Genomic DNA, 113,079 nt, shown 5'->3' with positions numbered 1-113,079 from the left:
GGCTTTCGGTACGGACGGGTCGAACCACGTCGGCCACTCCTGACGGCCCGGCCACGACGCTCCATCCTGAGGGGGCGGAGACGAACAGGCCGTAGGGGCCGCGGCCGGCGCACGCCTGCCCGCCTGGGGGCGGGCGGCTACGGAGTCACCGAGAGGCTGGCCCCGCGTCGCGAGCCGGGGGAGCCGGTGGAGCGGCAGCAGTCCGGGGCGTCGCCGATCGTGGCGTCCAGGACCGCCAACGCGCTCAGGTGGGTGCGGTGTTCCTCGGGGCCGGGAAGGCGGACGGCGTTTCGCGCAGGGTGCTCATGGCGCCATGCAAGCAGCACCCACTGACATAGCGGTGCGAGAGGGGGGCTGGGCCCCGCGAGATGCGGAGGGCGGGTGCCCGGAGCCTCAGGCCCCCGCCCCGCCCGCCGGAACCCCCAGGGCCAGCAGCGCGGTGTCGTCGTTCACGCCCTCGCCGAAGCTGTCCAGCAGCCCGGTCAGGGCGGCGACGACGGCGTGGGCGGGTTCGCCGGCCAGGTCCCGGGCGAAGTCGCGCAGCGCCTCGTCCCCGTAGAAGCCGGTGCGGTCCGGGCCGGTGCGGGCTTCGGTGAGGCCGTCGGTGTAGAGCAGCAGGGTGTCGCCGGGGGCGAGTCGGGTGTCGGCGGTGACGAAGGCCGGGTCGGGCAGGACGCCGACCAGGAGGCCGCCCGGTGTGGGCAGGTAGTCGGCGCGGCCGTCGGCGCGCAGGACGAGGGCCGGGGGGTGGCCGCCCGACGCGAGATGGACGTCGACCTGTCCGGTGGCGGGGCCGGGTTCGAGGACGCCGAAGACGGCGGTGCAGTAGCGGGGTTCGATGCCGGAGTAGCGCTCGTACAGCACCGTGTTGAGCGTGGAGAGGGCCGATATGGGGTCGGGGTCGTGCAGGGCCGCGGCGCGCAGGGTGTGACGGGTCAGCGCGGTGACGGCGGCGGCCTGCGGGCCTTTGCCGCACACGTCGCCGAGGAAGAAGGCGAACCGGGTGCCGTCGACGGGGAAGACGTCGTAGAAGTCGCCGCCGAGCCGGTCGGGGGAGGCGGTGTAGTAGTGCGCGGCCGCCTCCATGCCCGGGACCGGCGGCAGGGAGTCGGGCAACAAGGCCTGCTGGAGGACGGCGAGGGCGTCCTGCAACCGGGTGCGGTCGGCCTGGGCGCGCCGGGTGGCCTCCTCGGCGGCTCTGCGGGCCCGCAGGAGCTCCTCCTCGTAGGCGCGGCGGTCGCGGGCGTCGAAGACGGTGACGCGGATCAGCAGCGGGTCGCCGGCGGCGTCGTGCTTGACCACGGCCGAGACGAGTACCGGCATCCGGTCCCCGCCGGACCGTCCGATCTCCAGGGCGATGCCGCTGATGGTGCCCCGCATGCGCAGCAGTGGGGCGAAGTGCGTCTCGTGGTAGAGCTTGCCGCCCATGGTCAGCAGGTCGACGAACCGCATCCGGCCCTCCACGGCTTCGCGCGCGAGGCCGAGCCAGTCCAGCAGTGTGCGGTTGATCTTCGCGACGGTGCCGTCCATCAGCGTGGAGAGATAGCCGCAGGGGGCGCTCTCGTACAGTTCCTCGGCGCTGGGCTCCAGGAGGTCCCTCAAGGCGTCCGCCCCGGGGGACGGGCCGGGTTTTGGTTCCGGCCCTGCTCCGGGGCCGGGTTCCGGTTCCGGTCCTGTGCCGCCCGTCATCCCAGTCCGGCCAGGAACTCGGTGATCGCCGCGTTGGTGGCTTCGGGCGCCGACAGCTGGGGGCAGTGGCCGGTCGCGTCGAGGGTGACGAGGGCCGAGCCGGGGATCGCGTCGTGCACGTACGCGCCGACTTCCGGGGGCGCGATCATGTCCTGGGTGCAGTCCAGGATCAGGGTGGGCACCGCCACGCCCGCCAGGTCCGCGCGGCTGTCGGAGAGGAACGTGGTGCGGGCGAAGACGCGCGCCATGTCCGGGTCGGTGGCGCAGAAGCTGTTGGTCAGCTCCTGGCCCAGTTCGGGCCGCTCCGGATTGCCCATGATCATCGGGGCCATCGCGGAGGACCAGCCCAGATAGTTCAGTTCCAGCGATGCCAGCAACTCGTCGATGTCCTCGGCGCTGAAGCCGCCCCGGTAGCCGTCCTCGCCGGTGCCCTCGTCGATGTACCGGGGCGAGGGGGCGACCATCACCAGCGCGCCGATCCGGTCGGGAGCCGCCTGGGCGGCCAGTACGCCGATCATGGCGCTGACCGAGTGCCCCACGAACACCGCCCGGCGGAGGTCCAGCTCCTCCAGGACGTCCACCACGTCCTGGGCGTATCCCCGGAGCGAGGAGTAGCGCTCCTCGCTCCACGCAGACAGGTCGGAGCCGCCCGAACCGACGTAGTCGAAGAGCACCACCCGGTACTCCCCGGCCAGCGCCGGTACGGTCAGGCGCCACATGTTCTGGTCGCACCCGAAACCGTGCGCCAGCACCACCACCGGCCCGTGCGGGTTGCCGGTGACAGTGACGTTGTTCCTGCGCCGGATGTCCATGCCACCCATCCTCGCAGCAGCCGCCGCCCGCTACGACCCGGACGGCCCGGCCTGCCGCACCCCCAGCTCCGCGATCCCCGCGGGCTTCGCGGGGTCCGCCGAGACCACCGTCACCCGCACCTCGCGGGCCGCGGCGCCCGGAACGTAACGCTGCCAGGAGTGGCCGTCCGACGAGGTCTCCACGGTGTGCGAGACGGGCGGCACGCCGCTCCAGACCGGGGTCACCGAGGTGATCCGAAGCGCGCGGTCCAGCCGGACCGTGAGGGTGCCGGTGGCCCCGTCGGGGGACCAGGCCGTCGCGGGGGAGCCGTCCACGGCGGCCTCCGCGTAGAGCCCGGGGGACTCCGAGCCGGCGGTGGCCGGGCGGCAGCGGGCGGCGTCGTCGGTGGGGGTCAGGTCCGGGCGGCGGGTGGGCAGGACCAGGGTGGAGGCCAGGCGCCTCGGCCCCGCCGGGGTGTGCACGGTGAACGGGGCGCCCGACACCAGGCGGACCGTGGTGGTGCGGGGTCCGAGCACGATGTCGTAGGTACGCCCCCGGTGGCGCAGCCCCTTCAGCGTGACACCCGCGCCCAGCTGCGGCGGCAGCACGGGGTCGAGCCGGATGCCGTCCTCGCGGAGCCGCAGCCCGGTCAGGCCGTGGGTGAAGACCTGGAGGAAGCCGCCCTTGCCGGTGAGGAAGTCCTCGGCGGGGAAGCCCGACAGCGGGTCCGCAGCGCCCGACTTCGCGCCGCGCGCTTCGGAGAAGAGGCCGAACGGGCCCCGCATGAAGGGGCGCACGGACCGCTGGAGGTAGGTGTACGCGGCGCACCCGGGCTCCCCGATGGCGGCGGCGTCGATGGCGTGCACCGAGTCCGTCATGGCGGGGCCGTCCGGATCGGTGCGGGCGGCGTAGAAGTCGAGGGTCGCGGCGGCTGCGCCCGGCTCCATCGGCCACTCCAGCGGGTACATCAGCAGCACCGTGTCGGCCTGTTTGATCGTCGAGCCGTCGTACCCCGCGTACTGGAGGAAGATCTCGCGCTCCGCGTCGTACGGGATGCGCAGCCCGTCCGCGACCCGCTGCCAGGCGGCGGGCGCGGGCCGGCCGAGGAGGGCCGCGGCGCGTGCGGCGTCGCGCAGGGCGGTCGCGGCGACCGCGTTGGTGAAGACCCCGTCGGTGACGCCGTTGCTGTACTCGTCGGGACCGGCGACGTTCGCGACCGACCAGCTGCCGTCGGCGTTCGGGGTGGCCCGGGAGGCCCAGAAGTCGGCGATCCCGCTCAGCAGCGGCCAGCCGCGCTCGGCCAGCCAGGCGCGGTCGCCGGTGGCCAGCCAGTACTGCCACACGGCCAGCGCCACATCGCCCTGGAGGTGGTTCTGGGTGAGGCAGTGCGGCGGGTCCCAGCTCTGGCACTCGGAGTCCAGGCGGCCCCGGCTCGCGCTGGTCCACGGGTAGAACAGCCCGTCGTACCCCAGCTTCCCGGCGTTGGCGCGGGCCGCGTCCCGGGTGCGGTAGCGGTACTCCACCACCGTGCGGGCGAGCTCGGGGCGGGTGGCGAGCAGCCCCGGGTACATCCACGTCTCGGCGTCCCAGAAGATCATGCCCGCGTAGTTGTCGCTGGTCGCACCGGCGGGCGCGATGCTGTCCGAGGCGCCGGTGCGGGTCGCGGCGAGCAGCCCGTACTGGGCCGACCGCAGCCACCGCTGGAGGTCCGGGCTGCCCGGCACCAGCACGTCGGAGGACCAGTCGCGGCGCCACACGGCGGCGCTGTCGGCCAGCACCCGCGCCCAGCCGCGCCCGGCCGCCCGCCGCGAGGCCGCGCGCGCCGAGGCGAGCGGGGTGCGCGAGGTGAGGGCGGTGTCGACGCCGACGTACTTCTCGACGGTGTACGACCGCCCCGCGCGCACCCGCAGCTCCCGGACGAGCCCCGGGCCCTTGCCCCCGCCCGGATCGGGGACGGGGACCGGGCGCAGGGTCTGCACGACCGCGCCGTCCACCTCCGTACCGTGCGTGCGGAAGGTCCCGTCGTCCGCCACCGTCATCCGCCGCGCACCCCGCGTGTCGAGCCGCCCGGTGACCATGGCCGCGCCGGACCACCGGGGTGTCAGCGTGAGGCGTACGGCACCGGCGTGGACGTCCGAGCGGTCCGCCAGCACCTCGTACACCAGGTCGGTGGCCCTGCCGTCCGCCGTCGTCCACCGCAGCGAGGTGCGGACCAGCCCGCAGGCGAGGGAGAGGGTCTGGCGGTAGTGCGAGATCCGGCCGGCGGGGGTGTCCGGGCCGAAGGTCTCCGCGCCGACGCGGACGTCGAGCGGGGTCCAGCCCGGCAGCGCGGCGAGGACCTCGCGCCCCTCGGTGGTACCGGGCTCGGCGCCGTACAGGCCGGTGACGAACGCCCCGTCGTAGCGCGGGGTGTAGAGCGGCCAGCCGGTCTTCTCCGGGCGCTCGGCGTAGCCGGTTCCGGCCGGGGGGACGCGGTGGCCGAGGTAGCCGTTGCCGACGTACGGGTCGTACCCCTCGGCCTCGCCGTACCGGGTGGAGGTCAGCTCCCACGTTCCGTCGGGAGGGGTGGCCGGGGCCGTGGGCGCCGTGCAGGAGGGCGGGGCGGGGGACGGGCGGATGCCCTGGGCGGACACCTGGCCCGGCGTGACGATCACGGTCAGGAGAGCGGTGGTGAGACAGCCGACGAGGGAGGTGCGCGCATGGGTCACCCGTATGAAAGTAGGGACGCGACCGGCGGGCGCCCGGCACGGCACGGCCGGCCACGCGCACGGCAGGCGGACGGCCGACGGGGCTGCCACCGGATGGAGCAGCGGATTCCGGGAACGCCGGGCCGCTGAGCCGACGAGTGCGCAAGGACGGACCTCAGGGTGTACCCGGAACCGGCCTGGACGGCGATCAGGGCGGGGGCGGGGCACCGCGCGAGGAGCCCCGGGGCGGTGCGGGCGGGACCACGTGCGGCGCGGGCGGGACCACGTGCGGTACGGGCGGGACCACGTGCGGTGCGGGCGGGGCCACGTGCGGCGCGGACACTCCCCGCACACGGCGGGCGCGGACCCGGGCGACTGCCCGTCCGGGCCGGCCGCCCGGGGGCACGTGTCACTTCCTCGTGCATCCGGGGCGTGCGGAGGGCGGGAAGTGGGCAGAGAACGGCCGGAAGAGCTGTGGTGATGCGGTTCGGACCATGCGTGGAGCACCCCCGAATCATCACTTTGAGTGAAACTTTGGCCTTCGCTTGTCTTGTACCACTCACGGTTGCGACTCTGTTGCGGTCTGTCAACTTGTTGGGAGTGGCCAGTGACTTTCGGTGAGCAGCCCGCCTACCTGCGCGTGGCGAGCGATCTGCGGGAGAAGATCGTCAAGGGAGCGCTGCCGCCCCATACCCGCCTGCCGTCCCAGGCGCGCATCCGCGAGGAGTACGGCGTCTCGGACACCGTCGCGCTGGAGGCACGGAAGGTGCTCATGGCCGAAGGGCTGGTGGAGGGGCGCTCCGGTTCCGGTACGTACGTCCGGGCACGTCCGGTGCCGCGCAGGATCGCCCGGTCCGGCTACCGGCCGGGCATGGGGTCCAGTCCGTTCCGCCAGGAGCAGAGCGCCGAGGGCGTGCGCGGCACCTGGGAATCGCGGAGCGAGCAGGAGGAGGCCGGTCCGGAGATCGCCGTGCGCCTCGGCATCGAGCCGGGGGAGCGGGTCATGCGCACGCGGTACGTCTTCCGGGACGCGGGTGAGCCGATGATGCTCTCGACCTCCTGGGAGCCGCTCTCGGTCACCGGGCGGACCCCGGTGATGCTCCCCGAGGAGGGGCCGCTGGGCGGCTGCGGAGTGGTCGACCGGATGGCGGCGATCGACATCGTGGTGGACAACGTGACCGAGGAGGTCGGCGCCCGGCCGGGACTGGCGGACGAACTCGGCGACCTCGGCGGGGTGCCCGGCCACGTGGTCATGGTCATCGCGCGCACCTACTACGCGGGCGGACAGGCGGTCGAGACCGCCGACGTGGTCGTGCCCGCCGACCGCTACCGCGTCGCCTACCACCTGCCAGTCAAGTAACGCCGCCCCGGCCTGCCCCGCCCCGCCCCGGCCTGCCCCGCCCCGACCCGCTCCGGCCGTCGGCCGCGGGCGGCCCGCCGTCCGCCCGTGACGCGCCGCCGGCGGTCCGCCGTCCGCCCGTGACGCGCCCCGTCGCGGGCGGGCCGACCGGTGGGCGGTGCGGTGTGTCCGGGGCCGGTGACACAGACTTAACCCCCCGTCACCTGCCGTAACTCCCGGGCAACGCCCTGCCCCCGCGGCCCGTCACGTGCGGCTCCTACCTTCCGGTCGTCGCCGCACCAACGGACCGAGGACGGGACCCTCATGACGGACATCGCACCACCCACCACGGCCGAGACCCCGCACACCTCGCCGCAGCCCCCCGAGCCCGGGGGCGTGTCCGGCTCCGGCGGGCCGGCCCGCAGCTACGCGGCGCTCGCCGCCGACGAGAGCCGCGAGGACTACTCGCTGCGCTACGCCCCGCACGCGTTCCGCCGCTGGTCGCCCGGGACGGTCGCGGGCACCGCCCTCGGCGGCATCGCCTACCTCGCGGACTTCGCGATCGGCGCCTCGATCGTCTTCACCTACGGCTTCACCAGTGGTTTCGCGTCGATCCTGACCGCCGCCGCGATCATCTTCCTCACCGGCATCCCCATCGCCCGGGCCTGCGCCACGTACGGCCTGGACATGGACCTGGTCACCCGGGGCGCGGGCTTCGGCTACTTCGGCTCGACGCTGACCTCGCTCATCTACGCGTCGTTCACCTTCATCTTCTTCGCGCTCGAAGGCTCGATCATGGCGCAGGCCATGCACCAGGCGATCGGGCTGCCGGTCCGGATCGGCTATCTCCTCACCACGCTGATCGTGATCCCGATCGTGTTCCGGGGCATGGGCGCGCTCGCCAAGGTGCAGGCGTGGACGCAGCCCGTCTGGATCATCGGCATGATCCTGCCGTTCCTGGTGCTCGCCTTCGAGGCCCCGGACGCCTGGGGCTCGTTCAGCTCCTTCGGCGGTACGGAGGGGGCGGGCTCGGGCTTCTCCTGGCTCGGGTTCGGCCTGGGCACCGGGGTGGCGCTCTCGCTGATCGCGCAGATCGGCGAGCAGGCGGACTACCTGCGCTTCATGCCGGCGAAGACCGAGGCGAACAAGCGCCGCTGGAACCTCGCGGTGCTCGCCGCCGGGCCCGGCTGGGTGATCATCGGAGCCGCCAAGCAGCTCGGCGGGGCGTTCCTTGCCTTCGTCGCCCTGGAGGCGGTCGGCACGACGCACGCGCTGGAGCCGATCGCCCCACAGATCGAGGCGCTCAAGCCCTGGCTCGGCGGGTTCGCCCTGCCCGCCGCGGCGATCTTCGTGATCGTCTCCCAGGTCAAGATCAACGTGACGAACGCCTACAGCGGCTCGCTCTCCTGGTCGAACTTCTTCTCCCGGATCACCCACCGGCACCCCGGCCGGGTCTGGTACATCTTCCTCAACCTCGCCATCGCGCTCACGCTGATGGAGATGGACATGTTCGCGGCCCTCAACAAGCTGCTGGGCTTCTACTCCAACGTCGGCATCGCCTGGATCGCCGCCGTCGCCGCCGACCTGGTCATCAACAAGCGGATCGGGCTCAGCCCGCCGTACATCGAGTTCAAGCGGGCCTACCTCCACGCGGTGAACCCGGCGGGCTTCGGCGCGATGGTGATCGCCTCCACCGTCTCGATCCTGGCATTTTTCGGCCTCTTCGGTGAGTACGCGGAAGCCTTCTCCACCTTCATCGCCGCGGGGCTCGCGGTGACGCTCTGCCCGCTGATCGCCTGGGCGACGAAGGGCAAGTACTACCTGGCCCGGCCCAATCCGGTGAACGGCCCCGACGTGGCGGTCGAGGACATCACCGCCACCCACACCTGCGCGGTGTGCGAGACGGCCTACGAGCTGCCGGACATCGCCGACTGCCCCGCCCACGCGGGCCCCGTCTGCTCGCTCTGCTGCTCGCTGGACGCCACCTGCGGCGACGCCTGCCGGAAGGCGCCGACGGCCGGACCGGTGCTGATGCCCCTGCCCACGGTGCGGGTGGCCGGTTCCGACGCGGCGGGGAGAGGGTGACGGTGCCCGCGGCGACCGGCGCCCGCGCGGCGCGATAGGGTCCCGTTCTCCGCTCCGGGGGCGCATCCGGACGGATGCGCCCCGTGTATGGCCGGTTCCGTATCCCTTTGTGCGATTCCGCATTCGCTGAGTGAAGGTCAGGCGTACGCTCCGGCATATGCGCACAGCGATTTCCTGGGGATCGTCCTATGAGATGTGCAGACCGGTGGGGAGAGGGGCAGCATGCTCGGGAGGAGCACGATGAGTGACAGCGCGGCTGTCCTCCCGTGGCTGGTGATACGGCAGGACATCAACGGCAGTACGTACCGGGTCGGCCGATACGCCACGGAGGAAGAGGCGCAGAAGGTCGCGGACAGGTTCGACACCCGGGAGCACCAGCAGCTCTACTGGGTGGAACGCGCGGGTGAGACCGCCCGCCCCTGACCCATGACCCGCGTCACCGGCGGCCGGGCACCCTCCCTGACCAGGGGGTGCCCGGCCGTCGTCGTCCGCCCCGCCGGTGCCGCCACTGCCGGCGCGCGCTCCCTTTGCACCCGCGCCGGTGTGCGCCCCCTACGGGACGGCCCTCGGCTCCTTACGCGCCGCCGCGCGAAGGTAGGGTCCGGCTGACCGGCCTGACCGCCAGGCCGGGGAACGAAGGCGGAGCGATGCCGGCCCTGATCGACACGGTGGCGTGGGTACGAGTGGAGAGCGGCAGGATTCTCTGCGCGCGGTCGAAGGGGAAGGACATCTTCTACATCCCCGGCGGCAAGCGGGAGGCGGGGGAGAGCGACCTCCAGACCCTGCTGCGGGAGGTGGAGGAGGAGCTCGCGGTGTCCCTCGACCCGGCGACCGTCGTGCACGCGGGGGTCTACGAAGCGCAGGCCCACGGGCACGCGGAGGGCGTGGTGGTGCGGATGAGCTGCTACTACGGCGACTACCGGGGCACGGTGACGGCGAGCAACGAGATCGACGAGGTGGCCTGGTTCGGCTACGCGGACCGGCCGCTCGTCGCCCCGGTCGACCAGGTGCTCTTCGACGATCTCCACGCGGACGGGGTGCTGGCCTGAGCCCGCCCGCCGTACTTGGAGGACCGTGCGCGCACCGGTGGACCGTGTTCTTCGGAGTGCCGTCTGCCGGACGACGCCCGGCACGCACGCTCGCCGCGTCGTCGGAATCGTCCCCGTACGCCCCGTGCGAGGACGATTCTCCGCCGTGCGATCGCGCGACCGGCCGCCGCCCCAGCCCGCCCCGCCCCGCCCCGCCCCGGCCTCCGGCCGAACGGCGCCGCTGCGAAGGCGCACCCCGGGACCCGTGCACCCGTATGACCCATTGGTTACGATCTGTTGTGATGCGAGATGAATTCCGGGTATGTCCACAGTGACCCCTCGCAGGGTGAATCCGCTGACGGCCCCGGGAAGTGATCGGCGTGATCGAAACCGAAGGCGGCAGCGCCGAGTGGACCTTCCCGGCGGAGCCGGGCTCCGTGCGGGGTGCACGGAACGCGGTCCGCGAGACGCTGCGCGCCTGGGACCTCGGCCTGCCGGTCATCGACGTCACGGTGCTGCTCGTCAGCGAGCTGGTGACCAACTCGCTCCGCCATGCCACCGGCCCCATCGGCGTACGCCTGGTCCGCCCCGGCGCCACCCCGGCCGAGGTGGCCGAGGCCTCGGCCGACGGCCACGGACTGCTGGTGGAGGTCTCCGATCCGCTTCCGGATCTTCCCACCCGCCGACGGGCCGGCCCCGACGACGAAGGGGGTCGCGGGCTCCAGCTGGTGGCCTGTTCGGCACGCCGCTGGGGGACGCGAAAAGGAAAGAGTGGCAAGACGGTGTGGTTCGAGCTGCCTCTGTCTGGTTAGGAGAGGAGGGGGACGCACAGCGATCACCTGAGGTCGGGGCCGCCGACGAGAAGGACTGAGACCTTGCTGTGATCGTGAACGCCGTGTCGGGAGTGGCCGTAGTGCTGAATACTGCGCACAGGACCGGTCCGGTGTGTGAGCTGGAGGGGACGGTCGCGTGAGCGAGATACCTGGGACAGCGGGCGGCATCGTGTGGCAGAGCAGCCCGCCTGGCTCGATGTACGAGTACATCAGGGTCGCCTCCTTCTCGATCGGCCCGGACGGCCTGGTCGAGCAGTGGAGCGGAAGGGCCGCCGATCTCTTCGGCATGGGCCCGCACGAGGTGATCGGGCGCGATCCCGTGGAGGCGTTCATGCCTCCCGAGCTGCGCCGGGGCGGGCACCGGCAGATCCGCGAGATCCTGGACGGCAAGGAGTGGACGGGCCTCGTCCCTTTCCGGATACCGGGGGAGCGGGACGTCCGCGGGCTCGCCGAGGTCTACGTCATGCCCAGCGTGACCGCCGGCGGGGAGCGGGCCGCCCTCTGCATCGTGGTGGACGTGCGGGCGCTGCGCGGCATCGAGACGGACCTCGCCGCCTCGCAGGCAATTTTCGGCCAATCCCCCTTCGGGTTCGTCCTGTTCGGCAAGGACCTCTCGGTGGTCCGTGCGAACGAACGATTCGCCGACGTCTTCGGCGGCATGGCCGCCGACCACCGGGGACGTAGGGCCGAGGACTATCTGACCCGCCCCGAGGCGGACCGGCTGACGGAGATCCTGAGAAGAGTCCTGGCGACCGGGGAGTCGGTCACCGACCTCCGGCTCATCGGTACGGTCCCCGGCGACACCGACCGCCGCCACTGGTCGATGAACCTCTACCGGGTGCACAGCGGATCGGGACGGCCCATCGGGGTCGCCGGACTCGCCACCGACGTCACCAGCCGCCACATCGCCGCACGCGAGGCGGCCAGCGCCCGGCGCAACCTCCGGCTGCTGAACGAGGCCAGCGCCCGCATCGGCAACTCCCTCGACCTGGAGACCACCGCCCGCGAGCTGCTGGACGTCGCCGTCCCCGGCTTCTGCGACCTCGCCACCGTCGACCTCTTCCCCGCCGTGCTCACCGGCGCCGAGGCCCCGGCCGCGGGCGGCCCCGCGCCGGAGCCCGGGGCCCCCTCACCGGAACTGCGCCGGGTCGCCCAGGCCAGCGCGGTCTCCGATGCCCGCACCCGCGTGCCCCGGCATCCGGGCGCACAGCTGCCGGCCGCGCGGTCCGGCGAGCGCCCCGGCGGCGACGGGGGAGCAGAGCAGGAGACGGGGGAGCCCGCCCTCGGAGCCGTACACCGCTACCCGCACGCCTCCGCCTGCGCCACCGCCCTGCGGACCGGCCGCGTCCACGAGGCGCCCGGCGACGGCCTCGGGTTCGTCCGGTCCACCCTCGCGGTGCCGATGGTCGCCCACGACACCGTGGTCGGGCTCGTCCGCTTCTCCCGTACGAAGGGCAGCGAGCCCTTCGGCGAACGCGACCGGGACCTGGCCGGCGAACTCGCCGCCCGCGCCGCCGTCTGTATCGACAACGCCCGCCTCTACCGGCGCGAGCACGAACGCGCCCTGATCCTCCAGCGCAGCCTGCTCCCGCCCGGCGCCCCCGAGGCGGCGGGCCTGGACATCGCCTGCCGCTACCTCCCCGGCAACGCGGCCACCGAGGTCGGCGGCGACTGGTTCGACGTCATCGAACTGCCCGGCCACCGCACGGCGCTCGTCGTCGGCGACGTCATGGGGCGCGGGCTGCGCGCCGCCGTCGCCATGGGCGAACTCCGCACCGCCGTGAGGACGCTCGCCCTGCTGGACCTGGAACCCGCCGAGGTGCTCTCCGCGCTGGACGAGGTCGCCCGCGGCCTCGGCACCCCCGGCGGCGGCGACCGGCCCGAGGGCGGGGGCACCCAGTGGCCCTCGCGCGCCCTGCAGAAGTCCCGCGAGGCGGACCTGTCCGAGGTGTACCTCGCGACCTGCGTGTACGCGGTCTACGACCCGGTCACCCGGCGCTGCACCTTCGCCAACGCGGGCCACCTGCCGCCGGCCGTCGTCGAGCCGGGCCGGGCGGCCCGGCTCCTCGACGTACCGCCGGGGATGCCGCTGGGCGTCGGCGGCGAACCCTTCGAGGAGGTGGAGGTCGAACTCGCCGAGGGCGCCCTGCTCACCCTCTACACCGACGGCCTCGTGGAGTCGCGCGACCATCCGCTCGACGAGGGCCTCGATGTGCTCCGCACCGCCCTCACCGGGCCGCGGATGCAGCTGGAGGCCGCCTGCGACCACGTACTGGCCGCCCTGGACACCCGGCACGGCGAGGACGACATCGCGCTGCTGATGGCCCGCATCCAGGGGCTGCCCGAGGAAGCGGTCGGCGACTGGACGCTGCCCCGGGAACCGCGCTCGGTCGGCCGGGCCCGTGAACTCGCCCGTCGGCGGCTGACCGAGTGGAACCTCGACGACCTGGTGGACACCACCGAACTCCTGGTCAGCGAACTCGTCACCAACGCGCTGCGCTACGGAGAGGGCGAGATCCGGCTCCGATTGCTGCGGGACCGCACCCTGGTGTGCGAGGTGTGGGACGCGGGGCTGATCCAGCCGCGCCGCCGCCGCGCTCGCGACACCGACGAGGGCGGCCGGGGGCTGCAGCTCGTCGGGCTGCTCAGCGCGGCCTGGGGCTCGCGGCGCACCCCGCGCGGCAAGACCGTCTGGTTCGAACTCGCCCTGCCGGACGGGCAGCCGGCCGCCGAGCTCACGGTCGAACAACTGCTCAGCATGTACTGAGCACGTACTGACACGATCCACGCGGGCGACGAGGGGTGGGGGGGGGGGGGCGCCCCCCCCCCCCCCCCCCCCGGGCCGCCCCCCCCCCCCCCCCGGGGGAGCACCGCGGGGGGGGCCCGCGCGCCGCTCCCCTTACCTCACAACCACGTCTTTTTGGGGGCGCCCCCCCCCCCCCCCCGCCCCGGGGGGGGGGGGGGGGGGGGGGGGGGGCCCCCCCCCCCCCCCCACCCCTCGTCGCTTCCTCCACCGCTCAGGACGGGGACTTCAGCGCGGCGAGCCGCGCCTCGACCTCTGCGCTGTCGCCCATGGCGTCCAGCTGCTCGAACTGCGCGTCGAGCGAGGAAGCGGCCAGCTCCTGCTTTCCCACCGCCCTCGCCTCCTCGCGCCGCACCTTCTCCTCGAAGCGGTTCAGCTCGCTGGTCGGGTCGAGCACGTCGACCGACTTCACCGCGTCCATCATCCGGTTCTGTGCCTGGGCGGACTTGGCGCGAGCCACCAGCTCGTCCCGCTTCGCCTTCAACTCGCCCAGTTTGGCCTTCATCCGGTCGAGCCCCGACTTGAGCTTGTCCACCACCTCGGTCTGCGAGGCGATCGTCGGCTCGGCGGTCCGCGCCTCCTTCTCCGACTGGAGCTGGCGGCCCAGCGCGACCTTGGCGAGGTTGTCGAACTTGTCCGCCTCCGCCGCCGAGCCCGCGGCCCGCAACTCGTCCGCCTTGCGGCTGGCCGCGAGTGCCTTGCCGCCCCACTCCTTCGCCGCCGCCACGTCCTCCGCGTGGTCCTGCTCCATCAGCCGCAGGTTGCCGATGGTCGCGGCGACCGCCTGCTCGGCCTCCGCGATGTTGTCGGTGTAGTCGCGGATCAGCTGGTCCAGCATCTTCTGCGGGTCCTCGGCCTGATCGATGAGCGCGTTGATGTTGGCCCTCGCGAGCTGGGTGACACGGCCGAGAATCGTCTGCTTCGACATGGGAGCTCCTCTCCTGGAGTGGGACGGTTCGCCCGGGGCGGACGAGCGGGCTGTACGGGGGCGGGGCGCACGGGGGCGGGGGCGTGAGGCCTACGGCGGCCGGGCGCACGGGACCGGGCGCCGCGCACCCCGGTCGCCCGGTCAGAAGCGGCCGCCACCGCCACGGCGGCCCCGCGTGCCTCCGCCGCCGAAGCTGCCGGGCCCCGCGCCGCCGAAGCCGCCCCCGCCGAACCCGCCGCCCCCGCCGAACCCGCCGCCGAACCCGCGACCGCCGCCCCGCCCGCCGCCACCGAGGAGGCCGCCGAGGAGGATGCCGCCCAGTACGGCCCCGCCCGTCCCGCCGCCCCGCATCCCGCCCGGACCGGAACGGCTGTCGAAGGCGCGTACGTCCTGCTCGGCCAGGGCCTGGGCCTGCCCGGCCAGCGCGTCGGCCCGCTGCGCCTCGGCGAGCGCCCGCTGCGGATCGCCGCCCGCCGCGAGCTGCCCGGCCTGCTCCGCGTGGCGCTGGGCCTCCGCGAGCCGGGTACGGGCCTGGCTGCCGACCGCGCCCCGGTGCGTGGTGATGTAGCCGGCGGCGGCGGAGATCGCCGAGCGGGCGGAGAGCATCGCCTGGTCCAGCAGCGGACGGGCCCGGGTGTTGCCCTGGTCCCGTTCGCGCGCTCCGGCCAGCGACTCGTCCAGCGCCGCGTCCGCCTCCTCCAGCCGGCGCAGCGCGTCGATGGGGTCGTACGGTCCGCCCGCCACCTCGCCCCGTACGTCCCGCAGCACCGCCTCCGCCCGGCCGATCCGTCCCTGGAGGTCGGCCGTGGACACGCCCTGCGCGGTGCCCCGCAGCAGCCCGTGCGCGTCCGCGAGGTCGGTCTCCATCTCGGTGAGCGCGGCGGGGATGCGGGAGGCGGCCTCCGCGAGTTCGGCGGCCCGCCGCTCCACGGCGTCCACCAGGGTCGCGGCCTGGCGTACCGCGCTCTCCGCCGCCCGTACGAACACGGCGGCCCGGGAGTTGTCGCCGCCGTCCACCGCCTGGCGGGCCTGGTTGAGGGAGGAGGTAGCGAAGACCAGGCGCTCCTTCGCCTGTTCGACGTCGTCCGCGACGGGGGCGGCGGCCGAGGGCGCGTAGTGCGTGCGCATCGCGTCCAGCGTCGAACCCGCCGTGGCCGTACGCCCGGCGAGGTCGCGGAAGGTCGCCTCCACCTCCGACAGCGCCTGCGGGGCGTTCTGCTCCAGGTCCCGCAGACGGTCGAAGTCGGCCGACACCGCGTCGAGTTGCTCGTCGGCGGCGGTGCAGCGGCTGATGATCTCCGCCAGCATCCGGCGCTGGGTCGGCTCGTCCTCCGGGATCGCGTCGTCGAGCTGCTGGCGCAGCCGGAACGAAGCGGTCAGCTCACTCTTGGCACGTGTCACCGCCGCCGCGAACGGTGCCGCCGCCTCCTCGCCGAACTGGGCCGTGGCGAAGCCCAGTTCCTCCTCGCTGGTGCGTACCGCGTCGTCCGTGTCCACCAGCAGTTCCCTGGTGCGGGCATCCAACTCGGCCAGCGGGAACGGTGGTTCGCCGGCCGCCGCACCGGGCGCCGCGGCACCCCAGCCGGCGGCGGCCGGAGTCGTACGGGTCTTCGCCCGCCGCTTGCGCCGGGCGAAGGCGTACGCGGCGACCACGAGGACCGCGACCAGCAGAACCGCCGGGAGCAGGAAATCACCGGCGTCGGTGCCGCCCGAGCCGCTCGACCCGGGATCGGCCGGGCCCGGGGAGAGGGAGGGCGAGGGCGCCGGCTGCCCCGCGAGCACCGCCGTATAACCGTTCGCCGCACCGATCGCCGCACCCGCCCAGTCGTTCACCCGCAGCGCCGGCACGATGGCGGTGCTCGCCACGTCCCTCAGCTGCTCGTCGGTGAGCCGGGACGCCTCGTCCACGGAGTACGCGTACTGCCGGTCGTGGGTGGCGACGGCCAGCAGCACGTCGTCCTGGCCCAGACCGTTGCGGGTGGCGGTCTCGTCGGCCCAGCTCTGCGAGGAGCGGCCGGAGAAGTCGCGTACGTACACGACGAAGAGCTGCACCCGCCGCTCGTCGAAGAGCGAGTCCAGCGCCGTCTCCACCTCCCCGGTACGGTCCCCGAGCGCCCCGGTCCGGTCGGTGATCTGCCCGTCCCGGGAGAGCGTGACGGGGTTGTCGGCCCACGCCGGAGCGGCGGTCCCGGCGGCCAGCCAGCAGGCCGCGAACAGCACGCCGAGCAGGGCCCGGCAGGGTCGGGAGCTGCGGATACGGGTCGCGGGAGGTGTCACATCTGGGAGGCTATGGCCACCTTTGTCGCCCCGCGACCCGAGCATCCGGCGGGGGCGTCGGGCCGGAGGGAAGTGGTCCGACCGGGGGACGGGGGGCGCGTACCTGATGTACGTGACGTACGTGATGTACGTGACGGGTGGCGTCATCCTGGTGCGGCCGTGCTGCGGCAACGCCGAAGGAAGCTCTGCCTGCCGAGCCGGCGCACTCGCTGATCCACCGGGCCGGTCCGGCGGAGGAGATGGTGGCCGGGCTAGCCAGGGAAGAGGCGGTGGACCGGCTCCATCAGTACGGGGCCGAGGGGCCCTGAGCGCAGGCGGGCAGGGCACCCTGCCGGGCCCGGTGGGGGGATCGCGGCAGGCGGGCGTCTGCCCGTACCGCACCGTCCGCCGTGCGCTCGGGCAACTCCGGTGGCGCGTGGCGGACATGCCGGCGGCGCGGCCGGAGTGTGGGCTTCGGCCGCGCCGGGGCGTGGGTCGGTGGAGGCCGGCGGCGGGTCAGGACCGCCGTCCGCACCGGGTGGGGAGCCGGTCAGGAACTCCCCCGTTCGGGGGCCTCGGCGGACACCGGGTCGCCGCGGCGTTGATCAGCCCGCGAGGCGCGGGAGTTCGCGGGTGCGGCCGAGCGAGCCCAGCCACTTCGCGGAGTCGCGGGCGGTGCGCTCGAACGTCTCCAGGTTCACGGCGATCAGGCCGAAGGTCGGCTTGAACGAGCCCCACTCGTAGTTGTCGAGCGCGCTCCACGCCAGGTAGCCCCGGATGTTGAGCCCGTCCTCCAGACCGGCGGCGACCTCGTCCAGGGCGCCGGCGTAGTAGTCGGCGCGGCGGGTGTCGTCGTCGGTGGCGATGCCGTTCTCGGTCACGATCAGCGCGACCTCGGGGCCGACCAGTTCGGCGGTGTGGCGCAGCGCGTGGCCGACCGCGGAGGGGTAGTACTCCCACTGCGTGAGGGTGCGCTCCACGTCGGCGGGCGCCGGGATCGGGCCGTCGGCGCCGATCTTGGTCCGGGTGTAGGACTGCACGCCGATCCAGTCGTCGCCGCGGGACGCCTCGATGAAGACGTCCTCGCGCGGCCGGCGGTAGGCGGCGGTGGCCTCTTCGGCGCCGGGCTGGGCCTGGTAGACCTGGTTGGCGACGGACCAGCCGACCTTGATGGCCGGGTCGATCGCGCGGACCTCCTTCACGGCCGCGTGGTGCGCGGCGATGACGGCGACGGTGGTGTCCTCGTCGGGGAAGGGCAGACCGGCCGGCGGGAAGCCGATCTCGCCGCGCTTGGCGAGGCCCGCCATCACGGCGATCATGTTCGGCTCGTTGATGGTGCAGACGTGGCTGACGTCCGAGGCGATGACCGGGGCGCAGGCGGAGACGTACCGGGCGAACAGTTCGACGGCGCCCTCGGCCGTCCAGCCGCCGCGCGCCTCGAACCACTGCGGCACGGTGAAGTGGTGCAGGGTGATCATCGGGCGCAGGCCGCGGGCGACGGCACCCTCCACCATGCGGCGGTAGTGCGCCAGTTCGGCGCGGGAGAAGTGGCCCTCGGCCGGCTCGATGCGCGCCCACTCGATGGAGAACCGGTAGTCGGTGAAGCCGAGGGAGGCCAGCAGGTCCATGTCCTCGTCCCAGCGGTGGTAGCTGTCGCACGCGTCGAGGCTGGGCTCCTGGATGTTGGTGCCGGCGGAGTGCTCCTTGACCCACCAGTCGCTGTTGGTGTTGTTGCCCTCGATCTGGTGGGCGGCGGTGGAGGCGCCCCACAGGAAGCCTTCGGGGAACTGGACCGGGGTGTGCGTCATCGCGGAGTGTCTTTCTGGTGCGTGAGGGGGCGGGCTCGCGGCTCTCCGGGCGCGGCCCGTGCGGGGTGGTGCGGGTGATGCGTGGTCGTACGGGTGGGGCGTGGTCGTGCTCGGCCGTACGGGTGGGGCGTGGTCGTGCAGGTGTCGGGGGGCCGCGCCGACGGGGGCGCGGGCCGGGACGACCGGACGTGCGGCGGGTCCTACTTCATGCCCGCGGTGGCGATGCCCTGGGTGAAGTGGCGCTGCAGGGCGATGAAGAGGATCAGCACCGGCAGGACCACGAGGAAGGCACCGGCCATCAGCACGCCGTTCGATCCGCCGGCCTTGTTCGGGTCGGTGGCGAAGGTCGCGAGCGCGACCGGCAGCGTGTACTTGTCCGGGTCGTTGGTCGCGATCAGCGGCCAGACGAAGTTGTTCCAGGAGCCGAGGAAGGTGAAGATCGACAGGGTCGCGAGGGCGGGCTTCACCAGCGGCATCACGATCCGCCAGAAGATGTACCACTCACCGGCGCCGTCCATCCGGGCCGCTTCCAGCAGCTCGTCCGGGATCGACTGCATGAACTGCCGCATCAGGAAGACCCCGAAGGCGCCCGCCGCGAACGGCAGGACCAGACCGGCGTACGAGTCGATCAGGCCGAGCTTGCTCATCAGGACGAAGAGCGGCAGCAGCATCAGGTTGCCGGGCACCATCAGCGCGCCCAGCACCAGGCCGAAGATCTTGTTCTGGCCGGCGAACTTCAGCTTGGCCAGCGCGTAGCCGAGCATCGAGCAGAACACCAGATTGCAGACGGTGACCAGCACCGCCACGATCACGGAGTTCATGAAGTAGAGCGGCAGGTCCAGCTTGTCGAGCAGCTCGCGGAAGTTGTCCAGCGTCCAGGTGGACGGGATCCAGACCGGCGGGCTGGCCGAGAGGTCGGACGTGGTCTTGAAGGACGAGAGCGCCATCCAGAGGAACGGCGCGGACATGACCAGGAGTCCGACCGAGAGCAGCACGAGGACGAGGGCGCGGCCGGGACGGAAGCCCGGGCGCGGCTTCGTCGCCTTCGGTGCGGAGCCCTCGGACGCGGAGCCCCGCGAAGGGCGCTGCTCCTTCGACGGCGCCGTCCGCAGCGTGCCGGGTGCGTTGGTGGCACTCATTTGGTGTTGTCCTTCAGCAGTCGGAGCTGGAGCACCGTGATGGCCATGATCACCACGAACAGGACGTACGCCATGGCACTGGCGTAACCCATGTGGAAGAAGTTGAAGCCTTCGCGGTACATGTTCAGCGAGACGGTGAGGGTCGAGTCGGAGGGCCCGCCCTGGGTCATCACGAACGGCTCCTCGAAGACGTTGAGGTAGCCGATGGTGGTGATGACCGTGGCGTAGAGCATCGTCGGCCGCAGCAGCGGGACGGTGATGCCCTTGAATTCGCTCCAGATCCCCGCGCCGTCGAGGCGCGCGGCCTCCCGGACCTCGGTCGGGATGGCCTGGAGGCCGGCGATGAAGAGCACCATGACCGTGCCGACGTTCCGCCAGACCGCCATGACGATCATCGACGGCATGGCCAGCGCCTCGGACCCGAGGAAGTCCGGCCCGGTCAGGCCGACTTCGGAGAACAGGCCCGAGATCAGGCCGTCGCTCGGGTCGAGCACGAACCGCCACACCACGGCGACCGCGACGATGGTGGTGACCACCGGGGCGTAGAAGCCCACCCGGAAGAACGTCCGGGCGCGGTCGATGCCGTTGTTCAGCAGGACGGCGACGACCAGGCCGATCACGATGGTCAGCGGCACGCCGACGACCACGAAGTACCCGGTGTTGAGCAGCGACCGCAGGAACTTGTCGTCGCCGAAGAGGTCGACGTAGTTCTCGAAGCCGATGAACTTCGCGTCCAGCGGGTGCGTCACGTTGCGCAGCCCGAAGTCGGTGAAGCTCATCACCAGGGTGGCGAGGATCGGGAAGGCCATGAAGACGAGGAACAGGACGAGGAACGGGGTGGAGAAGAGCCAGCCCGCCGCGTTCTGCCTCCCCAGCGGCTTCCTGCGGACCTGACGGCCCTGCGATGCGCCGGGTCCGGCGGCGGGCGACTCGGCGGTCGCCCGCCCTTCCGGTCCCTTGGCCGTCTGCGCGGCCTTTCCGGTCACGGTGCTCATGGCTCCTACTTCACGAGGCTTTCGATCTGGGACTGCGCGGTCTTCAGCGCGTCCTCGGCCGAAGCCTTGCCCTGGGTCACCTCGGCGATGGCCTGGTCGACCTTGTCGGTGATCTCCGTCAGGTTCGAGAGCGTCGGGGACGCCTTGGCGGTGTCCATCTGCTTCTTGAAGACCTGCAGGTCGGCGTCGTCGGCGAGGGTGCCGGAGGTCCACGCGTTCGTGTTCGCCGGCAGGTCCTTGGTGCGCTTGTACCAGTCGGCCTGGCCCTCGGTGCCGGTCAGGTACTCGATGAACTCGGTGGCCGCGGCCTTGTGCTCGCTGTCCTTGGAGATCACCAGGGAGGAGCCGCCCGCCATCGAGGTGGAGGACGCGTCGGCCGGCACGTTCGCCACGGCCCACTTGCCCTTCAACTGCGGCTGGCCCTCGTCGAGGAGGGTGACGTGCCACGGGCCGCCGAAGAACATCGGGACGCGGCCGTTGCCGAAGTCCTTCACGACGTCGTAGCCGGGCTGCACCGACTTGTTGGAGAGGCCCTTGTCGAAGTAGGAGCCGTACTCCTTCAGCGCCTTGACGGCGGCGGGGCTGTCGATGACGACCTTGCCCTTGTCGTCGATGATGGCGCCGCCGGCCGAGTACAGGAACGGGTAGAAGTTCTGCACCGTGTCCAGGCCGCTGGGCTGGATGGAGAGACCCCACTTGGTGCCCGCGTCCCTCTGGTACGCGGTGGCGAGGGCCTGCATCTCGTTCCAGGTGGTCGGGGCCTTCGTGATGCCGGCCTTCTTCGCCAGGTCGGTGCGGTAGTAGAGGACGCGGGTGTCCACGTACCACGGCACGCCGTAGGCGGTGCCGTCCACCTCGCCCTGGCTCCAGCCCGCCGGGAAGTAGTCCTTCTCGGCGAAGGTCTTGGTGTCGACCGGCTCCAGCACACCGAGATCGGAGAACTCGCCCATGTAACTGCCGCCCATCTGGGCCACGTCCGGCATGGTGCCGGCGGCAGCGGCGGAGACCAGCTTCTGGTGGGCGACGTCCCAGCCGACCGGAGTCACCTTCACCGTGACGTTCGGGTGGGCCTTCTCGTAGACCTTGGCGACGTCGGCGAGCTTCTCACCCTCGGCACCCATGGCCCAGACGGTCAGCGTCTGCTTCTTGTCGGCGGCGACGGAGGCGCCACCCGAGCCGCCGCAAGCGGTGATGCCGAAGGCGAGAGCGGCCGCGATCCCGGCGGAGACGGTGATTCTGGCGGTGCGGGGCATGGAGGGCTCCTCCTTGAGCAATCCGAATGTATGCGCTGCCTGTAAGCGCATACATCACTGTGCGACACGCGTTCAGAAATCCGCAAGGGGGTTCTGCGTCACATTCCGACAAAGTCCCGGACACACGGAAGGGGCCTTGGGAACGGTAAGTGCCAGATATGCGAGAGAGGGACTCATGTGACCGATAAGTCAGGCTTGGGTGGGTAGCCGCCCCGGCCGGAGAGGTCGTTACTGTCCTGCACATGTCCTCACCCGCCCACGGGTTCCCCTTCGATCCGCGCCACGGCCACACCCGCGACAGCCTGTTGGGCGTTGCCGCCCCCACCGCGCCCGAGGACTTCGAGGCGTTCTGGCGCGGCCGGTACGAGGAAGCCCTCGCGGTCGACACCGCGCCGGAGCTCGGTCCGGTGGAGGAGGAGCGGGACGGAGTGCGCGTTTATGGGGTGACGTACACCTCGGTCGGCGGGGTACGGCTGGGCGGCTGGGTCGCCCTCCCGGACGGCACGTCTCCCGCCGGAGGCCGGGGCGCCGCCCGGTACGGCTTCGTCGTCGGACACGGTTACGGCGGGCGCGACCGGCCCGGCCCCGACCTGCCGCTCCCCTTGCCCGGGGCGGCGGCGATCCTGCCCTGCGTACGCGGCATGGGCACCCGGGGGCTCGTCCCCGGCATCCCGGACACCGCGGACGCGCACGTCCTCACCGGCATCGGCGCCCGCGACACGTACGTCATCGGCGGGTGCGTGGCCGACCTCTGGTGCGCCGCCTCCGCGCTGCTCACGCTCGTCCCGGAACTGGCACCACCGGGAACGCCGCGCCTCGGCTACCTCGGCGAGAGTTTCGGCGGCGGGCTGGGCGCCCTCGCGCTGCCCTGGGACGAGCGGTTCGGCGCCGCCCAGCTCACCGTGCCGACCTTCGGCAACCACCCGCTGCGCCTCACGCTCCCGTGCACCGGCAGCGGCGAGGCGGTACGCGCCCACCACCGGGAGCACCCGGAAGCCGCCGACGTGCTGGCCTACTTCGACGCGGCGACGGCAGCCACCCGGCTGACTCTGCCGACGCTCGTCGCGGCGGCCCTGTTCGACCCCGCCGTACCGCCGCCGGGCCAGTTCGCCGTGTACAACGCGCTGGCCGGGGTGCGGGAGCTCCGGGTGCTGACCGCGGGGCACTTCGCGTACCGGGGCATCGCGGCGGAGATCCGCGAGCTGCGCGCACACCGGGAGCGGTTCTTCCGCGACGCCCTCGGGGGCTGAGCGCGGCGCGGGCGGCGAGGGCGCAGGGGGGCGCGTCAGCGCCACCGGGCCCGAGCGGACACCGCGCGCCCGCCGGCCCGCGCCCGGCGGACACCGCGCGCCCGCCGGCCCGCGCCCGGCGGACACCGCGCGCCCGCCGGCCCGCGCCCGGCGGACACCGCGCGCCCGCCGGCCCGCGTCCGGCAGGGCGAGCCCCGCCGGCAGGCCCGGGCACCGGAGCGGGTGGTGGACCGACGGACCTCGCGGCCCCGACCGCCCCCGCTACCCGCAGCCGCAGCTCTCGCGGCGGGCCAGGGTGACCGGAAGCTCCACCGAGACCGGATCGCGGTCGCGGTCGCCGAGGCGCCGCACCAGCAGCTCCGCCGCCTCCTCGCCGAGCCGCCGGATGGGCTGGCGGACCGTGGTCAGCGCCGGGTGTACGAGACGACTCAGCGGGATGCCGTCGAAGCCGGTCACCGCGATGTCCTCCGGTACCCGCACCCCCCGGCGCCCCAGCGCCTGGAGGGCCCCCACGGCCATCTGGTCGTTGGCGAAGAGCATCGCCTCGGGCCGGACCGCCCCGGCCCCGTCCGCGCGGTCCAGCAGTACCTCGGCGGCGCGGGCGCCCTCCGCCTGGGTCATCATCGCGACGCGCAGCTCCGGCTGGTCCGGTACGGGCAGCCCGGCCTCGCGGCACGCCTGGCGGAAGCCGTCGAACCGGGCCTCCGCGTCGGGGGAGTCCGCCTCGCCGCCGACGAAGACCAGGCGGCGCAGCCCGTGGTCGTCGATGAGGTGCCGGGCGAGTTCGCGTTCGCCGTCCCGGTTGGCGACCTCCACGTGGTCGAGGTGGTCTATCTCGCGGGGGCCGGCGAGCATCACGACCGGAAGCCGGCGCGAGATGACGTCGAGGTCCTCGGTCGGTACGGTCCGCGCGAGGACGGCGAAGCCGTCGACCCGACCCGCGACCTTCGCCACCAGGCTCTCCGGCCCGCCGTCCAGCGAGGCGGCGATCAGCAGGGCGTAACCGTGCCGACGGGCGGCCCGTTCCATGCCCCGGATGATCTGGTCGGAGTAGAGCATCACGGCGTTGTCGTCGTCGCCGTCGCTGAGGGCCGCCGCCGTCTCGGCGTCCGGGTCGGCGTAGTCGGGGAAGCAGAGCCCGAGCACGCCCGTGGTGCGGCTGGCCAGGCCCCGGGCGTTCCCGCTCGGTACGTAACCCAGCTCCCGGGCCGCCGCCAGGACCCGCTCCCGGGTCTGGGGCCGGACCGAGTCCGGGGTGCGGTACACACGGGAGACCGTGGCGATGGAGACGCCGGATCGCTCCGCGACGTCGTACACCGTGGGGGCGCTCACTCGACCGGGACCGTCCGCTTCTTCGTTCGCGGCCACATGCCCGAAGCGTGCGCCGACTGTCTGCCTGGGATGCCGCACCGCGTGGGATCGGGATGCGCACGGTCGGAATGTGCGGGATCGGAAAACGCGCGATGAAAGCGCATTCACCCTAGATCGCGGGGGTGCGGAGGCACAAGGTGACGTTCGGGACATCACCCGGAGCGGGACGTGCGGCCGGCCGGCGCCGGTGCGGCCTCCGCCCGGCCGGGGCCCGGGGGAGGTGGATTCTCGCCGGTCTCGGGACAGAATAGACAGGCAAACTTGCAAGATGGTCTACCCATCTTCTACGGTGGAGAAATGCCCGATACGACCGAAACCTCAGCCGAACGGCCGGTCGCGCTGCCCTCGGACGACCCCGCTCCGGACGTGGTGGCCGTGCGGCTCGCGGCGGTGGTGAGCCGGCTGCTCCGCAAGCTGCGCACCGAGTCCGCCGAGAGCCTGCTCACCCCGTCGCAGCGGTCCGTGCTGGCCCGGCTGGAGAGCCACGGGCCCGCCACCACGGCGGCCCTCGCGCGGGCGGAGTACGTACGCCCCCAGTCCATGCGGCTGACGCTCGCCGCGCTGGAGAGCCAGGAGCTGGTCGACCGGGCCCCCGACCCCGAGGACGGGCGCAAGTCGCTCGTCTCCGTCAACGAGGCCGGCCGGGCCACGCTCGCCGGTGTCCGGGCCGCCAAGCACGACTGGCTGGCCGAGGCGCTCGGCGCGGAGATGGACGAGTCCGAGCGGCAGACCGTCGCGACGGCCGTCACCCTCCTCGACCGGCTGGTGGAGCGGTGAGCGCCGCGCGCGGCACGCCGGCCGCGACCCCGCCGCTCATACCCCCGGCGGCGACCGGAACCCCCGGTCCCGCCACCCCGGCCACGGGCAGGAGCGCGGGCAGCGCGTCCCCGGCCCCCGAGCGGCCCGGCTTCGGCGGACGCCTCACGGCGCCCCTGCTGATCGGCTCGCTGGTCAACCCGCTCAACACCACCATGATCTCGACCGCCCTGGTCGCGATCGGGCACAGCTACCACGTCGGCGCGGCCGGTACCGCCTGGCTGATCTCCGTCCTCTACCTCACCAGCGCCGTCGCGCAGCCGGTGCTCGGCAAGCTCGCCGACTCCATCGGCCCGCGCCGGGTCTTCGTCGCCGGTCTGGTCGTGGTCCTGGTCTCCGGGCTGGTCGGCGCCTTCGCCCTCTCCTTCACCTGGCTGCTCGTCTCCCGGCTGCTGCTGGGCATCGGCAGCGCCGCCGCCTACCCGGCCTCGATGTCGATCCTCCGCCACGAGGGACTCCGGGTCGGCCGTACCCCGCCGCGCCCGGTCCTCGCCCGGCTCTCGTTCGCCGCGGTCGGCAGCACCGCCGTCGGCCCGACGCTCGGCGGCGTGCTGGTCATGCTCGTCGGCTGGCGGGGCATCTTCGCGGTCAACGTGCCCGTCGCGCTGATCGCGCTCGTCACCGCGCTCCGGTGGATCCCGGCCGACCGGCCCCGCGTGCGCGCCGCGGACGGCAGCCGCCCGAAGACCGACATCGACCCGCTCGGCATCGGCCTCTTCTCCACCGCCCTCACGCTGCTCGCCTTCTTCCTGCTCGACCTGGCCCACCCGAACTGGTGGCTGCTGCTGCCCTTCGTGGTGGTCGGCGCCGTGCTGATCCGGTGGCAGCTGCGGACCCCCAAGCCCTTCATCGACCTGCGGGTACTCGGCTCCAACGGCGCGCTCACCCGTACGTACCTGCGGCACGGCCTCGGCTACCTGCTCGTCTACTGCGTGATGTACGGACTGACGCAGTGGCTCGAAGAGGTCCGCGGGTTCTCCTCCGGCGAGACCGGACTGCTGATGCTCCCGATGTCCGTCGCGGCCCTGGCCTGCTCGCTCCTCGGAGCCCGTACGAAGGGCATCCGCGGGCCGCTCACGCTGGCCTGCCTGCTGCTCACCGTCGGGTCGGTGGTCCTGGTCTTCCTCACCGGAGACTCCCCGCTCGTCCTGCTCCTGCTCGCGGGCGCCTGTTTCGGCATCCCGCAGGGGCTGATCGGTACGAGCAACCAGGCGGCCGTCGCCCAGTTCGCCCCGGCCGAGTCCATCGGCTCGGCGGCCGGGCTCCAGCGCACCGCGCAGTACATCGGCGCGATCACCGCCTCCAGCATGATCGCCCTCGCCTACGGCCAGGCTGCCACGGACGCCGGCCTGCACCTCATGGCGTGGATCGCCGCCGGACTCGGGGTAGTGCTGATCGGCCTGACCCTCACGGACCGGGCGCTGCGCAGCCCGCACGCCCCCTGAAGACCACACCCCGGAGGCCGGGCGCGCTGCGCAGCCCGCACGCCCCCTGAAGACCTCACCCCGGAGGCCGTGTCCGCCCGGTCCCGCCGCCGATCCGACGCCACACGGCCGGACACGACCCGGGACCGCACCATCCCGGCCCCGTACCAACGGGCCGGACCACACAGCAAGGAGTACGTCCCATGACCACCACCCTCGACGCGAAGACCGCGCTCGTCGTCATCGACCTGCAGAAGGGCATCCTGGAGCTCCCGATTATCCACTCGGGTGACGAGATCGTGGCCAAGGCCGCCGAGCTCTCCGCGGCCTTCCGCGCCAAGGACCTGCCCGTCGTGCTGGTCCGCGTCACCGGCGGCGCCCCGGGCCGCACCGAGGCCGGCCACGGCGGCGGCCGGCCGCCGGCCGACTGGGCTGACCTGGTCCCCGGCCTCGGCCGCCAGGACAGCGACATCGTCGTCACCAAGCAGCAGTGGGGCGCCTTCTACGGCACCGACCTGGACCTCCAGCTCCGCCGCCGCGGCATCACCCAGATCGTGCTGCTCGGTGTCGCCACCAGCATCGGTGTCGAGTCCACCGCCCGGTTCGCCAGCGAGTACGGCTACAACGTCACCGTCGTGACCGACGCGATCAGCGACATGGACGCCGACTCGCACGCCAACTCGGTCGAGAAGATCTTCCCGCGCCTCGGCGAGACCGCCACCACCGCGGAGATCATCGAGCTCCTCGGCTGATCACTCCCCGCACACCGGCCGTACGCGACTCCTCCCGCGTACGGCCGGTACGGGCCCCCTCCGTGCCCCGGACCCGGCGAAACCCGCCGGACCGGGGCACGGGTGCGTCCGGAGCCCGGCACGGCGGGCGCGGTGCCCCGGACGGCGCACTCCGGTGCCTCCACGCGGGTGAGGTTTCCCGGCCGGCCGACGTGTCGGAGACGACCCACGCGCGCAGGCGCCTTCAGTGGGAAGGCGTCAGCGGTGTGATCAACCGCTAATGCCATCAGATCGTCAGGTAACTGTCATCCGGTCCATTCCGGTACGGGGTGGTCCGTTCCGGCCCCGGAGGTATCAGCCATGTCCCACGTCGGCGTCCCGCGCGGGACCGCCCGCAAGCGCCGCACCCTCGCGCTGTTCACCGCGGGTGTGCTCACCGTCCCGGCACTGGCCGGCTGCGGCTCCGGAGACGAGAAGGCGGTCCTCGGCGTCCCCCAGGACATCGCCCCTGCCGCCCGCGGCACGATCGCCCAGGGATCCGCCCTGAACTGGGCCGTCGACGCGGTGCCCGCCACCCTCAACACCTTCCAGGCGGACGCGGACAGCTCCACCACCCGGATCACCGGCGCGCTCCTGCCGAACCTCTTCCCGCTCGACGCGGCGGGACAGCCGAAGCTCAACCCGGACTACCTGGAGTCCGCGAAGGTCATCGACCGGGAACCGAAGCAGGTCGTCCTCTACAAGCTCAACCAGCGCGCGGTGTGGAGCGACGGCCGCGAGATCGGCGCCCCGGACTTCGTCGCCCAATGGCGTGCGCTGAGCGGCAGGGACTCCGCCTACTGGACCGCGCGCAACGCCGGGTACGAGCGGATCGAGAAGATCGAACGCGGCCACGACGACCTCCAGGTCCGGGTCACCTTCTCGAAGCCGTACGGCGACTGGCGCTCGCTCTTCTCGCCGCTGTACCCCAAGGAGGTCATGGGCTCCCCGGCCTCCTTCAACGACGGAGCCCGCGCCACCCTGAAGAACACCGCCGGACCGTTCAAGCTCCGCTCCGTGGACAAGGACACCAAGACCGTCACCCTCGTCCGCGACCCCCGCTGGTGGGGCGACACGGCGAAGCTGGAGAAGATCGTCTTCCGCGCGGTCGCCCCCGGGGACCGGGGCGAGGCGCTCGCCGAGGGCACGGTGGACGTGGCCGACATCGACGGGGACGACGCGCAGCGCATCCGCCTCGCCGTCCACGACGACGGCCGCAACGGCCGCCCGCTCACCCACGGCCCCCAGGCCGACCTCACCCCCGCCGCCGCCCTGCGCTCCTGGGCGCTCGCGCACGGCTCCGACGAGGAGGCGGCCGAGATCGCCCAGGCGGCCCGCGAGAAGACCCGGAAGGCGATCGAGGCGTACGAGGCCGAGCAGGCGGGCCTGCGCTCCTACGTCGTCCGCAAGTCCCTGGAGCCCGCCTACACGCAACTGGCGCTCAACGGGGAGTCCGGCCCGCTGGCCGACGAGCGGGTGCGCCGGGCGGTGGCCCGCGCGATCGACCGCCAGGAGATCGCCGACTCCGTCCTGAAGCCGCTGGGGCTGCCCGCCGAGCCGCTCGGCAGCCACCTCGCCATGCTCGGCCAGCCGGGCTACACGGACAGCAGCGGCGCCATCGGCGACCGGGACACCGCGGAGGCCCTGGCCCTGCTCGCGGACGCGGGCTGGACCCCGGGCGGCGGCGCCCGGAAGCCCAAGGGCACCGAGGCCGGCAGCGAGGCCGGGACGAAGGCGAAGGCCTCCGCCTCGGCGGACGCGGAGGCGGAGGAGGAGACGGACGCGTCGGACGACGCTTCGGACGGCGCGGCGGGCGCGGAAGCCACCGGATCCGCGAAGACCGGTACCGACAGGGCCGACGGGACGACCTCCACCGGGAAGACCACCGCAGACAAGGCCGCCGCGGACGAGAAGGCCGACGCCGGGAACACCGGGCGCTACATCGTCGGGGACGACAACAAGCCGGGCGACGACGACTCCGCCGCCCAGGTCTCCCTCCGGGACCGCAAGGCCGGGGGAGCCCCCGGCCTGTACGCCCCCGTGGGCACCGCCGCCCCGGCCCGGCACGCGGCGGTACGCAGCCGGATCGGCAAGGACGGGAAGACGCTGAGCCTGCGGTTCGTGCTCCCCTCGGGGGCGGAGTCGGCGCCCCTGCGCAAGGTCGGCGAGAAGATCGCGGCGATGCTCGACTCCGTCGGCATCTCCACGGTGATCACCAAGGTCTCCGACGCGAGCTACTTCACGGACCACATCGCCTCCGGCGCGTACGACCTGGCGCTCTACTCGTGGCCGGTCAGCGCCTATCCCGCCACGGACGGCCGCCCCATCTTCGCCAAGCCCGTACCGGCCTCGGACGGATCGCTGGTCGTCGAGCAGAACTACACCCGGGTCGGCACCGACTACATCGACCAGCTCTTCGACCGGGCCGTCGCGACCCTGGACGAGAAGGCCTCGCGCGACCTGATGAAGCAGGCGGACGCCCGGATCTGGGCCGCCGCCGGTTCGATTCCGCTCTACCAGCGCCCGCAGCTGGTCGCGGTCGACAAGAAGCTCGTGAACGTCGGCGCCTTCGGCTTCGGGACGCCGCGCTACCAGGACATCGGGTTCAAGGGCAAAAAGGCCGCGGGCGCCCCGGCCCGCCTGACCGAGTAGCGGAAACCCGCGGTGGGGCCCGTCCTGAGGCCCCACCAGTTCCCCGTGCCCGTATCCCCCGCGCTCGTATCCCCCGTGCCCGCCGGACCGACCCGGCGGGCACGGTCGTGTCCGGGGGCCCGCACACGCCCGTACCGGCCCGCGGGGCCCGTGGACGGGGTCCAAAGACGGTCGCCGCGGCCGTTTTCGGCACCCGTGAGACGGTCCCGGACCGGTCCCCACCGCTGAATATCCGTTGAATCCCCGGGGAAGAGCGGTCTCGCGGATCGGGCCGGGAAGCCCCGCGTGCGGCTGGCCCGTACCATGGGACAAGCCGTGGCGTGTCAGCCCGGCGGGGCGTACGAGGACCTGAGACCGACTGCGACGCCTGATCCCACGATCCGAGAGAAGCGCATTCCACCCATGCCCACGCGCCACGACATCCGTAACGTAGCCATCGTCGCCCACGTCGACCACGGCAAGACCACGCTGGTCGACGCCATGCTCAAGCAGGCCGGTGCCTTCGCCGCGCACGCCGCCGAGAGCCTCGACGACCGCATGATGGACTCGAACGACCTGGAGCGTGAGAAGGGCATCACGATCCTCGCCAAGAACACGGCGGTGAAGTACCACCCCAAGGCCGGCGGGGAACCGATCACGATCAACATCATCGACACCCCCGGCCACGCCGACTTCGGTGGCGAGGTCGAGCGCGGCCTGTCGATGGTGGACGCGGTCGTCCTGCTCGTCGACGCCTCCGAGGGCCCGCTGCCGCAGACCCGCTTCGTGCTCCGCAAGGCGCTCTCGGCGAAGATGCCGGTCATCCTCTGCATCAACAAGACGGACCGTCCCGACTCCCGCATCGCCGAGGTCGTCGACGAGACGTACGACCTGTTCCTGGACCTGGACGCGGACGAGAACCAGATCGAGTTCCCGATCGTCTACGCCTGCGCCCGTGACGGCGTCGCCTCGCTGACCAAGCCTGAGGACGGCACCGTCCCCACGGACAGCGAGGACCTGGAGCCGTTCTTCACCACCATCCTGGAGCACGTCCCGGCTCCGGAGTACGACGAGGCCGCGCCGCTCCAGGCCCACGTCACCAACCTGGACGCCGACAACTTCCTCGGCCGTATCGCGCTCTGCCGCGTCGAGCAGGGCGAGCTGCGCAAGGGCCAGACCGTCACCTGGATCAAGCGCGACGGCAGCCAGCAGAACGTCCGCATCACCGAGCTCCTCATGACCGAGGCGCTGACCCGCAAGCCGGCCGAGGTCGCGGGCCCCGGTGACATCTGCGCCATCGCCGGTATCGGCGACATCATGATCGGCGAGACGCTGGCCGACCCCGAGAACCCGATCGCGCTGCCGCTGATCACGGTCGACGAGCCGGCCATCTCGATGACCATCGGCACCAACACCTCGCCGCTGGTCGGCAAGGGCGGCAAGGGCCACAAGGTCACCGCCCGCCAGGTGAAGGACCGTCTGGACCGCGAGCTGATCGGTAACGTCTCGCTCCGCGTCCTCGACACCGAGCGCCCGGACGCCTGGGAGGTCCAGGGCCGCGGTGAGCTCGCGCTCGCCATCCTGGTCGAGCAGATGCGCCGTGAGGGCTTCGAGCTGACCGTCGGCAAGCCCGAGGTCGTCACCAAGCAGATCGACGGCAAGACGCACGAGCCCATCGAGCGCATGACCATCGACTCGCCCGACGAGCACCTGGGAGCCATCACCCAGCTCATGGCGACCCGCAAGGGCCGTATGGAGACCATGACGAACCACGGCTCCGGCTGGGTCCGCATGGAGTGGATCGTTCCGTCCCGCGGCCTCATCGGCTTCCGTACGGAGTTCCTGACCCAGACCCGCGGCACCGGCATCGCGCACTCCATCTTCGAGGGCCACGAGCCGTGGTTCGGCGAGCTGCGCACCCGTCACAACGGTTCGCTCGTCGCCGACCGCGCCGGTTCGGTCACGCCGTTCGCGATGGTCAACCTGCAGGAGCGCGGTGTCATCTTCACCGAGGCCGGCACCGAGGTGTACGAGGGCATGATCATCGGCGAGAACTCCCGCGCCGACGACATGGACGTCAACATCACCAAGGAGAAGAAGCTCACCAACATGCGTGCGGCGTCCGCCGACACCACGGAGAACGTGGTTCCGGCGCGCAAGCTCTCCCTGGAGCAGTCCCTGGAGTTCTGCCGCGAGGACGAGTGCATCGAGGTGACCCCGGAGACCGTGCGTATCCGCAAGGTCGTCCTGGACGCCAAGGAGCGCGGTCGCTCCGCGTCGCGCGCCAAGCGCTGACCCCCGGTCACCCTCTGATCGCCGATCACTTTCGGCCACTGGCCGGAGATCGCACACGTGCGATCGAAGCCGGTACGGAGCATTGACACGAGGCCCGGCCTCCCGCAGACACTGTGGGAGGCCGGGCCTTCGTCAATTGATTTTCGTCACTCCGGTGTCCGGTTATCGGGCGTTGCTCTCCGGAACATGTGTTAACAGTCCGTTTCGGGGGTGTCTGTCTGGACTCAGTTTGTCCGGATTTCGGTCATAGGGGGTGAGGTGATGTTGTCAAACCGAGACCCTTTAAGTGTGGTTTACAGCCTCGGAGTACCCAATAGTTGGCTCCATTGAGCTCGGGTCAATGGGTCACGCACTGTGGGGAGTGCGCCGACTCACGAGCACACTTGGGGCACCATGACCATCACCCTCAGAGGGGAGGGGATGGACGAGAGGTGCCCCTCTTGTAGTCATAAGTGGACTCATGAGGAGGAAACCCATGCGCGGTGCCAAGAGCGCCAAGTGGGTCGCGGGAGCGGCCATCATCGCCCTGGCCGCAACGGCCTGTGGCGGCGGCAAGGACGACGCCAAGGACAGTGGAAGCGCCAAGGGTGCGGTCGACCCGAACGGCATCTTCTCCATCGAGGTCGGCGAGCCGCAGAACCCGCTGCAGCCGGCCAACACGATGGAGTCGAACGGCAGCATCGTCACGGACGCGATCTTCTCGCAGCTCGTGGACTACGACCCGTCCGGCAAGCTGGTGATGGTCAACGCCGAGTCCGTGGACACCACCGACTCGAAGCTGTGGACCGTCAAGCTGAAGGCCGGCTGGAAGTTCCACGACGGCACCCCCGTCACGGCGGAGTCCTACGTCAAGGCCTGGAACTGGGCCGCGAACATCACGAACGCGCAGACCAACGCGTCGTGGTTCAGCGACATCAAGGGCTACGCGGACGTGCACCCCGACGGTGACGGCGCCAAGCCGAAGGCCGACGCCATGTCCGGCCTGAAGGTCGTGGACGACACCACGTTCACCATCGAGCTCAACTCGGCTCTGCCGTACTTCTCCTACAAGCTCGGCTACACGGTGTTCTCCCCGCTGCCCGAGTCCTTCTACGCGGACCCGAAGGCCGCCGGCGAGAAGCCGGTCGGCAACGGCGCGTACAAGTTCGTCAGCTGGGACCACAAGAAGCAGATCAAGGTCGTCCGCAACGACGACTACCAGGGTCCGGACAAGGCGAAGAACGGTGGTGTGATCTTCAAGAACTACACCACCCTCGAGACCGCCTACGAGGACCTGAAGTCCGGCAACGTGGACGTGCTGCGCCAGCTCGCGCCGAAGGACCTCCCGGTCTACAAGGCCGACCTCGGTGACCGCGCCGTGGACAAGGCGTACTCCGCCATCCAGACGCTGGGTGTCGCCTTCTACTCGCCGACCTTCAAGGGCATCGACCCGAAGGTCATCCAGGGCCTGTCGATGGCGATCGACCGGAACACCATCACCAAGACGGTCCTCCAGGGCACGCGTGAGCCGGCGACCGGCTGGGTCGCCAAGGGCGTCCTCGGCTACCAGGACAACGTCGCGGGTGACGTCACCACCTACAACCCGACCAAGGCCAAGGCCCTCATCAAGGAGGGTGGCGGCGTTCCGAAGAACAAGATCTTCATTCAGTTCAACGCCGACGGCGGTCACAAGGAGTGGGTGGAGGCCGTCTGCAACAGCATCACGCAGGCGACGGGCGTGCAGTGCGCCGGCGACTCCAAGACGGACTTCCAGGCCGACCTGAACGCGCGTGACGCGAAGGAGGTCAAGTCCTTCTACCGCAGTGGCTGGGTGCTCGACTACCCCGTCAACGCCAACTTCATCAGCGACCTGTTCAAGACCGGCGCCGCCGGTAACCAGGGCGGCTTCTCCAACCCTGAGCTGGACAAGCAGATCAAGGCCGCGGACTCCGCCGCCTCGCTCGACGAGTCGGTCAAGGCCTACCAGCAGATCGAGAAGGAACTGGTCGACTACATGCCGACCATTCCGCTCTGGTACTACAAGGTCAACGCCGGTTACTCCGAGAAGGTCCAGAACGTCCAGTACGCCCAGGACGGCGACCCGGTCCTGACCGGTGTCGAGGTCAAGAAGTAATACCGACGTAGTCAGCGGGCCGGTACCGGACCGAACTGACATCGGACCTGTACCAAAGCCTGCACGCAGTGGCCGGGGGGCCCTTCCGCACCTCGGACCGACCCATCGGGGAGGTCCGTCGCACGGGAGGGCCCGTCGGCTGCCGCTGCCGATTTACATGGAGGCACGATGGGGCGCTATGTCGTACGGCGACTGCTCCAGATGATCCCGGTCTTCATCGGGACAACCCTGCTGATCTTCCTGATGGTCTACACGCTGCCCGGCGACCCCGTCCGCGGGCTCTTCGGGGACAAGGGCGCCGACCCGGCGACCCTCGCGGCGATGAGACACCAACTCGGGCTGGATCAGCCGATCCTGGTGCAGTACTGGGATTACATGAAGGGGATCCTCTTCCACTTCGACTTCGGCAACCAGATAGCGAGTGGACGGCCCGTCACCGACGTTCTCGGCGACGCGTTCCCGGTCACCCTGCGACTCGCCGGAATCGCCTTCGTCATCGAGATCGTCCTCGGTGTCGGGCTCGGCATGATCGCCGGTCTGCGCGCGGGCAAGCTGACGGACAACATCGTCCTCATCGTCACGCTGCTGATCATCTCGATGCCCGTCTTCGTGATCGGCTTCCTCGTCAAGTCGGTGTTCGCGTTCCAGCTCGACTGGATCTCGCCCAACGTCTCCAACGACGCCACCTGGGGCGAGCTCTTCACACCGGGCATCGTGCTCGGATCGCTCTCGCTCGCCTACGTCGCCCGGCTCACCCGGACGACCATGGCGGAGAACCTGCGCGCCGACTACATGCGTACCGCGGTCGCCAAGGGTCTGCCCAAGCGCCGCATCGTGGGCGTGCACCTGATGCGCAACTCGCTGATCCCGGTCGTCACCTTCCTCGGCACGGACCTCGGCGCCCTGATGGGTGGCGCGGTCGTCACCGAAGGCCTGTTCAACGTGAAGGGGATCGGCGGCACCATCTTCGAGTCGATCGTCCGCCGCGAGGGCACCACCCTCGTCGGGCTGGTCACCATCCTGGTGCTCGTCTACCTCGTCATGAGCCTCATCGTCGACCTGCTGTACGCGGTCCTGGACCCGAGGATCCGGTATGCCTGACATGACCAAGACCGCGACCACCCCCGAGGACCCCATGTCCGCGGCCGAGCCCGTCGAGGCCGTCAGGTCCGAGAAGGCGCGCAGCCTCTGGGGCGACGCCTGGATAGACCTGCGCCGCAACTGGTACTTCCTGATCTCGGCCGTCCTCATCCTGATCCTGATCGTCATCACGGCGTTCCCGGGCCTGTTCACCGACGCCTCGCCCACCACGGGCGACCTCGTGCACCACTTCCTCAGCAAGCCCGAACTGGGCAAGGTCGGTTCGGACGGCTGGCTGGGCTACGACGGCCAGGGCCGCAGTGTCTACGCGCGTGTCATCTACGGCACCCGCGCCTCGGTGATCGTGGGCGTCGGGGTGACGGTGCTGGTGACCGTGTTCGGCGGACTGATCGGCATGCTCGCCGGTTACTTCGGCGGCTGGATCGACGCGGTGCTCTCCGGATTCACCAACATCTTCCTGGGCGTGCCCTTCCTGCTCGGTTCGATGGTCGTCCTCCAGGCGTTCACCGAGCGCTCCACCCTGGTGGTCGTCATGGCGCTGGCCTTCCTCGGCTGGACCCAGATCGCCCGTGTGATGCGCGGGGCGGTGATCACCGTCAAGCAGGCCGACTTCGTCCAGGCGGCCAGGGCGCTGGGCGCCGGGACCAACCGGATCCTGTTCCGGCACATCCTGCCGAACGTCATGGCCCCGGTGATCGTCGTCGCGACGATCTCGCTGGGTGTCTACATCTCCGCCGAGGCGACCCTGTCCTACCTGGGCCTCGGCCTCGCCGCCCCCACGGTCTCGTGGGGCATGGACATCTCCGACGGCGCGAGCCAGATCCGGGTGGCGCAGCACATCCTGCTGTACCCGTCGATCATGCTCAGCATCACCGTCCTGGCGTTCATCATGCTCGGCGAAGCCGTCCGTAACGCCCTCGACCCGAAGACGCGATAAGGAGGGCGCACGTGACCAGCATCGATCAACTCGTAGAAATCCCGGCCGCGCGCTCGGGGGACGACCACGTCGGCCCCCTGCTCGAAGTACGTGACCTGCACGTGGAGTTCCACACCCGGGACGGCGTGGCCAAGGCCGTCAACGGTGTCAACTACTCGGTGGACGCCGGCGAGACGCTCGCCGTGCTCGGCGAGTCGGGCTCGGGCAAGTCCGTGACCGCGCAGGCGATCATGGGCATCCTCGACATGCCGCCGGGCAGGATCCCGCAGGGCGAGATCCTCTTCCGCGGCCAGGACATGCTCAAGATGTCCAACGAGGAGCGCCGGAAGATCCGCGGCCGGAAGATCGCGATGATCTTCCAGGACGCGCTGTCCTCGCTCAACCCCGTGCTGAGCGTGGGGTACCAGCTCGGCGAGATGTTCCGCGTGCACCGGGGACTCTCCAAGAAGGAGGCGCGGGCCAGGTCCATCGAGCTGATGGACCAGGTCAAGATCCCGGCCGCCGCCGCGCGCGTCTCGGACTACCCGCACCAGTTCTCCGGCGGTATGCGCCAGCGCATCATGATCGCCATGGCGCTGGCCCTGGAGCCCGACCTCATCATCGCCGACGAGCCGACCACGGCCCTCGACGTGACGGTCCAGGCGCAGGTCATGGACCTGCTCTCGGAGCTCCAGAGCGAATACAACATGGGCCTGATCCTGATCACCCACGACCTCGGTGTGGTGGCGGACGTCGCCGACAAGATCGCCGTGATGTACGCGGGCCGGATCGTCGAGACCGCGCCGGTGCACGAGATCTACAAGGCGCCCGCGCACCCGTACACCAAGGGCCTCCTCCAGTCGATCCCGCGCCTGGACCAGAAGGGCCAGGAGCTCTTCGCGATCAAGGGCCTGCCGCCGAACCTGCTCAACGTCCCCTCGGGCTGCGCGTTCAACCCGCGCTGCACGATGGCGCAGGACATCTGCCGCAGCGAGATCCCGCTGCTGCACCAGGTGACCGACCGGGACGGTGCCGAGCAGGCAGGGCGCGGCAGCGCCTGCCACTTCTGGAAGGAGACGATCCATGGCTGACATCGAGAAGAAGTCCGTGGACGCCACCCCGAGCGTCACCCCGGTGGAGACGGTCGACGCGGCCACGGAGGCCGAGGCGGTCGCCGCCATCGACGCCCCGGTGGCGCAGGGCGAGCCGATCCTCCAGGTCCGCAACCTGGTCAAGCACTTCCCGCTGACCCAGGGCATCCTGTTCAAGAAGCAGGTCGGCGCGGTCAAGGCCGTGGACGGCGTCTCGTTCGACCTGTACGCGGGCGAGACCCTCGGCATCGTGGGCGAGTCCGGCTGTGGCAAGTCCACGGTCGCGAAGCTCCTGATGACGCTGGAGCGGGCCACGGCCGGCGAGGTCTTCTACAAGGGCCAGGACATCACCAAGCTGTCCGGCCGGGCGCTGAAGGCGGTCCGCCGGAACATCCAGATGGTGTTCCAGGACCCGTACACCTCGCTCAACCCGCGCATGACGGTCGGCGACATCATCGGCGAGACCTTCGAGATCCACCCCGAGGTGGCCCCGAAGGGCGACCGGCGCCGCAAGGTGCAGGAGCTGCTGGACGTCGTCGGCCTGAACCCGGAGTACATCAACCGGTACCCGCACCAGTTCTCCGGCGGTCAGCGCCAGCGCATCGGCATCGCCCGCGGCCTCGCGCTCAACCCGGAGATCATCATCTGCGACGAGCCGGTCTCCGCGCTCGACGTCTCGGTGCAGGCCCAGGTCATCAACCTGATGGGGAAGCTGCAGGACGAGTTCAACCTCTCCTACCTCTTCATCGCGCACGACCTGTCCATCGTCCGGCACATCTCCGACCGGGTCGGGGTCATGTACCTCGGCAAGATGGCGGAGATCGGCTCGGACGAGGAGATCTACGACCACCCGACGCACCCCTACACCCAGGCGCTGCTGTCGGCGGTCCCGGTCCCCGACCCGGAGGCCCGCGAGGGCCGCGAGCGGATCATCCTCACCGGTGACGTCCCCTCGCCGGCGAACCCGCCGTCCGGCTGCAGCTTCCGCACCCGGTGCTGGAAGGCGCAGGACAAGTGCGCCGCGGAGACCCCGCTGCTCGCGATCCCCGAGCGGTTCAAGTCCGTGGACACCCCGGCGGCGCACGCTTCGGCATGCCACTTCGCCGAGGAGAAGGACGTCGTCCACGCGGCCTGACCCCCGACACCCCGCACGGGCCCGTGCGCGCGGAACGCTCCGGCGTTCCCCGCGCACGGGCCCGTCGGCGTACCGGGCGGTGTGCGTGCGTGACGGCGAAGGGTTCTGACGGCGTACGGCCCGGAGCGCCCGCCCCGTACGGGCGACGTGAACATGCGGCCGGGGTGCGCATGGGTTCCGATGGGCTGAGCTACCCATAGGACTCATAGGAGGCACTCCATGCGCGGAGCCACACACGTCAAGTGGGCCGCATGCGCGGTGGCCGTCGCACTGGCCGCGACGGCCTGTGGCGGGGGCGACGACAGCGGCAGTGGCGGCGGTGGCGCCGACGGGATCGTCAGTTCCTCCTGGGGCGACCCGCAGAACCCCCTGGAGCCCTCGAACACCAACGAGGTGCAGGGCGGCAAGGTCCTCGACATGCTCTTCCGGGGTCTCAAGCGGTACGACCCGAAGACCGGCGAGGCCAAGAACATGCTCGCCGACAAGATCGAGACCAGCGACGCGACGAACTACACCATCACGGTCAAGGACGGCTGGACCTTCTCCAACGGCGAGAAGGTCACCGCGAAGTCCTTCGTCGACGCCTGGAACTACGGCGCCGCGCTGAAGAACAACCAGAAGAACGCCTACTTCTTCCAGTACATCGACGGCTACGAGAAGGTCCACCCCGAGAGCGGCTCCGCCTCGGCCACCTCGCTCTCCGGCCTCAGGACCACCGGCGACCTGACCTTCACGGTGAAGCTGTCGCAGAAGTTCTCGCTCTGGCCCGACACCCTCGGCTACGCCGCCTTCTCGCCGCTGCCGCAGAGCTTCTTCGACGACCACGACGGCTGGCTCTCCAAGCCCGTCGGCAACGGCCCCTACACCATCGATCAGTACGCCAAGGGCTCGTCGATGAACCTGCGCCGCTGGGACAAGTACCCCGGCGACGACAAGGCGGCGAACGGCGGCATCGACCTCAAGGTCTACACCGACAACAACACCGCCTACACCGACCTGACCGCGGGCAACCTCGACCTCGTCGACGACATCCCCGCCTCCCAGCTCACCAACGTCCAGTCCGACCTCGGCGACCGCTACATCAACACCCCGGCCGGCATCATCCAGACCCTCGCCTTCCCCTTCTACGACAAGGAGTGGGACTCCGAGAACGGCCGCAAGGTCCGCCAGGGGCTGTCGATGGCGATCAACCGCCGGCAGATCACCGACCAGATCTTCCACCAGACCCGGACCCCCGCCTCCGACTGGACCTCCCCGGTCCTCGGCGAGGAGGGCGGCTTCAAGAAGGGCCTGTGCGGCAAGGAGTGCGAGTACGACGCCGACGCGGCCAAGAAGATGATCAGCGACGCCGGCGGCATCCCCGGCGGCCAGCTGAAGATCTCGTACAACGCCGACACCGGTTCCCACAAGGAGTGGGTCGACGCCGTCTGCAACAGCATCAACAAGGCGCTGGACAACAACCGGGCCTGTGTCGGCGGCCCCGTCGGCACCTTCGCCGACTTCCGCAACCAGGTCTCCCAGCAGAAGCTGCACGGCGCCTGGCGCGCGGGCTGGCAGATGGACTACCCGCTCATCCAGAACTTCCTCCAGCCGCTCTACTACACCAACGCCTCGTCCAACGACGGCAAGTGGAGCAACCAGGAGTTCGACGACCTCGTCGACAAGGCCAACGCCGAGACCGACAAGGCCGACGCGGTGAAGACCTTCCAGGACTCCGAGCAGGTGCTCGTCGAGCAGATGCCGGTCATCCCGCTCTGGTACCAGAACGGCAGCGCCGGCTACTCCGACCGGGTCTCGAACGTCGCGCTGAACGTCTTCAGCGTCCCCGTCTACAACGAGATCAAGGTCAAGTGACCCGCTGAAGCCGGGTGACCGGGGCGGAGCACCGCCCCGGTCACCCGGCTTCCCCGTCCCGGCCCCCGCTTCCGCCCCGACCCCCCGGAGCCCCACATGGGACGTTATGTGATCCGGCGACTGCTGCAGATGATCCCGGTCTTCTTCGGCACCACGCTGCTGATCTTCCTCATGGTGAACGTGATGGGCGACCCCATCGCGGGTCTCTGCGGCGACCGCCAGTGCGACCCCGCCACCGCCGCCCAGCTGCGGTCCGAGTTCGGCCTCGACAAGCCCGTCTGGCAGCAGTACCTGACCTACATGGGCAACGTCTTCACCGGCGACTTCGGCACCGCGTTCAACGGGCAGAAGGTCACCGAGCTGATGGCCACCGCGTTCCCCATCACCATCCGGCTCACCATCGTCGCCATCGTCTTCGAGATCGTCATCGGCATCAGCCTCGGCGTCCTCACCGGCCTGAAGCGGGGCCGGCCCGTCGACACCACCGTGCTGATCCTGACCCTGGTCGTCATCTCCGTCCCGACCTTCGTCACCGGCCTGCTGCTCCAGCTGCTGCTCGGCGTGAAGTGGGGCATCATCAGCCCCTCGGTCTCCTCGGCCGCCCCGCTGGACGAACTGATCGTCCCCGGTCTCGTCCTCGCCTCGGTCTCGCTCGCCTACGTCGCACGGCTCACCCGGTCCTCCATCGCCGAGAACGCCCGCGCCGACTACGTACGCACCGCCACCGCCAAGGGGCTGCCCCGGCGCCGGGTGATCGTGCGGCACCTGCTGCGCAACTCGCTGATCCCGGTCATCACCTTCATCGGTACGGACGTGGGCGCCCTGATGGGCGGCGCCATCGTCACCGAGCGGATCTTCAACATCCACGGCGTCGGCTACCAGCTCTACCAGGGCATCCTGCGCCAGAACACCCAGACCGTCGTCGGGTTCGTCACCGTCCTGGTCCTCGTCTTCCTGGCGGCCAACCTGATCGTCGACCTCCTGTACGCCGTACTCGACCCGAGGATCCGCTATGCCTGAGCCCGAGCCGTACTCGCAGGACGGGGCGATCTCACCGGCGGGAGCCGGCGGGCCCATGGACCTGGCCCTCGAAGAGGGCGAGACGCTGGAGAGGCCGCCCGGCCACGACGGCGGGGGCCCCTCCGAGAAGCCCCGCAGCCTCTGGTCCGACGCCTGGCGCGACCTGCGGCGCAACCCGGTCTTCATCGTCTCCGGCCTGGTCATCCTCTTCCTGGTGGTCATCTCCATCTGGCCGTCCCTCATCGCCGACGGCGACCCCCTCCAGGCCGACCTCTCCGACGCCCAGAAGGGCCGGGAGCCCGGACACCCCTTCGGCTTCGACGGGCAGGGCCGCGACGTCTACACCCGCGTGGTCTACGGAGCCCGCACCTCCGTCACCATCGGCGTCTGCGCCACCCTCGGCGTCGGCATCCTGGGCAGCATCCTCGGCGGACTCGCCGGGTTCTTCGGCGGCGGCTGGGACGCGGTGCTCTCCCGCATCACCGACGTCTTCTTCGGCATCCCGGTGGTCCTCGGCGGTCTGGTCTTCCTCTCCGTCGTCACCAGCTCCACCGTCTGGCCCGTCGTCGGCTTCATCGTCCTGCTCGGCTGGCCGCAGATCGCCCGCATCGCCCGCGGCTCCGTCATCACCGCCAAACAGAACGACTACGTCCAGGCGGCCCGCGCGCTGGGCGCCTCGAACTCGCGGATGCTGCTCCGCCACGTCGCCCCGAACGCCATCGCCCCCGTCATCGTCGTGGCGACCATCGCGCTCGGCACGTACATCTCCCTGGAGGCGACCCTCTCCTACCTCGGCGTCGGCCTGAAGGAACCCGCCGTCTCCTGGGGCATCGACATCTCCGCCGCGTCCAACTACATCCGCAACGCCCCGCACATGCTGCTGTGGCCCGCGGGAGCGCTGGCGGTCACCGTGCTGTCGTTCATCATGCTCGGCGACGCGGTGCGCGACGCCCTCGACCCCAAGCTGCGCTGAGGAGTCCGCTGCCATGCTGCTGGAAGTGCGCGATCTGCACGTGGAGTTCCACACCCGGGACGGCGTCGCCAAGGCCGTCAACGGCGTCAACTACTCGGTGGACGAGGGGGAGACGCTCGCCGTGCTCGGCGAGTCCGGCTCGGGCAAGTCGGTCACCGCGCAGGCGATCATGGGCATCCTCGACATGCCGCCCGGGAAGATCAGCGGCGGCGAGGTCCTCTTCAAGGGCCGCGACCTGCTGAAGCTCAAGAAGGACGAGCGGCGCAGGATCAGGGGCCAGGAGATGGCCATGATCTTCCAGGACGCGCTCTCCTCCCTGAACCCCGTGCTCACCGTCGGCGACCAGCTCGGCGAGATGTTCCGGGTGCACCGGGGGATGTCCCGCAAGGAGTCCCGCCGGAAGTCGATCGAGCTGATGGACCGGGTCCGCATCCCGGCGGCCAAGGAGCGGATCGGGAACTACCCGCACCAGTTCTCGGGCGGTATGCGCCAGCGCATCATGATCGCCATGGCGATGGCGCTGGAACCCGCGCTGATCATCGCCGACGAGCCGACCACGGCCCTCGACGTGACGGTCCAGGCGCAGGTCATGGAGCTGCTCGCGGAACTCCAGCAGGAGTACCGCATGGGCCTGATCCTGATCACCCACGACCTCGGTGTGGTCGCCGACGTCGCCGACAAGATCGCCGTGATGTACGCGGGCCGGATCGTCGAGACCGCCCCCGTGCACGAGATCTACAAGGCCCCCGCGCACCCGTACACCAAGGGCCTCCTCCAGTCGATCCCGCGCCTGGACCAGAAGGGCCAGGAGCTGTATGCGATCAAGGGACTCCCCCCGAACCTGCTGCGCATCCCGCCCGGCTGTGCCTTCAACCCGCGCTGCCCACTGGCCCGGGACGTGTGCCGCACCGACGAGCCGCCGCTGTACGACGTGGCCGAGCACCGCGCGAGCGCCTGCCACTTCTGGAAGGAGACGCTCGATGCACGCTGACCACTCCGGGGGCCGGAAGGAGGCGCGCGAGGAGGGCGAGATCGCCGCCACCCTCCTCTCCGAGTCACGCCGGCTCTCCGCGTGGGCCGAGGGAGAACCGATCCTCCAGGTCCGCGACCTCGCCAAGCACTACCCGCTCACCCAGGGCATCGTGTTCAAGAAGCAGGTCGGTGCGGTCAAGGCCGTCGACGGGGTCACCTTCGACCTCTCGGCGGGCGAGACCCTCGGCATCGTGGGGGAGTCGGGCTGCGGCAAGTCCACCGTCGCCAAGATGCTGGTCCACCTCGAACGCCCCACCGCCGGTGTCATCCGCTACAAGGGCGAGGACGTCACCAAGCTGTCCGGCCGGGCGCTGAAGGCGGTCCGCCGGAACATCCAGATGGTGTTCCAGGACCCGTACACCTCGCTCAACCCGCGCATGACGGTCGGCGACATCATCGGCGAGCCGTACGAGATCCACCCCGAGGTCGCCCCGAAGGGCAGCCGGCGGCAGCGGGTGCAGGACCTGCTGGACGTGGTGGGGCTCAACCCCGAGTACATCAACCGCTATCCGCACCAGTTCTCCGGCGGCCAGCGCCAGCGCATCGGCATCGCCCGCGGCCTCGCCCTCAACCCCGAGATCATCGTGGCCGACGAACCCGTCTCCGCCCTCGACGTCTCCGTGCAGGCGCAGGTCGTCAACCTGCTGGACCGCCTCCAGGCCGAGTTCAACCTCAGCTTCGTCTTCATCGCCCACGACCTGTCCATCGTCCGGCACATCTCGGACCGGGTCGGGGTGATGTACCTCGGCAGGATCGTCGAGATCGGCACCGAGGAGGAGATCTACGACCACCCGACGCACCCGTACACCCAGGCGCTGCTCTCCGCCGTCCCGGTGCCCGACCCGGAGGCCCGCGAGCACCGGGAGCGCATCATCCTGCACGGGGACGTGCCCTCGCCCGCCAACCCGCCCTCCGGCTGCCGCTTCCGCACCCGGTGCTGGAAGGCGCAGGAGCGGTGCGCGGTGGAGGAGCCGTTGCTCGCCGTCCCGGAGGCGTTCACGGCGGTCCAGGGCCCGCCCCACCACGACTCGGCCTGCCACTTCGCGGAGGAGAAGCAGGTGGTCGCGGTGGAGGACGAACGGGTGCTGCCGCCGGGGACGGAGACGGACCGGGGTGCGGACACGGCTCCGGGCGCGGATTCAGGTACGGAACCGGCTCCGGGTACGGATCCCGGTACGGCGGCCCCGGATCCCGGTACGGCGGCCCCGGATCCTGGTACGGCCCCGGATCCCGGTACGGACCCGGGTGCGGGCCAGGGGCCGGGCGGCGGGGAACATCGTTAACAGTGAGGCAACTTGGCTGTCGCCACACCGATATACGAACGCCGCATCATGGACAGCGTACGGCCGTGCGGGTGCCGTGGACCGGCCGGGACGACTTCGTGTCGTCCCGGCCGGTTGCCCGTTTCCCGGCCCTCCGGCCCCCTTGTCGGGTGGTCCCGCGCGGTAGAGGATCCTGCCGTGACACTCACACGGGGAGCCCGCATCACGGGCACGGTCCTCAGCGCCGTGCTCGCTCTGATCAACCTCGGCTGGATCGTCCGGGACCTGCGGGTCCTCGGCGGACCCGGCCCCCTCTGGGACTTCTGGTCCGGGACGCCCGAGCGCTTCCCCACCGGAATCCCCGCCACGACCGGCGGCACGCTGGTCCTCCTCCTCGTCCAGGTGGTCACCGCCTTCGTCGTGCCCCGCTCGCCGGCCGCCGCCGGGGCGCTGGTCGCCACCGGCGCGACCACTCTGGTGTTGCGGCTTCCCGGCGTCTGGACCACCACCGCCTCGTGGATGGGCGGTTATTCCGACGAGCTCCGCCTGCGCGCGACGATCTGCACCGCCCTCACCCTGGCGGTCGCGATCGCCATGATCGTGACCGCTTCGGCCGGACGACGGCCCGCCGAGGAGGTGGGGCTCCTCGCGCCGACCCGGCCCACCGCGGGCGCCGCGGTCGTCGCCTTCCTCGCGCTCGGGACCGCCGGGTTGGTGGTGATCGCCTGGGAGATCCGGCAGTTCTTCGTCTACCCGGCCGAGCTCTACCCCGACTGGTACATCGGCGGGCGGGTGGCCGGCAGCACGCTCGTCGACCCACCGGGCGGCTGGTCCACCGTGACCGTGGCGCTGCTCGCCCTGTTCGCCGCGGTCTCGGCGCTCGTGCGCGCCGTGCACTCCCGGCCGTTCGCCATGGTCGCCGCACCCTTCCTGCTGCTCTCCGGCGCTCTCGGCATCGCCCGCGGCATCCGGCTGGACCTGTTCGGGACGTTCTCCGACGTGGGGCTGGAAGCGCAACTGACCATGGCCACCTGGGTGTTCCTCCCCCTCGCGGGGGTCGTCGCGCTCCTGGTGGCCGCCCTCCCCGGGCGGCCCGAGGCCGAGGGCGGACCGGGCGAGGGATGGGGGCCGGGTGCCCCGGGGTACGGCTACCCGCCCCTGGAGCCTCCCGGCCGGGCCCCCGGCTACGGCTATCCGTACCCGTCGTCGGCCCCGGGCTCCGGGTACCCGCAGACGTCCGGCTCCCCGTACGCGGGCGGCGCGGGGTACGGCTACCCGTCCGCCGGGCAGGACGGGGGGTACGGCACCGGGCAGGACTCCGGGCAGAACTACGGACAGGACTCCGGGCAGAACTCCCGGCAGGACTACGGGCAGGGCCCGGCGGAGGGCGCCGGTCCGGGATACGGCCCTCCACCGGGTGGCGGCTTCGGGCCGCCGCCCCCGTCACCGCCGCCCCCGCCCCCGTCGCCCCCGTCCTCCCCGCCGCCGCCCTCGTCGCCGCCGCGCGGCTGGTGAGCCCGGGGGGCCTGCCCGTCGGCCCGCTCCCGGTCGGCCTGCCGCCGGTCAGCCCGCCGCGGGCAGGCCCAGGGACCGCCTGAGGAACTCCACCTGGAGCAGGAGCAGGTTCTCCGCGACCTGCTCCTGCGGGGTCATGTGCGTGACCCCGCTCAGCGGCAGCACCTCGTGCGGGCGTCCCGCCGCCAGCAGCGCGGAGGAGAGCCGCAGGGCGTGCGCGACCACCACGTTGTCGTCGGCCAGGCCGTGCACGATCATCATCGGCCGTACGGTGTCCGCCGGTTCGGACAGCCCGTCGTCGGTCACCAGCGAATTGCGCGCGTACACCTCGGGCTGCTCGGCGGGGTCGCCGAGGTACCGCTCGGTGTAGTGGGTGTCGTAGAGCCGCCAGTCGGTCACCGGAGCGCCCACGACCGCCGCGTGGAACACGTCGGGGCGGCGCAGCACCGCGAGGCCCGAGAGGTAGCCGCCGTACGACCAGCCGCGCATCGCCACCTTCGACAGGTCCAGCGGGAAGCGCCCGGCCAGCGCCCGCAGGGCCTCGATCTGGTCGTCCAGAGTGAGCGCGAAATCGTCCCGTACGGCCTTCTCCCAGGCGGGGGAGCGGCCCGGGGCACCCCGGCCGTCGGCCACGACCACCGCGAAGCCCTGGTCGGCGAACCACTGGGAGGTGAGGTGGGCGTTGTACGCGGCGACCACACGGCGGCCGTGCGGGCCGCCGTACGGGTCCATCAGCACCGGGAGCGGACCATCCGACTCCTGATAGCCGGTGGGCAGGAGTACGGCGCACGGAATGCGCCGTGCGCCCCCTTCGGTGAGGACCGGACGGGCCCGCAACACGGGTTCCTGGGCGTGGCTGGCCACCTCGGCGACCTGCTTGCCGTCCCGCAGGACGCGTACGGTCGCGCCGGGGCGCTCCAGGGAGGTGGAGAACAGCACCGTCAGGGGGCCGGAGCGGACCGCCGAGTGGACGCCTACCCCTTCCGACATCCGTTCGACGCCCAGTTCGTTCACCCGGTACACATGGCTCTCGCCGGTCTCCGGTGCGGCGGCCTCCTCGCCCGCCACCGCCTGCACCAGGATGTCGGACCCGCCGATGTCCAGGACCGCCTGGAGGTGCAGCCGTGCCCCGGTCAGCGCCCGGTCGCCGACGTGCAGGACCCGGGCCCCCGCCTCGTCCGCGATCCGTACGAGCCGCCCGTCCGGGGTCCACGCGGGCACCCCACCGAAAAGATCCAGCCACACGGGGTCCTCGTCCGCGTGCACGGTCCGGGTCGCCCCGGTCTCCGGGTCCACCGCCAGGTACAGCTGACCGCGCTGGTCACGGGCCTGGACCAGCAGCAGCGGCGCACCCGCCGACGACCAGTGGACCCGGGCCAGGTACGGGTGGCGCGCCCGGTCCCACTCCACCTCGGTGCGCCCGCCCGCCAGGTCCATGAGGAAGAGCCGGACCCCGGCGTTCGGGGTGCCCGCCGCCGGGTAGGCGACCTCGGCCGGCCTGCGCTCCGGGTGCGCCGGGTCGGCGATCCACCAGCGCCGGACCGGGCTGTCGTCCGCCCGGGCCACCAGCAGCCGGTCCGACTCCGGCGACCACCAGAAGCCCCGGTGCCGGTCCATCTCCTCGGCCGCGACGAACTCCGCCAGCCCGTAGGTGAGGTGCTCCTCCTCCGGTTCGGCCACCGCCCGGTCCCCGGTCCCGTCCGCACCGACCACCCGCAGCGCGCCCCGCACGACGTAGGCGACGTGCCTGCCGTCGGGGGAGGGGCGGGGGTCGATCACCGGTCCTGGGACGGGCAGCGCCCGTGCCGTACCGGCGCGCAATTCGGCCACGTACACCGTGCCGGAGAGCGCGAAGGCGGCCAACTCCGCCTCGGCGTCCACCGCGTACCCGACGATGCCGGCGCCGCCCTCACGGGTGCGTTCGCGCCGGGCCCGCTCCTGCGGCGACAGCTCCTCCGACGAACCGCCCAGCAGGGCCCCGGGGTCGGCGGCGACGCGTTCCTGGCCGGTGGAAGGGTCCAGCACCCAGAGCCGGTTGACCGGATCCGTACCCGAGGAGGAGCGCAGGAAGACGACCCGCGTCCCGTCAGGTGAGACGGAGAAGGCCCGGGGCGCACCGCGGGTGAATCGCTGGGTCCGTGCGTGCTGGAGGGGAAAAGACAGCTTCTGCGAGGTCATGGGCCGAAACCTAGCCGGAGGGCCGCCGTCCGTGCGCCCCCTTGTGCTGCCGTGACCCGGACAATGCCGTGGCACGGATAGTTATGATCCGTAGCGCTCGGTGGGTAGGAACCTGCTGGGCTCTTCGTTGCTGCCCGACCGCTGTCCGTCCAGACCCGATGTGTTCGATCTGTCCGATGTTTCCGTCGCGACCGTACTGATGGAGGTGAACCGCCGTGGCACTCTCGATTTCGGCGGTAGTGCTGCTGGCGATCGTCGTCTTCCTGCTGATCCGGAAATCCGGGCTCAAGGGCGGACACGCGGCGATCTGCATGCTGCTCGGGTTCTATCTGGCGAGTTCTTCCATCGCCCCGACGATCGCGGACCTCACGTCGAACGTCGCGGGCATGATCGGCAGCATCAAGTTCTGACGGGCCGCCTCCGGACGGCCCAGGGGCTTGACCGCCCGGCGCGCGCACGAGGTCCGAGGCCCCCGGACGCGTCCGGGGGCCTCGGACCTCGTGCCGTCGGGCGCCCCGGTCGTGTGAACCGAGGACGCCGACGTCCGGAGGGTGCGCCGGGCTCGTAGGGTGGTCCTCATGAAGGACCTTCCCGCCCGCCGTCTGCTGCTCGTGCACGCGCACCCCGACGACGAGTCGATCAACAACGGCGCCACCATGGCCAAGTACGCCTCCGAGGGCGCCCACGTCACGCTCGTGACCTGCACCCTGGGCGAGGAGGGCGAGGTCATCCCGCCGTCGCTGGCGCATCTCACGGCCGACCGGGACGACGCGCTGGGCCCGTACCGCGTGGGCGAACTCGCCGCCGCCATGAAGGAGCTGGGGGTCACCGACCACCGCTTCCTCGGCGCCCCGGGCCGGTATCGCGACTCCGGGATGATGGGCACCGAGCAGAACCACCGCCCCGGCGCGTTCTGGGACACCGCCGTCGACGACGCGGCGGCCCCGCTGGTGGACGTCGTCCGTGAGGTCCGCCCGCAGGTCCTGGTGACGTACGACCCGGACGGCGGATACGGCCACCCCGACCACGTCCAGGCGCACCGGGTGGCGATGCGCGCGGCCGAACTCGCCGCCGACCCCGGGTACACCACCGGCTCCGGAGCCCCTGACGCGCCGCACGCCATCGCGAAGATCTACTGGAACCGGATGCCCCGCCCGGTCGCCGAGGAGGCGTTCGCCCGGCTCCGGGCCGAGGCGCCCGCGGTGTTCGGCGGGATCGCCGGGATCGACGAGGTGCCCGGGGTGACCGACGAGTCGGTGATCACCACGGAGATCGACGGCGGCCCGGCGCACGCGGCGGCGAAGGCGGCGGCCATGCGGGCCCACGCCACCCAGGTCACCGTGCACGAGCCCTGGTTCACCCTCTCCAACGACAAGGGCCAGCCCCTCTTCACCACCGAGTACTACCAACTCGTCCACGGCGTGCGGGGCGGTGACGGTCCGCGCGAGCGCGACCTCTTCGCGGGGCTGCCCGAGGCCGCCGCGGACGCGGGGGTGCGGGCATGAGCGGCAAGAAGGACCGGGCCCGCGCCGAGGCCCGCGCCCCGCGCACCAACGCACCGCCCCGGGCGCCGGAGCCCACCGGGATCGCCGCACCGCTCAACCCCCGCCGGATCGGCGCGTACGTCGGTCTCGCGGTCCTCGGGGCCCTGGTCTCGCTGGCCGGTTCGCTGGTCCAGGGGGCCTGGTTCCCCGGCGGTCTGCTGCTGGCGCTGGCCGGTGCGGCGGGAGTCTTCTACGGCGGGCGCGTCCTCACCCGTACGCAGCTCGGCGCCTTCGCGCCCGCCGCCGGCTGGCTGATCGCGGTGGTGGTGGCGCTCAACGGACGCCCCGAGGGCGACTACTTCTTCGGGGGCGGCGACGAGATCGGTCTGGCTCTCTTCGTCCTCGGAGGGATGGTGGTCGCTGTGATCTGTGCCACCATCGACAAGGGGCCGGTTTCGGCCAACGGCCAGCAACGTTCAGGCCGGTGACATGCCTTGAGCGGCAGCTCGGGGGCATCCACAGGTGTGAGGCGCCGGTGGAGGTTTCCACCGGCCGTGAAACGCCCGTGCGCGGCGGCCAGTATGGTGGTGCGCGCGCCGAGCCGTCCCCTGGCCTGCGGCATGGGGGAAGTACGGGCGGCGGAGCCAATCGGGAGAACCTGCTTTGAGTCGTGAAACTGACAGTTCGTCCTCCGGGCCCCAGGGGCGCGGTGGTGCCGCCTATCCGTCGGGCACGCCGCCGTACGGATCACGCCAGTACCCGTCGTTGCACCCGACGCAGGACGGCGTGGACCCCGCACCGGAGTCCGCCCAGGAATCCCCCCGGTCGTCACGGCCCGACGAGCCCAGGACCGAGACGACCCTGACGACGCGCATCCGGATCAACATCCCCGGTTCGCGGCCGATCCCGCCCGTCGTGATGCGTACGCCGATGGCGGAGGGCGACAACGCCCCCGACCCCGAGCGCACCGCCGTCACGCCGCTCCCGGGCGCGGGGACCCCCGCTCCCGGGCAGCCGGCCGGTGAGACCGCGTCCGCCGCGGAGACGCGCGAGGGCGGTGACCCCGAGGGGACGCCGGCCGAGCCGTCCGCCAAGGAGAAGCCCACCAGCGACTGGTTCGCCCCGCGCAAGACCCCGGCCACCAACTCCGTGCTGGGCACCCCGGGCACGTCCGCCGGTGGTCCTGCCGGGGGAACCGTGCCCGGTCCCGCCGGAGCGGAGCCGCAGTCCGGCCCGCGTGACGGTTCGCCGTACTTCGACGGCCCGCAGAGCGGCTTCCCCGCCGCTCCTCCGGCCGGCCGGAGCGCCCTGGACAGCATCGACGCGGACCTGACCGACTCCGGCCGGCCCACGCCCGACCTCGGGACGCGTCCCCCCGGCCCGGCCGGCTCCACGACCGGACCGGCGGCCGGCACCGCCGGCTTCCCGACGCCCGGTGCCGGTGGCCCCGGCACGCCCAGCCACGGAACTCCCGGCCTCGAAATCCCGGGCCTCGGAATTCCGGGCCTCGGGAACCCCGCGGGGCAGGGCCGGCCCGGCCTCACGGTCCCGGGCGGCCCCGGTGCCCCGGGTGGTTCCGGCGCGCAGGGCGGTCCCGGCGGCGCCGGTGTTCCGGGCTCCGTGCCCCGGCTCTCCGACGACACCGCGATCCTGACCCCGCAGGCCCCCGCACCCGTCCCGGGCGGCGGACACGTCTCCGGTGACACCCTCACCGGCGGCATCCCCGTCGTGCCCGGCGGCCCGCGGCTGTTCCCGCCCCGCCCCGAGGGTGCGGACGGGCCGAACGCCGCACCGCAGGGGCCCTCGGGTCCCACCGCTCCGCGCCCGGCCCAGCCGGCCGCCGCGCCCGCCCGCAAGGGCCGGTCCAAGACGGTCCTGCTCGGCGTCGCGGTCGTCGTCCTGGCGGGCGTCGCGTACGGCGCGGGCCTGCTGATGAACCACTCCGAGGTCCCCAAGGGCACCACGGTTCTCGGTCTGGACATCGGCGGGGGCACCAGGACCGAGGCGGTGAGCAAGCTCGACGCCGAGTTCGGCAAGCGCGCCCAGGCGCCGCTGAAGCTCTCGGTCGACGGCAAGCAGACGGCACTCTCCCCGGAGAAGGCCGGCCTGGAGCTGGACAGCGAGGAGACCGTGCGCGAGGCGGCGGGCAGCGACTACAACCCCGTCTCCGTGATCACCTCCCTCTTCGGCGGGGCACGCCCGGCCGACCCGGTGATCCCGGTCGACGAGGAGAAGCTCGGCGCGGCGCTCAACGCCCTGTCGGGCCAGTCCGGTTCCGCGACCGACGGCACCATCGAGTTCGAGCCGAACAAGGCCGAGCCGGTGGCGGGCAAGCCGGGCAAGGGGATCGACGTCAACCAGTCGATCATCGCCGTACGGGACGCCTACCGCGCCCAGGTGCAGACGGGTACCTCCGCCGTCGTGGAGCTGCCGGTCGTCACCCAGCAGCCCACCATCACCCAGGCCGAACTCGACCGGGCGATGAAGGAGTTCGCGGAGCCCGCCATGTCCGACCTGATCACCATCCAGGCCGGCGGCAAGGAGATCCAGTTCGGCCCGGCGCGCTCCCTGCCGCAGATCCTGTCGATGAAGCCGGTCGACGGCAAGCTGGTGCCGTACTACGACAAGAAGGCCATCGAGACCCTCTGCGACGGCGTCTTCGACGGCGTCACGGCGCTCAAGGCCGACGGCAAGCAGCACCCGATCGGAGCCGACGACGTGGCCAAGGCCATGCAGACGGCGCTGCTCGGCAAGACCACCGCGGAACGCACCGTCACGATCGACCTCACCGGCCAGGGCTGACCGGGCCTGCCCGAAGCGTTTCCGCACACCGCCCCGTCCGGGTCCTCCGGGCGGGGCGGTGGCGTATGCGACGGACCCGGGGCCGCGCGGACGCGGGTGTACCGGTCGTCACCCCCCCCGGGCGGCCCCTTCACCCGCCCGGTATGACATCTGTCATCGCCGATCACAGCCCGCCGTCCCTGCCGTCCGTACCTCCCGTCGGCGAGGCTGTACGCATGACAACGACAGCCCCCGGAGCGACCGCCGCAGCCACGGCCGTGGTCAGCTTCGACCAGGTCAGCAAGGCGTACGGCGACGTGCGCGCGGTCGACGGGCTCCACCTCGACCTGCATCCCGGCGAGACGGTGGCGCTGCTCGGCCCCAACGGTGCCGGGAAGTCCTCCACGCTCGACCTGCTGCTCGGTCTGCGCAACGCGGACAGCGGCACGGTCCGGATCTTCGGCACCACCCCGCAGGAGGCCATCGCCGCCGGGCGGGTCGGCGCGATGCTGCAGAGCGGCGGGCTGATGGAGGACGTCACCGTCGAGGAGCTCGTCCGGCTCGCGTGCAGCCTCCACCCGCGTGCCTACCCGGTCGCCGAGGTGCTGGCCCGCGCGGGGATCGCCCCGATCGCCGGCCGCATGGTCAACAAGCTCTCCGGCGGCCAGGAGCAGCGGGTGCGGTTCGCGCTGGCCACCGCCGGGGCCAACGACCTGATCGTGCTCGACGAGCCGACCACCGGCATGGACGTCACCGCCCGCCAGGCGTTCTGGGCGACCATGCGGGAGCAGGCGGACCAGGGCCGTACCGTCCTGTTCGCCACCCACTACCTCGAAGAGGCCGACGCCATCGCCGACCGCGTCCTCGTCCTCCACAAGGGCCGGCTGCTCGCCGACGGAACCGCCGCCGAGATCAAGGCCATGGCGGGTGTCCGCCGGATCTCGTTCGAGCTGGAGGGGCCGATCGACGAGACGGCCCTGCGGGCCCTGCCGTTCCTCTCCGCGCTCGACATCAGCGGCGACCGGGTCCGCATCCAGTCGCAGAACGCCGACGCGACCGTCCACGCGATCTACGGCCTCGGCCTCTACCCGCGCGCACTCGAAGTAGCCGGACTCGGCCTGGAACAGGCCTTCGTCGCCATCACCGAGGCCGAGGAGGCCCGAACCGCATGACGAACACCACCAGCGCGACGACTGTCGTGGGCGGGAAGACCGCCGCGCGCGCGACGAGCCGGGCGAACCTCTTCTCCGGGGTGCTGATCCGGCTCGAAGTGACCCGCACCCTGCGGAACAAGAAGTTCATGTTCTTCTCGGTCCTCTATCCGTCGGTGATCTACCTGGCGGTCTCCAGCACCCAGAACACCACCGACACGGTCCCCGGCACCCACCTGACCCTGCAGGCCTTCTTCATGGTCGCCATGGGCTCCTTCGGGGCGCTGACCGCCGTCCTCATGGGCAACAGCGAACGCATCGCCAAGGAACGCGAGAAGGGCTGGGTGCGCCAGCTCCGTCTGACCGCGCTGCCCGGTCACGCCTACGTCCTCGGGAAGATCGCCAGTGCCGCGATCGTCACCCTGCCCTGCATTGTGGTCGTGTTCGTGGTCGCCGCCGCGGTCAAGGGCGTACGCCTCGACGCCTGGCAGTGGTTCGCGCTGACCGGGGTCATCTGGGCCGGATCGCTCGTCTTCGCCGCCCTCGGCGTGGCCATCGGCTACGTGGCCAGCGGTGACGCGGTCCGCCCGATCACGATGATCATCTACTTCGGGCTGTCGATCCTCGGCGGCCTGTGGATGCCCGCCTCCACCTTCCCGCAGTGGCTCCAGAACATCGCCCAGTGGCTGCCCACCCACGCGTACGCTGCTCTCGGCCAGGCCATCGAGACCGGTGGCGCACCGCACGCCAAGGACGTCATGCTGCTCCTCGCGTATTTCGTGATCTTCGCGGGCAGCGCGGCCTGGCTGTACCGGAAGGACACCCTGAAGGCGTGAGCGACGACCAGACCTGGGTGGGGATCGGCCGCCCACCCGCGACCCGTCGCCAGGTGGGGATGAAGCTCCTCTGGATCTGTGTCTGGCTGGCGTTCATGAGCGCACCGGTGAAGGACCTCGTCGACGGGGACCACAGCCCGTGGGCCACGGTGTCCGGTGGCCTCGGCCTGGCCGCTTTCGTCGGTGTCTACCTCCGGTTGGTCTTCCGCCACACTTCTCGGTCCCCGTCGATCTCGCAGGCCGGGCGGGCCCTCGCCCTGCTGACCGGGCTGGCCGTCGTCCTCGCCCTGACGCTCGGGCCTCCGTGGCTGGTGCTCTTCGTCTACGTCAGCGTCTCGGTCGCCGCGACCCTGCCGCTGCGTATCGCCGGCTGGCTGGTCCCCGCGGTGTGCGCGCTGATGGCCGGACTCGGTCTCGGTGCCGGCGGGGAGGGAGCGCGGGACCTGGCCGTCGAACTGCTCCTTCCCGCGCTGCTCGCCGCCTTCGCGATGACCGGGGTACGGCAACTGGTCCGTACGACGGTCGAACTGCGCGAGGCACGGGCCACCGTGGCCCAGCTCGCCGCCAACGAAGAGCGGTTGCGGCTCGCCCGCGATCTGCACGACCTGCTCGGCCACTCGCTCTCGCTGATCACCCTGAAGAGCGAGCTGGCCGGGCGGATGCTCCCCGGCCACCCCGAACAGGCCGCCCTCCAGGTCGCCGACATCGAACAGGTCAGCCGCCAGGCCCTGGCGGACGTACGCGACGCCGTCACCGGCTACCGCCGCCCCACCCTCCCCGGCGAACTGGCCGGAGCCCGTACGGCGTTGGCCGCGGCGGGCATCACCGCCGCCGTCCCCACCGACGTGCCGGACCCGGACGGCCTCACCGCCGGCGTACCGGCCACGGACGCGCTGCCCGCGGGCTCCGAGGAGGCCCTCGCCTGGGGGCTGCGGGAAGCCGTCACCAACGTCGTGCGCCACAGCGGGGCCAGGACCTGCACGGTCACCCTCGCTCCCCGGCAGACCCTGGCCGGCCGGTTCCTCGAACTGACCGTCGTGGACGACGGCCGGGGCGGGGCGGGCCTCACGTCCGGTATCGCGTCCGGCGCCGAGACCGGCGCCGAGCCCGGCAACGGCCTCACCGGTCTCCGTGAACGCCTGGCCGCCGTGGACGGCACCCTGAGCACCGGCCCCGCCGACGCCGGCCGGGGCTTCCGGCTCACCCTCAGCGTCCCGCTGGATGCGTCCGATCCGACCGCGCCCCGACCATGAACCGGCAGCGCTCCGACCATGGACCGGCAGCGCTCCGGTGGCGAACCGGCAGCGCTCCGGTGGCGAACCGACAGCGCTCCGGCGGCGAACCGGCAGCGCTCCTGCCGCGAACCGACAGCGCTCCGGCGGCGAACCGGCAGCGCCCCGACCATGAACCGGCAGCGTTCCGGCAGCGAACCGGCCGGGAATGGGGGTGCGGGTCAGGTCGCTCGGTCCTCGCGGCTGTTCCGGCGGAGCTGGTCGGCGTGCCGGGTCATGGCATCGACGCTGTCCGCCAGGTCCGCGTCGCGCTCCCGCAGGTGAGGGCCCGTATCGGTGAGCGGGCGGACGAGTCGGGCGGCGTCGTTCTCGGCGAGGGCGAGGTTCAGGTCGCCGACGGCGGCCGTGGCCCCTTCGGGCAGGCCGGTGAGCGCGGTGACCCGGCCCGCGAGCCGGCGCAGGTCGGCCGCGTTGTCGCGGGCCCAGCTGGTGACCGAGCGATCTGCGGCGCGGTCGTCGCGGGTGGCCTGTACGCGCTGTTCGCCGGTACTTCCCGCCGTGCCGGGGCGGTTGCGCAGGTAGCGGCGTTCGGCGGCCTGCCGGCTCGCGACGCCGAGCGGTCCCGCGAGGTCGGCCCAGCTCGCCCCCCGGTCGCGTGCGGTCTCGATCAACCCGGCCTCCCAGCCCGCGAGTTGCTCCCGGATCTCGCGCAGCATCAGCAGCGCCGCGAGCGCGGGGTGCGGGCCTGATCCGATGTCCGCCGCCGGTTCCGCTTCCGGGCCCGCCCCCGGCGCGTGGCCAAGGGCGGACGGCGGGGCGCCGGGGGAGGACGGGGCGGTGGAGGGGCGCCGCGCGTCCCTGACCACCTGGTCGATGGCGTGCAGCGCCGTGGCGGCGGCCAGGAAGGTGACGGGTTGCTCGGGAGAGGGGTGCGGGGCGGGTTCGGAGGTCTCGTTCATGGCGTTCTCCCTGGCGGTGTTCGGGGCGGGGCGGGCGGTGGTGGTGGTGCACCCGGCTCCGCGCCGGGGCGGGACGGCAGTGCGGCCCGGGCGGCACAGAGGTCGGGTGCCGGGTGCCGGGGTCACCCGTCCGCTCGGAGTGTCGTCCTATGGATGACATCGTGCTTGTCATCGTTTTGATGACATGCTACAACGGATGCACGAGGAAGCGCATGGGCATTCCCTGCCTGAGCCAACTGGAGGTGTTTCGCAATGTTGATGCGCACTGACCCCTTCCGCGAGATGGACCGCATCGTCCAGCAGCTGTCCGGCGCCTCGGGCACCTGGTCGAAGCCGTCCGTGATGCCGATGGACGCCTACCGGCAGGGTGACGAGTACGTGATCGCCCTGGACCTCCCCGGCGTGAGCCCCGAGGCGATCGACGTCGACGTCGAGCGGAACATGCTGACGGTGAAGGCCGAGCGTCGGCCCACCGAGCACTCCGACGGCGTGCAGATGGAACTCTCCGAGCGGCCCCTCGGCGTGTTCTCGCGGCAGATCATGCTGGCCGACACCCTCGACACGGAGCACATCGAGGCGGACTATGACGCGGGTGTCCTGACCCTGCGCATCCCGATCGCCGAACGCGCCAAGCCGCGGAAGATCGCCGTCGGCGACCGGCCCGGACGCCGGCAGATCTCCGGCTGACCGTCCTCCCGGCGCGGAGCCCGGTTCGGAAGTCCCCGTGTCCGGCGGGGTCCGGCGGGGTTCGGCGGTATCCGGCACGCACGCTCGCCGCGTTGCCGTGATCGCACGCACCGGACGCCGCCGGACCCGCTCTCCGGGCGGACGACGCCACCTCCGGAACTCGCTCCAGCAGCAAAGGACGGGCGCCGGCCACCTCCGGCATCCCGTCCTCCGCGTCCCGCCGCATGCCGGGTCCCCGTCCTGCGCCCGGCTGCTCACCCTCGAAGAGAAAGGCAACCGAACTCCCATGCACGACCAGCTTCGCGCGAACACGTCCCTCGCGGCCATGACGTACGAGCAGATGCTGGAGCGGGTGCGCTACGAAGGCGCCTACCCCACGCGCGCCCGCGCCGAGGAATCCGTCCACGCCGTCCTCGCCGCCCTCGGGCGCCGGCTCACCGGAGACGAACGCGTCGACCTCGCACAGTCACTTCCCGTCGAGGCGGCCCTTCCGCTGACCGCCCAGGTCCCCAGCGCGGAACAGCTCTCCGGCTGGGGCTTCGTGAAGGACCTGGCCTCCCGTACGGGGGGCGCCGCGGCCACCGCGCGCTGGGACGCCGGTGCCGTGCTCAAGATCGTCGCCGAACTCGCCGGCCCCGATCTTCTCGCCCGCGTCCTGCGCCAACTCCCGGACGGCTACGCCCTCCTCTTCGGTCAGGTCGAACTGCGCAGGCCGCAGCCGGTCGCGTGATCCGGCTCCCGGCTCCGGCGATCCGGAGCCGGAACGCGCCCGGAGCGCGTACGACCACCCCGCCCAGCACGGCATGGCACGGCACCACCCGGGTGCCGTGCCATGCCGTGCTGGGCTTCCCCCGCCCGCCGGGAGTCGTCACGGCGGACACGGTCTAGGATCGCCGGAATGAGCGAGAGCGTGATCAGACTCCTCCTCGCCGAGGACCAGTCCATGGTGCGCGAGGCCCTCGCCGCGCTGCTCGGCCTGGAACCCGACATCGAGGTGGTGGCCCAGGTGGCGCGCGGCGACGAGGTCCTCGACGCCGCCCGTACCCACGCGGTCGACGTGGCCCTCCTGGACATCGAGATGCCGGGCATGACCGGCATCGAGGCCGCCGGAGCGCTGCGCCGCGCACTCCCGGCCGTGAAGATCGTCGTCGTCACCACCTTCGGCCGCCCCGGCTATCTGCGCCGAGCGATGGAGGCGGGCGCCGACGCCTTCCTGGTGAAGGACGCGCCCGCCGCCCAACTCGCCGAGGCGGTGCGGAAGGTGATCGCCGGAGAGCGTGTCATCGACCCCGCGCTCGCCGCCGCCGCGCTCGCCGAGGGCGCCAACCCGCTGACCGAACGCGAACGGGACGTGCTGAGCGCCGCGGCGGACGGCTCCACCAACGCCGAGATCGCCGCGGTCCTCCACCTCTCGCACGGCACGGTCCGCAACTACCTCTCGACGGCCATCCAGAAGACGGCCGCCCGCAACCGGGCCGACGCGGTACGGATCGCGGCGGACAAGGGCTGGCTGTAGGCCGCCCCGGTTCCCGGCGCTCGGATCTCGGGCCTCGGGCCTTGAGACGGGGGGTTCGGGACTCGGGACTCGGGATTCGAGCTTCGCTGTCGGGCCATCACTCGTTCGAGGGAAATGAAGAGGTGCGCGGGCCGACGCTTGAGCTTCGGGAATCGGGTGTCGGGATGCGAGGTCCGGGCTTCGAGCGGTGTTGTTCATCCGGGAGGTAGGTAGGGGGGTTTGAGGAAACCTCCCCCACCTGCCACCCCGTCACGGCCAGCAAGTATGACTAATGGTGAGCAAGTTGCGGCAGAGAGTCACGCGCGCTTACGGTGCCCTCAATGAATCGACCCCGACGCGGTGTCTCAAGCACCAGGCCGGGGTCTCACCAAAGATCGCACCCAAAGAAAGACGATCTCGTGGCTACCCAGCACTTTAGCTCCGCCCTGCCCGCGCCCGCAGTCTCGCGCCCGTACCGCAGGGCCAACACCGGCTACGGCAAGCAGTCCATGTCCGGCCAAGTCGCTGTCGGACCGCGTGACTTCGCGTTCCTGCCGGAGCGTGAGCGGTATGTCGCCGCCTATGTCGACCACCTGCCCGACGGCGCTGCGATGGACATCAAGTCGCTGGCCAAGGACCTGCCCCTGTACGGGCAGATGGCCATCGGTACCGCTCTGCGCGCTCTCGGCGTGGCCGGGCACCTGCGTCGCGTACGCAGGCGGATGGAGGGGGACGGCGCGTGCCGGTGGGTGACGCTCACCTTCTGGTCGCGCACCGCCCACGACAACGAGTGGTGGACCGCCAGGCTCGACGCGGACAACGCCGCGACGGAGCAGCCTCCCGCGCGCCGTGACGAGCCGCGCCCCGAGCCGTGTACTGAGCCGCGCCCCGAGCCAGTGGTTCCCCGGCAGCGCAGTGGGGAGGCGCTCCCGGACCGGGTTCAGGTCCCGGCCCGGACATCGGAGGCGGTCACCCCGGCCGACCCCGGCCCGGACCTGCCGGTGTCCTCGGCGTCGCTGTCCTCTGCGCCGGTGTCCTCTGCGCCGCAGGGTGTGCCGGTTGCCGCCCCACCTGCCGCTGGTGTTCCTCCGGTTGCCGCGGGGCCCTCGCCCGCCTATGTCGCCCTGGCCGAACTCGGGCGCCGCGAGCCTCGCCTGGCGCTCTCCGCAGCGGACTGCGCGGCCCTGGAGCCGCTCGCCGCCGCCTGGTTCACGCGGGGTGTCAGTGCCGGGTACCTGACGTCGGCGATCATCGCCGGACTTCCCGAGCAGGTCGGATCACCCGTCGGGCTGGTGCGCCGCCGCCTCACCGACAAGATGCCGCCCCACCTGCCCGCGACCCCCACCCCGCCGCCGGTCCCGGCACCGGGCACCCCCGACGCCCCCGCACGCCGCCTCCTGGTGGAGTGCACCGACTGCGGACGCCCCGCCCGCGCCGAAGCACTCCCGGACGGCCTCTGCGCCCCCTGCCGCAAAGCCCACCAAGCCCCGCAGCCCGCCGAACCGGCTGCGGTCCCGGCACAGGTCGAACGCGATGTCCCGGCCCTCGTCGCCGGTCTCCGCAACCTGATGCGGACCCCCTGAACCCCGCAGACTCGGCGCAGCGCGCGGACTTCCCGGCCGCGCGCCGGGCGGCCGTCGTGGCGGCCGTGCAACGCCTCTTCCCGGCCGCTACAGCGTGACCGGTCGCGCCACCCGGACTACCCCGCGGGGGTCGGGGGAGAGCCACCGTCGTCCGGCTCCCCGCGCTGGAGCGGCAGTTCGGGAGGACCGTCCTCGCCGGACTCGACGATCCGCCACGAGTGGGCCGCCGGGTGGTCGTCGAAGAGCCCGCAGGCGTCGCCGAGTTCGTCCGTCGCGGTGCACCAGAACAGCACCACCCGGTACATCCTGGTGTCGGTCCACCGCACCCAGAGCGCTCCGCCGAGCCGATCGTCCTCCCACAGCAACTCGGCGTGCTCGGCGCGGTGGTGCTCCGCCAGCTCGCAGCGCAGCCGCCGGGATGGCCCTCCGGTTCCTCCCGGGGTGGTGGCCGTCCCCACGACCTGCGCCGGAGGCGGCATCAGGGCGGTGGAGGGGCAGCGGCTCAGGGGGAGGGCGGACTTCTCGGGCCCTTGCCGTCCCGCACTCACCGGTCGCCGACCGAGGTGTGCCACTCGCCCCGGGACAGGTGGACGACCCCGTCCGGGGTGATGCGGACCCGCGCCCCGAGCAAGGGGAGGGAGCCATCCGTGTTGAGCCGGTTCCGGAGGCGTTCCAGTACGTCCCAGAGGCGACGCGGGCCGCTCTGGTGCACGGCGGGAGGGTCGGTCCAGTCGGCGGACGCGCGGGCCCACGAGCCGTCCGGATGCACCAGGTAGGCGGTACGCGTCTTCCCTCGGATGCCGAAACCGAGCTCCACCCCGGGCGCGGTGACCTCCAGCATGGACCGCAGCTCCCACGCGTTCTCCAGGTCCACCACCGGGTAGCGGCCCGTGCCGATGTCGTCGCCCTCCGCCTCGTGCGCGTAGGCGAACAGCTCGGTGCAGGAGTCCGGGTAGTCGTCGCCTGACCGGGCCGGCATGAACCCGGCCATGTCCCGCTCGACCTGCCCCACCACGTCCCCGTTGGCGCGCTTCCAGCCGGTGACGATCAGGGTCGTACGCGCCAGCGTCATGGCGAGCCGCCCGCCGGGCACGAGCGAGGCGAGCACCGCGCGGAGGCCGGGCCCCGGCGGCAGTCCGACCGTGGACACGATGCGCTCGTACGTCCCCGGCACGTGCTCGGTCGCGTCGGCCGTGAGCATCGTCGGGTGATACCCGAGCTCCGCGAGCCGTTCGCCCGCTGCGGAGGAGAGGTACGGGTCCACGTCCAGGCTCGTCACGTGTTTGTCCCCGATACGGAAGGACGCGTACGCGGTGAGCCCGCCCGCCCCCGTACCCAGGTCCAGCAGCGGAAGCCCGTCCCCGAGCCGCGCGTGCCGGAGCATCCGGACCGTGAGGCTCGGCAGCGTCGCCGACGACGTGGGCAGACCTTCGGGCCGGTCCTCGGGTGTGGCGTGGTCCGCGTGTAAGCCGCCCACCCTGGTCACCAACGACCGGTCACCGTACGCCGCTTCGGCCCAGGCGGACGGGTCGCCCGCCCCGTCGCGCAGGGCCCACGCCCCCGTCCCGTCGGGCTCCCACCAGCGGGGCACCAGCTGATGGCGCGGTACGCGCGCCACCGGCGGGAGCCAGCGGGACACCGGGTCCACGATGTCGGAGGCGAGTCGCTCCGCTTTGGTCTGCCAGTCCATGGGGCGGCCTTTCAGAGAGGGGTGATGGGTCGGGTGGGTCTGATGGGTCGGGTGGGTCTGATGGGTCTGGTGCATCCGTGATGGACGTCGAGAGTGTGGGTGCCGGCGGGGCGCGTACGCCTCCGAGTCGCGCCACGCGCCCCGCCTTCGGGTGGATTTCGTCCGGTACTCCGGCGTCCGCGCCACGTGCCGTGCGTCGCGGACGCCGGGAGCCGTGGTCCGGGCCACGTGTTCCGGGAGCCGCGTTCCGGGCTACGTGTTCCGGGCCACGTCAGAGCGATGCGCCCCGACTCCGCGCGTTGCACCGGGCGTTCTCGGCCCGCAGCCGCTCCATGGGAGTCGCCGGACGTACGTGCTCGGGCGCGGCCTCCCATTCGAGCCCGCCGGCGAGAGGGCGTATGGCCCAGTAGGGGCCTGAGCGTCCTCGGAACTCCCCGACACGGTCCTGACGGCTCGTGTCGACCATGAGTGCGCCGAGGGTCGGAGGCGGGGGACCCATGGCATTCGGACGCGCGTTCTCACCGGACACCTTTCGCTCCTCTCTGTAGCGAATTCACTACGGGGGGTCCTCAGGGTGTCCTAGAGTCAACTTCCCTTCAACTAGCGAAAATGGAAGGAAGAGGAGGCCCACGGCATGGTCAACCGCCTGGAGTTGAACCCGGAAGCCAGCCCGCGCGCGGCATACGGTGCGCGCATCAGACGAATGCGGGAGAGGCGCGGGTGGAGTCAGGAGGAACTGGCGTCCCATCTGACATATTCCAGCCAGCATATTTCAGCGGTTGAAACTGCTCGGAAACCGCCAACTCTCCGCTTTTCACGGGAGCTCGACGCTGTATTCGGCATCACAGGCTCGGCCGAATCGTTCGAGAGCGAGTGGCGCGAGATCCGGCACGGCGTGCTGCTGGAGGGGTTCCCCGAGTACGTCGCGTACGAGGGGCGGGCGGTGGAGATCCGGCTCTTCGAGGTGGGGATCATCCCTGGCCTGTTGCAGACGCCGGAGTACGCACAGGTGCTGGCGTACAGCGCGGTGCGCAGGGGCGTCATCACCCCCGAGCAGGCGGACGAACGGGTGGCCTTCTTGGCGGAGAGGCAAGCGGTGCTGGCGCGGCCCCGCCCGCCCATGACCATGGTGGTGATGGACGAGAGCTGCATCCGCAGGCAGGTCGGAGGGGCCAAGGTGATGGACGTGCAGCTGGCGCGCCTCGTCGAGTTCGCCGAGCTGCCGAACACCGTGCTCCACATCGCCCCCTACGACATGGGCGAGCGCCGTCCGTTCAACCTCCCGATGAACCTGCTCACGCTGGCGGACCTGTCCGTGATGGCCTACGCGGAGTCCCAGATGCGTGGTCACCTGGAGCGCGAAACGACTTCCGTGCTCCCTCAGTTGGTGGCCTACCATCAGCTACAGGCCGAAGCGCTGTCTCAGGCGGCCTCGGTGGCCATGATTGAAAAGGCACGAAAGGGCACCCCATGACGTCCGAGTCCCCCCGTTGGTTCAAGTCGTCGTACAGCGACAACGGTGGCAACTGTGTCGAGGTCGCTGCCAACCTGGCCGTGGCGCACAACGTCGTACCTGTCCGTGACTCCAAGATCCCTGGTGGCCCGGTCCTGGGCTTCACCACCGACTCCTTCACTTCGTTCGTGACGGGCGTGAAGGCCGGAGAGTTCGGCGCCGTCTGACCCTCGGTGCCGGGCCAACCTCACCAGGCAGAAGGAAGTCCCCCCGTGCGCCGCACGGTGGGACTTCCTCGTGTCCGGAGATCAGGTAGGCGTGTTTTCGCCTCGGTAGCGCCGGTGTCGTCGGCCTACGATCACCACGCGAGGCGAGCTTCGCCCCGCGTGGCACGCGTGATCGTGATCGAGCGCCGGCGAAAGGGCACCCCGTGGCAACCGAGTCCCCCCGTTGGTTCAAGTCCTCCTACAGCGACAACGGCGGCCAGTGTGTCGAGGTCGCAGCCAACCTCGCCGTGGCCCACGACCTCATACCCGTCCGTGATTCCAAGGACGTGCGTGGCCCGGTCCTGGGCTTCACCGCCGGCTCCTTCACGTCGTTCGTCGCGGGCGTCAAGGCCGGCGAGTTCGACGCGGTCTGATCAAGCACTGGAGAGAGGGCACCCCGTGGCAACCGAGTCCCCCCGTTGGTTCAAGTCCTCCTACAGCGAGAACGGTGGCCAGTGTGTCGAGGTCGCCGTCAACCTCGCTACGGCGCGCAACCTCGTACCCGTCCGTGACTCCAAGATCCCCGGTGGCCCGGTCCTGGGCTTCACCGCCGACTCGTTCACCTCGTTCGTGGCGGGTGTGAAGGCCGGCGGGTTCGGCGTCGCCTGATTGAGCAGCTGCGGCGGGGCATCCCGTGGCGACTGAGTTCCCGTAGCGCATATCAACCCTGCACCCGCAGGGCCAGACCTGCGAGAAGAGCCCAGCAGATGTCGGCAAGTGCGAGCCCGGGCAGGTGACTTGTCCCTCCGACAGTAGTCGGGCACCTGCCCCATGTGTGACAGCCGTTGGCAGTCGGGCGCCACGAGCGCGCTTGATTGCCAACGGCTTCGTTCGCCCTGGAATCCTCAGATCTTGTTCTTGCGTCGCGCTACAGGAATCATGATGGCCCACAAGAGGAGAAGTAGCCCACCGAGACCCGCCACGACGGTTCCTCCCTTACCTGAGGCAGACAGGAGGTAGATGCCGTAGGCAAGGAGGAGGAGGAGGCCCAAGAGGGGACCGGCAACTGCCATGACGGTCATGCTCTTACGGGATCCCATGGAGCCCAGCCACGGCGGCCACCAGCCGGATCATTGCTCATCTTCTTCTCCTCCACCTTCTCGCGGCCGATGCGCGGCTTCGTGACTTGTTGTGGCCCAGCGATGCTCACTCGAGAGCGTCGGATGTCATCTCCCCAGCCTCGTGACGGAGGAGTACGTCGGCGAGCCCCAGGACGAAGCCGGGAGGGGTGGGAAGCACTGCTCGACGTACCATCCCTGCAAGGTTCTCCGGCCGGCATCCCGTAGCCTCCGCCGTGGCGCGGTCGGACGGAGACATGTGTGCTGGGAGGGCGGAAAACGATGAGTGTGGCTGAGAGTTGGTCCCGGGTGATGACTCTTCTTCGACAGCACGCCCCGGTCGATCACGCGGATCTGCCAGGACCCGCTACGGAGCAGATGCTCGTGGCCGCCGAGGAACGGATGGGGATCTCCCTCCACGGGGATCTACGGACCTGGCTGTTGCAGAACAATCTGGATCTGCCTGAGGAAGACGTCGACGACGAAGTGGCATGTTGCGGCTTCGACGGGTTCCCGGACGAGGGGAGTTTCTATCTGGGCATCCGGGCGATGGAGAGGCTCTACGCCAACCGCTCCAGGCCTGGTGGATTCGACCCTCCGGACCAGCCGGACAATCCGTTCTGGCGTAACGAGTGGATCCCGTTCCTGTCGGACCAGGACGGCTGGATGGGAAAGTTCATCGATGTGAGGGACGGGCGTGTCGGCCGGTGGTTCGTGGGTGACATCACGGTCACGGGCGAATACGAGTCGCTGGCACAGTATTTCGACTCCGTGGCGGAGAAGCTGACGAGCATCGCCGATGGAAGCTATCCGGTCTGTCGGGTCGCCGGAGGCCGACTCGTCTGGTCGTGAGACGGTTGCCCACCGCATGACGAGGTTCGCCGGTCCATGACCGTCCGGATCGTGGGAAGGTCCAGCGCCCGTTCGCGCGGCGTTCGCACGAGGTCCAGGCGTGCAGCGGCATCCATGGTGCAGAGGCGGTAGCCGGCCGGGCTACGCCGACAGCCAACCCACTCCTTCCACAGACTTTGACCTGCTCCCCGCGTTCTCCTCGCACAGCGAGAACGGCGGGCCAGTGCGTCGAGGTCGCAGCCGACCTCGTGGCCGCGCACGACATCGCACCCGTTCCGTGACTCCGGGGTTGCGACTGGCCCGGTCTCAGGCCTCCCTCACACGTGCCGCAGGGCTCTGCCGCACCCGTGGCGGGTGGCCCGTGCCGACTCCACGTAGGTGAACGTCACGCGCACGTACCGGGGTTCGCCGCCCGCCCGAGCGCGACCCGGCCAGGATGAGAGGTGCGATCCTCCGCCTCGTACCCTGGTGATCACAACCTTGATCTGCCCCTGCCGGGTTTTCTGCCGTAGCCGCAACCAGGCTGCGAAGTGCGGTAGTTGAACCGGCTCTCGAAAGGTGAGCGTGTGACTTCCAGGCAATCCCACGAAGACCCGGCACAGAAGACCGACCAGCGGTCGCGCCCGTCGTCCCGCCGGACCGCCGCTCCGGGGAAGGCATCTGGGCCTGCCACGGGCTTTGCGGCATTGCAGGCCAGCGCGGGCAACGCGGCGGTGGTGCAGATGCTCCGTGAGGCCGGCCACTCCTGGGCCCAGGAGCAGCACCAGCACTCGGCCGACTGCGGGCACCGGCAGACCGAGCGGCCCTCGGTGCAGCGGTCCGCGACCGATACCACCGTGGCGCGGGCCGAGGACGAGCACGCGCACGACACCGGGCCGGAGGGGCAGAGCGCGCTGTTGGCCGCCGCCATGAGGTCGCCGAGCGAGGCGCTGTCCTCGTCGATCGTGGCGAAGGCCGGGGCGTTCTACCAGAACGACGCCCTCGCCTCCACCCGCGTCCACCACGGCATGGTGGCCCAGCGTGCCACGGAGGCCATGGGGGCCGCGGCCATGACCGTCGGCAACCACATCTTTCTCTCCGCCGGGGCCGCCGCCAGCGAGGAGCTGATCGGCCACGAACTCAGCCACGTCGACAAGAACCTCAAGGGCGTGACCGAGACGGGCCACACCAACGGTGCCGGGGTCACCGTGACCAGCCCGCGCCAGGACTCCGAACGGGCCGCCGAACGGGACGGCAGCGCCTACGCCGCCGGACAGCGGACCGCCCCGTCCCTCGTCGCGTCGCAGACGGGGGCGCACGCCGCCGCCGGTCCCGTGCAGCGGATGCCCGAGGAGGAGGGGCGTCGGATCGCCCTCCAGGACGGTCCGCAGGAACTCAGCGTCGAGGACCACATCGCGTCGTTGCCCGAGGACAGCGAACAGGAAGTGATTCTCCAGCGCGGCATCACGCCGACGCAGCGGAAGGCCATGGTGAAGGAGGTCATCCGCGGCTCCTTCATCAGCCTCTCGAAGATGACGGCGAAACCGGACGAAGATGCCACGAAGCCCGATCCCGAGCATGTCCAGGGATACGTGAACCAGGCGCGCAACGACGACGTCGCCAAGCTCATCGAGTTCTCGACGAAGTCCAGTATCGCCACCGGGTTCGCCGCGGAAGCCTCCTTCGGCATCGTGCTCACCATCAAGATCAAGAGGAAGTACCTGGCGAAGGGCGCGACCGGTAGCGAGAGCGGCTGGATCGCGCGACAGGGAGCGCCCTACGACATCGTCGGGATCGAGCGGAAGGACCAGGGGGTGGAGGAGCTGGCTCCACTGACCGAGGGGGAGTTCCGCGAAGTGGTCAAGAAGGAGGAGATGGCCGAGCTTCTTCTCAAGGTGCAGGACACGGAGGGCAAGGTGGCGCACATGAGCTCGATCGACCCTACGAAGAGGGTGGCAGAGGCGCTCAAGATCCGCGACTATCAAAAGGCGGTGTACGGGTCCTGAGGGTCGTCCCGCCAGGAGTTGCCGGACAACCCTCAGCCGTTCCGGCCCGCAACGTCACTCACGTGGCTGCGCCCCTGTGCAACAGCTCCTTCAGGCCTTCCCACGATCGATTCGTCAGCACTGGCTGAACCGATCTGTCACGGAGCGGCAGGACAATCGGCGGGCGTCCCGTGCGGCGGCGGCCACCGCCAGTCAGCGCAGTCGGCAGCACCAGGTGAACCGCGTCCGGCCTCCTGGCGATACGTCGAACGGGCCGGGCCCGTCGGGCCGGGGGCGCCTACGCACGTCGGGCCCGTACCGAAGCACGGGCCCGACAGGTCGCGTGACGAGCGTCACGCGTGACCGGGTTCGCGGCCCGATCGAGTCCTCCAACCACAGAGCAACTCATGGCCAGAAGAATTGCGCAGGTTTGCCGTAGGTCCAAATTTCCGGACGGTCCCGGACGATTTCCGGAAAGGAGTGCGGGTCGGCGTGCCCCCTTGGTCAGCATCCCCGGACAGTCCCGGACGGTGTCGGCAGAGGCTTCGAAGGTCTGCCGCCAGTGAGCGGCTGAAAATGCTCTGGTTGGCCAATTCCAGCCCCCACAGGAGGATTTGCTCTGCCGTTGGAGTACGTGCATGCTCGCTTTGCGCGCAAGCGCCGGAGGGGGTCGCGCCTCTCCGTAGCACCACGCCTCCAACCACAGACCGACAACTGAAACTCTGGTGAGCGCGCTCATGAAAACGCTGCACATCTCCATCACTCTGGGCTCCGGGCCCGCATTCGCCGGCCCCGGCTGCGTCCTGTGCCCCTCCCCCCGCTCCGGCTTCGGCTTCTCCGGCCGCGCTGACACGGCGCAGCCCGCCACCCATCGCGGCTTCCGCCTCGTTCGGGTGCTGCTGGCGCTGGTCTCGGTCCTGGTCCTGGCGTGGGGGGTCGTCTACGGCCACGCCGTCGAGTGCGTCGCCGCCGTGATCGCGGCCATTCTCGTCGACGCGACCGCCGCGCTGCTGCGCGCCGGCAAGAAGCGCTGAGCCATGGCCGTCACTCTCGCTCCGGAGATCAGGTACCGCAGCACCGTCGCGAGGTACCTCCGCGAGAACGGGGGCACAGAGGACATGCTGGCCGAGCGCCTGGGCGTCTCGCCCGGCATGGTGACCAGCTATCTCACCGCGGAGATCGTGCCCGACCCGCAGACCTTCCTCCGCCTGCGCAGCCTGCTCGGCGTGCCGGGGCGCGACCCCCGCGGGCTCGACTCTTTCTACGTTCAGCTTCTGGCACGCGCGCAGAAGAAGGCGCGCCGGCGTACGAGCAGCATCCAGAGCCGGCACGTCCCCCTCACCGGGGTCCCCGACCCGCTGGTGGCCGAGTCGGCCGAAGAGGTCATGGCGAAGTTGCGCGACGTCTACGAGTGGGCCTTGCGCCCCTCGTACCGCGAGCTCCAGGAGCGGTCAGGAGATCTCCTGAAGCGCTCCACGATCGGGGACTTGCTGCGTGCCGACCGCAAGGTGCTGCCGCGCTTCGACCGGTACGCCCGTTTCCTCGAAGTGTGTGGAGTGAGGGACCTGACGTACTGGGTCGCGGCCTGGCGCAAGTTCGCACCACCCAGCGACGTGCGGGGCCACTGGATGGCGCAGGCCGCGGAGGAGCAGCTCCGGGCCGAGATCCGCTAGAAGGCCGTCGAGGACGCGGGCCACGGGCATGGTGCCCGTGCCGCCCGTCCCCCGTGGCGGGGGAGGTCCGGACCCGGCGGCGATGGTTCGGCGCGGCGCCAGGTGAGACCCGTCCGGGGCCCTGACCTGGCCGGAGCCCTGACCTGGCGTTACGAGAGCTTCGTCGATGGTTGTCCGTGCCGCCGCCCCGACCGTCGTGCCCGCCCGCACCGGGCACCGGGACCGCCGGGGCGTCGACGCTTCCCCCGCAGGGCATGCCGAGGCGGGCCTCTGGCCCTCGGTTCCCCGGCGCTCGTCCCGCCCGCCTCACCGTCCTACGGCTCCACGACCGTCGTGTCAGGGTCCAAGGGTTGTCCCGCACGTCCTGGCGGGTGCGCGACGACGGCTACGGCACCTCGCCGCGTTGTCGGAACGTCCGCATACATCCAGGAGGCGGACGCCCCTCCGCCGTGCGATGCACCGCATCCGACGCCGCACACTGATCCACCACGCATTGCCGGACTACCCTTGGAGTTGCTTCCCGGCCGACGGCTCCTCAGGTTCCGACGGCCCCGGTTCACCGTTGATCCCGTTTCCCCCAACACTTCTGCCGGCGCTGGAGCCGACGCCGGAGCGGACCCGAACTCCGCTTCCCCGGCGTCACCTCGGACGACTCCTGGCGGCGGGGGAGGGCGCCCGCGCATGCGGCGCCCCCCTCCGAGCCGTCCCACCGTGCAGCGGAAGGTTCACCGTGACCTCGCGTCACTGGTTCCGTCGTCCCGCACCCACTTCTCCCACGCGCGCGGGGCGACCCGCCCCCGCCCCCACCGCGCCACCCCCGGCGGCACCGTCCGCCTCCTACCGTTCCGTTCTGCGCACCCCCGGTGCGGCGGCTTTCTTCCTCGCCGCCGCGCCCGCCCGCGTCGGGGTGGCCATGACGGGTCTCGGCCTGGTCCGGCTGGTCCATACGGAGACCGGGTCCTTCGGGGCGGCCGGTCTGGTCACCGGTGCGTTCGCCGTGGCGGAGGCGCTGGTGGGCCCGCAGGCGGGCTGGCCCTCGCGGCGCAGCGGCGTACGGCCCCGAAGCCCAACGGGCTCGCCCCGGCCCCGAAGCCCAACGCGAGGCCCGCCCCGAAGACCACCTCCGGGCCCGCTCCGGACCGTACGGCCGTACCCCGCTCCGGAACCCGGGCCCTGCTCTCCCGGAGTTTCGCCACCCTGCTGGTCGCCAACCTGGCCCTCGGGGTGTTCTTCGGCTCGACGCAGGTCTCCGTGAGCGCCTTCGCCGGAGACCACCGTGCCGCCCCGGCGGCCGGGCTGCTGTACGGGGTGACGGGCGTGGCCGGCCTGTTGGCGGGGCTGGCCTACGGGAGGTACGGGCCGGCCTGCGGGAGGTACGGGCGGGACGTCCCGCCCGCGTCCCAACTCCCGTACATCCTGGCCTTTCTGGCCTGCGCGTCACTGCTGCCCCTGCTCGCCCGTACTCCCTGGCAGCTCGGCCTGGCCCTGCTGCTCCCCGGTGCGGGGGTCGCGCCGTGCGTCATCGTCTCGTCGTCGCTCGTCGAGTCGGTCGTGTCCCGGGCCGCCCTGACGCAGGCCTTCACCTGGGCCAACTCCGCGAGCGCTGCGGGCATCGCGCTCTCCGCGGCGGCGGTCGGCCGGCTCGTCGACGGTCCGGGCGGGGCGGGAGCCGGCTTCGCCGTGCCTTTCGTCGCCCTGACCGTCGCGGCGGTGCTCGCCCGGTCCGACACGACGCTCAGGCCCCGTCCCCGGCCCAGTACTCCGCGAGCATCTCGCCCGGCCAGGCCGGTTCGCGGACCGGGCCCCGGGGACCCATCGCGGTGAACCAGGGGGCGAGGTCGTAGACCGGCGTCCCGTCCACCGCGTCGAGATCGGCCACCCGCAGATCGAGACCGTCCACCCCGAGCAACCGGGGGAAGCTGGTGGCGAGTTGGTTGGGGCGGCGGTGGTTGCGGTGGGCGAAGGTGCCGGTGGGTGGCCAGGCCGGGTTGTTCCGGGGGCTCCTCGCGTGCAGGGCCACGTCGCCCGGGTCGGCCCGGTCGAAGTGCCAGACGACCACGAGGTGCGAGAACTCCTCCAGCCCGCGCACGACCTCCGGCGGGAAGTCCGGCCGCAGCCGGATCACCGCCTCGACGCCGCCCCAGTGGTCGTCGGCCACCTCGCGGCGCCCCCCGACCACGGTCCCGATCGGCTCGATGCCCAGTGCGTCCGCCATGCCCGTCCCCCCAGCCCGATCCCGACGAAGGACCCCAGCCGTCAATGTAGCTTCGACAGATGCTTGTTGGCGCGTTCGGCCACCGCGGTCACCGACGGGATGCCGCGGTGGCGCAGCGGCGACAGGAGGCGCCGGACCTGGACGACCGCCGCTTCCGCCCGGCCCGACTGGATGCCCTCCTCCATCGAGTCCAGCAGCCCGCCCCACGTGACGCAGGACTCCTCGACCCGCCCGTCCGCCATCTGGGCCGCCCCCAGGTGCCCCAGGGTCACCGCGTGGGTGCGGCGGAAGGCCGCGCCCCGGGTGCGTACCGAACGGCCGAACTCGCGGATCGCGCCCTTGCGGTCGCCGAGCACCTCCAGCGTGCGGGCGGTCTCGTGGGCGAGCGACGCCTCGCCGAAGAAGAAGGTCCGGTGCGGCTCGGGCACCCCCGCGTCGGCATCGGCCAGATCGTTCTCCGCGCGCAGCAGCGCCTTCACGGCGCTGCGGGTGCGGCCCGCCGCCGCGAGCGCCCGGGCGTGCACCACGCCGAGCAGCGCGCGTTCGCGCGGGGTCGCTCCGGTGTAACGGCGGTCCTGCACGGACGCCTCGGCGAGGGTGAGCGCGTTGGCGAAGTGGCCCAGGTCCAGGGCCTGGTGGGCCATCGCGCGCAGGATGTGGCCGCCCAGCGGATGGTCCTGGGCCTGTCCGGCGAGTTGGAGTGCGAGGACGAAGTAGCGCTGGGCGAGCGGGTTCTCACCGCTGTCGAAGGCCATCCACCCTGAGAGGTAAGCGAGTTCGGCCGCCGCCGACTCCATCTCCCGGCGTACCCGCTCGTGCGCGTACCGGCCGTGCAGCAGATCGCGGACGTCGGTGTGCAGGTACTGCACCAGAGCGGTGCGGCCGTGCCCGCCGCCACGCCGCTGGTCCACCGCCGAGAAGGCGAGGGTCAGTTCGCGGACGGTCGCCACGTCGCCCTGGGCCACGCGCAGGTGGTTGGAGACCCGCTCGGCCGGTTGCGGCGCGGGTCCGGCGGACGACGGCTGGCGGTCGCCGGAAGGGGCCGCGAGGACCGCCGTGGAGTACACGATCCCGGCCAGCAGGTTCCGGCGGTCCGGGTGGAGGTCGGCCCGGCCGAGGTCCGCCAGTACGGTCAGGGCGTCGGCGGGCGGGCCGAGCGGCGCCGGGCCCGGGGCGCCGAACCCCAGCTCGGCGACGGTGACCACGCGTTTCAGCCGCCGGGACAGGGCGAGCGCCAGGACGGCGGGGGCCGAACCGGACGGCCGGGTGCCGCCGACCCACATGGACACGTGCGAACGCCCGATCAGCGGACTGCCCGGATCGTCCGGGCTCCGGCCCTCCGCCGCCGCCCGGTTGAAGGCGCTCGCCGACTGGGCGCGCGACCAGCCGGCCTCGCCCAGGAGAGACGCCAGTTGCTCGTTCCGTGTCCGTGTCATCCCGCGACCCCCGATGCCCGTGCCCGACCCCACCGCACCCCGCGTGTGCCCGGAGACGGAGAGCTCTCCCCGGCCGCACGCCGACGGGGCTCAAGGAACCACGGTGGCCGGGAGCCCGTGCGGCGAATACCCGCACGTCACCCGGGCCGGTGTACACGGAGTCGATCCGCGTCCGGTCCGGTACCGGTCCGCGTCCGGGTGCGGCCGTCCCTGTCGATCTTTGACCACTTTGATCAGCCGGGCGGGGTGTCGGCCGCCCGCGCGGGCCCGGGATGCGGTTCGCTTCTCGTACCGCAGCTCACCCCCGGAGCGGGTCCCCGCTCGCCCCGGCCCATCGGCGGCGGACGCGTACCGGGCCATCCCGCGCGGGCCGCCAGGAGGACCGATGAACACCAGCACCGCACAGGACGTACGGCCATGGGATCCGGGCATCGACGTGGACGCGATCACCGACGCCATCGAGCACGCGAGGGCGGACCGGGCGGGCGTGCCGCCGCGGTCCGTCGTCAACGCCGGCACCGACGAACTCGTCGCCCACTTGCGGAAGCTGATGAGCGCGGACGAGTACGGACACGACGAGCCGGACCGGGGCGCCGTCCGGCTGCTGTTCCGTGCCGCCTACCGCCATCTCTCCCTCGCGGTGCGGCCCGACCCGAGCACCCCGGACCTCGCCGCGTACGCGTACTGGCGTACGGTCGCCTCCCTCACCGCCGCCTTCCGCGACCTCTACTGCGAACAGGGGCGGGACGGCGCGTGAGCCGTCCCGCCCCTGTTCGCGTGCGGGGAAGCGGTGGTCGGCGCACCGTGCGTACCGGCAGGAGCGCCGGCGCGCCGCAGGGGCGGACCGCCGAGGCGTTGAACATCCCGTGGGCCGGCGTCAGCAGGAAGCGCGACAGCCAGGCCCGGGCGGCGTCCAGGACCGGGGCGAGGCGCCGGCGCGCAGAGGGCGGCCGGGCGGATCGGTTCAGCCGGTTCAGCCGGGCAGCGACACGCGGCGGGCCGCGTCGGGCGGACCGGTTCGGACGGCCGCCGACGTGTGGCGGGCCGCCGGGCGGATCAGTTCAGCCGGGCCCTGGCCGCGCGGGCCGCACGCCGTATCGACTCCGCCGCCGTCGGCTCGATGCCGCCGATGACGTCCGCGTACTCCTCCATCTCCGATGCCCCGTGCAGGAAGTCCCCGCGCTGGACCAGGAGTTGCGCGCGTTCGTACCGCAGGCGCGCCGGATGGGAGGGCAGCAGGAGCGAGAGCTCGACCGCCCACAGTGCCACGTCGCTGCGCTCGGGGCGGGCCGAGGCCCAGGCGCGGATGTTGTTGAGGATGCGCAGCACGATCGCCTGCGGCCGGGCGGGCGTCGGCAGCGACTCGCGCAGCGGCACCCCGGTCGAGCCCGCCACCATCAACTCGGCGTCCTCGCCGGTCAGTACGACGCCCCCGGCGAACGGATCGGCCAGCACGTGCTCGGCCGGATCGCCGAAGCCGACCACGAAGTGGCCCGGCAGCGCGACCCCGTGGACCGGGGCTCCCGCCCGCCGCGCCACCTCCATCCACACCACGGAGAGCAGGATCGGCAGCCCCCGGCGGCGGCGCAGCACCCGCTGGAGGAAGGACGACTCCAGCCGCTGGTAGTCGGGGGAGGCGCCGCAGAAGCCGTAGTGGCCGCCGAGCAGTTCGCCCAGCGCCGTCGCCCAGTCCAGCGGGGTGGCCAGGCCGTGCGGGAGGAGACCGGCCAGCCGGTCCAGCTCGATCTGCGCCGCGTCGATGCCGTACGGATCGGGGTCGCCGGGCGGCGGCTCGGGCATCGCCTCCGCGCCCACCAGCAGGCAGAGCAGCGCGAGATCGGGCCGCTGCGAGCGGGCCTCCTCGGCGAACCGCGCCCGCCGCCCGGCCCTGGAGAAGTCCTCGGAAGCCGATCCGTCGTCCACGGGGTCCACGTCTGACACTGTTCCGCCGCTCCGAACGCCCGTGCCGTTACGCGGAACGGAAGTGGTGGTACCGGTGGTGGGTCACGAAGCCCGTCCGGTCGTACATGGCGATCGCCCCGGCGTTGTCCTCCTCCACCTGGAGCCAGGCCGCCGAGGCGCCCTCCGCCAGCGCGGTACGGGCCAGCGCGGTCATCACCGTGGTGGCGAGACCCCGGCGCCGGTAGTCCGGGTTCACTTCCATCGCCCCGAAACCGGCCCACCGGCCGTCCACCACGCACCGGCCGATCGCGGCGGGCGCCCCCGACGGATCGTCGCCCGGCACGGTCGCGAACCAGACCGACGGACCCTGGGCCAGCACCCGGAGCATCGGGGCCGAGTCCGCTCCGGCGCGGTGGTAGCGCTCCAGCCACCGGGCGTCGGCCGTCCGGTCGAGCAGCACCCGGGAGATGTCCGAGTCCTGGTCGCCGACCGGCGCCAGCGCGGCGATCCGCACCTCGGCGGAGACCTCGCGCCGCCAGCCGCGGTCCTCCAGCTCGGCGCAGAGCGCCTCCTGGGAGTCGGCGGCCCCGGTTCCGGCCTGGACGTACGCGGGCAGGCCGCGCTCCGCGTACCAGCGCGTCGCGTGTGCCAGCGCGTCGGCGACCGGCATCCCCGGATCGCCCAGCGGCAGGACCGAGTTGGCGCGGCGGGTGAAACCGCTCGCGGCGCGCAACCGCCACTCGCCCAGCGCCTCGCTCTCCACCGGCTGCCAGGCGCGGGCCGTCACCCGGGTGAGTTCCGCGAACGTGGCCGCGGGGCCGGGACGGCGTGCCGGGGCGGGGGGAACGACCTTGCCGGCGACGAGCGTGGATTCCGCGATGTGGACGCCCTGTCCGCTCCTGGGTGTGATCCGTAGCACGCCCGCGTCCCAGGATGTGAGAACGCCGACGGTGTCCGTGAACCCGGCGCCCTCGGCACCACCCTCGCAACGGCGGCGGACGGACACGCGTTTTCCCACATCAGCTTGGGTAATACGGACCTCAAGGCGTCCGCCGACGGTGAATTCCACGGCTCCTACCGCCCCTCCTGTTCGGATCGTGCTGAACTACGGAGATACTAGGTGAGGGCATTATCGACGCCGCGCTCCCGCGCGAGAGCCAACGCCCTACCGAGGAGGAACGACAGCGTGACCTACGTCATCGCGCAGCCTTGTGTCGACGTAAAGGACAAGGCCTGCATCGAAGAGTGCCCCGTCGACTGCATCTACGAGGGTCAGCGGTCCTTGTACATCCACCCGGACGAGTGTGTCGACTGCGGCGCCTGTGAGCCGGTCTGTCCGGTCGAGGCCATCTTCTACGAGGACGACACCCCCGAGGAGTGGAAGGACTACTACAAGGCGAACGTCGAGTTCTTCGACGACCTCGGCTCGCCCGGTGGCGCTTCCAAGCTGGGGCTCATCGAGCGCGACCACGCCTTCGTGGCCGCGCTGCCGCCCCAGAACCAGTAACAACCCGCCTCAGCCGCGCCGCGGTCAGCACCACGCGGCAGCAGATGTGGCGCCCGGTCCCGTACGGCTCGTCACCGTGCGGGACCGCGGTGTTTTCGCCCGTACGAGAAAGCAGAGCTCCGTGTCCGCAGCACTCTCCTCCCGTCTCCCGGAATTTCCCTGGGACCGCCTCGCGCCCCACAAGGCCACCGCCGAAGCCCACCCGGACGGCATCGTGGACCTGTCCATCGGTACCCCCGTCGACCCGGTGCCCGCGGTGATCCAGGAAGCGCTCGCCGCGGCGGCCGACAGCCCCGGCTATCCGACGGTCTGGGGGACGACGGAACTGCGGGACGCGCTCAGCGGCTGGGTGGAGCGGCGCCTCGGCGCGAAGGACGTCACCCACCACCACGTCCTGCCGGTCGTCGGCTCCAAGGAGCTCGTGGCCTGGCTGCCGACCCAGCTCGGCCTGGGCCCCGGCGACAAGGTCGCCTTCCCGGCGCTCGCCTACCCGACGTACGAGATCGGCGCCCGGCTCTGCGGCGCGGAAGCCGTCACCTACGACGACCCGACCACGCTCGACCCGGCCGGGCTCAAGCTGCTCTGGCTGAACTCCCCGTCCAACCCGACCGGTCGCGTGCTCCGCGCCGAGGAACTCAGCCGGATCGTCGCCTGGGCCCGCGCCCACGACATCCTGGTCGTCAGCGACGAGTGCTACCTGGAACTCGGCTGGGAGGCCGAACCGGTCTCGGTGCTCCACCCGGACGTCAGCGGCGGCTCGTTCGACGGCCTCGTCGCCGTCCACTCGCTCTCCAAGCGGTCCAACCTGGCCGGATACAGGGCGGCGTTCATCGCGGGCGACCCGGCCGTCCTCGGCGAACTTCTCCAGATCCGCAAGCACGGCGGCATGATGACCGCCGCCCCGGTGCAGGCGGCCACCGCGGCGGCCCTCGCCGACGACACCCACGTCGCCGAACAGCGCGCCCGCTACGCCGACCGGCGCGCGGCGCTGCGGACGGCGCTGGAGGGCCACGGCTTCCGCGTCGAGCACAGCGAGGCGAGTCTCTACCTCTGGGTGACCCGCGACGAACCCTGCTGGGACACCGTGGCCCACCTGGCCGGACTCGGCATCCTCGTCGCGCCCGGCGAGTTCTACGGCCCGGCCGGAGACCGCTTCGTGCGGGTCGCGTTCACGGCGACCGACGAGCGGGTCGCGGCGGCCGTGAAGCGGCTGACCGCCTGAGCCGCACGGCCCGACCACGCCGAGGGGCCACGGGACCCGGTCCCGTGGCCCCTCGGCGTCGTCTCCTGCGGGTACGCGGCTCGTTCAGCCGCCGAGCGGCAGCGCCCCCGCGAGACGCTCGACGGGCAGCGAGCCGCCGGTCGCCTTGTTGGCGGCGCCACCGAGGACCTCGGCCGTCTGGCCGGTGGTCTTGCCGGCCTTGTCCTTGGCCTCGGGGGCGACCAGCTCGCCCGCCTGGTTCACCGTCTTCGCGGCGACCGGGACGGCCGTGCCGACCAGCTTGCCGCCCGTCTCGTTCAGCGTCTTCGCGCCCTGCTGGGCGGTGCTGTCGAGGGTGCTGCTCAGGTGCGTGCTGTCCAGCTTGGTCAGGCCGCCCAGGTCCGGCGTCTGCGGGAGACCCGCGGCGTTCGCGGCACCGGCCGCGCCGATCACCGGAGCGGCGGCGGCGATCAGCAGGGCGGCGCGGGCGATACGACGGGTCAGGGGGAGGGACATGATGCTCCTTCGGCGGGAAGTTCGGCAGTGCTCGTCCGGCGTTCCGGACGGACTGATCAACTGCGCCGGGGGAGGGGAAGGTTGCGGTGGGCCGAGGTAAAGAGTCGGTAATGCGTCGGATAATCCGCACCCCGGACGCATGGTCCGGGCACGAAGTTCCGGGCCGCCCGGAGTACCGTCACTTCCCTTGTGCCGCAAGGGAAATAGTGCGTTCGTCCAACGCTTCGGGCGGGTATCCGGCCGACCCGGCGGCAGATGGCCGGGATGGCCCCTGCGGGGGATCGGCCGCGCTACTGTGCGAGGCGCATCCGGACCTCGCCGGTGTCTGAATCTGCCGCATCCGCCGGTTTCGTCGCTTCCTTCGATCCTGCCGCGTCCGTGCGCCAGCCCGTACCCGGGGTCCACACCCGGCCCGCGTAGTGGATCTCGTCGATGCCGAGTTCGCCGGAGCGTGCGACCGCCCAGAGCGCCAGCGACCAGCCCCGCCGCGCACCCGCCGTCACGGCGGACGCGCCGGCACCGCCGGCCGCCTCCGCCCCGCCCGTCGCGCGCTCCGGAACCGGCACCGTGACCGTGCGCGTCGCCGCCGGGCCGGCGGACTCCTCGGCCGGCCGGACCCCCTTGCCGAAGTCCCGCACCAGCTCGGTGCGGAGCCGGTCCGGATCGCCCGGGGCGGCGGCCGTCGCGGTGACCGGCGTCGCGCAGTTCAGCGCGGCGGGGATCCGCCCGGTCAGCGCCGACGCCAGGAGCAGCGCGTCCGGCTCGTGCCGCGCGTACGCCTCCGGGAAACCGCTGCGCTGCACGCGCTGCGCCGCCTCCGTCAGCGGCAGGTCCTGGTACCCGCTGATCTTCGCGAGGTGCTCGTAGAACTTTCCGGACGCGTACACGGGGTCCTGGATCTGCTCCGCGGTGCCCCAGCCCTGCGAGGGACGCTGCTGGAAGAGGCCGAGGGAATCCCGGTCGCCGTAGTCGATGTTGCGCAGCTGCGACTCCTGGATCGCGGTCGCCAGCGCGATGGCCACGGCCCGCTCCGGCATCCCTCGCGCGGCCCCCACGGCGGCGATCGTCGCCGCGCTGGCGGCCTGGTCGGCGCCCATCTCGTACGTCTGTTCCTCGGCGTCCTTCGTGCCGTCGTCGTAGCGCACCTCGCAGCCGGTCAGCAGGTCCTTGCTGCCGGAGAGGTACTGCACCGCGAGATAACCGGCCAGCGCCGCGAGCACGACGAACGCCGCCAGCACCTGGTAGAGGCGGCGGCGGCCGGAGCGGTGGCCGGTGGGGGAGGAGAGTGTCGTCCGAGGCACGGGCATACCGTACTGGAGGGTACGGGGCGGGCCGGGATCCGTGCGGCCGCGAGAACCCCCGCCCGGAACGCCCCGGTGTCCGCCGGACGTTTCCCCCGTCTTCCCCCGGACTTCCCCTGTCTTCCCCCGGACTTCCCCGGTCTTTCCCCCGCCGTCCCCGGCCGCCCCCAGCGTCCCCCGGCAGAGTCGGGCCCGCCGGAGTAATAGGGTCGGAGCCATGGCCGAACGCACGCTTGACCTCGCTCTGGACGCAGCCGCACTCACCGCCCGGCTCGTCGACTTCCCGTCGGTGAGCGGGCAGGAGAAGGACCTGGCGGACGCCATCGAGGCGGCGCTGCGCGCACTGCCGCACCTGACCGTCGACCGGCACGGCAACAACGTGGTCGCCCGCACCCACCTCGGCCGCCCCGAACGCGTGGTCCTGGCCGGTCACATCGACACCGTGCCGATCGCCGACAACGTGCCCTCCCGGCTCGACGAGAACGGCATCCTCTGGGGCTGCGGCACCTCCGACATGAAGTCCGGCGTCGCCGTCCAGCTGCGGATCGCCGCGACCGTGCCCGAGCCCAACCGCGACCTCACCTTCGTCTTCTACGACAACGAAGAGGTCGCCGCCCACCTCAACGGCCTCGGCCACGTCACCGCCGCCCACCCCGACTGGCTCGAAGGCGACTTCGCCGTCCTCCTGGAGCCCTCCGACGCGCAGGTCGAGGGCGGCTGCCAGGGCACGCTCCGCGTGATCCTGCACACCGAGGGCGAACGCGCCCACTCCGCCCGCAGCTGGATGGGGTCCAACGCCATCCATTCCGCCACCCCGATCCTCGCGGCGCTCGCCGCGTACGAACCGCGCCGCCCGGTCATCGACGGCCTCGAATACCGCGAGGGACTCAACGCGGTGAAGATCGAGGGCGGCGTCGCCAGCAACGTGATCCCGGACGCCTGCACCGTCACCGTCAACTACCGCTACGCCCCCGACCGCACCGCCGAGGAGGCCATCGCGCACGTCCGCGAGGTCTTCGCCGACTGCCCGATCACCGGGTTCACGGTGGACGACCACTCCACCGCCGCCATGCCGGGCCTCTCGCACCCCGCCGCGAAGGCGTTCATGGAGGCCGTCGGCGGCACCGCCCAGCCGAAGTTCGGCTGGACCGACGTCTCCCGGTTCGGCGACCTCGGTGTCCCCGCCGTCAACTACGGTCCCGGAGACGCGCTCTACGCCCACAAGCGCGACGAACACGTGGCGACCGCACGGATCACCCACTGCGAGGAGCGCCTGCGCTCCTGGCTCACCAGCTGACCCACGGCATTACCCCGCCCGTAACCTCGACCGATCTAGGCTGACGGGGAACAGCCACAACGCAGGTCGGTGGAGGGAGCAGGTCATGGGCAACCCGGAGGACGCGCGGATTCCCGAGCACGCAGAGATCCCCGAGGGGGCGGTCAAGCCCGAGGAACAGCGGCTCGGCCCGGTGCTGCGCCGCAGGGACCAGGTGCAGCCCGGCACGACCGATCAGCGGCTGCTGGACTCCGAGGACGACTCGGAATGGGTGCACACCGACCCCTGGCGGGTCATGCGCATCCAGTCCGAGTTCGTCGAAGGGTTCGGGGCGCTCGCCGAGCTGCCCAGCGCGATCAGCGTCTTCGGCTCCGCCCGCACCGCGGCGGACACCCCGGAGTACGACGCCGGGGTGCGGATCGGCCGGGCGCTCGTCGACGCGGGCTTCGCCGTCATCACCGGCGGCGGCCCCGGCGCGATGGAGGCCGCCAACAAGGGCGCCAGGGAAGCGAAGGGGATCTCGGTCGGCCTCGGCATCGAGCTGCCCTTCGAATCCGGGCTGAACCCGCACGTCGACATCGGCGTCAACTTCCGCTACTTCTTCGTCCGTAAGACGATGTTCGTCAAGTACGCCCAGGGCTTCGTCGTCCTCCCCGGCGGCCTCGGCACCCTGGACGAACTCTTCGAGGCGCTGACCCTCGTCCAGACCGGCAAGGTCACCCGCTTCCCGATCGTGCTCTTCGGCTCCGCCTACTGGAGCGGTCTCGTCGACTGGCTCCGGAACACCGTGGTCGCCCAGGGCAAGGCGTCCGAGAAGGACCTGCTGCTCTTCCACGTCACCGACGACGTGGACGAGGCGGTGGCCCTGGTGACGAAGGAGGTCGGCCGGTAGGCCCCCTCCCCGCCGGTTTTCCGGTGCGCCCCCGGCCGTCCGGCCCCTCCCGGGGCCGGACGGCCGGGGCCCGGCACCCTACGCCAGCCCGCGCCGCGCCACCGCGGGCGGCCGGTGTCCGGCGATCGACGCGACCATGTCCAGCACCTGACGGGTCTCCGCCACTTCGTGCACCCGGTACACCTGGGCCCCCAGCCACGCGGAGACCGCCGTGGTCGCGAGCGTCCCGATCACCCGCTCCTTCACCGGGCGGTCCAGGGTCTCGCCGACGAAGTCCTTGTTGGAGAGCGAGACCAGCACCGGCCAGCCGGTCGCCGTCATCTCGTCGAGGCGCCGGGTCGCCTCCAGCGAGTGCCGGGTGTTCTTCCCGAAGTCGTGACCGGGATCGATCATGATCCCGTCCCGCCGCACCCCCAGCTCCACCGCCCGCCCGGCCAGCCCCACGGTGACCCGCAGGATGTCCTCCATCACGTCCCCGTACTCCACCCGGTGCGGGCGGGTACGCGGCTCCGCGCCCCCCGCGTGGGTGCAGACCAGCCCCGCACCGTACCGGGCGGCGACCTCCGCCAGTTTCGGGTCCACCCCGCCCCACGCGTCGTTCAGCACGTCGGCGCCGGCCTCGCACACCGCCTCGCCCACGTCGTGCCGCCAGGTGTCCACGCTGATCACCACGTCCGGGTGGCGGCGGCGGACCTCCGCGACGAACCCGACCGTGCGGCGCGCCTCCTCCTCGGCGGACACCTCCTCGCCCGGTCCCGCCTTCACACCGCCGATGTCGATGATCGCGGCGCCCTCTGCGACCGCCTGCTCGACCCGGGCGAGCGCCGGCTCGTCCCGGAACGTGGCGCCCTGGTCGTAGAAGGAGTCGGGGGTCCGGTTCACGATTGCCATGATCACCGGTTCGTGCGGACCGAATTCCCGCCGTCCCAGCCTGAGTGGACCGCTTCGCATCCCGTGTTCCTCCTCGTAGATCGACCCTGGGGCCGAACCAACGACCCTAACTGTCACTGCCGCATGGCACGATCGGACCCGGACTGATTCCCGCCCTCTGGGGAGGCGCACGTGTTCTTGTTCCTGCTGCTCGCGATGGTCGTGGTCGTCGGCGCGGTCACCCTTGCCGTGGTCGGTGGGGGCGACCGCACGGTGCTCCAGGACACCGCGCCCGAGTTCCCCACCGACCCACTGCCGGTGACCCGGCCCCTGGTCACCGCCGACATGGAGCAGCTCCGGCTGCCGATGGCCGTACGCGGCTACCGCATGGCCGACGTCGACGAGGCGCTCGACCGGGTCGCGGCCGAGCTGGCCGAACGCGACGCCCGGATCGCCGACCTGGAGTCGGCGCTCGCCGGAGCGCTCGCCCAGGGCGCCCCCGGCCCCGGACTCGACAAGCGGCCCACCGACCAGAAGCCCGGCGACGACGACGGAGAGACCCCATGAGCGGCGGAGCCGAACCGGGCCCGGACGGCAGGCCGCGCTGCCCCTGGGGCCTCAGCACCGAGGACTACCTCGCCTACCACGACACCGAGTGGGGCCGGCCGGTCCACGGCGACGACGCGCTCTTCGAACGCCTCTGCCTGGAGGCGTTCCAGTCCGGACTCTCCTGGCTGACGATCCTGCGCCGCCGGGAGGGCTTCCGCGCCGCCTTCGCCGGGTTCGAGATCGCCGAGGTCGCACGGTTCACCGACGCCGACAAGGAGCGCCTCCTCGCCGACGCCGGCATCATCCGCAACCGCGCCAAGATCGACGCCACCCTCGCCAACGCCCAGGTGCTCGCCGCGTGGGCCCCCGGCGAGCTGGACGAACTGATCTGGTCGTACGCCCCCGATCCGGCCACCCGGCCCGCCCCCCGCCGACTCGGGGACGTGGTGGCCGTCACCCCGGAGTCCACCGCGCTCGCCAAGGCGCTGAAGAGGCGGTCCGTACGCTTCGTCGGCCCGACCACCGCCCATGCCCTGATGCAGGCGTGCGGCCTGGTGGACGACCACCTCGCCGACTGCGTGGCGCGGGGCGCCACCGGCTGACACCGGGCCTCCGGCCGCCCGGTACGCGGCCCGGTGTCAGGCCTCACTTCCGGGCCTCACTTCCCGAGGTACCGCGGCTTCTCCTTGGCGAGGAACGCCTTCACCGCGATGGTGTGGTCCTGCGAGGCACCCGCCGCCGTCTGGAGTTCGTCCTCCTTCTCCAGCGTCTCGGCCAGGGTGTGCCCCGCGCCGTACGCCATCGACGCCTTCAGCGCCGCGTAGGCCACGGTCGGCCCGTCCGCCAGCGCGCGCGCCACCGCCGCGGCCTCGGCCGCGAGGCCGGCCGCCGGGACGACCCGGTTGACCAGGCCCAGCTCGTACGCCTCGGCCGCCGTGATCGACCGCGGGAAGAGCAGCAGGTCGGCGGCGCGGCTCGGGCCGACCAGCCGGGGCAGCGTCCAGGACATCCCGGAGTCGGCGGTCAGCGCGACCCCCGCGAACGAGGTGTTGAAGGAGGCGGTGTCGGCGACCACCCGGTAGTCGGCGGCGAGCGCGAAGCCGAAACCGGCCCCCGCGGCGACCCCGTTCACCCCCGCCACGACCGGCTTCTCCATCTCCGTGATGGCGAGCACGATCGGGTTGTAGTGCTCGCTCACCGTGCTCAGCGCGTTGCCGCCGCCCGTCTCCTGCGCGGCCGCCAGGGAGGCGACGTGCTCCTTCAGGTCCTGGCCGACGCAGAAGGCGCGTCCGGTGGCCGTGAGGAGGACGGCGCGCACCGAGGAGTCACCGGCGGCGGCGCGCAGCGCGTCCCGCAGGGCGACCTTCGCCGCCGTGTTCATGGCGTTCATCGCGTCCGGCCTGTTGAGGGTGATCGTCGCCAGCCCGTCGCTCACCTCGTAGAGCACGGTGCTCGCCAGTTCCTCGGCCATGGTGGTGTCCCCTCGCTGTCCAGGTTCGGTGCTTCGCCAGGCAAGCATGGCCGACGCCCCGCCGGGCCGACATGTGACCTGCGTCTAACGATTGGCTCTCACCTCGGGCCGCGAGGGGGCGAAGTATCGCAGCCGGATCGCCGAATTGGGTGGTTTTGGTGGTGTGCGTTGCGCAAGCGATGCCGATCGATGTTGGTCATCGGGGTGCCGCATGCGGGATAATGACCTGGAAGCAATGTGTTCGATGCCGGTGAGGCAGCGCCTGTCATGGGGCCGCCGGTTGCGATTGAGCTGGTTTCAGGAAGGGGAACGAGCATGGCGGCCATGAAGCCGCGGACGGGCGACGGCCCGCTCGAGGTGACAAAGGAGGGGCGGGGCATCGTCATGCGCGTTCCGCTCGAAGGCGGCGGTCGGCTTGTTGTCGAGCTGACTCCGGACGAGGCAGACGCGCTCGGCGACGCGCTCAAGAAGGTTGTCGGCTGACCTTCCGCGCGCCCACACTTCACTTCTGCCCCGGCACGGTCCACCGTGCCGGGGCAGAAGCGTGTCCGGGGCCGTACACGAAGAGGGAGCGCGGCCGGCGGCCGTGCGTGTGCCCCGGCCCGGGGCCGGGGCGCCCGGCCCGGATCCTGGGCGCTCAGCCGCGGCGGACCGCGCAGAGCAGCCCGTCGCCGACCGGCAGCAGCGTGGACATCAGCTCCTGGCTCTCCCGCACCGCCCGCAGCAGCTCCCGGATGCGCTGGACCTCGGCGGGCTGGGCAGCCGCGTCGACCGTACGGCCGTCCGCGAAGACCCCCTCGAAGCAGACGACCCCGCCCCGGCGGAGCAGACGCAACGATTCGGCCAGGTACTCCAGGCTCTCCAGCCGGTCGCCGTCGCAGAAGACGAGGTCGTACCCGCCGTCCGCGAGGCGCGGCAGGACGTCCAGCGCACGGCCGGGGATGAAACGCGACCGGTTGGTGGCGAACCCCGCCGAGCGGAACGCCTCACGGGCGAACTGCTGACGCTCCGGCTCGGGGTCGACCGTGGTCAGCACCCCGTCCGGGCGCATCCCGTTCAGCAGGTAGATGCCGGACACGCCGGTACCGGTGCCGATTTCCGCCACCGCCTTGGCGTCCGCCGCGGCGGCGAGCAGCCGCAGTGCGGCACCCGTGCCGGGGGAGACGGAGCGGATCCCGAACGACCTGGACCGCTCGCGGGCCAGGTACAGAGCCTCGTCCTCGGGGACAAAGGCGTCGGCGAACGCCCAGCTCGTCTGCCGGTTGGCGGTAATGACCCTCTCCTGTCCCCGTAGTTGGCGCAACGGTGACTGTATCCGCTGCGCAGGGGAACCCGCAGATGGGACCGGACGTTGGGGAGGGAGAGGGGAAAGCGCCCGAAGGGGGCCCGCGGATCGGGCCCACCGGACCGGCGGGAGCAGGCCCCGGGCATGGCCCGGCCCCTCGAAAAAGGCTTATACGGAGCTAACGGGCGAGGTGGCTATGGTAGGGGCTCCACTGGACACCACCAGAGCCGACAGGGGAGGTGCGGCTGCGCCTGGGGATCGGGGAGGTGCGCTGCGGCGCTTTCTCAGGTCGGCGGGTGAGCCGAAATCCGTGACCAACAAAGCTGACCGTTCTTCCAACGATTCCGCAACGACCGCGACCTTCGCCTCCGACACGGAATCCCCGGCGTGGACCCCGCCCTCATGGGAAGAGATCGTCAGCACCCACAGCGGTCGCGTGTACCGACTCGCGTACCGGCTGACGGGCAACCAGCACGATGCGGAGGACCTCACCCAAGAGGTGTTCGTCCGCGTCTTCCGGTCGCTGTCGACGTACACCCCCGGCACCTTCGAGGGGTGGCTGCACCGCATCACCACCAACCTCTTCCTCGACATGGTCCGCCGTAAGCAGCGGATCCGTTTCGACTCCCTCGGGGACGACGCGGCCGAGCGGCTGCCCAGCCGTGAGCCGTCGCCGCAGCAGGCGTTCAACGACACCCACTTCGACGCGGACGTGCAGCAGGCGCTGGACACCCTCGCGCCCGAGTTCCGTGCCGCCGTGGTGCTCTGCGACATCGAGGGACTGAGCTACGAAGAAATCGCGGCCACTCTCGGCGTCAAGCTGGGCACCGTGCGCAGCCGCATCCACCGAGGCCGTTCGCATCTGCGCAAGGCGCTCAAGCACCGGTCTCCCGAAGCCCGCGCCGAACAGCGCTCCCTGGCGGGCGCGGTCCTCGTGGGGGAGGGCGGAACGGCGTGACCCCCACAGGCCCCACCCCTGCCGAGCAGCACTTGGGGGACCGGCTCGCCGCCCTGGTCGACGGCGAGCTCAAGCACGACGCCCGCGAACGCGTCCTGGCCCACCTCGCCACCTGCGCCCGCTGCAAGGCGGAAGCCGATGCCCAACGGCGGGTCAAGTCCGTGTTCGCGCAGACGGCTCCCCCCTCACCCAGCGAGGGCTTCCTCGCCCGCCTCCAGGGCCTTCCCGGGGGCACGGGCACCGGGACCGACGACGGATTCCCGCGCGGGCCCTTCGGCCCCGACGGGCGGCCGGTCGACGACTACCGCCTTCCGGGCGGCCCCTCGGACAGCCGGCGGACGGAGAGGGCCCCCTCGCCGCTGGACGGCTTCGGCTACCTCCCCACCGCGCACGGACCGGGCTCCGTGCTGCCCGGTGGTGCCATCGGTTCCGGCTTCCGCATACAGGAGGTGGCCCGCGAGGCCGACCGCTCCCCGTGGCGGGCCCGCCGATTCGCGTTCGCGGCCGCCAGCGCCGTCTCGCTGGCGGCGATCGCCCTGGGCGGCGCCATCCCGGTGGACGACGCGTTCGACGTTCCGCTGCGGGCCGAGGGAGCCGGTTCCGCGACGACCCCGCTCGACGCCGACGAACGCGCGGCGAGCGGAATCGCCTCGGCCAGCCGGGGCAGCTCCCAGGGCGGCGCCCTCTCCGTGGAGGACCGTTCCGGCATCACCTCCACCTTCGCGGCGTCCTCCGCACCGGTGGGGCTCACCACCGCCACCTCGCCGGCCCTGTCCGGCGCCGGCACCCTCCTCGGGGCCGGGCAGGAGCGTACGCAGCCGACGCGCAAGGTCTCGCTGGCCTCGCTGATATGCCCCAGCACGGCGTCCCCGCTCCTCGCGCCGCTCTTTCCCGCCGTAGCCGCCCAGCCGAGGGCCACCGCCGGCGTTGCCGCTCCGTCCCCGTCGGCCCCGGCGCCTTCCGCCGCGTCGTCCGCCGCCCCGTCCCCGTCCGCCACGCCCCTCTCGGCCCTGTCGTCACCGCGGCAGGCGCTGCGCTGAGTCCCCCCGCGCCGGGCATGCCCGGCGCGGGACCGGCATCCTCCGGGGGCCCGCACAGCCGGGCCCCTCACCCACTCCCCGCCGTCGCCGCTCGCCCCGCCGGAAACCTGGTTGAATGCCGCTCGGAGCGCTCCGGGGAGGGCGTGCGGAGGCCATGTGCGGGGAGAGTATGGACGAGGGAAAGCCCAGCGGACCGAAGCCGAAGTGGTGGAGCCGCCCCGCGACGGGGCCCGCGCCCCTGGCTCCGGAACCCGCCCCCGCGCCGGTCGCCGACGGACCGTCCGCGCCGGTCGCCGACGTCCTCGCCCCGGGCGCCGGCGGACCCGCCCCGGCCGCCGACACCCCCGCGCCGGTCGCCGACGGACCCGCCCCCACCGTCCCGGAGGTCCCCGGGCCCCGTACCCCCGGCGCCGCGCGCCCGCTGCACGAGCCCGACGAGTACGGCACCCCGCCCTACGGCGGCCCCGGCCCCTGGGCGCCCGCCCCGCCGGTCCAGCACCCGGCCACCACCCCGGCGCACGGCACCCCCGTGCCCGGCGGGTACGCCGGGCACGGAGCCCGCGCGACGGCTCCCGGAACGCCCTGGCAGCACTACGACCCGTGGGCCGCGGACTCCCCGCAGCAGCCGCTGGTCCGGACCTGCCCGGGAACGCCGGGGGTCCTCCCGGCGGGGTCGCGTCCGAGTGGGCGGCGCGGATCGCTGCTCGTCGGGGCCGTACTCCTCGCGCTGGTCGCGGGCGCCATCGGCGGCGGGGTCGGCGCGTACGTCGAACGGAACGGCGGCCTCACCACCGTGCACCTCCCGCAGGCCGACGGCGTGCCCGCCGGCCGGGCACCGGACAGCGTCGCCGGGATCGCCGCGAGCGCCCTGCCGGGCGTCGTCACCCTGCACGTCAGTGGCAGCGAGGAATCCGGCACGGGCACCGGGTTCGTTCTCGACGGCCAGGGCCACATCCTCACCAACAACCACGTCGTCGCGCCCGCCGGTCAGTCCGGCGACATCACCGTGACGTTCAGCGGCGGCGAGAGCGCGAGCGCCGAGGTGGTCGGCACGGACAGCGGCTACGACCTGGCCGTGGTCAAGGTCAGCGGGGTCTCCGGGCTGCGCCCGCTGGCTCTCGGCAACTCCGACAACGTCGAGGTCGGCGACCCGGTGGTGGCCATCGGTGCCCCGTACGACCTGTCGAACACCGTCACCTCCGGGATCATCAGCGCCAAGCAGCGCCCGATCACCGCCGGCGGCGAGGAGGCCGGTTCCACCGACGTCAGCTACGTCGACGCCCTCCAGACCGACGCGCCCATCAACCCCGGCAACTCCGGCGGTCCGCTCCTCGACGCCCAGGCACAGGTGATCGGCATCAACAGCGCCATCCGCGCGGCCGACACCGGCTCTTCCGGGACCGGCGCCCAGGCGGGGTCGATCGGCCTCGGGTTCGCCATACCGATCAACCAGGGCAAGCGGGTCGCCGAGGAACTCATCAACACCGGCAAGGCCACCCACCCGGTCATCGGCGTCACCCTCGACATGGAGTACCTGGGCGACGGCGCGAAGGTGAACACCGGGGGCGAGGGGGGTTCCGCCGCCGTCACCGAGGGCGGCCCCGGCGACCTGGCGGGCATCCGGCCGGGCGACGTCATCACGGCGGTGGACGGAGTACGCGTCCACAACGGCGAGGAGCTCATCGTGAAGATCCGGGCCCACCGCCCCGGCGACCGGCTCGTCCTGAAGCTCACACGCGGGGGTAAAGAGCTGTCCATGACTTTGACCCTGGGGTCCGTGACCGGCACCTGAACGTCCACGCGAGGTACCGTCCGTACAGCTTGGCCAGGTACCGTTTGCACGGCCGGACTCTCCGGCCGGGCCGGTGGGAGACCACGCGACGAACACGCGGAGCACACGAGGAGCGGCACAGTGTTCAACGACATAGGCGCACTTGAGCTGCTTACTCTCGGGATTCTCGCCGTCCTGGTCTTCGGCCCCGACAAGCTGCCGAAGGTCATCCAGGACGTCACGCGCACCATCCGCAAGATCCGCGAGTTCTCGGACAGTGCCAAGGAAGACATCCGCTCCGAGCTGGGACCGCAGTTCAAGGACTTCGAGTTCGAGGACCTGAACCCGAAGACGTTCATCCGCAAGCAGCTGATGGACGGCGAGGACGATCTCGGGCTCAAGGAGATCCGCGAGAGCTTCGACCTCCGCAAGGAGATCACCGACATGACCGACGCCGTGCACGGCCGCGAGAGCGTGGCCTCCGCGGCGGCGGCGACGGTGGCCGCCCCGGCCGGGTCCGACGCCGGCACGCCGGCGAAGTCCCCCGCTGCCGGCCCCCTGGCGAAGACGGACCCCCTGGCGAAGGCGGACCCCTTGAAGAAGGCCGCTCCGGCCGTCCAGGACGACCGTCCGCCGTTCGACGCCGACGCCACCTGAGACCCGTCAATCCCGGCTCGTCCGGACGGTATGGCTATTCTCCATCTGTCCGGTTGCGAGGATGCCCGAGCCCGCGGGGGGCGGGCCGCTCCGGATCTGAGATCGAGGAGGCGGCCGGGCAGATGGAGACCACGAGTCGGGTTGACACGGATGGCACGCCCAGCACGGACACCGCGGAGGCGGAGGGGGTGCCTTCGGCCCGGCCTGCGGTCGTCGACGGTTATCTGCAGGCGTCCTTCCCCTGGTACGCGCTGGACGAGGCGTTCACCGGTCCGCGCCGACTGGCGCCGGTCGGCCGGGCGGCGGACGGCACCGTCCAGCACGGCGCGATCGGCCACGGCGACGAGCCGCTGGCCCGCCCCGACGCGGGCCCCGAGAAGGACCGGTTCGCCGTCGTGGTGACCGTGGCCAGCAGCCCCGTACGCGGCAGCGGTGACGGCACCGGCACCCTGGAGGCCACCACGGTGTCCACGGCGGCCTGGCTGGCAGGCTCCGGGCTGCTGGCCTGCACCTGGCCGCAGCAGCTCGACCACGGCCTGCGTGACGACTGGCTCGACCAGCAGACGGAGATCGCGTTCGAGCTCGCCGACGAGCTGGACGAGGCGCCCTGGTCGACCCTCTCACTGCCGGTGGACGGCGTGCCGGTCGAGTTCCACTACCGCGAGTCCGAGTTCGGCTGGGTGCTGGCCGGGTCCGCGAAGGGCGTGCACCTCGGCGCGTACGGGCGGGGGATGAGCGCGTACGGGCTGGGCTTCTCGGCCGTCGAGGACGTCGCCGCCTACGCCTGAGCCGTACGCGGCACGGGCTTACGCGGCACGGGCGTGACGCGGTACCGGCCGGACGCACGAGGAGCCGGCCGGACGCACGAGGAGCCGGCCGGACGCACGAGGAGCCGGCCGGACGCACGAGGAGCCGGCCGGACGCACGAGGAGCCGGGCGGTCCGTTTTCCCACGGACCGCCCGGCTCCCGCCGTCTCAGAACTTGTTGCGCGGGGTGATGCCCAGCGACATGCCGGACAGGCCGCGCTGACGGCCTCCCAGCTTCTCCGCGATGGAGCGCAGTGCCCGGCCCGCGGGGGAGTCCGGGTCGGAGAGCACGACCGGCTTGCCCTCGTCGCCGCCCTCGCGGAGCCGTACGTCGATCGGGATCGAGCCGAGCACCGGCACCTCGGCGCCGACCGTCTTCGTCAGACCGTCGGCCACCCGCTGACCGCCGCCGCTGCCGAACACGTCGACCATCTCGTCGCAGTGCGGGCACGGCATGCCCGACATGTTCTCCACGACCCCGGCGATCTTCTGGTGCGTCTGCACCGCGATCGAACCGGCCCGCTCGGCCACCTCGGCCGCCGCCTGCTGCGGGGTGGTGACGACGAGGATCTCGGCGTTCGGCACCAGCTGGGCCACCGAGATCGCGATGTCCCCGGTGCCCGGCGGCAGGTCGAGCAGGAGGACGTCGAGGTCGCCCCAGTAGACGTCGGCGAGGAACTGCTGGAGCGCGCGGTGCAGCATCGGGCCGCGCCAGACCACCGGGGCGTTGCCCGGGGTGAACATGCCGATGGAGATGACCTTCACGCCGTGCGCCGACGGCGGCATGATCATGTTCTCGACCTGGGTGGGCCGCCCGTCGGCGCCGAGCATGCGGGGCACGCTGTGGCCGTAGATGTCCGCGTCCACCACGCCGACCTTCAGCCCGTCGGCCGCCATCGCCGCCGCGAGGTTGACCGTCACCGAGGACTTGCCGACGCCGCCCTTGCCGGACGCGACCGCGTAGACGCGGGTGAGCGAGCCGGGCTTGGCGAAAGGCACCTCGCGCTCGGCGGTGCCGCCGCGCAGCGCGCCCGCCAGCTCCTTGCGCTGCTCGTCGCTCATCACGTCGAGGGTGACCTCGACCCGCGAAACGCCCTCCACCGCGGCGACCGCGTCGGTCACGTTCCTGGTGATGGTCTCGCGCATCGGGCAGCCGGAGACCGTGAGGTACACCGTGACAGCCACCACACCGTCAGGATCGATCTCGACCGATTTCACCATGCCGAGTTCGGTGATCGGACGGTGGATCTCCGGGTCGTTCACTGTCGCCAGTGCTTCGCGCACCGCGTCTTCCGTAGCCATACGACGATGTTACGGCGCGCGACGCTACGCGCGGGTAGCCCTTCAGCGGTCGCCTTCGTCACTCTCGGACGGCAGGAGGACGCGCCGGTCCTCCAGATCCCTCAGGAGGTCCTCCAGCTCCGAGCGGATCCAGTCGCGGGTGGCGACCTCGCCGAGCCCCATCCGCAGCGCCGCGATCTCCCGGGTGAGGAACTCGGTGTCGGCGATGGACCGCTCGTTCTGCTTGCGGTCCTGCTCGTGGGTGACCCGGTCCCGGTCGTCCTGCCGGTTCTGCGCGAGCAGGATCAGCGGCGCCGCGTACGAGGCCTGGAGCGAGAGCATCAGCGTCAGGAAGATGAACGGGTACTCGTCGAACCGCAGCGCGGTCGGCGCGAAGATGTTCCAGAGCACCCAGACGATGATGATCAGCGTCATCCAGACGATGAACCGCCCGGTGCCCAGGAAACGCGCGATCCGCTCCGAGAACCGGCCGAACGCCTCGGGGTCGTACTCCGGCAGGAGCCGGCGGCGCGGCGCCTTCGGCTGGTCCAGCCGGAACCTGGGCGGGCGCACCATCCCGGACGAACCGGTGGACACCGCCTTCGAGCGCTCCTCAGCGGCCACGGGGGATCCCCTCCTCGCCGTGGAAGTCGGTCTCCCGCCAGTCCTCCGGCAGCAGGTGGTCGAGTACGTCGTCGACGGTCACCGCGCCCAGCAGCGACCCGCTCTCGTCCACCACGGGAACCGAGACCAGGTTGTACGCGGCCAGATAGCTGGTCACCACCGTCAGCGGGGTGTGCGGCGGCAGCGGTACGAGGTCGCTGTCCACGATCGAGCTGACCAGCGCGAACGGCGGATCCCGCAGCAGCCGCTGGAAGTGCACGGTGCCGAGGTACTTGCCGGTGGGCGTCTCGTCGGGCGACCGGCAGACGTACACCTGCGCGGCGAGCGCCGGGGAGAGGTCCGACTGCCGCACCCGGGCGAGCGCGTCCGCGACCGTGGCGTCCGGGCGCAGCACGATCGGCTCGGTCGTCATCAGACCGCCCGCCGTCCGCTCCTCGTAACTCATCAGCCGCCGCACGTCGGCCGCGTCGTCCGGACGCATCAGCGTCAGCAGCCGCTCCTTGTCCTCCTCGGGCAGCTCGGAGAGCAGGTCCGCCGCGTCGTCCGGGTCCATCGCCTCCAGCACGTCCGCCGCGCGCTCCTCCTTCAGCTTGCCGAGGATCTCCACCTGGTCGTCCTCCGGCAGCTCCTCCAGCACGTCGGCGAGCCGGTCGTCGTCGAGGGCGGCGGCCACCTCCGCCCGGCGCTTGGGCGTCAGATGGTGCAGCGCGTTGGCGACGTCGGCGGGGCGCAGCCGTTCGAAGGTGGCGACCAGGCTCTCGGCGCCCTGCCCGTGCTCCTCCAGTGCGAAGCCGCTGACCGCCGACCAGTCGACGGTCAGCGTCTCCCCCTTGCGGCGCAGCGCCCCGCCGCGCCCCTTGCGGACGAAGTACTTGTCGATCTCCCAGTCGCGGCGGGCCGGCAGCTGGTGGATGGCCACGTCGAGGACGGTGACCTCCTCGCCGGACTCCGCGAGCCGCACCCGCCGGTCCAGGAACTCGCCGAGCACCAGGCGCTCGGTGGGACGCTGCTCGAAGCGGCGCATGTTGACCACGCCGGTGGTGATGACCTGACCGGACTCGACGCCCGTCACCCGGGTCATCGGCAGGAAGATGCGCCGCCGGCTGACCACCTCCACCACCATGCCGAGCAGCCGCGGCGGCCGGCCGCCGACGCGCAGCATCGCCACCAGATCGCGGACCCGGCCGACCTGGTCGCCGTTGGGGTCGAAGACCGGGACTCCGGAGAGGTGCGAGACGAAGACCCTGGGCGCGCCCGATGCCATTGCGCACCCCTTCCGTGCCGGTTGCCGCGTGCGATGCCTGACGTGGCCATTTCACGGTACGTCAGGGGCGTCGATGACGCCGCCATGCCGGATTCAGGCTAGCCCGTACCCCTGCGTACCGCTCCGTACCGGCCCCGGAGCGCGTCCGGACGGCTCCCTTCCGGACGGCGCCCGAACCCCGGGTACGCTGCCGCTTGCCATCCCACACGTATACGAGAGGCAAGTGCGCGTGACCTCCTACGCTCCCGCCGTACGGGCCCGCCGGACCGCGCTCGCCGTGGCGCTCGGGGCGCAGCTCGCCCTGGGCCTCACCGCCTGCGCGGGCGACGACCCCGACGAGGGCACGAACGGAATCGGCAAGCTCTCCGCCGCGGAGATCGACAGCCGGGCCAGAGCCGCCGCCGACGCCGCCACCGCCGTCCACCTCGCGGGCACCCTCCTCAGCAAGGACGGCAGCTACACCCTCGACATGCGGCTCAACGCCGACGGCGGCACGGGCTCCGTCACCTCGAAGGAGAACACCTTCGCCGTGCTCCGGGTCGGCGACGACCTCTACCTCAAGGCGGACGCCGCCTTCTGGAGCGCCGAGCAGGACGCGCAGGGCGGCAAGGGCGCGGACGACGACGCGGAGGCCGCCGAGAAGCTCGACGGGAAGTACGTCAAGGTCCCCGAGGACGACCCCACGTACACGCGGCTGCGCGGCTTCACCGAGAAGGACACCCTGCTCGACGGACTGCTCTCCCTGCACGGCACCGTCAACAAGGGCGACCGGGACAAGGTCACCGGCGTGCCCGTCATCCAGATCCTGGGTGGCAAGGGCGAGGGCGGAGCCCTGGACGTGTCCCTCAAGGGCACCCCGTACCCCGTCAGGGTGGCGCGCGGCGGCGGGGGCGGCACGGTCACCCTCGCCGACTGGGGGCGCTCCTTCGAACTGGCGGCCCCGCCGCAGGACGACACCGTCGACTACGGCGGCCAGCTGCCGAGGAATTCCGGCTGAGCCGTTCGTACGTCCGGGGCATCGCGCTCAGCCCTTGGCGCGGCGCTTCCTCTTCAGCAGCAGCCGGGGCAGCCCCGCCGGTACCGGCTCGCGGGTGATCGCGGGGGTGTCGAGCGGACGGGCGGCGAGCGAGCCGTCCGGCAGCTCGGTGGTGTGCGCCACCGGCGTCAGCCGCACCACCCGGCAGCCGGCCGCCCAGCGCTCCGTCAGCCGCTCGGCGTCCGGCGCGTTCAGCCGCTTCCCCTTGAGCTCCGCGACCGCCGCCGCCCACTCCTCGGAGTGCGGGGCGAGTTCGGCCACCTCGGCGGTCCACGCGACGATCCGGCCGCCCTTGTCCTTGCTGCGCACCGTCACCTCGGCCCGTACGCCGTCCGCCAATCCCTCCGGGAGCGGCTGCTCACCGGGGCCGCCGACGAGCAGCGCCGCGCCCTCGTGCCAGACGTGCCAGAGCGCCCGGGCGGCGCCGGAGGCGCGCACCCAGACCAGGCCGGACTTCTTGGTGGCCTCCTCGACGAGGGCCTGCCCGAGCAACGAGTCAGCAGTCATGGCGAAGAGCCTAGGGGACGCGGGCCGCGCGGCGTCGGACACGGCCTACAGCCAGCCGTTGCGCTTCAGCGTCCGGTGGATGGAGAAACAGACCACGGCGATGACACCCAGCACCATCGGATAGCCGTACGTCCACTGGAGTTCCGGCATGTGCTCGAAGTTCATGCCGTAGACCCCGCAGATCATCGTCGGTACGGCGACGATGGCGGCCCAGGACGTGATCTTGCGCATGTCCTCGTTCTGGGTGACGGTCGCCTGCGCCAGATTGGCCTGGAGGATCGAGTTCAGCAGCTCGTCGAAGCCGAGGACCTCCTCCTGCACCCGGGCGAGGTGGTCGGCCACGTCGCGGAAGTACTTCTGGATGTCCGGGTCGATGAGCCGCATAGGCCGCTCGCTGAGGAGCTGCATCGGCCGCTGGAGCGGCGAGACGGCGCGCTTGAACTCCAGTACCTCACGCTTGAGTTGGTAGATCCGCCCGGCATCGGTGCCGCGCGCGCTGCCCTTCGTCGGGGTGGAGAAGACGTCGATCTCCACCTCGTCGATGTCGTCCTGCATCGCACCCGCCACCGCGATGTACCCGTCCACCACGTGGTCGGCGATGGAGTGCAGCACTGCGGAGGGCCCCTTGGTGAGCAGCTCCGGGTCGTCCTGCAGGCGGTGGCGCAACGCGCGCAGCGAGCCCTGGCCGCCGTGCCGGACGGTGATCACGAAGTCCCGGCCGGTGAAGCACATCACCTCGCCGGTCTCGACGACCTCGCTGGTCGCGGTGAGCTCGGCGTGCTCGACGTAGTGAATGGTCTTGAAGACCGTGAAGAGCGTGTCGTCGTACCGCTCCAGCTTCGGCCGCTGGTGGGCGTGGACCGCATCCTCCACCGCCAGCGGATGCAGCCCGAACTCCCGTGCGATGACGGCGAATTCGGCCTCGGTGGGCTCGTGCAGCCCGATCCAGGCGAAGCCGCCGCCCTCGCGCACCCGCAGCATTGCCTCGTGCGGGGTCTGGCAGGCGGACGCCTCCATGCGGCGGCCGTCGCGGTAGACCGCGCAGTCCACCACGGCACTGGAGGCGGACGGGTCGCGGGTGGGGTCGTAACCGGTGTGCGGGACGGGTTCCTTGCGGAGGGACGGACGCAGGGAGGGGCGCACGGCGGCGCGCAGGTCACGGATCATTGACATGGCTGGCTCCTACACGAAAGGGCCGTGCGGTGCGCGCAGGCGGAACAGCCCGGAATGGAGACGTGTGCACCACGTCCGCAAAGCGGGCGGCACCGCGGAGCGGTGGCGACGGCGTTCGCTACAGACAGGCAAAAACGGGATGCTCTTCCGCCGTGCGACAAGCCACGAGCCCTGACCGAGAGGGCTTAAGAAATCACCGGGACACGGTGGAGACGGAAGAGCGCTTGGTACTGCACGGTCGACTTGGATCCATGGCAGTCCCCACCTCCTCCGGCCGGTCCCCCGTGGGGGACGACGTGCTGTCGGGACTTCAGGGGGCGCCGCGTCGCGCGCTGTCCCGACCGGCGGCCAGGCTATCAGCCCGGCCAAGGGTCAATCCCTTACTTTGCCCGTTCGATACGCGTTCTATGCTCGCGACATGGAAGAAATTCTCGCGCTCGTCGAAGCCCGGCTGCGCACCGCCCTCGGGGAGCCGGACGCCCGCGCCGCCGTGACCTTCCTCGGTACGGACCGCATCGAAGTGCTGCGCTTCCTCGACGGAGACGTGGTCCGTTACGCCACCCTCGGCATGTCCGCCCAGCCCATGGCGGACCCCACCGCACCACTCGCGGACCCGGTGAAGGGCCCCCGCGCCGAGCTGGTGCTCTCCGTACGCGCCGGGCTCGCCGACACCGACCAGGTGCTCCGCCCGCTCGCCGTACTCGCGGCGTCCCCGCAGGTCGAAGGCGTGATCGTGGCACCCGGCGCCTCTCTCGACCTGGGCGGCCCGCTCTGGCCGTCCGCCCCCTTCTCCTCGGTGCTGGTCGCCGAGTCCGGCGGGCTGGTGGAGGACCTGGAACTGGACGAGCCGATGGACCCGGTGCGCTTCCTGCCGCTGCTCCCGATGACCGCGAACGAGGCCGCCTGGAAGCGGGTCCGGGGCGGCGAGGAGCTCCAGGCGCGCTGGCTCTCGCACGGTACGGACCTGCGCGACCCGCTGCGTACCTCCGTACCGCTGGACTGACCCACCCGTCCGTGTCCGTGCCGCGGTCGTGGGAAGAGGGGCCCGCCGGCCGGCAGGGCCCCTCTTCCCGTGTCCCGCTCCGCCGTGTCGCGGCCGTCAGCCGGCGAAGGCCGAGACGCCGTCCTCGGTGGCGTGCCGGGGCTGGACCTCCTCGGCCTCGTGGGTGAGCGCGGAGCGGCGTACCCGGACGATCAGCGCGCCGGCCACGGCCGCGACAGCGGCGACCACGAACGGGATGTGCACATCGGTCCACTCCTCGATCTTCGGCGCGAGGTAGGGGGCGGCGGCCGCGGCGAACCAGCGGACGAAGTTGTAGCCGGCGCTCGCCACCGGGCGGGGTGCGTCGGAGACGCCGAGGGCGAGCTCGGTGTAGACGGTGTTGTTCATGCCGATGAAGGCGCCCGAGACGATGGTGCAGACGATCGCGGCGACGTGGTCGCCGTACCCGAGGATCAGCAGGTCGGCCGCGAAGAGCACGAGCGAGGCGCCCAGCACCTTCAGTGAGCCGAAGCGCGCCTGGAGCCGCGGGGCGACGAAGACCGAGAAGACGGCGAGCAGCAGGCCCCAGGCGAAGAAGACGGCGCCCGACTTGTACGGGGTCATGTCCAGCACGAACGGGGTGAACGCGAGGATGGTGAAGAACGCGTAGTTGTAGAAGAACGCCGAGCCCGCCACCGAGGCCAGTCCGCCGTGGCCGAGTGCCTTGACCGGGTCGAGCAGCGAGGTCTTCCTGGCCGGCTTCGGCTGCTCCCTCAGGAACGCGCTGATGCAGACGAACCCGATCGCCATCAGGGCGGCGGTGCCGAAGAACGGGTAGCGCCAGCTGGCGTTGCCGAGCAGTGCGCCCACCAGCGGGCCGCACGCCATGCCGAGGCCGAGCGCCGCCTCGTACAGCAGGATCGCCGCCGCGCTGCCACCGGCGGCGGCGCCGACGATCACGGCCAGCGCGGTCGAGACGAAGAGCGCGTTGCCGAGCCCCCAGCCGGCCCGGAAGCCGACCAGCTCGCCCACCGAGGCGGACGTACCGGAGAGCGCGGCGAACACCACGACCAGCGCCAGCCCGGCCAGCAGGGTCTTCTTGCCGCCGATGCGGCTGGAGACGAAGCCGGTGACGAGCATCGCGACCGCGGTGATCAGGAAGTACGAGGTGAACAGCAGCGACACCTGGCTCGGCGTCGCGTCCAGTCCCTTGGCGATGGACGGCAGAATCGGGTCGACCAGGCCGATGCCCATGAACGCCACGACCGAGGCGCCGGCGGTCGCCCACACCGCCTTGGGCTGGCGAAGGATGCTGGTGGCCCCTTCGTCGAACGGGTCCTCTCCCTGCATGGTGTTCCCACTCTCCTCACGGATGCGGTCTCGGCAGCCCCAGGGCCCCGGCGCACGGCCCGTGGCGCGCGGTCCGGGGCAGCTGCCTGTGCACTCCACAGAATAAGTTAGGTCGGCTAATAGATGCAAGCTACATCTATTGTTCCTGGTGGGGGCCACGCTGCGGACGGGTGACCGTCCTTGACGTGGCGACCCGGGAGGGGGACCGTGGGGCGCTATGAGAGGCGAACCCAGTTGCCCGAAGTGCGGTGGCCGGGTCAGGGCGCCCGGTCTCTTCGCCGACTCCTGGCAGTGCCCCGCGCACGGTCCGGTCCATCCGATGCAACCGGTGGTCCCGCCCAGCGTCGAGGCCCTCGGAGTGGTGGTCCACCGCGCACAGGTGCCGGTGTGGATGCCGTGGCCGCTGCCGGTCGGCTGGCTCTTCACGGGCGTGGCGCACGCGGGCGACGACCGCAGCGGCGGTCGCGCCACCGCGCTGGTCTGCTCGGGACCGGGGCCGCTCGGCGGAATGGGCGAGCTGCTGCTGGTCGCCGAGGAACTCGGCGTCGGGCTCGGCGCCCGCTACGCCGGGATCGAAGGCCCCGACCCCGGCCCCCGGATGCGCGTCGACGGTCCCCCCGTGGCCAAGGTGCTCGCCGCCGGACGCCCGACGCCGCTCTGGCAGGTGCACGGCGTACCCGAAGACCGGGCCGTCTTCGCGGGCGAGGCGCGCGGGCTCTGGCTCTGGGCGATCGTCTGGCCCCAGCAGTCGGCGCTGCTCATGTACGACGAGCTGGTCCTCACCGACCTCCGCGACGCCGGCGCCGAAACGGACCTGGTGCCCTGCGGCGCCCTCACCCCACGCCTGCTCGGCATCCCCGAGGGTCCGCCCCGGCAGGGCCCCGCGCCCCGCTGACGGCGGCGAGTACCCGCCGGGCCGTGCGCGGCCCGGCCCGGCGATGGGGCGGCTCCGTGCGGCCGTCCGGGTGAAGCCCGGGCGTTCGTTATCCTGGAGCGTCCCCACCGTCCGCCGCGAGCACAGGAGCCACCGTCGTGCGTATCGACCTGCACACGCACTCCACCGCGTCCGACGGCACGGACACCCCGGCCCGGCTGGTCGCCAACGCCGCCGCCGCCGGACTCGACGTCGTCGCCCTCACCGACCACGACACCGTGCGCGGCCACGCCGAGGCGCTCGCCGCCCTCCCCGAGGCCCTCACCCTCGTCACCGGCGCCGAACTCTCCTGCCGCCTCGACGGGGTGAGCCTGCACATGCTGGCGTACCTCTTCGACCCCGAGGAGCCCGTCTTCGCCCGCGAGCGCGAGCTGGTCCGGGACGACCGGGTGCCGCGCGCCCAGGCCATGGTGGGCAAGCTCCAGGCGCTCGGCGTGCCGGTGACCTGGGACCGGGTCGCGAGGATCGCCGGGGACGGCTCGGTGGGCCGCCCGCACGTCGCCGCCGCCCTCGTCGAACTGGGCGTCGTTCCCACCGTCTCCGACGCGTTCACCCCCGAGTGGCTCGCCGACGGCGGCAGGGCGCACGCGGGCAAGCACGAACTCGACCCCTTCGACGCCGTCCGGCTCGTCAAGGCGGCGGGCGGGGTCACCGTCTTCGCCCACCCGGCGGCCGTCAAGCGCGGTTCCGTCGTCCCCGAATCGGCCATCGCCCGGCTCGCCGCAGCGGGACTCGACGGCATCGAGGTCGACCACATGGACCACGACGAGGCCACCCGCGCCCGGCTGCGCGGCCTCGCCGCCGACGTGGGACTGCTCACCACCGGCTCCAGCGACTACCACGGCAGCCGCAAGACCGTCGCCCTCGGCGAGTACACCACCGACCCCGAGATCTACGGCGAGATCACCCGGCGCGCCACGGGAGCCTTCCCGGTGCCGGGCGCCGGTGGAGCCCTCCGCCGCTGAGGGCCGCACCCACCCCTGGTCTCCCGGGTTCTCCGGCAGTCGGATCTCCGTCCGCCGCAGCCGCACCCGGCCGCACTCCGGTGCCGCGCGCCCCTTTGCACCCCTTCCCGCCGCCACCGCACCCCGGCCGGTCCCGTAGCCCCGCGCTCCGGTGGGCCGGGGTCGCCCGTGCGCCCCCCGACCTGCTCGTCCTCTTCTCCCGCAAGGCTCACCGTGTTCGACGTCGCTGTTTTCGGTTCCCTCTTCCTCACCCTCTTCGTGATCATGGACCCGCCGGGGATCACGCCGATCTTCCTGGCCCTCACCGCGGGCCGTCCCGCGAAGACCCAGCGCAGGATGGCGCTCCAGGCGGTCGCGGTCGCCTTCGGGGTGATCGCCGTCTTCGGCGTCCTCGGCCAGCAGATCCTGGACTACCTGCACGTCTCCGTACCCGCGCTGATGATCTCCGGCGGTCTGCTCCTGCTGCTCATCGCGCTGGACCTGCTCACCGGCAAGACGGACGAGCCGACGCAGACGAAGGACGTCAACGTGGCGCTCGTACCCCTCGGCATGCCGCTGCTCGCCGGGCCCGGCGCGATCGTCTCGGTGATCCTGGCCGTGCAGCACGCGCACACCGTGACCAGCCAGATCTCGGTCTGGGCGGCGATCGTCGTCATGCACGTGGTGCTCTGGCTGACCATGCGCTACTCGCTGCTGATCATCCGGGTCATCAAGGACGGCGGTGTGGTCCTGGTGACCCGGCTCGCCGGCATGATGCTCTCCGCCATCGCGGTGCAGCAGATCATCAACGGCGTCACCCAGGTCGTCCAGAACAGCTGAAGCCGCCCCCCGCCGCCCGGAACCGGGCCGGACGCACAGCGCCCCCGTACGGAGATCCGTACGGGGGCGACTCGTCATCTCATCAAGGCGTACTGCCGGAAGGTGTTACGAGGCCGGGCTTTCGGCCGGCCGAATGTAGATGCGCTGGCCCATTGCCGCGGCCTGCTGCACGATCCGGTTGACGGAGGCGGCGTCTACGACGGTGCTGTCCACGGCGGTACCGTCGACATCGTCGAGTCGCATGATCTCGAAGCGCACAGGGCTTCCCTTCGTCCGATCCTCCTGCTGGAGAACTACTGGTCGGACGGGTATTCCCGTCCGCAAGGATAAGGAAGCGAGGCCGCACGGTCCCGCTCCCTACGAGGGGTACAACGGCGCACCCCCCGGAAAACATTCCCTACGCTAAGGAAATTTTTTGGATGTCTAAGTACCCGCAGGTAGTCGCCCCGACACGGACGTCGAGTCGCCCATGACCGAAGCCGATTTCCCCGCCACCCCGGACGACGTCCGCGACCGCCTGGACCTGACGAACCAACTCCTCCAGCGCGTCCTCGCCGAGGTCTCGAAGACCCCCTCCACCCACGCGATCTTCGTCGACGCGGGTTATGTCTATGCCGCCGCCGGACTCCTCGTCACCGGTACCGAGGACCGCCGCTCCTTCGACCTCGACTCCGGAGGGCTGATCGAGGCGTTCATCGAACAGGCCCGCACGATCTTCGCGGACAGCCGACTGCTCCGCGTCTACTGGTACGACGGCGCCCGGCGCCGCATCCACACCACCGAGCAGCAGTCCATCGCCGAACTGCCCGACGTCAAGGTGCGCCTCGGCAACCTCAACGCCAACAACCAGCAGAAGGGTGTCGACTCCCTCATCCGGACCGACCTCGAATCGCTCGCCCGCCACCGCGCCATCAGCGACGCCGCACTCGTCGGCGGCGACGAGGACCTCGTCTCGGCCGTGGAGGCCGCCCAGGGGTACGGCGCCCGCGTGCACCTCTGGGGCATCGAGGCCGGCGAGGGCCGCAACCAGGCCGAGCCGCTGCTCTGGGAGGTGGACAGTCAGCGCACCTTCGACCTGGACTTCTGCCGCCCCTACGTCACCCGCCGCCCGGTCACCACGTACGAGGACGAGGGCCCGGCGCCCTCCCGCGAGGACGTCCGCTTCGTCGGGGCGCAGGTCGCCGCCGCCTGGCTCGCCGCCAAGGGCCGGGAGTCCCTGGTCGACCTGATGCCGGGCCACCCGTACCTGCCGGGCTCCGTCGACCAGGACCTCCTGGTCGAGGCGGAACGCCTGCTCCAGCACTCCCTGCGTGGGCACGCCCAGCTGCGCCGGGCGCTGCGCGACGGCTTCTGGCAGCACCTCCAGGCGCAGTTCTAGCCGCCTTCTTCGGGGAAGCCGGGGAGTCCTCGGGGGAGGCCGGGAAGCCCGGGAGCCCTCGGGGAAGGCCGGGTCGCTCCGAGGACGCTCAGAGGCTCTCCCAGAACGCCACCAGCGCCGCCGCCGTCTCCTCGGGGCGCGCGGTGTTGGGGGAGTGCTCCGCGCCGGCGATCGTGGTGCGGCGGGCGCCCAGCCGGCCCGCCATCGCGGTGAGCAGCCCGACCGGCCACACGTCGTCGCGTTCACCGGACAGGACGTGGACGGGCAGGCCGGTCGCGGCCAGCTCGTCCACCCGGTCCGGTTCCACGGACAACTGGCGGCCGGTGGCGATCAGTTGCGCGGGGTCGTTCATCAGCCACCGGCGGCGCAGATCCTCGCCGCCGCCGGTGGCCGCGTCCTCCGGCGGGTCCAGCGCCCGCATCGCGTCCCACACCTGATCCATGGTCAGCACGGTCAGCGCGTCGCCGAGCGTTTTCGCCTTGTCCCGCTGCCCGGCGGAGATCTCGGCCGGTCCGGACGACATCAGCGTCAGCGAGCGGAACGGATCCGGGTCCAGGAGCACGGCCGCGCGGGCGACCTGGCCGCCCAGCGAATGGCCGAGCAGGTGCGTCGGCGTGCCGTCGGCCGTATCGAGCGCCACTGTCTGAGCGAGGACGTCCCGCGCCAACTCGCCCTGTGCGTAACTCTCCTGACGGCCCGTACCCAGGCTTTCGTACTGCCCCCGGCCGTCCACGGCGACGGCGCGGAAACCGGCGGCGGTCAGCGGTTCGAGGAGGGCGACGAAGTCCTCCTTGCTCCCGGTGTAGCCGGGGAGCATCAGGACCGTGCCGCGCCGGTCCGCACGCGGCACGGCGTCCAGGACGGCGAAGTCGCCGCGCGCGGTACGCAGCGCGCGGGCACGGGCACAGGGGGGCGGGGTGAAGGTCGGCGGCCGGCTCATGGGACGAGGTTAGGCCGTCGTCGACCATGCCCCTGACGTGCGGGGCGCAAGCGTGCCGGGAGCGCGGGGGCCGCGACTGCCCACCGGAAACGCCGGACTGCCCCGCCCCCCGGTGTGCGGGGGCCGGGGCAGTCCGGCGTTCGGTGCGGTGCCGCGAGCGTCAGCTCTCGGCCGACGCGGCCTCGGCGGTCGCCGGGCGGGTCGTGCGCCGGCGGCGGGTCCGGGCCGGAGCCTCGGCCGCTTCGCCCGCCACGGCCTCCGCCTCGGCGACCACCGTGGTCTCCGGCTTGGCGGCGGCGCGGCGGCGGCGCTTCGGCTTCTCCTCCGCGGCGTCGGCGGCCGGTGCGGCCACGGCGGCCTCGGGCTCGGCCTTCACGGCGGTCTTCGGCGCGGCGGCCTTGCGGGTCCGGGGCTTCGTCTCGGCCTTCGTCTCCGTGGCCGGCTTGGCGGCCGTACGGGGACGGCGGCGCGGGCGGCTCTCGGACTCGGGCTCCGAGGGCGGGGCGATCTGGAAGTCGACCTCGTCCTCGGCGGGCTTCACGACCCGGGGGCGGCGGCGCGGCTTCGTCTCGGCCTTGACCTCGGCGGCGGGCTCGGTGAAGCCCACGGCCACGGCCGCCACCGTCTGGAACTCCGGCTCGGCCGGAGCCGCGGCACGGGTGCGGCGGCGACGGGCCGGCTTGGTGGCCTCCACGGCCGCGGGAGCCTCCACGACGACCTCGGGCGCCTTCGCGACCGGTGCGGGAGCCTCCGCCACGGCGACGGCTGCCGCCTCGGCGGCGACGGCCTCCGCGACACCGACCCGGCCACGACGGCGGCGGCGCGGGGTGCGCGGCTCCGTCGCCCCGGCGGCCTGGTCGCTCTCCGGGGCCGGTACGGCCTCGGCGGCGGGCGCGGGCACCGTGGCGGCGCCCTCCTCCTGGCCGGTTCCGCCACGGGTGCGGCGGCGCTGACGCGGGGTGCGCGCGGGGCGCTCCTCACGGGGTTCACGAGCCTCACGGGCGGGGCCCGAGGAGGCGGGAGCCTTGCGGCCCCGGCCACCGGTCTCGCCGAGGTCTTCGAGTTCCTCCGCGCGCAGACCCGCACGGGTCCGCTCGGCCCGCGGCAGTATGCCCTTGGTGCCCTCGGCGATGCCGAGGTCCGAGAACAGGTGCGGCGAGGTGGAGTACGTCTCCGGGGGATCCGGGAACTTCAGGTCCAGCGCCTTGTTGATCAGCTGCCAGCGCGGGATGTCGTCCCAGTCCACCAGCGTGACGGCGGTGCCCTTGGCGCCCGCGCGGCCGGTACGGCCGATGCGGTGCAGGTAGGTCTTCTCGTCCTCGGGGGACTGGTAGTTGATGACGTGGGTCACACCCTCGACATCGATACCGCGTGCCGCGACGTCGGTGCAGACGAGGACGTCCACCTTGCCGTTGCGGAAGGCGCGCAGCGCCTGCTCACGGGCGCCCTGGCCGAGGTCTCCGTGGACCGCGCCGGAAGCGAAGCCGCGCTTCTCCAGCTGCTCCGCGATGTCGGCGGCGGTGCGCTTGGTACGGCAGAAGATCATCGCCAGTCCCCGGCCGTCGGCCTGGAGGATGCGCGAGACCATCTCGGGCTTGTCCATGTTGTGCGCCCGGTACACGAACTGGGTCGTGTTCTTGACCGTCGTGCCCTCGTCGTCGGGCGACGTGGCGTTGATGTGCGTGGGCTGCGACATGTAGCGGCGGGCGAGGCTGATCACGGCGCCGGGCATCGTCGCCGAGAAGAGCATGGTCTGGCGCTTCGGCGGCAGCATCGTGATGATGCGCTCGACGTCGGGCAGGAAGCCCAGGTCCAGCATCTCGTCGGCCTCGTCGAGGACGAGCGCACGGATGTGGGACAGGTCCAGCTTGCGCTGGCCCGCCAGGTCGAGCAGCCGGCCGGGGGTGCCGACGACCACGTCGACGCCCTTCTTCAGCGCCTCGACCTGCGGCTCGTACGCCCGGCCGCCGTAGATGGCCTGGACGCGGACGTTACGCACCTTGCCCGCGGTGAGGAGGTCGTTGGTGACCTGCTGGCAGAGCTCGCGGGTGGGGACGACGACGAGCGCCTGCGGCGCGTCCGTCAGCTTCTCGGGCGCGGCGCGGCCCGCCTCGACGTCGGCGGGGACGGTGACGCGCTCCAGCAGCGGCAGGCCGAAGCCCAGCGTCTTGCCGGTACCGGTCTTCGCCTGCCCGATGACATCGCTGCCGGAGAGCGCTACGGGGAGCGTCATCTCCTGGATCGGGAAGGGGGACATGATGCCGACGGCTTCGAGGGCCTCGGCCGTCTCGGGGAGAATCCCGAGGTCGCGGAAGGTAGTCAGGGTGCTGCCTCTTCTGTGAGACGCGGACCGAGGCGAACGCTGGGGGTCGTACCGTGCCGGGGTTGGTCATCCGGCCCCGGGAAAGGGCGCGGGTGGCGCGGGACCACTGCCGTCGCTCGAGCGCTCGTGCCGCTGAGGGGGCCCCTCATCTGCGGTCGTACGGTGTGTACGACCCGCGCGGAGGGCTGTCGGGTCGGAGCCGATCGGGCCACCGACCGGGCATCCTCATTCAAGGGCGCGCCTCTGGCATACGAAAATGCTCAGTAGGCGCAATACCACTGTACCCCGGATTCGCGCATGTGTGTTGGGCGAATTCATCGGAACGGTGTGATCTCGGTGATGGACCGGGCCCCTACCACGAGGGCCGTGCGGGCTATTGTGCGCTCCATGGAGACGCCTGACAACGCCGCTCGCACGCCCGACGAAGCCCCCGCACCCACCGGCATCGCCGCCGGAAGCTGGTCGACGGCATCGGTCGACCCGCAGTACCGCGCCGCCGTGGTGGATCTGCTGGGCGCCCTCGCGTACGGGGAACTGGCCGCCTTCGAGCGGCTCGCCGAGGACGCCAAACTCGCGCCGACCCTCGGCGACAAGGCGGAACTGGCGAAGATGGCCTCCGCGGAATTCCATCATTTCGAGCAGCTCACCGACCGGCTCTCCACGATCGGTGAGAACCCGACCGGGGCCATGGAGCCGTTCGCCAAGGCGCTGGACGACTTCCACCGCCAGACCGCCCCCTCCGACTGGCTGGAGGGCCTGGTCAAGGCGTACGTCGGCGACTCGATCGCCAGCGACTTCTACCGCGAGGTCGCCATCAGGCTCGACACGGACACCCGGGACCTCGTGCTCGCCGTCCTGGACGACACCGGCCACGGGAACTTCGCCGTGGAGAAGGTACGGGCCGCGATCGAGGCCGACCCCCGCGTCGGCGGCCGGCTCGCCCTCTGGGCCCGGCGGCTGATGGGCGAGGCGCTCTCGCAGGCCCAGCGGGTGGTCGCCGACCGCGACGCGCTCTCCACGATGCTGGTGGGCGGCGTGGCGGACGGCTTCGACCTCGCCGAGGTCGGCCGGATGTTCTCCCGGATCACCGAGGCGCACACCAAGCGGATGGCCGCCCTGGGCCTCGCGGCCTGAGCGCCTCCCGGCCGACTCAGGGGTGCCCCGCAATTTCTGGCGGGTGCGCGACGGCAGCTACGGCACCTCGCCGCGTTGTCGGAGCGTCCGTATACATCCAGTAGGCGGACGCCCCCCGCCTCGCGAGGCACCGCATCCGACGCCGCACACTGATCCACCACGCAGTGCGGGACAACCCTCAGGCCGCCGAGCCGGTGATCCGGCTCCGGCGGCGCGGCCGGATCAGCAGCGACAGCGTCACCGCCCCGACCACCAGCGCACCGGCCACCGTGGCCGTGGCGTGTCCGGAGTAGAGCACACCGTCCGTCAGGTACGCCCCGAACAGGGCTCCCAGGGCGCCGGTGGGGTACACCGCACGGGCCGACGGGAGCCGGCCGGGCAGGGCGCGCAGGGCGGCCCAGGACAGGGCGAGACCGACCACGGCGGAGCCGAAGGATTCCCAGATCACGGAGCATCACCTCGCGGAGTTCGTGGTTACGTCCCCGCAGGCGCGGGGCGACGTGCGGGCCGTGCGGCCCGGGGCCCCTCGCCCGGACGATCCGGGCGGAAGGCCTTCCGCCGTCCTACCCGTGACCTGCGTCACGCAACCCTGCCGTGACCCGGGGGAAACCTTTCGGCGGAGCCCCGCGCTCCGCCGGGCGGACGGGGGCCGACGCGCGGGACGGTGCGCCGGCCCCCGAACGTACGGAGCGGCCCGGCGGGACATCCCGCCGGGCCGCTCCGTCGTGCCGCGCCTGGTGCCTCTTACAGCGCGCCGAACCCGACACGCCGGGCCGCCGGCTCGCCGATCTCGACGTACGCGATCCGGTCGGCCGGCACGAGGACCTTGCGGCCCTTGTCGTCCGTGAGGCTGAGCAGCTGCGCCTTGCCGCCGAGCGCCTCGGTGACCGCGCTCTCGACGTCCTCGGCGGAAAGCCCGCTCTCCAGAACGATCTCGCGGGGCGTGTGCTGCACCCCGATCTTGACCTCCACGGCTATGTCCCTCCGACGGTCAGTCCCTGCGCGGTAGCCGCGCCGTACGCAGCCACATTAGCCCGGTGGGCCGAGCGCTCAGGGCCCGACCGGCCACGCCCGCAGCGAACACGCCGGGTGCCGCTACTCGGCCCCGTGCAGCGGGAAGCCCGCGATGCCGCGCCAGGCGAGCGAGGTGAGCAGCTGTACCGCCGTGTCGCGCGGGATGCCGGAGGGACTGGAGAGCCAGTAGCGGGCCACCACCTGGGCGACCCCGCCCAGCCCGACGGCCAGCAGCATCGATTCGTCTTTGGACTGGCCGGTGTCGCCCGCGATGACGTCCGAGATCGCCTCGGCGCACTGCAGGGACACCCGGTCCACCCGCTCGCGCACGGCGGGCTCGTTCGTCAGGTCCGACTCGAAGACCAGGCGGAAGGCGCCGCCCTCGTCCTCCACGTACGCGAAATAGGCGTCCATGGTGGCTTCGACGCGCTGCTTGTTCTCCGTCGTCGACGCGAGGGCGGTGCGCACGGCCTGGAGCAGCGACTCGCAGTGCTGGTCGAGGAGGGCCAGGTACAGCTCCAGCTTCCCGGGAAAGTGCTGGTAGAGGACCGGCTTGCTGACGCCGGCCCGCTCGGCGATGTCGTCCATCGCGGCGGCGTGGTACCCCTGTGCGACGAAGACCTCCTGGGCGGCGCCCAGGAGCTGGTTGCGTCGGGCGCGGCGGGGCAGGCGAGTGCCCCGCGGGCGCGCTGCCTCTGTCTGCTCGATGGCGCTCACGCCGCCTCCCAAATGTGTGTTCCGACACGGTGTCCACTGCTGACCGCGCCGCATGGCCATCGTACTTTTGGGTAACCCGGGTGCGCGCGGCGCGGACGCAGAATTTCACGGACCGGACAACTCCGGTAGTCATGGACCGGGGTCACCCTCTCGTCCGTGCGGGGACGAAGCGGCCCTGACGTGGGCGTTTCGTCGGTAATCATCCGGTGCGGGGCGAGTTTCGGTCATTTCCCGGCCCCTCCGGCGGGCGGTCCGGTCATTTCCCGGCTCCTCCGGCGGGCCGTCCGGCCAATCCCGGCTCCTCCGGCGGGCCGTCCGGCCAATCCCGGCCCCTCCGGCGGGCGGTCCCGCCCGGTCCGCCCCGCCACCGGCCGCGGTGGCGGGGCGGTGGGCGCGACTCAGCGGTAGTCGTCCTCGTCCTCGACGACCACCTTGGTCTGCTCCGCGACGTCGGCCGCGTCGGCCTCCTCGCCGCCGGCCTCCGTCAGCGGGTCGTCGTCCTCCTGCCGGACTTCCGTACGCTGCTCCGCGGTGTCCGCGTCGGGGGCCTCCAGTCCCGGCGGGTCCGCCTGCTCCTTCTCGAACGTCTCCGGGTCGCTCGGGTCGACCGTCATGGTGACTCCCTTCCGTCCCTCATCCGAAGCCTATGAGCTCGTCTCCTGCCCCGCGATGCGGCCTGTGACCGCGAACACATGAATCGGCGCGTGATCGTCTCGTAACATTGCCGCATGTCTTCGACCGAGCTGCCGGGTGTCCAGGCCGCCGCCGCGGCGGTCGCCCCCACGGTCAGTGCCGTGCACGTCGGGCCGGGGGAGAGGCTGCGCACCGTCCCCCTGGCCGGGCTGAGCCTGACCGTCCGTTCCCGGCCCGGCGCGCGCGCCGGGCTCCCTCCGGCGCTGTACGTCCACGGGCTGGGCGGGTCCTCGCAGAACTGGTCCGCCCTGATGCCGCTGCTGGCCGGCGTGGTGGACGGCGAGGCGGTCGACCTGCCCGGGTTCGGCGACTCCCCGCCGCCGGACGACGGCGCCTACTCGGTGGCCGCGCACGCCCGGGCGGTCATCCGGCTGCTCGACGCGCAGGGGCGCGGCCCGGTCCACCTCGTCGGCAACTCGCTGGGCGGCGCGGTCTCCACCCGGGTCGCGGCCGTCCGCCCCGACCTGGTGCGGACCCTCACCCTGATCTCACCCGCCCTGCCCGAGATCCGCGTCCAGCGCCCGGCCGTACCGACCGGGCTGCTGGCGCTCCCCGGGGTCGCCGCGCTCTTCTCCCGGCTCAGCCGGGGCATGACCGCCGCACAGCGCACCCGCGGTGTCATGGCACTCTGTTACGGCGATCCCTCGCGGATCACCGAGGAGGGGTTCCGCCAGGCGGTGGCCGAGATGGAGCGGCGGCTGGAACTGCCGTACTTCTGGGACGCCATGGCGCGTTCCGCCCGTGGCATCGTCGACGCCTACACGCTCGGCGGGCAGCAGGGACTGTGGCGCCAGGCCGAGCGGGTGATCGCGCCGACGCTCCTGGTGTACGGCGGACGGGACAAGCTCGTCTCGTACCGGATGGCACGCAAGGCGTCCGGGGCGTTCCGCGACTCGCGCCTGCTTTCGCTGCCCGAGGCCGGGCACGTGGCGATGATGGAGTACCCGGAGGCGGTCGCCCAGGCGATCCGGGAATTGGTGGACGACAACAACGGGAGCTGATCCGGGGCGTGGGACGACACAGCCGAAGGGGCGCCGGGGCCGAAGCTCCGGCGGGCGAAGCCGCACCGGCCCCGGCCGGTGCGCCGGGGGCGGGCTCCGGCAGTGGCCGCCGCAGGCGGGCGCCCGAACCGGCGCCCCCCGGGCGCGACGGACAGCGGTCGCCCGAGGCGCCCGCGGACACCCCGTTCCAGGGCGTCCCGCAGGTGCGAGGCGGTCACCCCGAACAGCGTGAACCGGGCGGTGGCTGGGGCACGGGACCGCAGCCGCGCTCCGGTCGTGGCGAGGCCCCGCGGGGCGGGCGGCTCGCACAGCCCGCCGGCCCGGCCCGGCAGCAGACACGTTCGGGCGAATTCCCGGCCGGCCGGGCGGGCGGCGCGGGTGCGGCGGTCGGCCGGTCGGTGTCCCGGCCCGCGCCCGGCAGCACGCCGCTGATACCTGGCCCCCGGCCCGAGTTCGTGGAGGCGTTCGACGCCCCGTCCGTAGGGCTTCCGGTGCGGTCCGTCCCCTCGCGGGTGTCCGCGCCCGTCGAGGCGCCCCCGGCCGGGGACCGGCGCGACGACGGTCCGGACGGTGGCGCCGGAGACGGCGGCGAAGGCGCGGGCGGTACCCCGGGCAAGGGCGGCCGGGGCGGCAAGGGGCGGACGTTCACCGGTATCGCGGCGGCGGCGGTGACCACCGTGCTCGCCGTGGTCGTGGCCGGGCAGGTCGCCCAGGGGCACGGCGGCGACGGCTCCCCGCAGGCGTCCGGCACCCGGGGGAGCGGTCAGGGGGCCTCGCGGTCCGACGACCGCCCGACCCCCGGGACGGCCACGTCCGCACCGCTGAAAGCCATGTCGTACGAGGAGAAGATGGCCACGCCCTTCCCGCTCGCCGCCGATCTGGCGGGCGGCGGGAAGTTCGAGGTCGTCCCGGGCGCGGCGAAGGCGCCCGGGACCGGGCACAGGTACCGCTACCGGATCGACGTGGAGGCGGGACTCGGCCTCGACCCGGGGCTTTTCGCCGAGGCCGTGCAGAAGACCCTCAACGACGACCGCAGTTGGGCGCACCACGGGGACATGACCTTCGAGCGGATCTCCACGGGCACACCCGACTTCGTCATCACCCTGGCCAGCCCCGGCACCACCGGGGTCTGGTGCGCGAAGTCCGGCCTGGACACCACCGAGGACAACGTCTCCTGCGACTCCGCGTCCACCGAGCGCGTCATGATCAACGCCTACCGGTGGGCCCAGGGTTCGGTCACCTTCGGCCCCGACAAGCTCCTGCCCTACCGGCAGATGCTCATCAACCACGAAGTCGGACACCGGCTCGGGCACAACCACGTGAGCTGCCGGACCCCAGGGACGCTCGCGCCCGTGATGCAGCAGCAGACGAAATCGCTCGACATCGACGGAATCTCCTGCAAGCCCAACCCTTGGGTCTATCCGGCCAGTTGACCCGGGGTGTCCATATAATGGTACGACCGTCTCATTTCGCATTGACATGCAGATGAGCGGTCGTTCATATTTCTCCGCATGTCACGCATCCTGATCACCTCCGAGAGCGCGGCCCTGGAGCGCGCGCTCATCGGCGTGACCAGGCACTGCGTCGCCGACATTCTCTGTCGCTGACCCCTGCCCGGTCGTGCTCCGGCGCCGTCCGAAGCCCCGAAGGGCTTCAGGCGCGGTGCTCCGGTCGACGTCCCCGGCACCCACCGGCCCTCAGGCGCGGCCCCGTCCGGCAGACGCCCCGAACCCGGTTCTTCACG

105 protein-coding genes (1 of these 105 cut by a window edge) are annotated in these 113,079 nt (G+C 72.0%); 66 read left to right on the top strand and 39 right to left on the bottom strand.

What is annotated here, in order from left to right:
* On the top strand, positions 1–43 hold the 3' end of the coding sequence (locus tag ACFZAX_RS21890; protein ID WP_390963540.1) for a caspase family protein. The gene continues 4,850 nt to the left of window position 1, outside the view; the window shows 43 of its 4,893 coding nt (coding positions 4,851–4,893); the start codon falls outside the window, past its left edge; its stop codon occupies positions 41–43.
* A gap of 350 nt (positions 44–393) precedes the next feature.
* On the opposite strand, the gene ACFZAX_RS21885 is transcribed toward ACFZAX_RS21890, so the two are convergent.
* Genes ACFZAX_RS21885 through ACFZAX_RS21875 form a run of 3 tightly spaced genes read right to left on the bottom strand, consistent with a single transcriptional unit; the run spans position 394 to position 5,141 of the window.
* The gene (locus ACFZAX_RS21885; RefSeq protein ID WP_390963539.1) at positions 394–1,689 is read right to left on the bottom strand and encodes a SpoIIE family protein phosphatase; all 1,296 of its coding nucleotides are present in this window, start codon (positions 1,687–1,689) and stop codon (positions 394–396) included.
* Positions 1,686–2,501 (bottom strand): alpha/beta fold hydrolase, encoded by an 816-nt coding sequence (locus ACFZAX_RS21880; protein WP_390963537.1) that lies wholly within the window; start codon positions 2,499–2,501, stop codon positions 1,686–1,688. The genes ACFZAX_RS21885 and ACFZAX_RS21880 overlap by 4 nt, the downstream gene beginning before the upstream one ends.
* A 30-nt stretch (positions 2,502–2,531) precedes the next feature.
* Entirely contained in the window at positions 2,532–5,141 is a 2,610-nt protein-coding gene (locus tag ACFZAX_RS21875; RefSeq protein WP_390963636.1) for a discoidin domain-containing protein, read from the bottom strand.
* 634 nt (positions 5,142–5,775) lie between these two features.
* Here ACFZAX_RS21875 and ACFZAX_RS21870 point away from each other — a divergent pair.
* The 6 genes from ACFZAX_RS21870 to ACFZAX_RS21845 all read left to right on the top strand — a co-directional run bounded on the left by ACFZAX_RS21870 (position 5,776) and on the right by ACFZAX_RS21845 (position 13,220).
* Positions 5,776–6,528: a GntR family transcriptional regulator gene (locus tag ACFZAX_RS21870; protein WP_390963536.1), complete on the top strand. Its 753-nt coding sequence runs from the start codon at positions 5,776–5,778 to the stop codon at positions 6,526–6,528.
* 303 nt (positions 6,529–6,831) lie between these two features.
* Complete coding sequence (locus ACFZAX_RS21865; protein ID WP_390963534.1) at positions 6,832–8,592, top strand: purine-cytosine permease family protein; 1,761 nt, start codon at positions 6,832–6,834, stop codon at positions 8,590–8,592.
* 222 nt (positions 8,593–8,814) lie between these two features.
* Positions 8,815–9,015, top strand: coding sequence for an SPOR domain-containing protein (locus ACFZAX_RS21860; protein ID WP_390963533.1), 201 nt, complete (start codon positions 8,815–8,817; stop codon positions 9,013–9,015).
* Between the two features lie 224 nt (positions 9,016–9,239).
* On the top strand, positions 9,240–9,641 hold the full coding sequence (locus ACFZAX_RS21855; protein WP_390963532.1) for an NUDIX domain-containing protein: 402 nt from the start codon (positions 9,240–9,242) through the stop codon (positions 9,639–9,641).
* 350 nt (positions 9,642–9,991) lie between these two features.
* Entirely contained in the window at positions 9,992–10,432 is a 441-nt protein-coding gene (locus ACFZAX_RS21850) for an ATP-binding protein (RefSeq protein WP_390963530.1), read from the top strand.
* Between the two features lie 190 nt (positions 10,433–10,622).
* Positions 10,623–13,220 (top strand): SpoIIE family protein phosphatase, encoded by a 2,598-nt coding sequence (locus ACFZAX_RS21845; RefSeq protein ID WP_390963635.1) that lies wholly within the window; start codon positions 10,623–10,625, stop codon positions 13,218–13,220.
* A 250-nt stretch (positions 13,221–13,470) separates the two neighbouring features.
* Here the strand turns inward: ACFZAX_RS21845 and ACFZAX_RS21840 are convergent, their stop codons facing one another.
* The 6 genes from ACFZAX_RS21840 to ACFZAX_RS21815 form a co-directional block, all read right to left on the bottom strand.
* Positions 13,471–14,184, bottom strand: coding sequence for a PspA/IM30 family protein (locus ACFZAX_RS21840; RefSeq protein ID WP_390963529.1), 714 nt, complete (start codon positions 14,182–14,184; stop codon positions 13,471–13,473).
* Between the two features lie 141 nt (positions 14,185–14,325).
* Positions 14,326–16,461: a TPM domain-containing protein gene (locus ACFZAX_RS21835; protein WP_390963527.1), complete on the bottom strand. Its 2,136-nt coding sequence runs from the start codon at positions 16,459–16,461 to the stop codon at positions 14,326–14,328.
* 584 nt (positions 16,462–17,045) lie between these two features.
* On the bottom strand, positions 17,046–18,248 hold the full coding sequence (locus tag ACFZAX_RS21830) for a family 1 glycosylhydrolase (RefSeq protein ID WP_390963526.1): 1,203 nt from the start codon (positions 18,246–18,248) through the stop codon (positions 17,046–17,048).
* A gap of 200 nt (positions 18,249–18,448) precedes the next feature.
* The gene (locus ACFZAX_RS21825) at positions 18,449–19,387 is read right to left on the bottom strand and encodes an ABC transporter permease subunit (RefSeq protein ID WP_390963525.1); all 939 of its coding nucleotides are present in this window, start codon (positions 19,385–19,387) and stop codon (positions 18,449–18,451) included.
* Entirely contained in the window at positions 19,384–20,382 is a 999-nt protein-coding gene (locus tag ACFZAX_RS21820; protein WP_390963524.1) for an ABC transporter permease subunit, read from the bottom strand. The genes ACFZAX_RS21825 and ACFZAX_RS21820 overlap by 4 nt, the downstream gene beginning before the upstream one ends.
* 5 nt (positions 20,383–20,387) lie before the next feature.
* A complete protein-coding gene (locus tag ACFZAX_RS21815) occupies positions 20,388–21,635 on the bottom strand; it encodes an extracellular solute-binding protein (protein ID WP_390963522.1) in 1,248 nt (415 codons plus the stop codon).
* A 242-nt stretch (positions 21,636–21,877) separates the two neighbouring features.
* On the opposite strand from ACFZAX_RS21815, the gene ACFZAX_RS21810 reads away from it, so the two are divergent.
* Positions 21,878–22,885, top strand: coding sequence for an acetylxylan esterase (locus ACFZAX_RS21810; RefSeq protein ID WP_390963521.1), 1,008 nt, complete (start codon positions 21,878–21,880; stop codon positions 22,883–22,885).
* 261 nt (positions 22,886–23,146) lie between these two features.
* On the opposite strand, the gene ACFZAX_RS21805 is transcribed toward ACFZAX_RS21810, so the two are convergent.
* Entirely contained in the window at positions 23,147–24,217 is a 1,071-nt protein-coding gene (locus tag ACFZAX_RS21805) for a substrate-binding domain-containing protein (protein ID WP_390963519.1), read from the bottom strand.
* A 336-nt stretch (positions 24,218–24,553) separates the two neighbouring features.
* Between ACFZAX_RS21805 and ACFZAX_RS21800 the strand changes: the two genes are divergently transcribed.
* From ACFZAX_RS21800 to ACFZAX_RS21725, 16 genes are all read left to right on the top strand, one after another.
* Positions 24,554–25,033, top strand: a complete 480-nt coding sequence (locus ACFZAX_RS21800) for a MarR family transcriptional regulator (RefSeq protein WP_390963518.1) — start codon at positions 24,554–24,556, stop codon at positions 25,031–25,033.
* The gene (locus ACFZAX_RS21795; protein ID WP_390963516.1) at positions 25,030–26,517 is read left to right on the top strand and encodes an MFS transporter; all 1,488 of its coding nucleotides are present in this window, start codon (positions 25,030–25,032) and stop codon (positions 26,515–26,517) included. Before ACFZAX_RS21800 ends, ACFZAX_RS21795 begins: the two co-directional genes overlap by 4 nt.
* A gap of 182 nt (positions 26,518–26,699) precedes the next feature.
* A complete protein-coding gene (locus ACFZAX_RS21790; protein ID WP_390963515.1) occupies positions 26,700–27,248 on the top strand; it encodes an isochorismatase family protein in 549 nt (182 codons plus the stop codon).
* A gap of 339 nt (positions 27,249–27,587) precedes the next feature.
* Positions 27,588–29,918 carry an ABC transporter substrate-binding protein gene (locus ACFZAX_RS21785; protein ID WP_390963514.1) on the top strand — a complete coding sequence of 777 codons (2,331 nt, stop codon included), beginning with the start codon at positions 27,588–27,590 and terminating at the stop codon, positions 29,916–29,918.
* A gap of 402 nt (positions 29,919–30,320) precedes the next feature.
* Positions 30,321–32,192 carry a translational GTPase TypA gene (gene typA, locus ACFZAX_RS21780; protein ID WP_390963512.1) on the top strand — a complete coding sequence of 624 codons (1,872 nt, stop codon included), beginning with the start codon at positions 30,321–30,323 and terminating at the stop codon, positions 32,190–32,192.
* Between the two features lie 475 nt (positions 32,193–32,667).
* Positions 32,668–34,305, top strand: coding sequence for an ABC transporter substrate-binding protein (locus ACFZAX_RS21775; RefSeq protein WP_390963511.1), 1,638 nt, complete (start codon positions 32,668–32,670; stop codon positions 34,303–34,305).
* 168 nt (positions 34,306–34,473) lie between these two features.
* Positions 34,474–35,406, top strand: a complete 933-nt coding sequence (locus tag ACFZAX_RS21770; RefSeq protein ID WP_390963509.1) for an ABC transporter permease subunit — start codon at positions 34,474–34,476, stop codon at positions 35,404–35,406.
* Positions 35,399–36,343 carry an ABC transporter permease subunit gene (locus ACFZAX_RS21765; protein ID WP_390963508.1) on the top strand — a complete coding sequence of 315 codons (945 nt, stop codon included), beginning with the start codon at positions 35,399–35,401 and terminating at the stop codon, positions 36,341–36,343. The genes ACFZAX_RS21770 and ACFZAX_RS21765 overlap by 8 nt, the downstream gene beginning before the upstream one ends.
* Positions 36,344–36,354: 11 nt before the next feature.
* The gene (locus tag ACFZAX_RS21760; protein WP_390963507.1) at positions 36,355–37,413 is read left to right on the top strand and encodes an oligopeptide/dipeptide ABC transporter ATP-binding protein; all 1,059 of its coding nucleotides are present in this window, start codon (positions 36,355–36,357) and stop codon (positions 37,411–37,413) included.
* A complete protein-coding gene (locus ACFZAX_RS21755) occupies positions 37,406–38,548 on the top strand; it encodes a dipeptide ABC transporter ATP-binding protein (protein ID WP_390963506.1) in 1,143 nt (380 codons plus the stop codon). The genes ACFZAX_RS21760 and ACFZAX_RS21755 overlap by 8 nt, the downstream gene beginning before the upstream one ends.
* 219 nt (positions 38,549–38,767) lie before the next feature.
* Positions 38,768–40,402, top strand: a complete 1,635-nt coding sequence (locus ACFZAX_RS21750) for an ABC transporter substrate-binding protein (RefSeq protein ID WP_390963505.1) — start codon at positions 38,768–38,770, stop codon at positions 40,400–40,402.
* Between the two features lie 96 nt (positions 40,403–40,498).
* Positions 40,499–41,422 (top strand): ABC transporter permease subunit, encoded by a 924-nt coding sequence (locus ACFZAX_RS21745; RefSeq protein ID WP_390963504.1) that lies wholly within the window; start codon positions 40,499–40,501, stop codon positions 41,420–41,422.
* Positions 41,415–42,395, top strand: coding sequence for an ABC transporter permease subunit (locus ACFZAX_RS21740; protein WP_390963502.1), 981 nt, complete (start codon positions 41,415–41,417; stop codon positions 42,393–42,395). Before ACFZAX_RS21745 ends, ACFZAX_RS21740 begins: the two co-directional genes overlap by 8 nt.
* Before the next feature lie 13 nt (positions 42,396–42,408).
* Positions 42,409–43,386, top strand: a complete 978-nt coding sequence (locus ACFZAX_RS21735) for an oligopeptide/dipeptide ABC transporter ATP-binding protein (protein ID WP_390963500.1) — start codon at positions 42,409–42,411, stop codon at positions 43,384–43,386.
* On the top strand, positions 43,376–44,710 hold the full coding sequence (locus tag ACFZAX_RS21730; protein ID WP_390963499.1) for a dipeptide ABC transporter ATP-binding protein: 1,335 nt from the start codon (positions 43,376–43,378) through the stop codon (positions 44,708–44,710). Before ACFZAX_RS21735 ends, ACFZAX_RS21730 begins: the two co-directional genes overlap by 11 nt.
* A 177-nt stretch (positions 44,711–44,887) precedes the next feature.
* Entirely contained in the window at positions 44,888–46,204 is a 1,317-nt protein-coding gene (locus ACFZAX_RS21725; RefSeq protein ID WP_390963497.1) for a hypothetical protein, read from the top strand.
* A 48-nt stretch (positions 46,205–46,252) separates the two neighbouring features.
* On the opposite strand, the gene ACFZAX_RS21720 is transcribed toward ACFZAX_RS21725, so the two are convergent.
* Positions 46,253–48,382 (bottom strand): prolyl oligopeptidase family serine peptidase, encoded by a 2,130-nt coding sequence (locus ACFZAX_RS21720; RefSeq protein ID WP_390963496.1) that lies wholly within the window; start codon positions 48,380–48,382, stop codon positions 46,253–46,255.
* Positions 48,383–48,597: 215 nt separating this feature from the next.
* Here ACFZAX_RS21720 and ACFZAX_RS21715 point away from each other — a divergent pair, with 215 nt between their 5' ends.
* From ACFZAX_RS21715 to ACFZAX_RS21685, 7 genes are all read left to right on the top strand, one after another.
* Positions 48,598–48,792, top strand: a complete 195-nt coding sequence (locus tag ACFZAX_RS21715; RefSeq protein ID WP_266708674.1) for a hypothetical protein — start codon at positions 48,598–48,600, stop codon at positions 48,790–48,792.
* A 168-nt stretch (positions 48,793–48,960) separates the two neighbouring features.
* Complete coding sequence (mshB, locus tag ACFZAX_RS21710) at positions 48,961–49,887, top strand: N-acetyl-1-D-myo-inositol-2-amino-2-deoxy-alpha-D-glucopyranoside deacetylase (protein ID WP_390963495.1); 927 nt, start codon at positions 48,961–48,963, stop codon at positions 49,885–49,887.
* Complete coding sequence (locus ACFZAX_RS21705) at positions 49,884–50,354, top strand: DUF6113 family protein (protein WP_390963493.1); 471 nt, start codon at positions 49,884–49,886, stop codon at positions 50,352–50,354. The genes mshB and ACFZAX_RS21705 overlap by 4 nt, the downstream gene beginning before the upstream one ends.
* A gap of 175 nt (positions 50,355–50,529) precedes the next feature.
* Positions 50,530–52,668, top strand: a complete 2,139-nt coding sequence (locus ACFZAX_RS21700; protein WP_390963491.1) for a hypothetical protein — start codon at positions 50,530–50,532, stop codon at positions 52,666–52,668.
* Between the two features lie 215 nt (positions 52,669–52,883).
* Positions 52,884–53,819, top strand: a complete 936-nt coding sequence (locus tag ACFZAX_RS21695; RefSeq protein WP_390963490.1) for an ATP-binding cassette domain-containing protein — start codon at positions 52,884–52,886, stop codon at positions 53,817–53,819.
* Positions 53,820–53,947: 128 nt separating this feature from the next.
* On the top strand, positions 53,948–54,634 hold the full coding sequence (locus ACFZAX_RS21690) for an ABC transporter permease (protein WP_390963634.1): 687 nt from the start codon (positions 53,948–53,950) through the stop codon (positions 54,632–54,634).
* A complete protein-coding gene (locus ACFZAX_RS21685) occupies positions 54,631–55,887 on the top strand; it encodes a histidine kinase (RefSeq protein WP_390963489.1) in 1,257 nt (418 codons plus the stop codon). Before ACFZAX_RS21690 ends, ACFZAX_RS21685 begins: the two co-directional genes overlap by 4 nt.
* Before the next feature lie 200 nt (positions 55,888–56,087).
* Here ACFZAX_RS21685 and ACFZAX_RS21680 read toward each other — a convergent pair whose 3' ends face one another.
* Positions 56,088–56,825, bottom strand: coding sequence for an HSP18 transcriptional regulator (locus tag ACFZAX_RS21680; protein ID WP_390963488.1), 738 nt, complete (start codon positions 56,823–56,825; stop codon positions 56,088–56,090).
* A 252-nt stretch (positions 56,826–57,077) separates the two neighbouring features.
* Here ACFZAX_RS21680 and ACFZAX_RS21675 point away from each other — a divergent pair, with 252 nt between their 5' ends.
* From ACFZAX_RS21675 to ACFZAX_RS21660, 4 genes are all read left to right on the top strand, one after another.
* The gene (locus ACFZAX_RS21675; protein ID WP_390963487.1) at positions 57,078–57,512 is read left to right on the top strand and encodes an Hsp20 family protein; all 435 of its coding nucleotides are present in this window, start codon (positions 57,078–57,080) and stop codon (positions 57,510–57,512) included.
* Between the two features lie 286 nt (positions 57,513–57,798).
* Positions 57,799–58,242, top strand: a complete 444-nt coding sequence (locus tag ACFZAX_RS21670) for a DUF2267 domain-containing protein (RefSeq protein ID WP_390963486.1) — start codon at positions 57,799–57,801, stop codon at positions 58,240–58,242.
* A 168-nt stretch (positions 58,243–58,410) separates the two neighbouring features.
* Positions 58,411–59,028, top strand: coding sequence for a response regulator (locus ACFZAX_RS21665; protein WP_390963485.1), 618 nt, complete (start codon positions 58,411–58,413; stop codon positions 59,026–59,028).
* A 398-nt stretch (positions 59,029–59,426) separates the two neighbouring features.
* The gene (locus ACFZAX_RS21660; RefSeq protein WP_390963484.1) at positions 59,427–60,590 is read left to right on the top strand and encodes a MarR family transcriptional regulator; all 1,164 of its coding nucleotides are present in this window, start codon (positions 59,427–59,429) and stop codon (positions 60,588–60,590) included.
* Between the two features lie 116 nt (positions 60,591–60,706).
* Here the strand turns inward: ACFZAX_RS21660 and ACFZAX_RS21655 are convergent, their stop codons facing one another.
* From ACFZAX_RS21655 to ACFZAX_RS21645, 3 genes are all read right to left on the bottom strand, one after another.
* Positions 60,707–61,069 (bottom strand): hypothetical protein, encoded by a 363-nt coding sequence (locus ACFZAX_RS21655; RefSeq protein ID WP_390963483.1) that lies wholly within the window; start codon positions 61,067–61,069, stop codon positions 60,707–60,709.
* A gap of 65 nt (positions 61,070–61,134) precedes the next feature.
* The gene (locus tag ACFZAX_RS21650) at positions 61,135–62,280 is read right to left on the bottom strand and encodes a methyltransferase type 11 (RefSeq protein WP_390963482.1); all 1,146 of its coding nucleotides are present in this window, start codon (positions 62,278–62,280) and stop codon (positions 61,135–61,137) included.
* A 271-nt stretch (positions 62,281–62,551) separates the two neighbouring features.
* Positions 62,552–62,779, bottom strand: a complete 228-nt coding sequence (locus ACFZAX_RS21645) for a hypothetical protein (protein WP_390963632.1) — start codon at positions 62,777–62,779, stop codon at positions 62,552–62,554.
* A gap of 135 nt (positions 62,780–62,914) precedes the next feature.
* On the opposite strand from ACFZAX_RS21645, the gene ACFZAX_RS21640 reads away from it, so the two are divergent.
* The 4 genes from ACFZAX_RS21640 to ACFZAX_RS21625 all read left to right on the top strand — a co-directional run bounded on the left by ACFZAX_RS21640 (position 62,915) and on the right by ACFZAX_RS21625 (position 64,608).
* On the top strand, positions 62,915–63,754 hold the full coding sequence (locus tag ACFZAX_RS21640) for a Scr1 family TA system antitoxin-like transcriptional regulator (RefSeq protein ID WP_390963481.1): 840 nt from the start codon (positions 62,915–62,917) through the stop codon (positions 63,752–63,754).
* The gene (locus tag ACFZAX_RS21635) at positions 63,751–63,960 is read left to right on the top strand and encodes a DUF397 domain-containing protein (protein WP_390963479.1); all 210 of its coding nucleotides are present in this window, start codon (positions 63,751–63,753) and stop codon (positions 63,958–63,960) included. The genes ACFZAX_RS21640 and ACFZAX_RS21635 overlap by 4 nt, the downstream gene beginning before the upstream one ends.
* Before the next feature lie 203 nt (positions 63,961–64,163).
* Positions 64,164–64,373: a DUF397 domain-containing protein gene (locus tag ACFZAX_RS21630; RefSeq protein ID WP_390963478.1), complete on the top strand. Its 210-nt coding sequence runs from the start codon at positions 64,164–64,166 to the stop codon at positions 64,371–64,373.
* A 25-nt stretch (positions 64,374–64,398) separates the two neighbouring features.
* On the top strand, positions 64,399–64,608 hold the full coding sequence (locus ACFZAX_RS21625) for a DUF397 domain-containing protein (protein WP_390963476.1): 210 nt from the start codon (positions 64,399–64,401) through the stop codon (positions 64,606–64,608).
* A gap of 236 nt (positions 64,609–64,844) precedes the next feature.
* Here the strand turns inward: ACFZAX_RS21625 and ACFZAX_RS21620 are convergent, their stop codons facing one another.
* Positions 64,845–65,021, bottom strand: coding sequence for a hypothetical protein (locus ACFZAX_RS21620; RefSeq protein ID WP_390963475.1), 177 nt, complete (start codon positions 65,019–65,021; stop codon positions 64,845–64,847).
* Between the two features lie 318 nt (positions 65,022–65,339).
* Here ACFZAX_RS21620 and ACFZAX_RS21615 point away from each other — a divergent pair, with 318 nt between their 5' ends.
* The 4 genes from ACFZAX_RS21615 to ACFZAX_RS21600 all read left to right on the top strand — a co-directional run bounded on the left by ACFZAX_RS21615 (position 65,340) and on the right by ACFZAX_RS21600 (position 69,546).
* On the top strand, positions 65,340–65,909 hold the full coding sequence (locus tag ACFZAX_RS21615) for an SMI1/KNR4 family protein (RefSeq protein ID WP_390963474.1): 570 nt from the start codon (positions 65,340–65,342) through the stop codon (positions 65,907–65,909).
* A 686-nt stretch (positions 65,910–66,595) separates the two neighbouring features.
* Complete coding sequence (locus tag ACFZAX_RS21610) at positions 66,596–67,894, top strand: DUF4157 domain-containing protein (RefSeq protein ID WP_390963473.1); 1,299 nt, start codon at positions 66,596–66,598, stop codon at positions 67,892–67,894.
* Between the two features lie 716 nt (positions 67,895–68,610).
* Positions 68,611–68,907: a hypothetical protein gene (locus ACFZAX_RS21605; protein ID WP_390963471.1), complete on the top strand. Its 297-nt coding sequence runs from the start codon at positions 68,611–68,613 to the stop codon at positions 68,905–68,907.
* A 3-nt stretch (positions 68,908–68,910) separates the two neighbouring features.
* Positions 68,911–69,546 carry a helix-turn-helix domain-containing protein gene (locus ACFZAX_RS21600; protein ID WP_390963470.1) on the top strand — a complete coding sequence of 212 codons (636 nt, stop codon included), beginning with the start codon at positions 68,911–68,913 and terminating at the stop codon, positions 69,544–69,546.
* Positions 69,547–70,889: 1,343 nt separating this feature from the next.
* On the opposite strand, the gene ACFZAX_RS21595 is transcribed toward ACFZAX_RS21600, so the two are convergent.
* The 3 genes from ACFZAX_RS21595 to ACFZAX_RS21585 all read right to left on the bottom strand — a co-directional run bounded on the left by ACFZAX_RS21595 (position 70,890) and on the right by ACFZAX_RS21585 (position 73,197).
* Positions 70,890–71,159 (bottom strand): hypothetical protein, encoded by a 270-nt coding sequence (locus ACFZAX_RS21595; protein ID WP_390963469.1) that lies wholly within the window; start codon positions 71,157–71,159, stop codon positions 70,890–70,892.
* Between the two features lie 122 nt (positions 71,160–71,281).
* Positions 71,282–71,761, bottom strand: a complete 480-nt coding sequence (locus ACFZAX_RS21590) for a TrmO family methyltransferase (protein ID WP_390963468.1) — start codon at positions 71,759–71,761, stop codon at positions 71,282–71,284.
* Positions 71,762–71,802: 41 nt separating this feature from the next.
* Positions 71,803–73,197: a Tat pathway signal protein gene (locus tag ACFZAX_RS21585; protein ID WP_390963466.1), complete on the bottom strand. Its 1,395-nt coding sequence runs from the start codon at positions 73,195–73,197 to the stop codon at positions 71,803–71,805.
* A gap of 385 nt (positions 73,198–73,582) precedes the next feature.
* Here ACFZAX_RS21585 and ACFZAX_RS21580 point away from each other — a divergent pair, with 385 nt between their 5' ends.
* A complete protein-coding gene (locus ACFZAX_RS21580; protein ID WP_390963464.1) occupies positions 73,583–73,954 on the top strand; it encodes a hypothetical protein in 372 nt (123 codons plus the stop codon).
* 299 nt (positions 73,955–74,253) lie between these two features.
* On the opposite strand, the gene ACFZAX_RS21575 is transcribed toward ACFZAX_RS21580, so the two are convergent.
* Both ACFZAX_RS21575 and ACFZAX_RS21570 read right to left on the bottom strand, forming a co-directional pair.
* Positions 74,254–75,120, bottom strand: a complete 867-nt coding sequence (locus ACFZAX_RS21575; protein ID WP_390963631.1) for a tetratricopeptide repeat protein — start codon at positions 75,118–75,120, stop codon at positions 74,254–74,256.
* A gap of 46 nt (positions 75,121–75,166) precedes the next feature.
* Positions 75,167–76,168, bottom strand: a complete 1,002-nt coding sequence (locus ACFZAX_RS21570; RefSeq protein WP_390963462.1) for a GNAT family N-acetyltransferase — start codon at positions 76,166–76,168, stop codon at positions 75,167–75,169.
* A 117-nt stretch (positions 76,169–76,285) separates the two neighbouring features.
* Between ACFZAX_RS21570 and fdxA the strand changes: the two genes are divergently transcribed.
* Positions 76,286–76,606: a ferredoxin gene (gene fdxA / locus ACFZAX_RS21565; protein ID WP_065490770.1), complete on the top strand. Its 321-nt coding sequence runs from the start codon at positions 76,286–76,288 to the stop codon at positions 76,604–76,606.
* Between the two features lie 121 nt (positions 76,607–76,727).
* Entirely contained in the window at positions 76,728–77,828 is a 1,101-nt protein-coding gene (gene dapC, locus ACFZAX_RS21560) for a succinyldiaminopimelate transaminase (RefSeq protein WP_390963461.1), read from the top strand.
* A gap of 84 nt (positions 77,829–77,912) precedes the next feature.
* Here dapC and ACFZAX_RS21555 read toward each other — a convergent pair whose 3' ends face one another.
* Positions 77,913–78,323 carry an ATP-binding protein gene (locus ACFZAX_RS21555; protein ID WP_390963460.1) on the bottom strand — a complete coding sequence of 137 codons (411 nt, stop codon included), beginning with the start codon at positions 78,321–78,323 and terminating at the stop codon, positions 77,913–77,915.
* 290 nt (positions 78,324–78,613) lie between these two features.
* Positions 78,614–79,630, bottom strand: a complete 1,017-nt coding sequence (locus tag ACFZAX_RS21550; RefSeq protein ID WP_390963459.1) for a hypothetical protein — start codon at positions 79,628–79,630, stop codon at positions 78,614–78,616.
* 211 nt (positions 79,631–79,841) lie between these two features.
* On the opposite strand from ACFZAX_RS21550, the gene dapE reads away from it, so the two are divergent.
* Together dapE and ACFZAX_RS21540 are read left to right on the top strand one after the other, a co-directional pair.
* Entirely contained in the window at positions 79,842–80,921 is a 1,080-nt protein-coding gene (dapE, locus tag ACFZAX_RS21545) for a succinyl-diaminopimelate desuccinylase (RefSeq protein WP_390963458.1), read from the top strand.
* A gap of 85 nt (positions 80,922–81,006) precedes the next feature.
* Entirely contained in the window at positions 81,007–81,792 is a 786-nt protein-coding gene (locus ACFZAX_RS21540) for a TIGR00730 family Rossman fold protein (protein WP_390963457.1), read from the top strand.
* Positions 81,793–81,870: 78 nt separating this feature from the next.
* Here the strand turns inward: ACFZAX_RS21540 and folP are convergent, their stop codons facing one another.
* Positions 81,871–82,743 (bottom strand): dihydropteroate synthase, encoded by an 873-nt coding sequence (gene folP / locus ACFZAX_RS21535; protein WP_390963455.1) that lies wholly within the window; start codon positions 82,741–82,743, stop codon positions 81,871–81,873.
* Positions 82,744–82,854: 111 nt separating this feature from the next.
* Between folP and ACFZAX_RS21530 the strand changes: the two genes are divergently transcribed.
* Both ACFZAX_RS21530 and ACFZAX_RS21525 read left to right on the top strand, forming a co-directional pair.
* On the top strand, positions 82,855–83,229 hold the full coding sequence (locus ACFZAX_RS21530; RefSeq protein ID WP_390963454.1) for a DivIVA domain-containing protein: 375 nt from the start codon (positions 82,855–82,857) through the stop codon (positions 83,227–83,229).
* Positions 83,226–83,813 (top strand): DNA-3-methyladenine glycosylase I, encoded by a 588-nt coding sequence (locus ACFZAX_RS21525; protein WP_390963453.1) that lies wholly within the window; start codon positions 83,226–83,228, stop codon positions 83,811–83,813. Before ACFZAX_RS21530 ends, ACFZAX_RS21525 begins: the two co-directional genes overlap by 4 nt.
* A gap of 56 nt (positions 83,814–83,869) precedes the next feature.
* Here the strand turns inward: ACFZAX_RS21525 and ACFZAX_RS21520 are convergent, their stop codons facing one another.
* The gene (locus ACFZAX_RS21520) at positions 83,870–84,682 is read right to left on the bottom strand and encodes an enoyl-CoA hydratase-related protein (RefSeq protein WP_390963452.1); all 813 of its coding nucleotides are present in this window, start codon (positions 84,680–84,682) and stop codon (positions 83,870–83,872) included.
* 315 nt (positions 84,683–84,997) lie between these two features.
* Between ACFZAX_RS21520 and ACFZAX_RS21515 the strand changes: the two genes are divergently transcribed.
* Positions 84,998–85,165, top strand: coding sequence for a DUF3117 domain-containing protein (locus ACFZAX_RS21515; RefSeq protein ID WP_003966491.1), 168 nt, complete (start codon positions 84,998–85,000; stop codon positions 85,163–85,165).
* 154 nt (positions 85,166–85,319) lie between these two features.
* On the opposite strand, the gene ACFZAX_RS21510 is transcribed toward ACFZAX_RS21515, so the two are convergent.
* Positions 85,320–85,985, bottom strand: a complete 666-nt coding sequence (locus ACFZAX_RS21510; protein WP_386887463.1) for an O-methyltransferase — start codon at positions 85,983–85,985, stop codon at positions 85,320–85,322.
* A 178-nt stretch (positions 85,986–86,163) separates the two neighbouring features.
* Here ACFZAX_RS21510 and sigE point away from each other — a divergent pair, with 178 nt between their 5' ends.
* The 5 genes from sigE (at position 86,164) to ACFZAX_RS21485 (ending at position 91,181) form a co-directional block, all read left to right on the top strand.
* On the top strand, positions 86,164–86,925 hold the full coding sequence (gene sigE, locus ACFZAX_RS21505) for an RNA polymerase sigma factor SigE (protein WP_390963450.1): 762 nt from the start codon (positions 86,164–86,166) through the stop codon (positions 86,923–86,925).
* Positions 86,922–87,965, top strand: a complete 1,044-nt coding sequence (locus ACFZAX_RS21500; RefSeq protein WP_390963449.1) for a zf-HC2 domain-containing protein — start codon at positions 86,922–86,924, stop codon at positions 87,963–87,965. The genes sigE and ACFZAX_RS21500 overlap by 4 nt, the downstream gene beginning before the upstream one ends.
* A gap of 169 nt (positions 87,966–88,134) precedes the next feature.
* Positions 88,135–89,757: a trypsin-like peptidase domain-containing protein gene (locus tag ACFZAX_RS21495; protein WP_390963448.1), complete on the top strand. Its 1,623-nt coding sequence runs from the start codon at positions 88,135–88,137 to the stop codon at positions 89,755–89,757.
* Positions 89,758–89,877: 120 nt separating this feature from the next.
* Complete coding sequence (locus ACFZAX_RS21490) at positions 89,878–90,393, top strand: sec-independent translocase (RefSeq protein ID WP_390963447.1); 516 nt, start codon at positions 89,878–89,880, stop codon at positions 90,391–90,393.
* 122 nt (positions 90,394–90,515) lie between these two features.
* Positions 90,516–91,181 carry a hypothetical protein gene (locus ACFZAX_RS21485; RefSeq protein WP_390963446.1) on the top strand — a complete coding sequence of 222 codons (666 nt, stop codon included), beginning with the start codon at positions 90,516–90,518 and terminating at the stop codon, positions 91,179–91,181.
* 187 nt (positions 91,182–91,368) lie between these two features.
* Here ACFZAX_RS21485 and ACFZAX_RS21480 read toward each other — a convergent pair whose 3' ends face one another.
* From ACFZAX_RS21480 to ACFZAX_RS21470, 3 genes are read right to left on the bottom strand one after another with little or no spacing between them, the layout of a single operon-like run.
* A complete protein-coding gene (locus ACFZAX_RS21480; protein ID WP_390963445.1) occupies positions 91,369–92,502 on the bottom strand; it encodes a P-loop NTPase in 1,134 nt (377 codons plus the stop codon).
* 42 nt (positions 92,503–92,544) lie between these two features.
* Complete coding sequence (locus ACFZAX_RS21475) at positions 92,545–93,105, bottom strand: DUF1003 domain-containing protein (protein WP_390963444.1); 561 nt, start codon at positions 93,103–93,105, stop codon at positions 92,545–92,547.
* Positions 93,095–94,369: a magnesium transporter MgtE N-terminal domain-containing protein gene (locus ACFZAX_RS21470; protein ID WP_390963443.1), complete on the bottom strand. Its 1,275-nt coding sequence runs from the start codon at positions 94,367–94,369 to the stop codon at positions 93,095–93,097. The genes ACFZAX_RS21475 and ACFZAX_RS21470 overlap by 11 nt, the downstream gene beginning before the upstream one ends.
* 229 nt (positions 94,370–94,598) lie before the next feature.
* Here ACFZAX_RS21470 and ACFZAX_RS21465 point away from each other — a divergent pair, with 229 nt between their 5' ends.
* On the top strand, positions 94,599–95,366 hold the full coding sequence (locus ACFZAX_RS21465; RefSeq protein WP_390963442.1) for a hypothetical protein: 768 nt from the start codon (positions 94,599–94,601) through the stop codon (positions 95,364–95,366).
* A 27-nt stretch (positions 95,367–95,393) separates the two neighbouring features.
* Here the strand turns inward: ACFZAX_RS21465 and ACFZAX_RS21460 are convergent, their stop codons facing one another.
* Complete coding sequence (locus ACFZAX_RS21460; protein ID WP_390963441.1) at positions 95,394–95,912, bottom strand: hypothetical protein; 519 nt, start codon at positions 95,910–95,912, stop codon at positions 95,394–95,396.
* Positions 95,913–95,957: 45 nt separating this feature from the next.
* Positions 95,958–97,085: a CorA family divalent cation transporter gene (locus tag ACFZAX_RS21455; protein ID WP_390963439.1), complete on the bottom strand. Its 1,128-nt coding sequence runs from the start codon at positions 97,083–97,085 to the stop codon at positions 95,958–95,960.
* Positions 97,086–97,503: 418 nt separating this feature from the next.
* On the opposite strand from ACFZAX_RS21455, the gene ACFZAX_RS21450 reads away from it, so the two are divergent.
* Entirely contained in the window at positions 97,504–98,088 is a 585-nt protein-coding gene (locus tag ACFZAX_RS21450) for a suppressor of fused domain protein (protein WP_390963438.1), read from the top strand.
* Positions 98,089–98,184: 96 nt separating this feature from the next.
* Here the strand turns inward: ACFZAX_RS21450 and ACFZAX_RS21445 are convergent, their stop codons facing one another.
* Positions 98,185–99,417, bottom strand: coding sequence for an MFS transporter (locus ACFZAX_RS21445; RefSeq protein ID WP_390963436.1), 1,233 nt, complete (start codon positions 99,415–99,417; stop codon positions 98,185–98,187).
* Between the two features lie 217 nt (positions 99,418–99,634).
* On the opposite strand from ACFZAX_RS21445, the gene ACFZAX_RS21440 reads away from it, so the two are divergent.
* From ACFZAX_RS21440 to ACFZAX_RS21430, 3 genes are all read left to right on the top strand, one after another.
* Positions 99,635–100,312, top strand: a complete 678-nt coding sequence (locus ACFZAX_RS21440; RefSeq protein ID WP_390963435.1) for a DUF6758 family protein — start codon at positions 99,635–99,637, stop codon at positions 100,310–100,312.
* Positions 100,313–100,449: 137 nt separating this feature from the next.
* The gene (locus tag ACFZAX_RS21435) at positions 100,450–101,316 is read left to right on the top strand and encodes a PHP domain-containing protein (protein WP_390963433.1); all 867 of its coding nucleotides are present in this window, start codon (positions 100,450–100,452) and stop codon (positions 101,314–101,316) included.
* Positions 101,317–101,529: 213 nt separating this feature from the next.
* Complete coding sequence (locus ACFZAX_RS21430) at positions 101,530–102,135, top strand: MarC family protein (protein WP_390963432.1); 606 nt, start codon at positions 101,530–101,532, stop codon at positions 102,133–102,135.
* Between the two features lie 105 nt (positions 102,136–102,240).
* Here ACFZAX_RS21430 and ACFZAX_RS21425 read toward each other — a convergent pair whose 3' ends face one another.
* Complete coding sequence (locus tag ACFZAX_RS21425; RefSeq protein WP_327177840.1) at positions 102,241–102,393, bottom strand: hypothetical protein; 153 nt, start codon at positions 102,391–102,393, stop codon at positions 102,241–102,243.
* 211 nt (positions 102,394–102,604) lie between these two features.
* On the opposite strand from ACFZAX_RS21425, the gene ACFZAX_RS21420 reads away from it, so the two are divergent.
* Positions 102,605–103,513 carry an NYN domain-containing protein gene (locus ACFZAX_RS21420; RefSeq protein WP_390963430.1) on the top strand — a complete coding sequence of 303 codons (909 nt, stop codon included), beginning with the start codon at positions 102,605–102,607 and terminating at the stop codon, positions 103,511–103,513.
* A gap of 88 nt (positions 103,514–103,601) precedes the next feature.
* Here ACFZAX_RS21420 and ACFZAX_RS21415 read toward each other — a convergent pair whose 3' ends face one another.
* Together ACFZAX_RS21415 and ACFZAX_RS21410 are read right to left on the bottom strand one after the other, a co-directional pair.
* Positions 103,602–104,453, bottom strand: coding sequence for an alpha/beta fold hydrolase (locus ACFZAX_RS21415; RefSeq protein WP_390963429.1), 852 nt, complete (start codon positions 104,451–104,453; stop codon positions 103,602–103,604).
* A gap of 160 nt (positions 104,454–104,613) precedes the next feature.
* A complete protein-coding gene (locus ACFZAX_RS21410; protein ID WP_390963427.1) occupies positions 104,614–106,686 on the bottom strand; it encodes a DEAD/DEAH box helicase in 2,073 nt (690 codons plus the stop codon).
* 477 nt (positions 106,687–107,163) lie between these two features.
* On the opposite strand from ACFZAX_RS21410, the gene ACFZAX_RS21405 reads away from it, so the two are divergent.
* Positions 107,164–107,910: a ferritin-like fold-containing protein gene (locus ACFZAX_RS21405; RefSeq protein WP_390963425.1), complete on the top strand. Its 747-nt coding sequence runs from the start codon at positions 107,164–107,166 to the stop codon at positions 107,908–107,910.
* 178 nt (positions 107,911–108,088) lie between these two features.
* Here the strand turns inward: ACFZAX_RS21405 and ACFZAX_RS21400 are convergent, their stop codons facing one another.
* The 4 genes from ACFZAX_RS21400 to ACFZAX_RS21385 all read right to left on the bottom strand — a co-directional run bounded on the left by ACFZAX_RS21400 (position 108,089) and on the right by ACFZAX_RS21385 (position 110,255).
* The gene (locus ACFZAX_RS21400) at positions 108,089–108,358 is read right to left on the bottom strand and encodes a hypothetical protein (RefSeq protein ID WP_390963424.1); all 270 of its coding nucleotides are present in this window, start codon (positions 108,356–108,358) and stop codon (positions 108,089–108,091) included.
* Positions 108,359–108,654: 296 nt separating this feature from the next.
* Complete coding sequence (locus ACFZAX_RS21395; protein WP_386894763.1) at positions 108,655–108,882, bottom strand: DUF3107 domain-containing protein; 228 nt, start codon at positions 108,880–108,882, stop codon at positions 108,655–108,657.
* Positions 108,883–109,005: 123 nt separating this feature from the next.
* A complete protein-coding gene (locus ACFZAX_RS21390) occupies positions 109,006–109,641 on the bottom strand; it encodes a TetR/AcrR family transcriptional regulator (protein WP_327177847.1) in 636 nt (211 codons plus the stop codon).
* Between the two features lie 398 nt (positions 109,642–110,039).
* Positions 110,040–110,255, bottom strand: coding sequence for a hypothetical protein (locus tag ACFZAX_RS21385; RefSeq protein WP_390963423.1), 216 nt, complete (start codon positions 110,253–110,255; stop codon positions 110,040–110,042).
* A 114-nt stretch (positions 110,256–110,369) separates the two neighbouring features.
* Between ACFZAX_RS21385 and ACFZAX_RS21380 the strand changes: the two genes are divergently transcribed.
* The 3 genes from ACFZAX_RS21380 (at position 110,370) to ACFZAX_RS21370 (ending at position 112,942) form a co-directional block, all read left to right on the top strand.
* Positions 110,370–111,335 (top strand): alpha/beta fold hydrolase, encoded by a 966-nt coding sequence (locus ACFZAX_RS21380; protein WP_390963422.1) that lies wholly within the window; start codon positions 110,370–110,372, stop codon positions 111,333–111,335.
* A gap of 8 nt (positions 111,336–111,343) precedes the next feature.
* Positions 111,344–112,768 (top strand): DUF3152 domain-containing protein, encoded by a 1,425-nt coding sequence (locus ACFZAX_RS21375; RefSeq protein ID WP_390963420.1) that lies wholly within the window; start codon positions 111,344–111,346, stop codon positions 112,766–112,768.
* Between the two features lie 78 nt (positions 112,769–112,846).
* The gene (locus ACFZAX_RS21370) at positions 112,847–112,942 is read left to right on the top strand and encodes an Ms4533A family Cys-rich leader peptide (RefSeq protein ID WP_327177851.1); all 96 of its coding nucleotides are present in this window, start codon (positions 112,847–112,849) and stop codon (positions 112,940–112,942) included.
* Positions 112,943–113,079 lie beyond the last annotated feature (137 nt).

Origin of the sequence: Streptomyces sp. NPDC008125 (assembly GCF_042957125.1) — a bacterium.
Taxonomy (GTDB): Bacteria; Actinomycetota; Actinomycetes; order Streptomycetales; family Streptomycetaceae; genus Streptomyces.
The sequence above is the reverse complement of the archived record's forward strand: the minus strand, read 5'-3'. Positions and strand labels throughout refer to the sequence as shown.

Excerpts from the sequence above, each read along its gene's own strand:
- ACFZAX_RS21815 (WP_390963522.1), bottom strand. The coding sequence starts at position 21,635 with ATGCCCCGCACCGCCAGAATCACCGTCTCCGCCGGGATCGCGGCCGCT.
- ACFZAX_RS21655 (WP_390963483.1), bottom strand. The coding sequence starts at position 61,069 with ATGCCGCCTCCGGCGCAGGTCGTGGGGACGGCCACCACCCCGGGAGGA.
- ACFZAX_RS21620 (WP_390963475.1), bottom strand. The coding sequence starts at position 65,021 with ATGACCGTCATGGCAGTTGCCGGTCCCCTCTTGGGCCTCCTCCTCCTC.
- ACFZAX_RS21765 (WP_390963508.1), top strand. The coding sequence starts at position 35,399 with ATGCCTGACATGACCAAGACCGCGACCACCCCCGAGGACCCCATGTCC.
- ACFZAX_RS21855 (WP_390963532.1), top strand. The coding sequence starts at position 9,240 with ATGCCGGCCCTGATCGACACGGTGGCGTGGGTACGAGTGGAGAGCGGC.
- ACFZAX_RS21410 (WP_390963427.1), bottom strand. The coding sequence starts at position 106,686 with ATGACGCTCCCCGTAGCGCTCTCCGGCAGCGATGTCATCGGGCAGGCG.
- ACFZAX_RS21385 (WP_390963423.1), bottom strand. The coding sequence starts at position 110,255 with ATGACGGTCGACCCGAGCGACCCGGAGACGTTCGAGAAGGAGCAGGCG.
- ACFZAX_RS21775 (WP_390963511.1), top strand. The coding sequence starts at position 32,668 with ATGCGCGGTGCCAAGAGCGCCAAGTGGGTCGCGGGAGCGGCCATCATC.
- ACFZAX_RS21555 (WP_390963460.1), bottom strand. The coding sequence starts at position 78,323 with ATGTCCCTCCCCCTGACCCGTCGTATCGCCCGCGCCGCCCTGCTGATC.
- ACFZAX_RS21820 (WP_390963524.1), bottom strand. The coding sequence starts at position 20,382 with ATGAGCACCGTGACCGGAAAGGCCGCGCAGACGGCCAAGGGACCGGAA.
- ACFZAX_RS21650 (WP_390963482.1), bottom strand. The coding sequence starts at position 62,280 with ATGGACTGGCAGACCAAAGCGGAGCGACTCGCCTCCGACATCGTGGAC.
- ACFZAX_RS21705 (WP_390963493.1), top strand. The coding sequence starts at position 49,884 with ATGAGCGGCAAGAAGGACCGGGCCCGCGCCGAGGCCCGCGCCCCGCGC.
- sigE (WP_390963450.1), top strand. The coding sequence starts at position 86,164 with ATGGTAGGGGCTCCACTGGACACCACCAGAGCCGACAGGGGAGGTGCG.
- ACFZAX_RS21865 (WP_390963534.1), top strand. The coding sequence starts at position 6,832 with ATGACGGACATCGCACCACCCACCACGGCCGAGACCCCGCACACCTCG.
- ACFZAX_RS21445 (WP_390963436.1), bottom strand. The coding sequence starts at position 99,417 with ATGCAGGGAGAGGACCCGTTCGACGAAGGGGCCACCAGCATCCTTCGC.
- folP (WP_390963455.1), bottom strand. The coding sequence starts at position 82,743 with ATGCGAAGCGGTCCACTCAGGCTGGGACGGCGGGAATTCGGTCCGCAC.
- ACFZAX_RS21480 (WP_390963445.1), bottom strand. The coding sequence starts at position 92,502 with ATGGCTACGGAAGACGCGGTGCGCGAAGCACTGGCGACAGTGAACGAC.
- ACFZAX_RS21750 (WP_390963505.1), top strand. The coding sequence starts at position 38,768 with ATGCGCGGAGCCACACACGTCAAGTGGGCCGCATGCGCGGTGGCCGTC.
- ACFZAX_RS21370 (WP_327177851.1), top strand. The coding sequence starts at position 112,847 with ATGTCACGCATCCTGATCACCTCCGAGAGCGCGGCCCTGGAGCGCGCG.
- ACFZAX_RS21785 (WP_390963514.1), top strand. The coding sequence starts at position 27,588 with ATGTCCCACGTCGGCGTCCCGCGCGGGACCGCCCGCAAGCGCCGCACC.
- dapE (WP_390963458.1), top strand. The coding sequence starts at position 79,842 with ATGGCCGAACGCACGCTTGACCTCGCTCTGGACGCAGCCGCACTCACC.
- ACFZAX_RS21470 (WP_390963443.1), bottom strand. The coding sequence starts at position 94,369 with ATGGCATCGGGCGCGCCCAGGGTCTTCGTCTCGCACCTCTCCGGAGTC.
- ACFZAX_RS21525 (WP_390963453.1), top strand. The coding sequence starts at position 83,226 with ATGAGCGGCGGAGCCGAACCGGGCCCGGACGGCAGGCCGCGCTGCCCC.
- ACFZAX_RS21730 (WP_390963499.1), top strand. The coding sequence starts at position 43,376 with ATGCACGCTGACCACTCCGGGGGCCGGAAGGAGGCGCGCGAGGAGGGC.
- ACFZAX_RS21670 (WP_390963486.1), top strand. The coding sequence starts at position 57,799 with ATGCACGACCAGCTTCGCGCGAACACGTCCCTCGCGGCCATGACGTAC.
- ACFZAX_RS21380 (WP_390963422.1), top strand. The coding sequence starts at position 110,370 with ATGTCTTCGACCGAGCTGCCGGGTGTCCAGGCCGCCGCCGCGGCGGTC.
- ACFZAX_RS21745 (WP_390963504.1), top strand. The coding sequence starts at position 40,499 with ATGGGACGTTATGTGATCCGGCGACTGCTGCAGATGATCCCGGTCTTC.
- ACFZAX_RS21450 (WP_390963438.1), top strand. The coding sequence starts at position 97,504 with ATGGAAGAAATTCTCGCGCTCGTCGAAGCCCGGCTGCGCACCGCCCTC.
- ACFZAX_RS21720 (WP_390963496.1), bottom strand. The coding sequence starts at position 48,382 with ATGACCTCGCAGAAGCTGTCTTTTCCCCTCCAGCACGCACGGACCCAG.
- ACFZAX_RS21495 (WP_390963448.1), top strand. The coding sequence starts at position 88,135 with ATGGACGAGGGAAAGCCCAGCGGACCGAAGCCGAAGTGGTGGAGCCGC.
- ACFZAX_RS21790 (WP_390963515.1), top strand. The coding sequence starts at position 26,700 with ATGACCACCACCCTCGACGCGAAGACCGCGCTCGTCGTCATCGACCTG.
- ACFZAX_RS21440 (WP_390963435.1), top strand. The coding sequence starts at position 99,635 with ATGAGAGGCGAACCCAGTTGCCCGAAGTGCGGTGGCCGGGTCAGGGCG.
- ACFZAX_RS21840 (WP_390963529.1), bottom strand. The coding sequence starts at position 14,184 with ATGTCGAAGCAGACGATTCTCGGCCGTGTCACCCAGCTCGCGAGGGCC.
- ACFZAX_RS21680 (WP_390963488.1), bottom strand. The coding sequence starts at position 56,825 with ATGAACGAGACCTCCGAACCCGCCCCGCACCCCTCTCCCGAGCAACCC.
- ACFZAX_RS21600 (WP_390963470.1), top strand. The coding sequence starts at position 68,911 with ATGGCCGTCACTCTCGCTCCGGAGATCAGGTACCGCAGCACCGTCGCG.
- ACFZAX_RS21485 (WP_390963446.1), top strand. The coding sequence starts at position 90,516 with ATGGAGACCACGAGTCGGGTTGACACGGATGGCACGCCCAGCACGGAC.
- ACFZAX_RS21605 (WP_390963471.1), top strand. The coding sequence starts at position 68,611 with ATGAAAACGCTGCACATCTCCATCACTCTGGGCTCCGGGCCCGCATTC.
- ACFZAX_RS21830 (WP_390963526.1), bottom strand. The coding sequence starts at position 18,248 with ATGACGCACACCCCGGTCCAGTTCCCCGAAGGCTTCCTGTGGGGCGCC.
- mshB (WP_390963495.1), top strand. The coding sequence starts at position 48,961 with ATGAAGGACCTTCCCGCCCGCCGTCTGCTGCTCGTGCACGCGCACCCC.
- typA (WP_390963512.1), top strand. The coding sequence starts at position 30,321 with ATGCCCACGCGCCACGACATCCGTAACGTAGCCATCGTCGCCCACGTC.
- ACFZAX_RS21590 (WP_390963468.1), bottom strand. The coding sequence starts at position 71,761 with ATGGCGGACGCACTGGGCATCGAGCCGATCGGGACCGTGGTCGGGGGG.
- ACFZAX_RS21825 (WP_390963525.1), bottom strand. The coding sequence starts at position 19,387 with ATGAGTGCCACCAACGCACCCGGCACGCTGCGGACGGCGCCGTCGAAG.
- ACFZAX_RS21675 (WP_390963487.1), top strand. The coding sequence starts at position 57,078 with ATGTTGATGCGCACTGACCCCTTCCGCGAGATGGACCGCATCGTCCAG.
- ACFZAX_RS21740 (WP_390963502.1), top strand. The coding sequence starts at position 41,415 with ATGCCTGAGCCCGAGCCGTACTCGCAGGACGGGGCGATCTCACCGGCG.
- ACFZAX_RS21735 (WP_390963500.1), top strand. The coding sequence starts at position 42,409 with ATGCTGCTGGAAGTGCGCGATCTGCACGTGGAGTTCCACACCCGGGAC.
- ACFZAX_RS21585 (WP_390963466.1), bottom strand. The coding sequence starts at position 73,197 with ATGACACGGACACGGAACGAGCAACTGGCGTCTCTCCTGGGCGAGGCC.
- ACFZAX_RS21665 (WP_390963485.1), top strand. The coding sequence starts at position 58,411 with ATGAGCGAGAGCGTGATCAGACTCCTCCTCGCCGAGGACCAGTCCATG.
- ACFZAX_RS21405 (WP_390963425.1), top strand. The coding sequence starts at position 107,164 with ATGGAGACGCCTGACAACGCCGCTCGCACGCCCGACGAAGCCCCCGCA.
- ACFZAX_RS21455 (WP_390963439.1), bottom strand. The coding sequence starts at position 97,085 with ATGTCAATGATCCGTGACCTGCGCGCCGCCGTGCGCCCCTCCCTGCGT.
- ACFZAX_RS21690 (WP_390963634.1), top strand. The coding sequence starts at position 53,948 with ATGTTCTTCTCGGTCCTCTATCCGTCGGTGATCTACCTGGCGGTCTCC.
- ACFZAX_RS21420 (WP_390963430.1), top strand. The coding sequence starts at position 102,605 with ATGACCGAAGCCGATTTCCCCGCCACCCCGGACGACGTCCGCGACCGC.
- ACFZAX_RS21615 (WP_390963474.1), top strand. The coding sequence starts at position 65,340 with ATGAGTGTGGCTGAGAGTTGGTCCCGGGTGATGACTCTTCTTCGACAG.
- ACFZAX_RS21520 (WP_390963452.1), bottom strand. The coding sequence starts at position 84,682 with ATGGCCGAGGAACTGGCGAGCACCGTGCTCTACGAGGTGAGCGACGGG.
- ACFZAX_RS21695 (WP_390963490.1), top strand. The coding sequence starts at position 52,884 with ATGACAACGACAGCCCCCGGAGCGACCGCCGCAGCCACGGCCGTGGTC.
- ACFZAX_RS21550 (WP_390963459.1), bottom strand. The coding sequence starts at position 79,630 with ATGCCCGTGCCTCGGACGACACTCTCCTCCCCCACCGGCCACCGCTCC.
- ACFZAX_RS21800 (WP_390963518.1), top strand. The coding sequence starts at position 24,554 with ATGCCCGATACGACCGAAACCTCAGCCGAACGGCCGGTCGCGCTGCCC.
- ACFZAX_RS21580 (WP_390963464.1), top strand. The coding sequence starts at position 73,583 with ATGAACACCAGCACCGCACAGGACGTACGGCCATGGGATCCGGGCATC.
- ACFZAX_RS21460 (WP_390963441.1), bottom strand. The coding sequence starts at position 95,912 with ATGACTGCTGACTCGTTGCTCGGGCAGGCCCTCGTCGAGGAGGCCACC.
- ACFZAX_RS21515 (WP_003966491.1), top strand. The coding sequence starts at position 84,998 with ATGGCGGCCATGAAGCCGCGGACGGGCGACGGCCCGCTCGAGGTGACA.
- ACFZAX_RS21595 (WP_390963469.1), bottom strand. The coding sequence starts at position 71,159 with ATGCCCGCAGCGCTCGCGGAGTTGGCCCAGGTGAAGGCCTGCGTCAGG.
- ACFZAX_RS21415 (WP_390963429.1), bottom strand. The coding sequence starts at position 104,453 with ATGAGCCGGCCGCCGACCTTCACCCCGCCCCCCTGTGCCCGTGCCCGC.
- ACFZAX_RS21645 (WP_390963632.1), bottom strand. The coding sequence starts at position 62,779 with ATGGGTCCCCCGCCTCCGACCCTCGGCGCACTCATGGTCGACACGAGC.
- ACFZAX_RS21810 (WP_390963521.1), top strand. The coding sequence starts at position 21,878 with ATGTCCTCACCCGCCCACGGGTTCCCCTTCGATCCGCGCCACGGCCAC.
- ACFZAX_RS21770 (WP_390963509.1), top strand. The coding sequence starts at position 34,474 with ATGGGGCGCTATGTCGTACGGCGACTGCTCCAGATGATCCCGGTCTTC.
- ACFZAX_RS21540 (WP_390963457.1), top strand. The coding sequence starts at position 81,007 with ATGGGCAACCCGGAGGACGCGCGGATTCCCGAGCACGCAGAGATCCCC.
- ACFZAX_RS21885 (WP_390963539.1), bottom strand. The coding sequence starts at position 1,689 with ATGACGGGCGGCACAGGACCGGAACCGGAACCCGGCCCCGGAGCAGGG.
- ACFZAX_RS21860 (WP_390963533.1), top strand. The coding sequence starts at position 8,815 with ATGCTCGGGAGGAGCACGATGAGTGACAGCGCGGCTGTCCTCCCGTGG.
- ACFZAX_RS21755 (WP_390963506.1), top strand. The coding sequence starts at position 37,406 with ATGGCTGACATCGAGAAGAAGTCCGTGGACGCCACCCCGAGCGTCACC.
- ACFZAX_RS21640 (WP_390963481.1), top strand. The coding sequence starts at position 62,915 with ATGGTCAACCGCCTGGAGTTGAACCCGGAAGCCAGCCCGCGCGCGGCA.
- ACFZAX_RS21880 (WP_390963537.1), bottom strand. The coding sequence starts at position 2,501 with ATGGACATCCGGCGCAGGAACAACGTCACTGTCACCGGCAACCCGCAC.
- ACFZAX_RS21635 (WP_390963479.1), top strand. The coding sequence starts at position 63,751 with ATGACGTCCGAGTCCCCCCGTTGGTTCAAGTCGTCGTACAGCGACAAC.